The sequence below is a fragment of the Streptomyces sp. NPDC057136 genome (assembly GCF_042670885.1).
Lineage (GTDB): Bacteria > Actinomycetota > Actinomycetes > Streptomycetales > Streptomycetaceae > Streptomyces.
The window spans coordinates 286200-400374 of record NZ_JBHUUV010000001.1 but is presented as its reverse complement, the minus strand read 5'-3'; the positions used below and the strand labels follow the sequence as shown (position 1 = coordinate 400374).

The window sequence follows — 114175 nt, the reverse complement described above, 5'->3', positions numbered from 1 at the left end:
CGTGATCGTCCTGCGCCGCACCCGGCCCGATCTGCACCGCGCCTTCCGCACCCCCTGGGTCCCGTTCATCCCGATTCTCTCGGTGGCCGCCTCGGTCTGGCTGATGCTCAACCTGCCGGCCGAGACCTGGGTGCGGTTCGGGGTCTGGATGGTGATCGGTATCGCCATCTACTTCGTGTACGGGCAGAAGCACAGTCGCGTGAACGACAACGGGGAGCGCAAGCCGGTCAGTTGAGCCGCGGCGGTGGCGTGGGGCGTACCGTACGCGGCCCCACGCACCGCGCCCCGTGCGCCTCGGCCCGCTGCCGCAGCCCCCGGTCCGCCGTGACCACGACACAGAGGCGGCCCGGTGTCCGGGCCGCCTCCGTCGCTACAAGTCCGGCGATCAGGTCGTCTCCGCTGCCGGGCGCCGTCTCCACCCGTACCCCGGGCACCGGACCGACGCCCCGCGCCGCCCCTTCGACGACCAGCACCAGCTCGACGGGGCCGGGGACCGAGGTCAGGCCGTCCGCGGCGTACGGGACGAGACGAGTCCCGCAGCCGCTCGGCCGCCCCTTGCCGGTTCCGCCACCAGCCGCCCCCACAGTCTTCGGCGTGGGAGGTGCCCCCTGACCGACCCCACCACATTGGCGGCGTCGACGATCACCAGCGGCAGCGACTTCCCGGTCGGCGTCTCTTCGGTCGGCGTCTTCTCGGTCGGCATCCCGGCAGAGTGCCACGGGCCGACGCCGCCCACGGTCCGTCAGCCGCCGGTGGCGGGGGACTTCTTCGCGGACTCCGGAATCGTCGTGTCCGCGCGGATCGCCTTCCAGAGCGTGCCGGCCTGCGGCTCGGACGCCACGACCCGGTTGGGGTCCTGCTTGTCGTACGCGACCGGCAGCATGATCGTTTCCATCGACGACGGGTCGACGCCGTTCATCGAACGCGCGAAGTCGCTGAGCGACTTGAGCGAGGCGAGCCCCTCGTCGGTCGTCAGCGACTTGGTGGCGGAACTGGCGATCTTGTACGTCGTCGTCGGGCTGCCCAGCAGGTCCTGCGACTTGATCTCGCTCAGCAGCGCCATCATGAACTGCTGCTGGAGCCCGATGCGCCCGAGGTCGCTGCCGTCACCGATGCCGTGCCGCGTACGGACGTAGGCGAGCGACTCGGTGCCGTTGAGCTTGTGCGGACCGGCGGTGAGGTTCAGCCCGGACGCCTTGTCGTTGATGTCCTGGGGGACATCGACCGTGACGCCTCCGATGGCGTCGACCAGGTCCTTGAACCCGGCGAAGTTGATCTCCAGATAGTGGTCGATCCGGACGCCGGACATCTTCTCGACGGTCTTGACCACACAGGCCGGACCGGCCAGCGAGTACACGGAGTTGAACATCACGCGGTTCGCGGAGGACATCGTCGAACCGTCGGACTTGGTGCACTCGGGCCGGGTCACCAGGGTGTCGCGCGGGATGGACACGGCGACGGCCTTCGTACGGCCCTCGGGTATGTGCACCACCATCGCGGTGTCGGACCGCGCTCCGCTGACGTTGCCGCCCCCACCCAGCTCCTTGTTCTCGGAACCGGCCCGCGAGTCCGAACCCAGAACGAGCAGGTTCTGACCCGTCGTCGGAAGCTTCTCGGGACGGTCCTCACCGAGAGCCTTGTTGATGTCGACGGCCTTGATGTTGCCGTCGAGGCTGCTGTACATCCAGTAGAGGGTGCCGCCGCCGGCGAGCAGGAGCACGAGGAAGATCCCGAGGGCGATCTTGAGGCCGCGACGGGGCTTGCGGTCCTTCTTGCGTCCTCGCGTGGCGCGGTCCCCTCGCCGTGAGGCGCGCGGGCCCGGGGGCATGGCGTCGTGGCTCATCCTGCTCAAGTCCCTTGTTCTCGTGGCCCGGAAGGGCGGGGTGGAGTGGGGGACTCGGGTGGGGCCGGTCCACGCATGTGGGGGGCTGAGCGTGCACTATAGACATATTTTCGAATGTTGTGTAATTTTTCGCGCAATCTTCGTTTCCGGCATCCGATTGTTATCCATGTCGTGATGCCGGCTTGGATTCTGCGACCACGTCGCCGCGCTGGGGGAGCGCTGATCCCCCGGCCGAACGCAGATTCTATGATGGGTGAGTTCGGCCTGCCGCATGCCGCAACGCCAAGGCGTTGTCCGGAGCGGGGCCGAGGAACTTCTGGGAAGGACGACCTCACGTCATGCCGGTCAGATCCAAGCGCGCTGCCCGGAGAGGGGCCCCCCTTCCGGGTGCCGAAGACCACGACGCACGCACACATCACGCGGCCCGGGCGACGGCCGGCGGCCGGTGGCTCGTCCTCGGCAAGGACGGCAGGCTCACCGCCTACGGGATCGCCGCACAGGGGCTTCTCCGCTGGACGGAGGAGCACCCGGGCGGGCCCCGGTGGACCGGCCCCGAGCTCATTCCGGTGCCGCATCTGACCCATCTGTCGGTGGCTCAGGGTGCCGACGGCTTCGTGCACTTCGTCGGCCGCCGCGCCGTACCCAAGGACGACGGTTCCGCCGTCGACCTGGTGAGCGCCACACAGTTCCAGTCCGGCCGCCCCGTCACCGAGTGGCGTTCCTTCGGCAACCAGCACAAAGAGCCCGAGAAGGCGGTGCGCTTCGGCGTACCGACAGCCGCGGTGGGTGCGTCGGGAACGCTCCACGTCGTCGTACGGAACGCCAACGGCAGTCTCGTCCTGCGGCGCGAGACGGCGGGCGGCAAGTGGCAGGGGTGGCAGGACCTGAAGGTCGGGCGGCTCAGGGACGGAGCGGCCGTGGCCGTCACCACGTCCGGCCGCGTCGAGGTGGTGGCCCCCGGCGAGGGGCTGGCGATGCGCTGGAGCCAGAGCGAGCCCGACGGTGCCTTCCACCGTGACCAGGACATTCCCTTCGGGCACACCCCGGGCAGCGCCGTCGCGCTGGAGACCGCGCAGGAGCGGGTGACGTACTACTGGATGGACGAGGCCACAGGGGGCGTCGTGGCGTACCGTCCGGGCACCTGGGCCATTCCGCTGGGTGGATCGGCGTCGAACGTCCCGGTGGCCGCCCTGCGCGCCGTGCTGGACGGCTACGACTGCACGGTGCTGGCCCACCGGGGACACGACGGCCAGGTCATGCTGACGGCCTGCGGTACGGAGAACGAGGGCGGCGGCGTGTGGTGGTCGCCCACCGGCGAGCACTGCGCGGGCGGTCCCGCGCTGGCGCACGACGCGTACGGGCGGGTGGTGCTCGCTGTGATCGGCGACGACGGTGCCCTGCACATCGCACGCCAGAACCGCGAGCCCGGTCTGGCGCTGGAGCCCTCCGTACGCGTGTGAACCGACGACGGCGGGAGGGCCCCTGGGGCTCTCCCGCCGTTCGTGTGTCCGGTTCCGCCGTGCGGGCTCAGGTGAGGAGCTTCAGCCCGACCGACAGGTAGTTGCTGTCCGTGTAGTACGGGTGGAAGCTCACCGACCGGCCCTGCGGGGTGGCGACGTTCCGCTTCGGGAACACGTTGACGGGCTTGCGCTGCACGATGTCGTCGCCGAAACGGCCGATCCGCAGCCGGTGCGCCGTGCCCGAGACCGTCAGATTCCCCGGAATGCTCAGGGAGAGATCCCAGATGGTGTCGAGCTCGATCATCCTGTCGGCGTACTGCTGGAGATCGAAGGTGAAACTGGCGCCGCCGTTGGAGAACGCGCAGGGGATCGTGAAGAACGACTCCTTGTTCTTGCGGCTCTGCGCGATGACGTGGGCACCCTGCCCGGTGACATCGACCTGCGGGCCGCCCTGGGCGGCAGCGACGCCCAGGGCGAAGATCTGCACGTTCAGATGCGATCCGGCCGACTCGATACCGAGGACCTCCGCGTGCGCGGGGAACTCGCGGGAGACGATCTGGAGGTAACCGCCGTTCGGGGAACGGGTGAAGGACCTGAAGCGCACCGGAGTCGAGTGGGCCGGGGTGGAGATGAGCGAATTCGCGGACTGCTGGAGCTCCTTGACCTTCACCCGGCGCATCACCCCGTCGTCCTCGCGGCGCAGGAGGACGTTCCAGGTCCCTGGTGCGAGCCGGAGCTGCGCCGGGATCGCCACGTAGTGCCCGTTGGCCGTCTGCTCCGCCGGGCCCGCCATCAGCGCCTGCCGTCCGTCCGCCGCGTTCACGCACAGGACGGTGAACCGGCTGCCGGGCGCACGGCTGGGGTCGACGACGAATTCGAGGTCGCCCGCGGACGTTGCGCGGCACAGCGCCTCGGGGCGGTAGTCGCGCGCCGTGAGCAGCCTGGAGAGGTACGCCTCGTATGTCTGGGCCTGGGCCTCGTTGCTGTAGTTACGGGCCTTCTCGACCGCGTTCGCGCCGAGCTGCGCCCGCGTATCGGCGTCTCCCATGAGCCAGTCGAGGTTCTTGGCGAACGCGTCGACATCGCCCACGGGAGACAGCGCCCCGTCCACTCCGTCGGTAATGATCTCGGAAGGACCGTGCGGGCCGGCGGTGCTGAGCACCGGGACCCCACAGGTCATGGCTTCCACGATCGTCAGACCGAACGTCTCGTCCGTCGAGGTCGAGGTGTGCAGCGCCGACTTGGCCAGCTCCTCACGAAGGTGCTGCGTGTGCCCCATGAGGAGGATGCGCTCGTTCGCGCCCAGGTCGTCGATGAGCTTGCGGAGCTTCGGCTTCTCCACACCGCTTCCGTAGACGCGCAGTGTCCAGTCGGGATACTTCCTGCCGAGCTGTGCGAAGGCGTTGACGAGGAGGTCGAACCGCTTCCAGTCGACCATGCGCCCCGATGAGGTGACGATCCGCGACTCGCGGACATCGGACCGCATGAACGTGCTGGTGACCGCGTTGGGAATGGCATGGAAGTCGGTCCCGACCGCACCGTACGCGTCCCGGTGCGTCTGGGCGTCCTTCGCGGTCACCGTCACGAAACCGTCCAGCTGCGGGATGGCCTCGTCCAGCATCTTTCGTGAAGCCGCGCTCTGGTGGTGGTAGTGCGTGTGTGCCTGGCCCAGGGTGATGTACTTCCCGGTGCCCAGGGTGGTCACGAGCGCGATGGTGCTGGGCGCCGTCGCGATGACGACGTCGGCGTCGGTGCTCTTGAGATAGCCGGCGGCACGCTCGTCCATGAGCCGGCTGTAGCGGTTCTTGTCGTCGGGCTTGAACCCGGCACCGGGGCAGTACTCCGTGGCGACCGCGTGCAGCGGATGGCCGAGATCCGGCGAGCCGTCGCGGGTGTCGACGAGCGTGCGCAGCGTGATGCTCGGATCGAACCGGAGCGGCGGGACGTCGTGGTACTGGAAGACGCTCACCAACTCGACCTCGTGCTGCCGGGCGGCGAGGGAGTTGGCGAGGGTCTGTGTGGCGACGGATGTACCGGCCTGCCCGTACGCGCTGTACATCAGGAATGCGATCTTCACAGGGTTCCCCTGGATCAGTGGCCGTGAGGCCCGGCTCAGATGGGCTGATTCTCGGAGTGATTCAGGATCTGCGAGAGCGCCGATTCGAAGGCCGAGTCGGGTGCAGACGTCGGGTCCTGTCGCCGTACGTCGATCACATGACCCGTCATCGCGGAGAGGAGCACGTCGAGCGAGCTGCGCGCGACCTCTTCCGAGGAGAGCAGCGATCCACTGGGCTCCTGCCCGAACGCCTTGGTCCGCATCGGGGTCGCGGTGCGCTCCGGATTCACGCAGTTGACGCGGATGCCGTCCTCGGCCCACTCGTCGGACAGCGCCTGGGTGAGGTTCACCATGGCGGCCTTGGTGGAGGAGTACAGGCTGTACTCGGCGCGTCCGCGGGTGTAGCTGCTGGACGTGAAGAGCAGCAACTGCCCGCTGGTCTCCGCGAGGTACTTGTACGAGGTACGGGCAATGTTCACCGGTGCGAGGTAGTTGACCTCCATCGCCTCGCGGACCGTGGCGTTGTCGGCCTGGTCCAGCCGGCCGATCCGGAGCACGCCCGCCGTGTTGACGACGAAGTCGATCCGGCCCGTCTCGGCGTACGCCCTGGCGAAGGCCTCGTCCACATGGTCGGGGTTCTCGACATGGGTGCCGGTCGTGGAGCGTCCGAGCGCGTAGACGCGCGCCCCGTACTCCTCCGCTATCCGGGCGATGTCGCCGCCGATTCCGTACGAGCCGCCGAACACGAGCATGGTCCTGCCCGCCAGCCGGTCCCGGTAGAACTCCTCGCCGCTGTGCGCCGGAGCCGTCGTGGAGGCCAGCTGGAACAGCTTGTCGGCGATGAAGACGTCGACGGGCTGGGTGACCTTCATGTTGTACTCGTCGCCCGTCACCACGTGGACGGGCACGTCGGGCAGGTACTTCACGACGACCGAGCAGTCGTCGGTCGCCTGGAAGAACGGGTCTGCGGCGGCCTGTTCGTACGCCGCGCGGATGGTGGAGAGCCGGAACCCCTGAGGGGTCTGTCCCCGCCGGAGCCTGGCGCGGTCGGGCACCTCGGTGATGAACTCGCCGTCGTCCCCGTGCGTCCTGGTGACGATGACGGTGTCGGCCGACGGGATGGCCACGTCGACGGCACGGTAGCGGTCCAGCGCGGCCACGCATTCCTTCACCACCCGCTGGGACAGCAACGGACGCACGGCGTCGTGGAACAGCAGATTGCAGTCCTCGTCGTCGCCGAGCCGCTCGGACACCGCCCGTATCGCGATGTTCGTCGTCTCGCTGCGGGTGCTGCCCCCGGCCAGTACCACCGACACCTTGCGCAGTCCGGCCCCGGCGACGATCTTCTCGGCCTCGGCCACATGAGTCGGCGTCATCAGCACGATGACGTCGTCGATGTCCGGAGCGGTCTCGAAGATGCGCAGGGTGTGCTCCAGGATGGGCTTCCCCGCGATCTTGATGAGCTGCTTGGGGATGGCGAGCCCGATGCGCTGCCCGGTGCCACCGGCGAGGACAACTGCGACAGTACGGCGACGGGTGGCGCGCGTGGTCAAGACGTTCCTGCTTCCTGCTGAGGGTGAGGATGAGCGAGAGGTCCGGACGGGTCCGGAGAGCCTCGTTGTGCGCAGCGGCCGGCTGCGGTCAGGCGGGCTGACGCGGCTGCTGGCCGGGAAAGTCCGGCTGGTCCGGGTACTCGACGGGGAAGTCCTGCAGTCCGCGAAGGTAGAGATTGTTCGCGGCCTCGGCGAAGCGGACGGTCGACGGCGGACTGTCCGGCCCCAGCAGGTATTCCTTGAGCTGCTCCCGGTACGGGGCCATCACGTCCTGGTCCACGGAGAGCATGGCGGTGAGGGCCATCTCCAGACCGTTGCACTCGGAGTCGAGCAGATACGACGCGTACGCCGTGCGCTGCTCGTTGCGGAAGTCCGCGTCAGGGAGACCGTCGAGATTGAAGATGGCGTACGGCTTGCGGGTCGCCACGAAGTCCGAGACCACGCTCGACATGTCGCCGATGAGAAGGTCCGAGTGGTTGAAGCAGTCGTACAGCGTGGGCACCTTGTCGGTCACCACGTGGTGCGCGTCGACGGGCAGCGAGTCCCAGTAGAGCGTGCCGGCCTGGTCACGGAACTTACGGATACGGGTGGTCCGCTCGTCCTCGGTCAGGTCCGGGTACTTGGAGCGGACACCGCGCTCCTGGAGCGCGGCGAGGCGCTTGTCGATACGTGCCAGTCGGCGGGCCGCGGTCTTCGAGTCGAGGATCTTGCGTCCGAACCGGCGGGCGTTGTCTTCCTGGAGGAGCGAGATGATGCGCCGGTGCGCGGCCGCCGCGGCGGGGGAGCGGGTGCCGGTCAGCGGGTGGGGCTTGTAGATGATCCGCAGCTGGCGCTCGTACGAGAGCAGCGTACGGATGAGGTGCTCGCCGGCCGGGATGACGGAGGTGTAGCAGGCGTCGTCCGTCCAGCCTTCCCAGGTGGGGGCGTAGATGACGGTGGGTATCTCATTGTCGACCGAGCCCGTCCAGCGACGCAGGGGCATCAGCTGCGGCCGGCCGACCTCGACGATCTGATGGGTGGTCACCGCGTGCTTGATGCGCTCGTAGCGGTCGCGTCCGGCGCGTCCCGCCACCCAGATCTCGTCGAACACCTTGCTGACGCGGTTGCTGCTGGCGAGCTTGTCGCTGTCGCCGTGACCGATGAAGACGTGCTTGACCTCGTGCCGCTGGAGCATGTGCACGTTCTTTCCGGCGTTGCCGGGGTAGAGCGTGACCCGGAGCTCGGGCATCTCGACGCGGGCCAGGTACTCGGCCTTCGGGACGCAGATGACCGGCACGGACGTGGCGTCCAGGAAGCGCAGCGTGGCCCGTTCGCGCAGCACGATGATGGGGCGCAGGTCCAGCGACTCCAGCGACTCCAGCCACATGTTCACCTGGTACATGAAGTCCCGGGAGACGGCGGCGAAGGTGAAGTACAGCGCGACCTGGGGCCGGTACTGCCCGAGCTGCCAGTTCAGCTCGTCGATGGCTTCGTCGGGGGTGGGCAGGACCAGCGCGTTCCGGGCACCCGGCAGGAGGACGAGTACGGCCAGGAAGGCGAACCAGACCGTGGCGATCCCGCCGAAGGTCACGTACTTCCAGTTGTCCGTGGCGATGGTGCCGATCGCACCGGCGACCAGCGGGATGTCCAGGTGCAGCATCTTGCGGACATGCCTGCTGGTCAGGAACGGGTGCGGCAGGCGGCGGATGCCCAGCGCTTCGAGATCCAGTCCGCGTGTCGTGAACGGCAGCGCCGCGCGTTCGGACTTGACCCGCTTGATCAGAGCTCCGTAGACGAGCTGCAGGGTGAAGAGGAGCAGCAGCCCCACCGACGTCATCTGGACGACGAACGAGTCGAGGTCGATGATGGCGCCGCAGAGGGCCAGCAGCAGGAACTGCCGGATCAGGAAGCGGATGGTGAGTCCGAAGCGGGAGTCTCTCAGCCGGTCCAGGGTCGAGGACTCGGCCGTGTGCAGGAGCAGGTCAGCCAGGTAGCTGATGGCTGCGGCGCAGGCGAAGACGGGGAGTGAAACCATCACGACCGCTGCCATCATTGCGACGAAGCTGAGCACCAGAGCAGCTGTGATCAGGACCCCCAGCGCGGCCTGACGTTGTGGCTTGCCCATGGACGGCCGACCCCTCCTTCAAATGATCGTGTGCGGCGTCTGGCTTCGGTGCCAGCCAGGAACAGGGACTGCCGCACGTCACAGTGGGGGGCCGTTCCGCGAGATGACCGAGGTGCGGACGGTGCGTAAGGAACTTGTGAAGCATCCGGTCAAACTTTAGACACTTGGTGCATCGTTCGAGAACTTTCAAGGGTTAAAAGTCGAACAAACGGGGTCTGGATACCGAACAGTTATGAAACAGAGGGCCGCTGTGTGATCGGATGGGCGACAAGTCTCACCCTCGGTGATCATCGCCGGTCCGGTCGCGGCGGGCCCTGACCGGACACGCGTAGACCGCGAGGTCCCGCCGCTCGGGTGTCTTGACCGAGAAGCCCATGCAGAGCCGCGGTTCCGGTGCCGTCCGCACGGCGATGCCCTCGGGTTCACGGAAGTGCAGCTCCGGGGCCACGGTCACCTTGCGGCGGCCCGCGACCCTGCCGGTCCTCACCTCGATCGCCGACACGAAGGTGTCGCCCCCGGCCGACGGAGGGTTGGAGCCGGCCTCGTCCGTGTAGCCCTTGCCGGTCAGCTGGTAGATGTGGTCCCCGTGCAGTGCGCACCCCTGGACCCACTCACCGTCCCGCAGCGCGACATCGGCGACGGTGTGCAGTGGTTCGTACCGCCCGTCGAGGAAGTCGTCCATCCGGTAGACCGCGTAGTGGTGCGCGTCCCCGGACCAGTGGCTCACCAGGACATGACGGCCCGCCAGGTCGACGGCTGGATGGAGCTGGTGGCTGCTGGGCAGGGGCCGGTGATGCCGTACCGCGGGCGACGAACTGTCGAGTACGGCCCCGTCGCGGAAAGGGACCCGCGCGACGGCGCGTCCGTAGCCGGTCCGCTCGTCCACGTCGGACTCCACCCAGAGCAGCACGTCAGCGCCGGACGGCTCCACGCCCATCGAGATGCCGTGGCCGAATCCCCGGAGATACATGTGCCCGGCGGCGGCCCCGGAGAGGGACAGGACCGAGACGCACATATCGCCTGCCAGTCGCCGTTCCCGTCCGGACCGGGGCTCCTTCTCGTCGGGCAGCCGGAGCCCGCCCGGCATGACCTGGAGCGCGTACACGTGGCCGCGCTCGTCGTCGAAGGCGATCGACTGAGGCCCGTTGACGGTGCGCAGCGGGCTCGGTGGCAGCAGCTCCGCTGCCTCGTCGACGGCGAACAGCCCGACCGTACCGGCGGGCCTGCCGTCGTCCGGCCCGCTCACGCGGGCCGATACACCACCCACGGCGGCGATCACCGCGCCACCGCCCGCGAAGAGGACGGCTCTGCGGCCGATGTGGCTCCTGAAGCCCGCCATGCTGCGTGTGAATGCCGTTCTGCCCGGGGACGGCACACCGTCCACCTCATCTGGGGTGAGATCCGGCATTCTGTCACCACCCCGCCGAGACCGGACGACCCGGGCACGAGCGAAGGGTACGACTCGTCGCCGAGCCGTACCCTTCGTCGATCGTTCGCGGACGTTACGCGGGAACGCTCGCCACGCCCGGTGCCAGGAACTTCTTGCCGTTGACGCGCTCCGAGATGCCCGCCCGGTCCAGGTACGGCGTGATGCCGCCCAGGTGGAAGGGCCAGCCCGCGCCGGTGATCAGGCAGAGGTCGATGTCCTGGGCCTCGGCGACGACGCCCTCGTCCAGCATCAGGCCGATCTCCTGCGCCACCGCGTCCAGGACGCGGTCACGGGCCTGCTCCTCGGTCAGGACGACATCGCCCTGCTTGAGGAGTGCGGCGACCTCCGGGTCCAGCTCCGGCTTGGCTGGATTCTCGGCGGAGTGGACGTAGAAGCCGCGCTTGCCGGCCTTCACGACCGCCGCGAGGTTCTCGGAGACCGTGAAGCGCTCCGGGAAGGCGCGGTTCAGGGTCTCGGAGACGTGGAGGCCGATGGCCGGGCCGACCAGCTCCAGGAGGACCAGCGGGGACATCGGCAGACCGAGGGGCTCGACGGCCTTCTCGGCGACGGCGACCGGGGTGCCCTCGTCGATGACGTTCTGGATCTCGCCCATGAAGCGGGTCAGGATGCGGTTGACGACGAACGCCGGGGCGTCCTTCACCAGCACCGCGGTCTTCTTCAGCTTCCGCGCGACACCGAAGGCCGTGGCCAGCGAGGCGTCGTCGGTCTGCTCGCCGCGGACGATCTCCAGCAGCGGCAGGATCGCGACCGGGTTGAAGAAGTGGAAGCCGACGACCCGCTCGGGGTTCTTCAGCTTCGACGCCATCTCGGTGACCGAGAGGGACGAGGTGTTGGTGGCGAGGATCGCGTGCGCCGGGGCGACCGCCTCGACCTCCGCGAACACCTGCTGCTTGACGCCGATCTCCTCGAAGACGGCCTCGATGATGAAGTCGGCGTCGGAGAAGCCCTCCGCCTTGTCCAGCACACCGGAGACCAGGCCCTTGAGACGGTTGGCCTTGTCCTGGTTGATGCGGCCCTTGCCGAGCAGCTTCTCGATCTCGGCGTGGACATAGCCCACACCCTTGTCGACCCGCGCCTGGTCGATGTCCGTGAGGACGACCGGGACCTCGAGGCGGCGGAGGAACAGAAGGGCGAGCTGGCTGGCCATGAGACCCGCACCCACCACGCCGACCTTGGTGACCGGACGGGCCAGCGCCTTGTCCGGGGCACCGGCCGGGCGCTTGGCGCGCTTCTGGACCAGGTTGAAGGCGTAGATGCCGGAGCGCAGCTCGCCGCCCATGATCAGGTCCGCGAGGGCCTGGTCCTCGGCGTCGAAGCCGGCGCTCAGGTCGCCGTCCTTGGCCGCGGCGATGATGTCCAGCGCGCGGTACGCGGCCGGGGCCGCCCCGTGCACCTTGGAGTCGGCGATGGCCCTGCCGCGCGCGACGGCCTGGTCCCAGGCGTCACCGCGGTCCACGTCCGGGCGCTCCACCGTGACCGTGCCGTTGAGCACGGACGCGGTCCAGATCAGCGACTGCTCCAGGAAGTCGGCGCCGTCGAAGAGCGCGTCGGCGATCCCGAGCTCGAAGACCTGCTTGCCCTTGAGCTGACGGTTCTGGTTCAGCGAGTTCTCGATGATCACCGAGACCGCGCGGTCGGCGCCGATCAGGTTGGGAAGCAGCGCGCAGCCGCCCCAGCCGGGGACCAGGCCGAGGAAGACCTCGGGCAGCGAGAAGGCGGGGAGCGCCTTGGTGACGGTGCGGTACGAGCAGTGCAGACCGACCTCGACACCGCCGCCCATGGCAGCGCCGTTGTAGTACGCGAACGTCGGGACCGCGAGACCGGAGAGCCGACGGAAGACGTCGTGGCCGCCCTTGCCGATGGCCAGCGCGTCCTTGTGCTCCTTCAGGAGCTCGACGCCCTTGAGGTCGGCGCCGACCGCGAAGATGAACGGCTTGCCGGTGACACCGATACCGGTGATCGCGCCCTCGGCGGCCTCCTTCTCGACCTGGTCGATGGCGGCGTTCAGGTTCGCCAGCGACTGCGGTCCGAAGGTGGTCGGCTTGGTGTGGTCCAGGCCGTTGTCCAGCGTGATCAGCGCGAACCTGCCGGCGCCCGCCGGGAGGTCGAGGTGGCGCACGTGCGCCTGGGTGACGACCTCGCCGGGGAACAGCTCGGCCGCACCCTTCAGAAGCTCAGTGGTGGAGCTCATGCCTGACCCTCGCTTCGCTCGGCCCGGCATTCGCTCAGGCTGCACCTCTTGTCTGTTCGCTCGCTCACGCGTTGCCTCCGTTGAAGTTCGGGTTCTCCCAGACGACCGTCGCGCCCATGCCGAAGCCGACGCACATGGTCGTCAGGCCGTAGCGGACCTCGGGCTGCTCCTCGAACTGGCGGGCCAGCTGCGTCATCAGACGCACACCGGAGGAGGCCAGCGGGTGACCGTAGGCGATCGCGCCGCCGTACTGGTTCACACGGGCGTCGTCGTCGGCGATGCCGTAGTGCTCCAGGAAGGCGAGCACCTGCACGGCGAACGCCTCGTTGATCTCGAAGAGACCGATGTCGGAGATGGAGAGCCCGGCCTTTGCCAGGGCCTTCTCGGTCGCCGGGATCGGGCCGTAGCCCATGACCTCCGGCTCGACGCCCACGTAGGCGTACGAGACGAGGCGCATCTTGACCGGGAGGCCCAGCTCGCGGGCGACGTCCTCGGCGGCGAGCAGCGAGGCGGTGGCGCCGTCGTTGAGACCCGCGGCGTTACCGGCCGTCACGCGGCCGTGGGCGCGGAACGGGGTCTTCAGACCGGCCAGGGACTCCATCGTGGTGCTCGGACGCATCGGCTCGTCGGCGGTGACCAGGCCCCAGCCCGTCTCACCGGCTTCGGCGTTGGTGCGGCGCACGGAGACCGGAACCAGGTCCTGCTGGATCTTGCCGTCGGCGTACGCCTTGGCGGCCTTCTCCTGCGAACGCACCGCGTACTCGTCGGCGCGCTGCTTGGTGATCGTGGGGTACCGGTCGTGCAGGTTCTCCGCGGTCATGCCCATGAACAGGGCGGACTCGTCGACCAGCTTCTCCGATAGGAAGCGCGGGTTCGGGTCCACGCCCTCACCCATCGGGTGGCGGCCCATGTGCTCGACACCACCGGCGACGACGACGTCGTACGCGCCGAAGGCGATGGAACCGGCCGTCGACGTGACGGCGGTCAGCGCGCCCGCGCACATGCGGTCGATCGAGTAACCGGGGACGGACTGCGGCAGACCGGCCAGGATTCCGGCGGTACGGCCCAACGTCAGGCCCTGGTCGCCGATCTGCGTGGTCGCGGCGATGGCGACCTCGTCGATCTTCGCGGGGTCCAGGTCCGGGTTGCGGCGCAGCAGCTCCCGGATGGCCTTCACGACGAGATCGTCGGCGCGGGTCTCGTGGTAGATGCCCTTCGGGCCCGCTTTGCCGAACGGGGTGCGGACGCCGTCGACGAAGACGACGTCCCGGATGGTACGAGGCACGGTGGCTCTCCTCCAGGGTGCGGGATGGCACTGCTGCGGGGCGCACTGGGAAAGCGCGCCGCCGCCCTCATGCTACTTGCGGGTAACCAGACTGCCCACCCCTCACGACCGGAGCGGTGAACGTCACACGCCCGTCGCCGCACGGCGGTCACAGGCAGTGATCGTCCGGCCCCTCGGCACCGAAATTGCGCGACGCCGTCAACCTGGCGTGATTTCGATCCTCTTCGAGGGGCGATCGGACCGCTCCCGTGTCCTCCCGCACCAACAGAACACCCCCGGCCGGTCGGCCAGGGGTGTCGGTGTCGCAGGAGGGGCGGGATCAGGCGTCGGTGTTCAGCGCCCGGAAAAGGAGCGGGGAGACCTGTTCGATCTGCCAGCGTCGCGCCCCGTAACCGGCGAGCGTGTCCTCCAGCGAGGACGGCGTCATGCTCTGCGGCGGCTCCCAGCAGACCCGGCGCACGGTGTCCGGCGTGATCAGGTTCTCCTGCGGCATGTTCAGCCGCTCGGCGAGCTCCGACACCGCGGCGCGGGCCGCCGACAGACGGGCCGCGGCCGCCGGGTCCTTGTCCGCCCAGGAGCGGGGCGGCGGCGGTCCCGCGAGCTGCTGGCCCGGCTGCGGGAGCTCGGACTCCGGCAGCGCCCTGGCCCGGTCGACGGCCGCCTGCCACTGCTCCAGCTGACGGCGGCCCATGCGGTGGCCGAAGCCGGGCAGGGCGGTCAGGGCCTGCACGGTGAGGGGGAGCGCCAGCGCGGCCTCCACGATCGCGCCGTCGCCGAGGACCTTGCCGGGCGAGATGTCACGGCGCTGCGCGACCTGGTCCCGGGTGTTCCACAGCTCCCGCACGACCGCCATCTGACGGCGGCGGCGCACCTTGTGCATGCCGGATGTACGGCGCCACGGGTCCTTGCGCGGGGGTGCGGGCGGCGCCGAGGCGATCGCCTCGAACTCCTCCTGGGCCCACTCCAGCTTGCCCTGTCGGTCCAGCTCCTCCTCCAGGGCGTCGCGCAGATCGATCAGCAGCTCGACGTCGAGAGCGGCGTAGCGCAGCCAGGGGTCGGGAAGGGGACGGGTGGACCAGTCGACGGCGGAGTGCCCCTTCTCCAGCGCGTAACCCAGCACGCTCTCGACCATCGCGCCGAGGCCGACGCGCGGGAAGCCCGCAAGCCGTCCGGCGAGCTCGGTGTCGAAGAGCCCGGTGGGGATCATGCCTATTTCGCGCAGACAGGGAAGGTCCTGGGTCGCGGCGTGCAGAATCCACTCGCTGTCGGAGAGGGTGGCGCCCAGTCCCGACAGGTCCGGGCAGCCGACCGGGTCGATGAGCGCACTGCCCGCGCCCTCACGGCGCAGCTGTACGAGGTAGGCGCGCTGGCCGTAGCGGTACCCGGAGGCACGCTCGGCGTCGACGGCCACGGGGCCGGTGCCCGCGGCGAAGGCGGAGATCACCTGGGCCAGGGCGTCGTCGGACGCCACCACCGGGGGAATGCCCTCGCGCGGTTCGAGCAAGGGGATCGGCGCCGGGGCGACGTCGTCCGGGGGAGCGCCCCCGGTGGTTCGCAGTGAAGTGTCTTCTGCGGTCTCTTGGGCGTCGGTCACATGTCAAGGGTATCTGTGTATGTACAGCGCCCGTCGACGGAATGATCCGTCGGCGGGCGCTGATGCACGTATTCCAGCCGGGGCCGCATCCGTGCACGTGGCGGCCGGGGCAGTGGCGGTCAGTGGATGATGCCCGTCCGCAGGGCCACGGCGACCATTCCTGCGCGGTCTCCGGTGCCGAGCTTGCGGGCGATGCGGGCGAGATGGGACTTGACGGTCAGGGCGGAGAGGCCCATCGAGACGCCGATGGCCTTGTTGGACTGGCCTTCGGCGACCAGGCGGAGCACCTCCACCTCGCGGCCTGACAGTTCGCGGTAGCCGCCCGGGTGGCTCGGGGAACCGGGAGGCCGACGGTGCATACGGGCGGCATTGGCGCCGATCGGTGCGACGCCGGGACGGGTGGGGTGGCCGATGTTCGTACGGGTGCCGGTGACGACATAGCCCTTCACGCCGCCCGCGAGGGCGTTGCGCACGGCACCGATGTCGTCGGCGGCGGAGAGGGCAAGGCCGTTCGGCCAGCCCGCGGCTCGGGTCTCGGACAGCAGGGTCAGCCCGGAACCGTCGGGCAGGTGGACCTCGGCAACGCAGATGTCGCGCGGGTTGCCGATTCGGGGACGGGCCTCCGCGATGGACGACGCCTCGATGACGTCACGAACTCCGAGTGCCCACAGGTGCCGGGTGACGGTGGAACGGACACGGGGGTCGGCGACGACGACCATGGCCGTCGGCTTGTTCGGGCGGTAGGCGACCAGGCTTGCGGGCTGCTCGAGGAGAACGGACACCAGGCCTCCTGGGGAGTGGCGGGACGGGCCGGCTCGGGGATGAAGCCGGGGCGAACCGTGCTTGAAGGGTCATTGACCTCTTCGGCAGCAGACCCGTCCTCCTTTAGAGGAAGATCACGATTTGGTGAGTAACAATTCGGGCAAATAGGACGCGCGATCGATTGTACGAAAAGAGAGCCGGTGAATGTGCGATCAATGTGACACAGCGTTATGGAAGCTGGGGTCCTCGCCACTGAGGCAGTGTCACCACTGTTGCCTCGGAAATCCCCGACGGCGGCAGCCCGGCGATCTGGCAGAGCAGATCACCCCACGCCACCAGGTGCGCCGCCGCGTCCGGGACCCCGCCGCGCCCCTCGCGGGGCGTCCAGGAGGCCCTGATCTCGATCTGGGTCGCGGGTCGGCGCGAGGAGAGCGCACCGAAGTAGTGCGATCCGGCGCGCGTCACGGTGCCGCCCGCCTCCCCGTACGACAGACCGCGTGCGTCCAGCGCCCCCGTCAGCCAGGACCAGCACACCTCGGGCAACAGCGGGTCGGCAGCCATCTCCGGCTCCAGCTCCGCCCGTACGAGCGTCACCAGGCGGAAGGTGCCCTGCCAGGCGTCGTGCCCGGACGGATCGTGCAGGAGTACGAGACGGCCGTCGGCGAGATCGTCCTCGCCGTCGACGACCGCCGCCTCCAGGGCGTACGCGTGCGGAGCGAGGCGCTGAGGCGGCCTCGTCGGCTCGACCTCGAGTTCTGGACGGAGCCGCGCGGAGCGCAACGCGTCGACCGCCGACCGGAACGCCGGCGGGACGGATGCCTCCTCCGTTCTGTCCTTGCTGTCAGCGCCATCGGAATGATCGGAATATTGTCCCTGAGCCGGAGCCATGCGGGGAAGAGTAGGCGGAACCGGAGCCTCGCGCAGGGAGGGACACCCTGGCGGCACAAGCTCCTTACGCCGTCATGCGAAGATTCTTGGCGTGAGTGCCAACGAACTTCCCCAAGCTCTCGACTCCGCTCGAGCAGGGGATACCCCATCCTCGGGCCAGCAGACGACGTCATCCGCCACCCATGAGTCGGCGTTCCTCAAGGCATGCCGGCGTGAACCCGTGCCGCACACCCCGGTCTGGTTCATGCGACAGGCGGGGCGCTCGCTTCCCGAGTACCTGAAGGTCCGCGAGGGCATCGCGATGCTCGACTCCTGCATGATGCCGGAGCTCGTCACCGAGATCACGCTGCAGCCCGTGCGCCGCCACAAGGTCGACGCCGCGATCTACTTCAGCGACATCGTCGTCCCGCTCAAGGCCATCGGCATCGACCTCGACATCAAGCCCGGGGTCGGCCCGGTGATCGCCGAGCCGATCCGTACCCGCGCAGACCTGGCCCGGCTGCGCGACCTCACGCCCGAGGACGTCCCGTATGTCACCGAGGCCATCGGCATGCTCACCGCCGAGCTGGGGTCCACTCCACTCATCGGTTTCGCCGGAGCACCGTTCACTCTCGCGAGCTACCTCGTCGAGGGCGGCCCGTCCCGCAACCACGAGCGCACCAAGGCAATGATGTACGGCGACCCGGAGCTCTGGGCCGACCTGCTCGACCGGCTCGCGGAGATCACCGGCGCCTTCCTGAAGGTCCAGATCGAGGCCGGTGCGTCGGCGGTCCAGCTCTTCGACTCCTGGGTGGGCGCCCTGGCCCCCGCCGACTACCGGCGCTCCGTGCTGCCCGCCTCCACGAAGGTCTTCGACGCCGTCGCGTCGTACGGCGTCCCGCGCATCCACTTCGGTGTCGGCACCGGTGAGCTCCTCGGCCTGATGGGCCAGGCCGGTGCGGATGTCGTCGGCGTCGACTGGCGGGTCCCGATGGACGAGGCCGCACGCCGCGTCGGCCCCGGCAAGGCGCTCCAGGGCAACCTCGACCCGGCGGTGCTGTTCGCTCCGACCACGGCGGTGGAGGAGAAGACCCGCGAGGTGCTGGACGCGGCTGCCGGCCTGGAGGGCCACATCTTCAACCTGGGCCACGGGGTCATGCCGTCGATGGACCCGGACGCGCTGACCCGGCTCGTGGAGTACGTGCACACGCAGACGGCGCGCTAGGGCCTGTCCGGCGGATCGCCCTGTCCGGTACGTCAGGCGGTGCCCGCCTGACGTACCGCCGCGTTCGCCTTGCGGGCCGCCACCAGGATCGGGTCCCAGACCGGTGAGAACGGCGGGGCGTAGCCGAGGTCGAGCGCCGTCATCTGGTCCACGGTCATCCCCGCGGTGAGCGCCACCGCCGCGATGTCCACGCGCTTCGCCGCCCCCTCGCGGCCCACGATCTGCACACCGAGCAGCCGGCCCGTGCGGTACTCCGCGAGCATCTTCACCGTCATCAGCTGCGCCCCCGGGTAGTAGCCGGCCCGGCCGGTCGACTCGATCGTCGCCGTGACGTACCGCAGCCCGACCGCCTTCGCGTCCTTCTCCCGCAGCCCGGTCCTGGCGATCTCCAGGTCGCAGACCTTGCTCACCGCCGTACCGACGACTCCGGGGAACGTCCCGTAGCCGCCGCCCACGTTCGCCCCGATGACCTGGCCGTGCTTGTTGGCGTGGGTGCCCAGCGCGATGTGGCGGAGCCGGCCCGAGACCAGGTCCAGGACCTCGACGCAGTCGCCGCCCGCCCAGATGTTCTCGTGGCCCATGACGCGCATCGACGGGTCCGTCAGCAGCCCGCCGTGCGCACCGAGCGGGAGGCCCGCCGCGCCGGCCAGTGTCGTCTCCGGTGTGACGCCGATGCCGAGCACCACGACATCGGCCGGGTAGGTCTCCGCGCCCGTGGCGACGGCCGTGACCCGGCCGTCGGGGCCGGTGAGGATCTTCGTGACCGCCGCACCGCTCACCGTCGTGATGCCCAGGCCGTCCATCGCCTCGTGCACGAGGCGGCCCATGTCCGGGTCGAGCGTCGCCATCGGCTGCGCCCCGCGGTTGAGGACGGTGACCTCGAAGCCGCGGTTCAGCATCGCCTCCGCCATCTCGACGCCGATGTAGCCCGCGCCGACGACGACCGCACGCCGGCCCGGCGCCCGGTCCAGGGAGTCCAGCAGTGCCTGCCCGTCGTCCAGGGTCTGCACCCCGTGGACACCTTCGGCGTCCATCCCCGGCAGTTCCGGGCGGACCGGGCGGGCGCCCGTCGCGATCACCAGCTTGTCGAAGCCCGTCCAGGACGTCTCGCCGCTGTCCCGGTCCACGGCGCGCACCCGCTGTCCGGCGACGTCGATCTCCGTCACCTCGGTGCGCATCCGCAGATCGATGGCGCGGGCCCGGTGCTCCTCGGGCGTACGGGCGATGAGGTCGTCCCGCTGCTCGACGTCGCCGCCCACCCAGTACGGGATGCCGCAGGCGGAGTACGAGGTGAAGTGGCCCCGTTCGAAAGCGACGACGCTCAGTTCGCCGGGCCCCTTGAACCTGCGGGCCTGCGACGCGGCGGACATGCCCGCCGCGTCGCCTCCGATGACGACCAGTCGCTCCGCTGCCATGCCGGGTCCCTTCGCCGTGCGTGTCCAGTGGCCAACGCTACGACGTTGTGCGGGTTGCTCGGCCTTCGGCCCCGCTGTGCCCTCAATCGCCGGACGGGCTCGAATGCGTCGCTTCGGACGGGTCGGAGGACGTGGCCACGGACGGGCTCGACTGCGGGCCGGCTGCCGGGCTCTTCCGGGTGCGGCGCAGGCGGCGCCAGACCAGCAGGGCGATCGCCGCCACTGCGAGGAACGGGGCCGACGCCCCGATCGCCATGGCGACCCAGCGCAGCATCGTCACGAACGCGTCCCAGCCGCCTCCCAGCGCGTCCAGGAAGCCCGGCTCGTCGTCGCCCTGCTTCGCGGCCGGGGAATCCGGCTCCACGAGGTCGAGCGTGATCGTCGCCATCGAGGTGCGGTCCTTCAGGCCGGCCTGCTGGGCGAGGAGGGACTCCAAGGACGCCTGGCGGCTGCTCAGTTCACCTTCCAGCGTGACCACGTCGGAGAGCTTCTCGGCCTGGTCCATCAGCTTCCGGACCCGGGCGACGCTCGCCTTCTGGGTGGCGATCCGGCTGTCGACGTCGACGACCTCGTCGGTGACGTCCTTCGCGTTCGACGTACGCGACAGGAGCTTCCCGGAACCCGCGAGACTCCGCAGGACATCCCCGTACCGGTCCTCGGGCACGCGCAGCACGAGGTGCGAGCTCTCGTGCTCGTCGTCGATCCGCTCCGTGGTCTCGTTCGATACGAGCCCCCCGGCGCCCTCCGCCGTGGCCCGGGCCCCCGCCACCGCCTTCGGTACGTTCTTCACCTCGACGAACAGCGTGGCCGTGCGGATGACGTGGGTGACGGCCGACTTCGGCTTGTCGGCCTCCGCCGCGCTCTTGGAGCCGTCGGCGTACTTCCCCCCGGACCTGTCCGCCGCCGAACCTGCGCCACCCTCCTTCGAGTCCGACTGCGCGATGCCCTTGTCGGCCCCGTTGTCGCCGGAACCGGCACCGCAGCCGCCGACGGCCAGCAGGGTGGCGAGCATCCCCGCGGCCAGAGCCGCTGTGGTGCGCCGGGTCCGGCCTGTGTGCAGTCTGGTGTCCATAACTGGTCCCCCCAGGGTGGTGGTTGACGTTGCCGGTTCGACGTACGGGACCCCGGTGCGGGTTGCCTGGCAGCGGTTTCGATGCGGTCACGGTCGGGACTCGGTACGGGTTTGAGAGAGTGGACCCATGCAGGGTTCTCATCAGCGCGTGAACACGCGCACGGGTCATGTCGTCGTCATCGGCGGCGGCATCGCCGGTCTGGCCGCCGCGCACCGGCTGCTCACCACCGGGCTGCGGGTCACGCTCCTGGAGGCGACGGACCGCGTCGGCGGAAAGCTCATGACGGGCGAGATCGCGGGGACGCGGGTCGACCTCGGCGCGGAGTCGATGCTCGCGCGCCGCCCCGAGGCGGTCGAACTGGCCAGGGCCGTCGGACTCGGCGACCGTCTCCAGCCGCCCGCCACCGCCACCGCATCGGTGTGGACCCGGGACGCACTGCGTCCCATGCCCAAGGGTCACCTGATGGGCGTCCCCGGCGACCCGGCGGCGCTCAGCGGAGTGCTCTCCCCGGCGGGCCTCGCCCGGATCGCCGAGGAACGCGACCTGACCCCCACCCCCGTCGGCGACGACGTCGCCGTGGGTGCGTACGTCGCCGACCGGCTCGGCCGCGAGGTCGTCGACCGGCTCGTGGAGCCGTTGCTCGGCGGGGTGTACGCGGGCGACGCCTACCGGATCTCGATGCGGGCCGCCGTACCGCAGCTCTTCGACGTGGTGAAGGAGGGAGGCTCACTGCTCGACGGCGTACGGCGTGCCCAGGAGAGGGCCGCAGCCCGGCAGCAAACGGGGCCGGTCTTCCAGGGCATCGACGGCGGCATCGGCACCCTGCCCGACGCCGTCGCCGACGCCGTACGCGCCGGGGGAGCCGAGATCCTGACCCGTACGCCCGTGCTCGGCCTGACCCGGACCGCCGCGGGCTGGGACGTCCGCACCGACACCCGTGTGATCACCGCCGACGGGATCGTCCTGGCCACCCCCGCCTGGTCCGCCTCCACACTGCTCGCCGCCGAGTCCCCGGCCGCCTCCGCCGAACTGGCCGGGGTCGAGTACGCCTCGATGGCGCTCATCACCATGGCGTTCCGGCGCTCCGACATCGCGGCGACCGAGGCGCTCCAGGGGCGCTCCGGATTCCTCGTACCGCCGGTCGACGGCCGCACGATCAAGGCGTCCACCTTCTCCAGCCACAAGTGGCAGTGGGTGGCGGACTCCGCGCCCGGCCTCTTCGTCCTGCGTACGTCCGTCGGCAGGTACGGCGAGGAGGACCACCTCCACCGCGAGGACGCCGAGCTCGTCGACGTGTCCCTGCGCGATCTCGCCGCCGCGACCGGACTCGCGGCGACGCCCGTCGACACCGAGGTCACCCGGTGGATCGGCGGCCTCCCGCAGTATCCGGTCGGCCACCTCACCCGCGTCGCCCGCATCCGCGAGGAGGTCGCCGAACTGCCGGCACTCCGGGTCTGCGGAGCGGTGTACGACGGTGTCGGCATCCCGGCCTGCATCGCGAGCGCCCACCGCGCGGCGGACGAGATCGCCCGCGACATCGCGGGGGAGATCATCGACACCCCACCCCTGGTTCAGGGCACTCGGAGCGAGGCGGGACAATAGCCGTATGAGTGCTGCTGAGACTGAGACATCAAAGGCCCCGAACGCCGGCAAGAAGGCCAAGGACCTCAACGAGGTCATCCGCTACACCCTGTGGTCGGTCTTCAAGCTGCGCGACGTGCTGCCGCTGGACCGCGCCGGCTACGCCGACGAGGTCCAGGAGCTGTTCGACCAGCTCGCCGCGAAGGACATCACCGTGCGCGGGACGTACGACGTGTCCGGGCTGCGGGCCGACGCCGACCTCATGATCTGGTGGCACGCCGAGACCGCCGACGAGCTCCAGGAGGCGTACAACCTCTTCCGGCGCACCAAGCTGGGCCGCGCCCTGGAGCCGGTCTGGTCGAACATGGCGCTGCACCGCCCCGCCGAGTTCAACAAGTCGCACATCCCGGCCTTCCTGGCCGACGAGACGCCGCGCAACTACATCAGCGTCTACCCCTTCGTGCGCTCCTACGACTGGTACCTGCTGCCGGACGAGGACCGTCGTCGCATGCTCGCGGACCACGGCAAGATGGCCCGCGGCTACCCGGACGTCCGCGCCAACACCGTTGCCTCCTTCTCCCTCGGCGACTACGAGTGGCTTCTCGCGTTCGAGGCCGACGAGCTGTACCGCATCGTCGACCTCATGCGTCACCTGCGTGCCTCCGAGGCGCGGCTCCACGTCCGCGAAGAGGTCCCGTTCTACACGGGGCGTCGTAAGTCGGTCGCAGACCTGGTGGCCGGGCTCGCATAGCCAGCGATTCCCGACCACCCCAACCCGGAAGATCAGACGACGGGCACCGGCATTTCCTGCCCCGCCCGTCGTTCCAGCGACACCGGGTTCGGCTCCCGGTGCGGCGCGCATTCCGCGCGCCGCACCGGTGTTTTTCCGGTCAGCAGGTACGTCTCCAGATGCCTGTTGACGCAGGCGTTGCTGCTGCCGCCGATGCCGTGCGAACCGGCGTCCCGCTCCGTCACGAGCGCCGCGCCGCGCAGCCGCCGCTGAAGTTCCAGGGCCCCCTCGTACGGTGTCGCCGCGTCCCGTTCGGCCGCCAGGATCAGGACCGGGGGCAGCTCGCCCCACTCCGTACCGACGTCGACCGGTTCCTGCCGGGGCGCGGGCCAGTAGGCGCACGGCAGATTCATCCAGGCGTTGGCCCAGGTCTCGAACGGGGCGATCCCGGCGACCGCGGTGTGGTCGCGGTCCCACACCCGCCAGTCCGTCGGCCACGCCGCGTCGTTGCACTGGACCGCCGTGTAGACCGCGTTGGCGTTCTCGTTGTCCCGGGCGGCCGCCGCCCAGGGTGACGCCTGATCGGTCAGCGGAATCGGATTGCCCCGTGCGTACTCCGAGAGCGCCGTCGCACGCATCGCCCAGTAGTCGTCGTAGTACACGGCGCCGAGCAACGCGGAGTGCAGCTGCGCGGGCCCGACCTTCCCGCCTGCGGGCCGCCGGGCGACGGCCGTACGCACGGTGTCGTAACTCCGCTGCACCGCCCCGGCGTCGGTGCCGAGGTGGTAGACCGAATCGTGCTTGGCGACCCAGGTGCGGAAGTCCTCCCAGCGGGACTCGAAGGCCAGCGACTGGTCGAGGCCGGAGCGGTACCAGATCTGGCCCGGGGCCGGATCGACGGCCGAGTCGAAGACCATGCGCCGGACGTGGGAGGGGAAGAGCGTGGCGTACACCGCCCCGAAGTACGTGCCGTACGAGGCGCCCATGAACGTCAGCTTCCGCTCACCCAGCGCCGCCCGCAGGACGTCCAGATCACGGGCGTTGTTGAGCGAGGTGTAGTGCCGCAGCGCCGGACCCGCGTCGCGCGCGCAGCCGTCCGCGTACGCCTTCGCCTGCTCGATGCGCCGCTGCTTGTACGTCGTTGAGGGGTGCACCGGCAAGGCGGCCGGCGCCTTGGCGAACTCGGCGGGGTCCTGGCAGGAGAGCGGAGCCGAGGGCGTGACACCGCGCGGGGCGTAGCCCACCATGTCGTACGCGCGAGCGATCTTCTTCCACTCCGGCAACTCACCGACCAGCGGGAACGTGATGCTGGACGCGCCGGGCCCGCCCGGGTTGTAGACGAACGAGCCCTGGTGCTCGTCCGCGTCGCCCGTCGCCGGGGCGCGGCTGACGACGAGTTCGATCTGCCGGCCGTACGGCGCCGCGTAGTCCAGCGGGACGGCGACGGTCCCGCACCGGAGGGAATCGGGCAGCATCTCCTCCTCGGGACACGGCCCGAAGGCGATCCCGGTGGCTGCGGCGCGGGCCGCTGCGAGCTGGGTGCCGCGGGCCTCGGCGGCGCCGGCGGACGCGGGTGTCGTGCGGTCGAGGCCCATGGCGGGTGTCGCGGGAGCGGACACGACCGACAGGGCCATGCACACGATGGTTCCGTACAGCGCTGCTGCTCTCACGCGCGTTCCCTTCGTACAGCCGGTGGGGCCGGTGGGGCCCGCGAAGCCGAAGGGGATGGTCGGGCGCTTGATCAGCGATGTAAAGCACCACACTGCAATGTCATATGTAATGCCCCGGATGGGCCGACCAGCCGGTGCGCCGCCCCGTCAGGGCCGCGCGCAGCGCGGGGTCCTCCACGGCGCGCACCCCCTGGACGGCCACCGCCGCCAGCAGGTCACGGTCCGCGCCCGAGACCGGGGCGGGCAGCGAGTCGAGCCACTGCTGTCCGGACGGGGAGGCCCACGGGCTGTACGGATGGTTCTCGACGCGGGCGATCGCGAGACAGCCCAGCGTGAGCACGAGCGGCAGCCCGAACCAGGCCACCACCGGGCCCGCGCCGTCCGGTTGCCGGCCGGGGAGGAGCACCGCGGCGCCGGCCAGCACCACGACGAGCACGGCCGAAGCGCGCACCGCACGCGCCGCCGACGCGACGCCCGTACGGGTCCCGTGCGGAACGGCCAGCCCCGCGGCGACGAGCCGGTCGGCGAGGGCGCGTACGGCGTCGGTGGCAGCCGCGGCGGCCCGTATCGGCGCTATCCGGGACTGGCCCTCCGGCCCGATGGCCCGTATGACGGTGCGTTCGACCTCGTCGCGGCCCTCCGGGTCTACGACCGTTGCCCAGCCGGTGTGGGCGAGCAGCAGCCGGCGCCGCAGATGCATGGAGACCAGCGCCAGATCGGCGACCCGGTGCGGGCCGCCGGCCAGGAAGGCCGTCTCGTACAGATTCAGAGTGTGGCGTGCGGGTTCCGGCGCGGCGGCTTGCGGGGGCGCCGCCGCGGTAGCGAGGCAGAGGCGGAGACACGACAGGGCCGCCACAGCCCACGCGACCAGCAGGAACAAGACCCAGAGCATGCCGGATTTCTATGCGAGAGGGGCACGAAGCGCCATGCCCTGTTCACGATATGGATGCGATGTGGTCCGCCCGTTGGTACGCGTGGCCGGTTTCGGTCTGCGCTCAGGAACTGCTGCTGCTGCAACTGGAGCCGCCGGAACTGCTGCTGCAACTGGAACTGCTGGAACTGCCGCCGCAGCTCGACCCGCTGCTGCTGCCGCAACTGGAGCCTCCGCCCCCGCCGCTGCTCCCTCCGCAGCCGGAACTGCAGGTCGACCCGCCGGAGCCGGAGCCACAGCCGCCCCCGCCGCCTCCGCCGGAACTTCCGCAGCTCGCACTGCCGGGACCGGCCCCGGCGCACCACACCGCCGGCACGAGCAGGGCCGCGGAGTGATCCGAGGACGTCGTGGACGCCGACGGCCTGTGCGGACCGTAGGTCCTGGCCCGTGCCGCGGCGACCAACTGGGCCTGGAGTTCGGGATCGGGCAGCGCGCGCAGCCCCAGCGTGGCCACCAGGTGGGCCGGTGTCATCACATAGGCGTGCGCGGCCCGGTAGCCGTCGGCCGCCCGCCGCCCGGCCTTGGTGATCCTGGAGCGGGCGGACGACGCCACGACCATGCCGATCACGGCGCCGGCCAGCAGGGCGGGCAGCACCTTGACGATGAACGGGAACGGGATGTCCGCATAGCCCTCGTGCAGGGTGTACTGAAAGAAGGTGAGCGCCAGACCGACCGGCAAAGCCGCGATGCAGCCGAGGCCCTGGACGAGTGCCCACGTGCGGCGTGGACGGTTCGTGCCCGGGGAGACGAGCAGTCCGCGCGCCGCGAGGCCGTCGCCTGTCTCCTGTACGGCCGGGTGGCGCATCACGGCCTCCCGCAGTGTGTTCAGGGCGCCGCTCGGGGCCGCGGCGAGCTCCTGGAGCACGGCTCGTTCCACCGGATCGTGGGCTTCGTTCCGCAGGACGGCGACGATGCCGGGGCCGCCGATGGTCAGCCGTCCGTCCGTGTACATGGCGGTCAGCGCGGTGTCCACCACCCTGGCCGGGCCGCCGTTGAGGAACGCCGCCTCGTAGAGGTCGTGCACAGGGCTGTCGGCTCCCGTGACGGAGCGGCCGGCGGCGACGGTACGGGCGATCAGAAGCGCCGAGGAGACGGCCACGGCGAGCGTCAGAAGGATGGCGAGAGCGTTCATCGGGTCACTTCCCCACGAGAGCGGCACGGGCCGCGCGGACGAGTCGGACGGTGCGGCGGGGCGGACGCGGATCGACGCAGTCCTGCCACCAGCGGGTCAGCCGGCGCCGGGCCGCGTTGTCCGCCAGGAGTCCGTCGATCAGCAGCCGTTCGGCGAAGTCCACCGCGTCGCGACGGTACCCGTCGGACATCGCGTGGGTCCTCGCGTAGTCGACGAACGCCCTGCGGTAGCCGTCGCCGAGGATCTCCGGGAGCTCCGGGGCCACCTTCGCCACGACGCCGGCCCGCTTGGCGGCCAGGGCCCGGCTCTGCACCCCGATCCGCCGGTGGTCGAAGCCCTCCGGTGCGGGGGTGCCGGCGACGAGCGCCGAGAGCAGGGCGGTCTGTGCGACGGCGCTGCGGTCCCGGGCGCCCTCCACCGGGGCTGCGGCCCGCTCGGGGCGTACGGCCTCCGGGCGCACCTCCCCGGCCGGGGAGGAAGCCGCCGCGGCGTCCAGGGTCGCGCGGATCGTCGTCAGCTCGCCCGCCAGCTCGGCGGCGGGCGGGAAGTCGTCGTCGCGCTCCAGCAGGACGCCGGGCGGGTCGACCCGCGAGCGCAGCTCGGTGAGGATGTCGAGCACGGGCTGCGTCACGGGGTGCGCGTGCGTGTCGTGCCAGACACCGTCCTTCTGGACGCCGCCCGCCACATGCACATACGCGATGGCCTCGACCGGCAGCTCGTCGAGCGCCGTGGCCGGGTCCTCGCCGCGGTTGACGTGGTTGGTGTGCAGATTGGCGACATCGATCAGCAGCCGGACCCCGGTGCGCTCGACGAGTTCGGCGAGGAACTGCCCCTCGGTCAGCTCCTCGTCCGGCCAGGAGATCAGCGCCGCGATGTTCTCCAGGGCCAGCGGCACGGGCAGCGAGTCCTGCGCGATCCGTACGTTCTCGCACAGGACGTCCAGGGCGTCCCAAGTGCGGGGCACGGGCAGCAGGTGGCCCGCTTCGAGCCTCGGCGACGCGGTGAGCGGCCCCCCGCCGCGTACGAACGCGATGTGCTCCGTCACCAGCGGCGCACCCAGCAGGGTGGCCCGCGCCGCCAGGTCCGAGAGGCGGCCCGGGTCGGGCCGGTCCGCCCCGCCGAGCCCTAGGGAGACGCCGTGCGGGACGACGGTGACCCCGCGCGCCCTGAGCCGCATCAGCGCGTCCGGGGGATGGCCGGTGCAGATGTTCTCCGCCACCGCCTCGACCCAGTCGATCCCGGGCAGCGTCGCCACGGCGTCGGCGATCTCCGGCCGCCAGCCGATCCCGATTCCCAGCCTCATGTGTGTCCCCCTCGGTCCGCTCGTGCAGGAGTGATGGCCCCGGCGAGCGGTGGTGAATCCGAACAGGGGGACGTTCAGAGCTTGATTTGAGGTTCCCGGTGAGCGCGACCCGTCAGGGCATCGGCATCATCGTGGGGGGCACCGGACGTGAGGTGAACGACTGGTCCCCGGTCGGCGTGACCGGTACCGGAACCTGCGGGACCGCGCCGCCGGACGACACGGACGGGCCCGAGGGACTGGCCGTCGAGGTGCCCGCCGCTTCGCGCGCCAGTCCGTCGAAGTCGACGAATCCGGTGCCTTCCAGCATGGTGATGTGATCGAGCACCGTCTGGTTGGCGTCCGACGCCAGCTGCCGTATCAGCGCGTTACGGGTGGTGTGCCGCACCTGGGCGATCAGCGCGAAGACCTTGCCGTGCGCCGCCCGCAGCAGATTGGCGAACTTCCGCTCGTACTCCTCGCCGCTCGCCGCCGTGAGTTCCTGCAGCCAGCCCTGCTGCTGGGCGGTGGGCTGGTTCGGCAGCTCCATCCCGAGCTTCGCCGCCACGTCCCGGGCCCGCCGGTCCAGATCGGTGTGACCCACCACGAGGTGGTCTCCGGCGGCCTTCGTCGCCTCGCTCGGCGCCCGCTGGATTGCCTGCTGTCCGGCGGGCAGCTCCCACAGCCCGGCGAGACGCACCTTGACCAGGAAGTCCCGGTCGGTCGCGGAGAGCGGGCCCCACTGGGTGGCGACGCTCGACGCGTTGAGCTTGGCCTCGCCGGTGCCCGAGCGGTCGGCGTACGACCACACGGGGAAGGCGAGCGCGCCGAGCGTGGCGACAAGTGCCGCGATGATGAGGGCCGTTCCGTTGATGCGTCGCAACAAGGTGTGTCTCCCGGGCCGATGCGTGACAGCGTCGAATCAACCGCCAACTGAACTCGCCGTGCAGGCTACTTGGCAGTAATGCCGGTACGGCAGTATCGGGAGGTACGTAAGTGTGCGCAGGGATGTTCAGAGGATTCTTGCGAGGAGCACAGGGCTTGCCGGAGGAATCGATCTGGCCTGTTGCGGCGGAGCGTCGCACAGGTCTGTCTCCGGGTATGAAGTGCCTGCACCGCCACCCTCCGGATGCGGATTCACCGAAGCGAACGCCTGTGTGGCGGGTCGCTTGATCGGGCGAAAGGTGTACGGATCCGTCCGTTTTGTATCACCGACAGGTTAGCGGCATGAAGTTGGTGGTGCGGGTCAAGCTGCTGCCGACGCCCGTGCAGGCGTCGGCGCTTGAGGCGACCCTGACCGCCTGTAACGAGGCAGCGACCTGGGCGGCGTCAGTCGCAAGCATGCCTACCCAGGACGCCACCGGATCCATCACAGCCAGTGATGGTCGCGAGCGGCAAGTCCGGGACTTCGGTCCGGGTGGTTGACTCAGCGGTGCAGCGCAGGATGGTCGGCGACCACCGTGCAGGAGCCCGGCGCGATCTCGGTGAACCCGGCGTCACGCACCACCGGCAGGCCGCTCACGGTGAGCTCCCGCCAGTGGGCCGCGTCCGGGGTGGCCACCGCGAGCGGGAAGCCGGCCTCGCGCCACGCCTTGCGCTCGGTGTCGAGAAGCTCCCACCAGGCGAGCTGGGCGCCGTGTCCGGCCTGGGCCATGGTCTTGCCCGCCGACATGTCGAGGTCGGGGTTGAGCCACAGCACCGGACCGGCCGGGTCGGGCGCGGCCGGGGGCTCGGGGTCGTCGAGATCCGTGCCCGACACCTGGAGTTTGGCCAGTTCCTTCGGCCAGCCGTCCAACGGCACAGGCGGGAAGACCCGCACCTCGGCGCTGTCGCCGGTCACCGTGATCCCGGGCAGCGCGGACGCCTTGCGCCACTCCGCGCCGCGGGCCCGGCGCACCACCTTGCGAATCCGGGCGTCCTGCCAGTCCCGCATGACCTCTGCCCACTCGCCCTCGTCGAGCGAGCGTTCGTCGGAGAGGATCGTGAGCACCGCACGGGCGGCGGTCCGCAGGGCGTCGGTACGGGCAGGGGGCGCCGTCTTCTCGATGTGTACCACCAGCGGCAGGACGAACTGCGGCGCCTCGTCGCGGACGGTCGGCTCCGTCCGGAACGGACTGTCCGCGGGAACGGACCCGGCAGGGGACGTGCCGGCGGACTCGGATGCGGGGATGTCGTTGCTGCTCACCCGCCCAGTCTGCCAGGCACCCGTCACCCGCTCCTTGGCGGAACGAAAGGCTCCGGGTGAGGATGCTCCGCATGAAGAGCGATCTCTTTTCCAGCGAGCACATGGTCCAGCCGGCCACCGTCCCCGGAATGACCCTGCAGAACAGCAAGTCCATCAAGTACGCCGTCAACGGTGAGATGCACGCACGCCAGGGCTCGATGATCGCCTTCCGCGGCAATCTCCAGTTCGAGCGCAAGGGCCAGGGCATCGGCGGCATGCTCAAGCGCGCGGTCACCGGCGAGGGGCTGCCGCTCATGGCGGTCCGTGGCCAGGGCGAGGCGTGGTTCGCCCACGAGGCGGCGAGCTGTTTCATCGTGGAGATGGAGCAGGGCGACGTCCTGACCGTCAACGGCCGTAACGTCCTGTGTTTCGACGCCACCCTGGCGTACGAGATCAAGACCGTGAAGGGGGCCGGGATGACCGGCGGCGGCCTCTTCAACAGCGTCTTCAGCGGCTACGGGAAGCTCGGACTGATATGTGAGGGGCAGCCGCTGGTGATCCCCGTCACGGCGGCGCAGCCGGTGTACGTCGACACGGACGCGGTCGTCGGATGGAGCGAGCGGCTCACCACGTCCCTGCACCGCTCGCAGAGCTTCGGTTCGATGGTGCGCGGTGGCTCGGGCGAGGCCGTCCAACTGATGCTCCAGGGCGAGGGATTCGTGATCGTACGGCCGAGCGAGGTCAGGCCCGAGAAGGCGTCGGCCAACTGAGGCTGCGAGGCGTGGGCCGCCGGTACGGCCTCGGCGGCCCCTGGGTCCTGCGCGGGATCGACATGGAACTGCCCGCGCGGGCCCTGGTCCGGATCGAGGGTGCCAACGGCACGGGGAAGCCGACCCTGTTGCGGCTCGCCGGGATCGACGCACCGAGCGAGGGCCGGATCACCCGCCGGGGGCCCGCGCACGTCGTACGTCCCCGAGCGCTTACCTGCAGCCCTGCCGTTCACGGCGACCGGACTCGCCCGGCTGCTCGCCGCCGTGTGCTGCGCCCTGGTGGGGGCGGCGGTCGGGGCCCTGTGCACCCGGCCGGTGCTGCACCGCAGGGGCTGGTCGGTGGCGGCCACCGTGCTGGGCGTCCTGCTCGCCCTGGTGACCAGTGGTTCACCGGCGAAGTACGCGGTGACGGGACTGGTCTCCGGATCGCTCTCCGGGACGGTGCGCCTGCCGGTCCTGCCGCTGGCCGGTGCCGTCGCGATCGCTGCCGCGGTGGCCGCCCTCGTCTGCCGGCTCACCTCGGTGCGCGAGTGAGTACCCTCGTACGTATGGACGATTCGTACTGCGAGACTCCCGCACCTGAGCCGGTGACCACGGGCACGGACGCGGGTCCTCCGTTCGCCGAATGCGTACTGTGCCGCAAGCCGACCGAGTATCCGGAGTCGGCCAAGGGCATCACCCTGTGCCCGGTGTGCGAGTGGCGGGAAGCGGAGCGCACGGCCTGCACCGGCTGAGGCGCCGCCGGGGACTCAGTCCCGCATCAGCTCGGAGACTTTCACGAACCGGTAGCCACGCGCGCGCAGCTCCGGCACCACCCGCTTCACGGCCTCGTCGGTCACCGGTGCCGCGCTGCGTGTGCAGTGCATGACCACCAGCGATCCCGGTGTCACCCCCGCCAGCACCTGCTCGGCCACCGCGTCCGCGTCCTTCGCGAACGCGTCACCGCTGACGACGTCCCACTGCACCGCCGTCACCTTCTCCGAGGCCAGCGTGCGCAGTGCCGCCTCGTCGTAGCAGCCGCCGGGGAAGCGGAAGTACGGCACCACGTTGCGCGCCCCCGCCTTCCGGAACGCGGCGAAGGCGCGCCGCACGTCGTCGCGCATGTCCGCCTCCTCAACCACCGGCAGGCCGTAGCAGGGGGATGTGAAGGCGTAGTGCCGGTACGAGTGGTTGGCGATCTCGAACAGCGGATCGGTGCCGATCGACCGGGCCTGCGCCGGATACTCCTGCGCCCACCGGCCCGTCATGAAGACCGTCGAAGGGACCTTCAGCCGGCGCAGCAGCGCGATCAGTTCGGGGTTGTCGAAGCGCTCGCCGGAGGCGGCACGCGGCCCCTGATCCGCGGTCATGTCCGCGTCGAAGGTCAGGGCCACGACCTTGTCGTGGGACCGGGCGCCGCCCGTCTTCCCGCGTGGGCCGCGCTTGAAGACCGGGGTCAGACCGGCCGGCCCCGGCGCCATCGTGGGCGGCTTCCGCCCGGCCGGCATCGACGCGAGCGCACCCGCCGGAGCGGAGGGGGTGGCGGAGGGAGTCGCCGCCGGAGAGCGTGACGGGGCATGGGTCGCGGTCCGGGGGCCGTCGGTACGAGGCCCCTCCGGGCTCCCGCAGCCGAAGAGGCCACTTCCGAGTACCGCCCCAAAAACGATCAGTGACGTCATTTTCCGTACAAAGGTGGTCACTCCCGGAACGTAACCGATCACCCGTTGGCGAGCCGCCAGCGGCGCTCCCGCGCCGCCGGGCAGCCCCCGGATTCACTCGGTCGTCGAAGCCTTGACGGCCCCCGCCTGCGCGGGAACGGCAGCCACGTCCGTCGCAGCCGCGATGGGTGAACCCGGCACCGCCTCACTCGGCACCGGCTTCTCCCCGCTCCAAGAGGTGTGATGGAAAAGGAGGTTCAGCAGGAACGCGGCGAACGCGGCACTCGTGATGCCGCTGCCCACCACGATCTGCGCCCAGGAGGGGAAGTCGTCGTAGATGCCCTCGGAGACCTCCGGCAGCAGGCCCACCCCGAGCGCCACCGCCGCGATCGTCATGTTGTGCCCCTGATCCAGATCGACCCGGCGCAAGGTATTGACGCCGACCATCGTGACCGTGGCGAACAGCACCAGGCCCGCCGCACCGACCACCGGACCCGGCAGCGCGGCCACCAGTTCGCCGAGCCGGGGGATGAGGCCGAGGACGACCAGCATGCCGCCGGCCACCGCGGTGACGTAGCGGCTGGAGACCTTCGTCAGCCGGATGAGGCCGACGTTCTGCGTGAAGACGGTGTCCATGAAGGCGTTCATCGTGCCGCCGAGCACACCGGACAGACCATCGGCGGCGAGCCCCCGGGCCAGATCCTTGTCGGTGACGGGCCGTCCGGTCGACTCGCCCACCGCCATCATCGTGGCGGTCGACTCGGTGAAGATCACCAGCATCACGACACACATGGAGATCACCGCGGACGGCGGGAACTGCGGCGCACCGAAGTGGAACGGTGCGGCGAGTCCCACCCAGTCCGCCCCCGAGGCCCCGGAGAAGTCCGTCAGGTCCAGCGGGATCGCGACCAGGGTGCCCACGACGAGCGCGATAAGAACGCCGATCTGCCCGGCGAAACCGCGGACGAAGCGGGCGAACAGCACGATGAAGAGGACGACGCCCGCCGCCAGTGCGAGCCGGGTCGTCGAGGCGTGGTCTGCGGCCTCCGGATCATTGCCGGTGATCAGTCCCGCGGCAACGCCGATCAGCGAGAGCCCGACGACCGTGATCACCACGCCGCTCACCAGCGGCGGGAAGAACCGCACCAGCCGGGCGAACGGCACGGCTATCAGCAGTCCGAAGATTCCGGCGGCGAGCATCGATCCGTAGACCGCCTGCATGCCGTACTCGCCCGCGATCAGGATCATCGGCGTCACCGATGCGAAGGTCGCACCGGTCACGATCGGCAGCCTTATGCCGAAGACCTTGCCGATACCGAGGCTCTGGATCAGCGTGATCAGACCGGCGACGAGGAGATCCGCGTTGATCAGCAGACCGATGGTGGAGGTGGAGAGCCCGGCCGCCGCGCCGAAGACCAGCGGTACGGTGACGCAGCCGGTGTACATGATCAGGACGTGCTGGAACCCGAAGACCGCCAGCTTCCCGAGGGGCGGCCGGCGGTCCACGGGATGCGCGGTCCGAACCTGCGGTGAATCGTCCATGGCATGCCCTCCGGTGCTGGTCAGTCCAGTGGAGAGCATTGAGTCAGGCATTTTTTGACAGCGTGCGGCCAAGGGATTACACCGCTGTTACGGGGGCCGGGGGCCGGGGGCCGGGGCTGGGGGCTGGGGGCGGGACCGTACGGCCCCGCCAACCCCGGGGTTCAGCCGGTCAGCGCCACGGTCCCGTCACCGCGAAGGTCGTCCCCGGCGTATAGCAGTTCAGATACATCGTCAGGCCGTCCGGCGAGAAGGTCGATCCGGCGAATTCGCCCCACTCCGGCTCCTCCGGCGTGCCCGTGTTCTGCCGGCCGCGCGCCATCGTGTACACCTCGCCCTGCCGTGTCACCCCGAGCACGTACTGGGCCCCGTTGCCGTCCTCGCACACCATCAGCCCGCCGTCCGCCGACAGACAGATGTTGTCGGGGGACTCGCCGGGCAGCTGGATGTCCGTGTCCGGGCCGAAGACGACCACCAGCGTGAGACGGCGCCGCTGCGGCTCGTACCGCCACACCTGCCCGTAGTGGTCGCCGGACGAGCCCTCCGAGCGGCGCGCGAAGCTGGAGACGAAGTAGACCGACGACCCGCCCCAGTAGCAGCCCTCCAGCTTCTGGGCGTGCGTGATGCCCTTCGGGCCGAAGTCCTGGAGCCGGATCGGGGTCTCGGCCGCCAGCGGATCGGGTACGGGTACCCACTCGACCCCGCCGAAGCTCGCCCCGGTCTCCTGGACGGCGGAGAGGTCGGGCACGCCGGGCACCCGCATGGCCTCCAGCGCGCCACCGGCCCGCAGCGAGCCGCGCCCGCCGAGCGGCTTCTCGGGCAGGAAGCGGTAGAAGAGCCCGAACGGCCGCTGGAACGCGTCCTCCGTCTCGTACACGATCCCGCGGCGCGGATCGATGGCGACGGCCTCGTGCTGGAAGCGGCCCATCGCGGTGAGCGGTACGGCTCCGGTACGGCGCGGATCGGCGCCGTCCACCTCGAAGACGAAGCCGTGGTCCTTGGTGTAGCCGTTCGTGCCGGCCTTGTCCTCGGTCTCCTCGCAGGTCAGCCAGGTGTTCCAGGGGGTCGGGCCACCGGCGCAGTTCACCGCCGTACCGGCGATGGCGACGCGTTCGCCGAGGACCGTGTTGCGGCTGTCGAGCTCCAGGGCCGTACAGCCGCCTTTGCCCATCGGGTCGTAGGTGAGGCCCTCGACCGTGGGGACCGCGAGCGCGGCGGTTGCCCGGTTCTCGTGATTGCGTACGAGATGGATGCGGCCGCGGTGGCCCTGGAAGGCCGCCATTCCGTCGTGGTTGCCGGGAACGAGGCCCTCACCCGAACGGAGCTCGTCGCCCTGCCGGGAGAGCACCCGATAGCGGAAGCCCTTCGGCAGATCGAGCAGACCGTCCGGATCGGGGACGAGCGGGCCGTAACCGCTGTGGCCCACGGCGGCCGACGTGCCCGCGAAGAGTTCGGAGAACGCTCCGGTGAAGGCGACCGAGACGGCGGCGGCGGCGCTGCCGGCCAGGACCTGACGTCGTGTCGCGGGGCGTGACGATGCTGAAGACATGAGGCAACTCCCTGTTGGCGGACAGGTGAAGTGACCCGCATGTGTGTAGCACGCGTGTTGCCGCGTGGGAACCATGCGGGCCACTGAGCCACGTGGTGGCACCTGGGGCGTCAGTGGTCCCAGGTGCCCGTGCGATCAGGCCAGGGAAGCGGTCAGCGTGATCGTCGTGCCCGTCAGGGCCTGGCTGACCGGGCAGTTGGCCTTGGCGTCCTCGGCGGCCTTCACGAAGCCCGCCTCGTCGAGACCGGGTACCTCGCCCTGGACGGTGAGGTGGATGCCGGTGATGCCCGTACCGGGCTGGAAGGTCACGTCGGCCTGGGTGTTCAGCCGGGTCGGCGGGGTGCCGGCCTTGGCCAGGCCGCCCGAGAGCGCCATCGAGAAGCAGCTGGAGTGCGCCGCGGCGATGAGCTCCTCCGGGCTGGTCTTGCCGTTCGCCTTCTCCGCGCGCGACGGCCAGGAGACCGCGTACTCGCCGATGCCGGAGGAGTCGAAGGTGACGACGCCCTCGCCCTCGATCAGGTTGCCTTCCCAGACCGTGTGCGCCTGACGCGTGGTAGCCATGCTGGATTCCCTTCAAACGGTGTGCGCGGTTGTACGGGACGTACGAGGCTCCCGAAGGTGCCCCGTACGGTGGTACGCCCCCGAACCTACTGCGCCACCAGCCCCTTTGCGTCACGCGCCAGGGCCGTCAGCCGGGAGATGGCTCGGAAGTACTTCTTCCGATACCCGCCGTTCAGCATCTCGTCGCTGAACAGCTTGTCGAAGGGGAGCCCCGAGGCGAGCACCGGTACCTCCCGGTCGTAGAGCCGGTCCGCGAGGACCACGAGCCGCAGCGCCGTCGACTGGTCCGGCACCGGCTCCACACCGGTGAGGCAGACCGCGCTGATGTCGTCCGTCATCGCCCCGTAGCGGCTCGGGTGGACCCGGGCCAGGTGGTCGAGCAGACCGGGGAAGTCGTCGAGGGCGGCGCCCGGCGTGGCGTACGCGGCCCTGGTGACCTGCTCGTCGGAGTAGGGCGGCGGAGCCTCGGGCAGCCCGCGGTGGCGGTAGTCCTCGCCGTCGATCCGCAGCGGCCGGAAGTGCGAGGAGAGCCCCTGGATCTCGCGGAGGAAGTCGGCGGCGGCGAAGCGGCCCTCGCCGAGCTTGCCGGGCAGCGTGTTGGAAGTGGCGGCCAGCGCGACCCCCGCCTCGACCAGCCTGCTGAGCAGCGAGGACACCAGCACCGTGTCGCCCGGGTCGTCGAGTTCGAATTCGTCGATGCAGAGCAGTCGGTGCCCGCTGAGCGTCTGCACGGTCTGCTGGAAGCCCAGCGCGCCGACCAGATTGGTCAGCTCGACGAACGTGCCGAACGCCTTCAGCGAAGGAGCGGCGGGCGTGGCGTGCCAGAGGGAGGCCAGCAGGTGGGTCTTGCCGACGCCGTAACCACCGTCGAGATAGACCCCGCGTGGCCCGGTCGGAGCAACGGGCGCCTTCCGGCCGAACCACTTCCGTTTCCCGCTCCCGGTGGCGTGCGCACCGCCGAGGCCGCCCGCGAACTCGCTCAGCACCCTGACCGCTTCGGTCTGGCTCGGCTGGTTCGGGTCGGGGACGTACGTCTCGAAGCGCACCGAATCGAAGCGCGGTGGCGGCACCATCTCGGCGACCAGACGGTCGGCGGGAACGCGTGGCGCACGGGCGCACAGGGACAGCGGGGCCGCTTCAGCTATGGGGCTCTGCCCCGGAACGGCGGTGGATGACGACACAACTCGCCACCTTAAGGGCCGTGCCAGACTGCTTTGCATGCGACGCCTGCTCCCTGTGACGGACCTGACAACCGACGAGACCGGCCTGGTGGCCACCGCGACCGCCCCGACGACCGCGGCCGGCGACGGCGAGTGGAGTCTCGAACAGCTGGCCGAGGCCTATGCCTATCCGGAGAGGGACGGTCCGTGGCTGCGCGCCAACATGGTGTCCACCCTGGACGGCGCCGCCCAGCACGACGGCCGCTCCCAGGGCATCTCCTGCGCGACCGACATGCGGATCTTCGGCACGCTGCGCGGCCTGGCCGACGTGGTGGTGGTCGGTGCGGAGACCGTGCGCCTGGAGGGCTACCGGCCGGCCAGGGCCCGGGAAGCCTTCGCCGCGCGGCGTGCGGCGGCCGGCCAGGCCCCCGCCCCCGCGATCGCCGTGGTGAGCGCGAGCCTGGACCTGGACTTCTCGCTTCCGCTGTTCACCTCGCCCCTCGTCCCGACCCTCGTCCTGACCGGCGCGGGCGCCCCCTCCGACCGCGTCCAGGAGGCCGAGCGGGCGGGCGTCCAGGTCGTCGTCGCAGGTGAGGGCGCCGGGGTCGCTCCGGAGCGTGCGGTCCGCGAGCTGGCTGCCCGCGGTCTGACCCGGCTGCTGACGGAGGGCGGGCCGAGGCTGCTCGGCCAGTTCGTGGCGGCCGACGCGCTGGACGAGCTCTGTCTGACCATGTCCCCGATGCTGTCCGCCGGAGACGCGCAGCGGATCGCGGTGGGCCTCTCGGTGGGTGTGCCGGAACGATTCGCCCTGACGTCGATGCTGGAGGAGGACGGGTTCCTCTTCACCCGGTACCGCCGTGACCGGTCTCGCTGACACCGGGTCCGGCACGTGGGGACATGGGAGTCGGCACGCGTGGACACGGGGCACGTGTTGACACGAGTTCTGACAAGTAGCGGAATTTCCCGTTCCGGTTAGCTCCCGATGGGCACACTTACTTCTGCAGACCCCGTGCGATCGCGGGGAAGGATGGTTTCAGCAGCGACCGTCACGGTCGATGAGACAAAGCGGAAGGGCGCCTGTCGTGTTCACAAGCGTTTTGATGATCGAGAAGCCCCTCACCCCGGAGGACGTGGAATTCGTCACCACCCTCCACGGCGAGGAGCGGATCTCGTTCGTCGTACTGATGCAGCCGCGGGGCGACCAGGCCGACGTACTCCTGCGCGCGATCGACGACGTGGCGCTCGGCGAACTGAAGGAAGCGACCCGCGAGGGGGAGCAACCGGAGGGCAGAGCGGCCCGTGAGCCTGCCCAACTGGCTCTCGAGTTCTCGCTCCAGGCGCTGCGCAAGGCCGGCTCCGACGCGGTCGGACAGGTGGTCGAGGACCACCCCCTCGACAAGCTGAAGACCGTCGTCGTAGAGGCGAGCGCGGACGAGGTCATCGTGCTGACCGCACCGCACTACGTGGAGGAGTTCTTCCACCGCGACTGGGCCTCCCGGGCCCGTCACAAGGTCGGCGTACCGGTGCTCAAGCTCTTCGCGCACAGCGAATAGGCTGGGGGACCGTTACTAGCCTCGACCCTGGGAGACACGCGCATGGCACCCGGAATTCCTGCCGCCCTTGAACGGCCGCACTTCATCGGCATCGGCGGCGCCGGAATGTCGGGCATCGCGAAGATCCTCGCCCAGCGGGGCGCGAAGGTGGCGGGCAGCGACTCCAAGGAGTCCGCCACCGCCGAGGCGCTGCGGGCGCTGGGGGTGACCGTCCACATCGGGCACGCCGCCGGTCATCTGGCCGACGACGCCACCTGTGTGGTCGTCTCCAGCGCCATCCGCTCCGACAACCCCGAGCTGGTCCGCGCCGCCGAGCTCTCGGTCCCGGTCGTGCACCGCTCCGACGCTCTCGCCTCCCTCATGGAGGGCCTGCGCGCGATCGCCGTCGCCGGTACGCACGGCAAGACGACCACCACGTCGATGCTCGCCGTCGCCCTGTCCGAACTGGGCCTCGACCCCTCGTACGCCATCGGCGGCGACCTGGAGGGTCCCGGCACCAACGCCAGGCACGGCGAAGGCGAGATCTTCGTCGCCGAGGCCGACGAGAGCGACCGCAGCTTCCAGAAGTACGACCCCGAGGTCGCGATCGTCCTCAACGTCGAGCTGGACCACCACGCGAACTACGCCTCGATGGACGAGATCTACGACTCCTTCGAGACGTTCGTCGGCAAGGTCGTCCCCGGGGGCACCCTGGTCGTCTCCGCCGACCAGCCGGGCGCCGTCGAGCTGGTCCAGCGGGTCCGTGACATCTCCACCCTGAACGTCGTCACCTACGGCTCCGCGCCGACCGCCGACGTACGCGTCCACAAGGTCACCCCGCGCGGCCTGACCAGCGAGGTCACGGTCGTACTGAAGGGGAAGTACCTCACCTTCACCGTCTCCGTGCCCGGCAGCCACTACGCCCACAACGCGGTGGCCGCCCTCGCCGCCGGTGTGGCCCTCGGTATCCCCGCGCACAACCTCGCCTCGGCCCTCGGCAAGTACACCGGGGTCAAGCGGCGCCTCCAGCTCAAGGGCGAGGCGGCGGGCGTCCAGGTCATCGACTCCTACGCGCACCACCCCACCGAGATGACCGCCGACCTCGAAGCCATGCGCGGCGCCGCGTCCGACGCCCGCCTCCTCGTCGTCTTCCAGCCCCACCTGTTCTCCCGCACCCAGGAGCTCGGCACCGAGATGGGTCAGGCCCTCGCGCTCGCCGACGCCTCCGTGGTCCTCGACATCTACCCGGCCCGCGAGGACCCGATCCCGGGTATCACCAGCACCCTGATCGTCGACGCGGCGAAGGCCGCCGGAGCGGACGTCGTCGCCGTCCACGACAAGGCGACGATCCCCGAGGTCATCGCGGGAATGGCGAAGCCCGGTGACCTCGTTCTCACCATGGGAGCGGGCGACGTCACGGACCTCGGCCCGCAGATCCTGGACCACCTGTCGAGCTGAGGGAGCCACTGTGGCGTACGACATCGAGAAGCCGGACGAGCAATGGCGGGCGGAGCTGTCCCCCGCCGAGTACGCCGTGCTGCGCCAGGCAGGCACCGAGCCCGCCTTCCGGGGCGAGTACACCGACACCAAGACCGAGGGCGTCTACTCCTGCCGGGCGTGCGGCGCCGAGCTGTTCCGCTCGGACACCAAGTTCGACTCGCACTGCGGCTGGCCGTCCTTCTTCGACCCGAAGGACACGGACGCGGTCGAGCTGATCCAGGACAGCACCCACGGCATGGTCCGCACCGAGGTGCGCTGCGCGCGCTGCGGTTCGCACCTGGGGCATGTCTTCGAGGGCGAGGGCTATCCGACGCCCACCGATCAGCGGTACTGCATCAACTCGATCTCGCTGACGCTGGCGCCGGACGAGAGCTGAGCCGGACAGCCGACGCCGGACTTTCGCATCCGGGGCCCCGGAGTCAGTCTTCCTCGGGGGCCTCGGGGCGCAGCAGCGGGTGGACGACCCCTGGGAAGACCCGGGCCCGGACGACCGATTCCGCCGCCCCGCCCTGGATGACCGTCTCGGCAACGCCCCAGGGGCGACCGGTCAGCTGCACGGTGAGGGTGTACGAGGACGGGCAGCCGGTGCACTCGTAGCGGTCGGCCCAGGTCTCCACGTCCGTGACGCTGCCCGGATACCGCTTCACATGCCGGTGCCTGGCGTGGCAGCGGTCGCACGTCTCGCCCGGCTCGCAGGTTCCGCCGCACGGGCAGGGCACGTCGAGGGAGTCGGCAGGGCGCCAGTGCTGGACGAGGAGGGCCTCCCGGGTGGCGCCCATGTCCTTCATGGCCTTGAGGTTCCGGGCGGCAACGTTGTACGACTCGCCGGTCGCCGCCATCCGGTCCCGGATCACGTCCTTGCGTCCGCGGTTGGTCGTCATGTGTTCCTCCTGGGTGTACGCAGCCCGCCAGGAGGTCTACGAAATCGTTCTCCCTACGGTACCTGTCGCCCCGCACCGGCGGCCCCCGGACTCCCTGTCCGGCCCCAGCACTCCGGCCGAGAACCGGACAAAGTGACTATTCCTCGCGAGTGGGACGCAAGGCGGCGCGCCGTCATCGAGCCCATTCGGCTTGTTTCTCCGTTCGATCTTGACTTTACTGTGAAGTGATCGTGAATTCGGTCTTCATATTCCGCTGCGGAAATCCTCTGACCACCGCGAATGATCCGTGGCCGATTTCGCCGGCAATGATCGCCGGATGACTGAAACGCTCCTTGACCGGTCCCTGGGCGCGATAACAGACTTCCAAGAGGCACTCATGCATCAGGAGCCACGAGCGCATTTGCATGCGGATGGCCCTGCGAGACCGATATCGCACGGGGTGAACGGCGGGGGAAACACAAGGGGATCGTTCATGCGGAATCGACGCATGCGCGCAATTCCTTCACATCCTCTCTCATCTCTTGGTGCGCGAAGGGAATGGAGGGGGAATGCCGACGCACATGGGCTATCCCGGCGTTTACATCGAAGAACTTCCCAGCAGCATCCGTACCATCGCCTCGGTCACCACCTCGGTGACCGCGTTCGTCGGGCACACCCGCCGGGGTCCGCTCAACCAACCGGTGCGGGTCACCAGCTTCGCCGACTTCGAGCGCCGCTTCGGCGGACTCACCTCGCAGAGCGCTGTCAGTTACGCGGTGCACCAGTTCTTCGGTAACGGCGGTACCCAAGCGGTCGTCGTCCGGGTGGCCAAGGCCGGCACCGGTGAGGAAGCGTGCGTCACGCTCCACTCCACCGAGGGGCACAGCGAGTGCCCGGTGCTGGAGGTGCACGCGAAGGAGCCCGGCGTCTGGGGCTCGGGCCTGCGGGTGGCCATTGACCACGACACCCCGGCTCCGGACAAGACGTTCAATCTCCAGATCCTCGACGCGCGCGGCGGAGCGCGCGAGTCCTTCACCGGCCTTTCGATGAACGCCGGCCACGGCCGCTTCGTCGAGACAGTCGTCAACGCGGGTTCCTCCCTCGTCCGGGTGAAGGTCCTCGACGAGGACCGGCCCGACCCGTCCGGCACGGTCTCCAAGCCCTTCGCGGCGGAACTGCCGGACCTGGAAGTCGAGTTGAAGGTCAAGATCGGCGATGTGGAGCGTGAGTTCACGCTCCACGAGCCCGACCGTGACGGTGAGCCGCCGACCAACGTCACCGAGCTGGCGCTTCTGCTGGAACGCAAGCTGCGCGCGCTGCCCGACGCCCCGGGGAAGCACGCCTTCGCCGGGGCCGAGGTCACCGCCTTCGGCCGGCGGCTCCAGGTCGTCGCCGGGTCCGTCGACCCGGACGACGTGGTCCGCTTCGTCGGTGAGTGCGCCAACGACCTGGGTCTTGAGGCCTCGGTCAACCCGCCCGTCTTCCCGCTGAAGGGCGGCAAGGACGGCGATCCGCCCGGGCCGCGCGACCTCATCGGCAGCGAGGCGCGCAAGACCGGCGTGCAGGCGCTGCGCGACGTGGACGACGTCAACCTGCTGGCCCTGCCGGAACTCTCGGCGTACGAGTCCACCGAGGACATGGTCACCGTGCTGTCCGCGGCCGAGCAGCTCTGCCGGGAGCGACGGATCTTCCTGCTCGTCGACTCTCCCTCCACGTGGGGCAGCGTCGACGCCGCACGGGCCGGGATCGGCGCCTTCGAACCCGTACGCAGCAACCACGCGGGGCTGTACTTCCCGCATCTGCAGCTGACGGACCCGCTGACCGGACGGCTGCGTTCCTTCCCGCCGTCGGGTGCCGTCGCCGGGGTCATCGCCCGTACCGACGGCGAGCGCGGTGTATGGAAGGCGCCGGCCGGGACCGATGCGCGACTCGCCGGTGTCCGGTCGCTGACGGTCAAGCTGACCGACCGGGAGAACGGGCTGCTCAATCCGCTGGGCGTGAACTGCCTGCGCACCTTCCCCGTGGTGGGTCCGCTGGTGTGGGGCGCCCGCACGCTCGAGGGCGCGGACGCGCTCGACAGCGAGTGGAAGTACGTACCGGTGCGCCGGCTCGCGCTGCATGTCGAGGAGAGCCTCTTCCGCGGTCTGCAGTGGGTCGTCTTCGAACCCAACGACGAGCAGCTGTGGCAGCAGATCCGGCTGAAGGCCTCGGCCTATCTCAACGACCTGTTCCGGCAGGGTGCGTTCAAGGGCGGCACACCGCGCGAGGCGTACTTCGTGAAGTGCGACAAGGACACCACCACCGACGCCGACATCGAGCGCGGAGTGGTCAACGTCGTCATCGGCATCGCGCCCGTCAAGCCTGCGGAGTTCGTGATCGTCAAGATCCAGCAGGTCGCCGGCGAGTTCTCCCTCTCGTAACCAAGCAAAGGAACACGAAGGAAACCGATGGCTGAGTTCCAGATAAACGCCCATCGCTTCGACCCCTACAAGAATTTCAAGTTCCTGGTCCTCTGGGACGGTCGAACGGTCGCGGGCATCAGCAAAATCAGTCCCCTGAAGCGCACCACCGAGGTGGTCAAGCACCGCCACGGCGGCGACCCGAGCTCACCGCGCAAGTCGCCGGGCCGCTCCGAATTCGAGGGCGTCACACTCGAGCGCGGTGTCACCCACGACCCCGAATTCGACCGGTGGGCCAACAAGGTCTGGCAGGTCGGCGCCGGGCTCGGCTCGGAGGTCTCGCTCCGGGACTTCCGCAAGGACATCATCATCCAGGTCCTCAACGAGGCCGGGCAGGTGGCCGTCTCGCACAAGCTGTACCGGGCCTGGGTCAGCGAGTACCAGGTCATCGGCGAGCTCGATGCGAACGCCAATGCCGTCGCCATCCAGAGCGTGAAGCTGGAGTGCGAGGGCTGGGAGCGGGACTACGAGATTCCGGAACCGGTCGAGCCGTCGTTCACCCACCCGGCCTGAACGTCACCGTGATCCCTGGGACAGCCCCGGTGGGGCCCGCCGAGCTACTGGCCGCCTGGGAGACCGGGCTGCCCCTGGGGGCCGCGGAGAAGTCGCTGCTGCTGCACCGGGCGGCCCGCCCGGGGGCCGGCACCGACGAGTTGCTGTCGGTGCCGGTCGGCGAGCGGGAAGCGGATCTGTTCGCGCTGCGCCGGTCGCTGTTCGGTGAGCGGATGCAGGTGCGGGTCGAGTGCGGTGCCTGCGGTGAGGCCATGGAGTTCGACCTCGACGCCGGTGCACTGGGTGCACGTCCGGTGGCGGGGGACCGGCCGCTGCGGGTGGCGGAGGACGACTGGGTGGTCGAGTTCCGGCTGCCCACCGTCGCCGACCTCGCGGCGGCCGGCGCAGCCGCTTCTCCTGCCGAGGCCCGTCGGATGCTCGTGACCGACTGCACGGTGCGTGCCCTGCGCGGCGGGGAGCCCGTCGCCGCGGAGCAGTTGGCGGCTCTGCTGCCCGAACGGGTGGAGCGGCTCATCGCCGAGAAGGCCGCCGAGGCGGACCCGACGGCCGAGGTGACGCTGAACGTGGCGTGCCCCGAATGCGGTGAGGCCACCCCGGCCGAGCTGGACATCACCTTCTACTTGTGGACCGAACTGGACACCTGGGCAAGGGACTTGTTGCTCGATGTCCATCTGCTCGCCACCGCCTACGGGTGGAGCGAGCCGGAAATTCTGGCGCTCAGCCCCATTCGGCGTCGTTACTACCTGGAGCTGTGCACCGATGCCTGACTACTTCGACCGGCTGCTCGCCCGGTACACGCCGGTGGCCGCGGCCGACGGCACCGGCGACTCCGGTGCGCGGGTGCGGGTGCGGCCGCGACTGGCCGGCCCGTTCGAGCGGGCCGAGGCGCTGCGGCACGGGCCGCCCGAGCCGGACGAGCCGGCCGCGCTGATCCCCTCCGCTCCGGCGACCGCCCCGGACCGGCCCCGGTCGCTGCGGCCGGGCCGGGAGGTGCGCACGGAGCGGCACACTGTGGTGCGCACGGAGCAGGCTCCGCAGTCCGGCGAGCCGGGGCAGCCGGTCCGGCCCGCAGTACCGGCCCCCGCACCACTGCTGCGGCCCCCGTCCGCCCCGTCGCCGACGGCCGGGCCCGGTGGGTCGGAGGGCGCGCGTGCGGTACGCCGGGGAAGGCCGTCCACGCCGGACGGCGCGACGTCGGCGCCCGCTGTGGCGGCCGGACCCGCACCGGTGGCCGCAGCACCGGCGCGTGCGGCCGCACTTCCCGCGCCACGCGACTCCGACACCGCTGCCGCGCGCGGTGCGGCGTTCGGCTCGGTGGGGCGGCGCGCGCCGCGCCCGGCCGAACGCGTCGTGCACGTACAGATCGGCCGGCTGGAGGTCAGCGCGGCACCGCAGCCCGGTGCGAACGGTTCACCGGCCGGGCGCCCCGCACAGCAGACCGGCCGGCCGGCCCCCGTACTGACTCTGGACGACTACCTGTCGCGCGGCGGGAAGAGGGATTGACGACATGAGCAACGCACTCGCCGTCGCCACGGTCACCCAGGCGCTCGCCCTGCTGATCGAGAGCAATCTGGGGCCCGAGATGGACATCGCGGTCAAGGTGGAGACCCGTAAACCGCCGTCGGAGCCACCGAGCGAGCCGACCATCACGGTGTTCCTCTACCAGGTGACGCCGAACGCCGGAATGCGCAACAACGACCTGCCGACGCGCGCCTCCGACGGCACCCTGCGCAACCGGGCGGCCGCGCCGCTGGACCTGCACTACGTGATCAGCGCGTACGGGGAGGAGACGGAGCTGGTCGGGCAGCGGCTGCTGGGATGCGTGATCCGCACGTTGCACGAAATGCCCGTGCTGCCGCGGGAATTGATCGAGCTGGCCGCTGAGCGGCCGTATCTGGCGGGCAGTGATCTGGCGGCCTCACTGCAGAAGGTGCGTTTCACGCCGACGGTCATGGACGTCGACGAGACGTCCAAGCTCTGGGGAATGCTGCACCAGACCCCCTACACCCTGTCGGTGGCCTACCAGGCATCGCTGGTGGTGATCGAGGGTCGAGAGAAGCCGGTCCCGGCGAAGCCGGTGGAGGAACGCACGGTACGGGTGCTCCCGTTCGGGGCGCCCGGGGCTCCGGTGCCGCCTCGGGCGGACGGGGTGGACAGGGCGAATGCGGCTCCTGCGGCTCCCGTCGCTCCTGTTGTCCCTGCAGCTCCCGAGGAGCAGACGGCCGAGAACAACTCCCGCCCGCCCACGGTCAAGAAGGCCGCGGCGAAGAAGGCCCCCGCCAGGCGAGCGGCTCCACCTCGGCCCCGCAGGACGGCCGAGAGCGATACGCCGACGCCGGACGACAAGGGCTGAGCCGGAGTGCGGAACACGGGGGGTGAGGACATGGGTACGTACGAAGGGGCCGGTCGGAGCGAGGACCGGGACGCGGCAGCGCAGGGACGGGCGCTCTCGGCGGCCAGCCACGCCGTACTCGCCCGTGTCGACGCCCACGCCGGGCGCGCGACCCGCCGCCCGGGCACGGCCGGAGCGGCGGACCCCGGCGCCCCCTCCGGCAGCACAGCCGTGGCCGGAACCGGCACCGCAGCCGAATCCGGGACCGGCTCCGGCGTCACCCCCTCGAACAATGCCGCCCCCGCCGCCCTTGACGCCCTCGTTGCCTGCTTCGGCCTCAGCCCGTTCGAGCGCGAGATCGTCCTGCTGGCCGCAGCAGCCGAGTTGGAGCCCACCACGGGCACCCGGTGCGCCGCGGCCGGCGGCGACCCGGAGCGTACGTACCCCACCTTCTCGCTCTCCCTCGCCGCGCTCGGCGATCCGCACTGGAGCGCCCTCACACCCGTCGCCCCGCTGCGACGCTGGCGGATCGTCGAGCTCGACGACGAGACCCGGCTGACCACGTCCCGGCTCCGGCTCGACGAGCGGATCCTGCATTTCCTGGTCGGCTCGCCCTACCTGGACGCCCGGCTGCACGGGCTGCTGCGCCGCACCACCGTGCCGGACTCGCTGCCCACCTCCTACGACCTGGCGGCGAGCCGGGTCGCGGCGGGCTGGTCGGGGGCGGGGCGCGGGGCGCCGCTCCGGGTCGAGCTGGTCGGGGGCGATCTTCGTACCCGGGCGGACATCGCCGCGGTCGCAGCCCGCCGCTCGGGACTCGGTCTCTACGAGATGTCGGCCGCCGATATTCCGACCGCTCCGGCCCAACGCGATCTGCTGGCCCGGCTGTGGCAGCGCGAGGCGATTCTGCTGCCCGCGGCGCTGCTGGTGGAGGTCGGAGAGATGGACCGCGAACAGGCCGCCGCCACCGACGTGTTCGTCGAGAGCGCGGCCGTGCCGCTGGTCGTGTCGAGTCCCGATCCGCGGCAGACGGCACGCCCCCGCGGTGAACGCGTCACTGTTCCGCCGCTGGACGCGGACGAGCAACTCGGGGTCTGGACCGATGCGTTCGCCGGTGTGCCCGAGGTGTTGGAGGCCGATCTGCGTGACCTCGTGGCCCAGTTCTCGCTGCCGCCGCATCTCGTCCGCTCGGCCGGAGCGGCCGTGGCCCGGGATCTGCCGGGCGAGGACGAGCTGGATGCGACCGGGCTGGCCTGGCAGGCGGGCCTGACCGAGGCCCGGATGGGCATGGACGAGCTGGGCCGGCGGATCGAGCCGCAGGCGGCCTGGGGCGATCTGGTGCTGGCGGAGCGGCAGTTGCGGGTCCTGCGCGAGATCACCGCGCATGTGCGGCAGCGGCCGACCGTGTACCAGGAGTGGGGATTCGCCGAGACGTTGCGTCGTGGCCTGGGCGTCACCGCGCTCTTCGCGGGTGGCTCCGGCACCGGCAAGACCCTCGCCGCCGAGGTGATGGCGAAGGAACTGGGCCTGGATCTGTTCATCATCGATCTCTCCCAGGTGGTCAGCAAGTACATCGGTGAGACCGAGAAGAACCTGCGCAAGGTCTTCGACGCCGCCGAGCAGGGCGGGGCGCTGCTCCTGTTCGACGAGGCCGACGCCCTGTTCGGCAAGCGCAGTGAGGTCAAGGACAGCCACGACCGGTACGCCAACCTCGAAGTCAGCTATCTGCTGATGCGGATGGAGGCGTACCGGGGGCTCGCGATCCTCACGACGAACATGAAGCAGGCCCTGGACACGGCGTTCATGCGCCGTATCCGTTTCGTCGTCGACTTCCCCTTCCCCGGCGAGAGCGAGCGGGCCGAGATCTGGCGCCGGGTGCTGCCCGCGCGGGCGCCGATGAAGGGCGTCGATCCGGAGCTGCTGGCCCGGCTGACCGTGGCGGGCGGCTCCATCCGCAATATCGCACTGTCGGGTGCCTTCCTCGCCGCGGAGGAGGGGGACAGGCTCCAGATGCGCCACATGCTGGAGGCCGCTCGTACCGAATACCTGAAGCTCGACCGTTCCCTGACGCCTTCGGAGGTGCACGGATGGGTCTGAACGAGCAGCAGCGCACGGTACGGGTGGACATCGGCGAGCTGGTGCTCGACGGGTTCGGCCGGGTGGACCCGGAACGCGTATCGGAGGCGTTCCAGGTGGAGTTGGGGCGGCTCGTACGGGAACGGGGAGTGCCGCTGGCCGCGGACGGCGGGCAGGCGCTCGACGCCCTGGCCGGGCTGCCCCCGCTGCCCGCGACGGTTTCCGCGCGGCGCCTCGGCCAGGAGCTGGCGCGCGCGGTGCACTCGGGCCTCTCGGGCGGGGGTGAGGTGACGCGATGAGTACGTCCCACTCGCAGGAGACCCGGTCCGACCAGTCCGCCAAGCGTCGCAAGCGCAAGGAACGGGCCGCATCCCGTGCGCCCGAGCCGAAGAACATCGTCAGCGGTGCGGGCCAGCCGCTGGACCTGAGCGTACGGCGGGAGCTGGAGGAGCAGCTCGGGCACGACTTCAGCCGGGTGCGGCTGCATACCGACCCGGACGCGGGCGCGCTCACCGAGATGCTCGGCGCGGACGCGGTCGCGGTCGGCCAGGACATCTTCTTCCGCGAGGGGACCTACCGTCCCGGCACGCTGGACGGTCAGCGCCTGCTCGCCCATGAGCTGCTGCACACGGTGCAGAACCCGCACGGTCTCGGTGCGCTGCGGGCCGGGCGTGACCTGGGCGCGGTGAGCATGCCGCAGCAGGCGATGGAGCGTGAGGCGGAGTCGGCTGCGCAGGAGTCGGTGCGCCCGGACAAGCAGCAGTCGGACGTGGCGGTGGAGCCGGGTCAGGCCACCCCCGGCTGGCTGCGGTACGCGACGGTGGACGCGGACCGGAACCGAATGGAGCAGATCGACCCGGCAACGCTCGTGGAGCGGCTGGCCAACTCGGTCGTACGTTCGCTGCGCGGCGACCCGGAGGACCGGTCGAAGCGCACCCGTAAGCAACTCGCCAGGCTGCCCGAGGAGTTGCAGGACAACGTCCTCGAGCGCCTGGAGGCGAGGCTGCTCAGCTCGGAGCACGAGCGGGTGCTCGACCTGGTCGACGAGGTCGAGGCCTACGACGATCTGGAGCGGAACTCCCTCGAAGCCCCGACCGTCGAGAACGATCCGGTCCAGGAGCTGTCGTACGAGCGTGAGACCGAGCGGCGGGCGGCCGAGGAGCAGAGGGAAGAGGAGAGGCAGTCCGCGGCGGCGCCGGGTCCGGAGAAGGACCAGGAGAAGGACCAGGAGAAGGACCAGGAGAAGGACCAGGATCAGGAGCAGGAACCGGGCGCCGACTCGGGAAGCAGCGGCGCAGGTACGGCATCGGGGGGCCAGGAGTCGGCAGCTTCGGCGGCCCCGGCTGTCGCGCCTCAGCAGCAGTCGTCGTCCGAGGGCGGCGGGAAGGAGCCCGCAGGCTCCGCCGAGGGCAAGGAAGGCCAGGATCAGCAGGGCGCGCCGGCCGCGAGCAAGGAGGAGTCCGCGGCCAAGAACCGTGCGGGCGCGGTCGATGCGCTCGTGGCGGGCCAGCAGCTGAAGGAGGAGGACAAGCGCGGCTCGGAGAAGCCCACGGGTTCGCCGGCCGCGTCCGGCAAGGACGACCAGCTGCCCGGTGTGTTCAGCACGCTCGACGGCGTACGCAACCAGGATCTCGACGGTCCGGAGGAAAAGGCCGAAGACGATCCGTTCGGCTCCGGCAGCGAGTCGGAGGTCGAGGTCGGAGGCGGGGAGCCGAGCGCCTGGGACGTCAAGCTCCAGCCGGAGGACTTCCTGCCCGCACAGGACCTCGACGTGTCCTCCGTACCGACGGCGGACAAGCTGGCACCCTCCTCGTCCGGCGCCGCAGCCGCCCCGTCCTTCCCCGCACCCCCGGTGACCAAGGCCGACCAGGTGCAGGCGGAGCGGGATGCGGAGGACGCCGAGGACGCGGCGGCGGAGCACGAGCCCGAGGGGGACGACGCCGGTTCACCCGCCGGGACGGAGCCGTCGGCCGAGGCGGACGAAGGCGCGCACCGGGACACACAGCCCGGTGGACTCGCCCTGGAACAGGCCGCCGAGACGCGGCCGGTGACGGGCTCACGCGACCCGAAGAGCGGCGCCGACCCGAAGGCCGGCCCCGTTGCCGCGCAGACGGCGGTGCAGGAGGCACCGGGCACGTCCGAGGGCGGCAGCGATGCCAAGGAAGCTGCCGCCAAGGAGGAGAAGGGCACTCCTGCCGGGGGCGAGACGTCGGCGGGTGCTCAGGAGAAGGCATCCCCGCAGGCGGTGGCCGGCAACGCGGCGGCGCCGGAACCCGCGGCCAAGGAGGAGCAGAAGAAGACGGACGCGGCTCCGGCGGGCAGGAGCGAACCGACGGCGGACGCGCAGGCCCCCTCACCCGCACGGGACACCCATGTCTCCGGCGGGTCCACCACGGATACGTCCGGTGCGGCACCGAGCGAGTCGTCGGACGGCGGCCCGGCGAAGAGCGAACCCGCTTCTCGTACGGAGACCCCGGCGCCGAAGGCCGCCGCACCTGCCGCCCCGGAACCCGTGAAGGCTGCGGAGGCTCCGACGGCAGCGAAGGCCGCACCGGCGCCCAAGGCGGCGGCCTCCAAGCCGGCCCCGGCCGCCAAGGGTTCGCGAGGCGGAGGCGGCGGCGGGGGTGGCGGGGCCAAGGCGGCCGCACCGGGCAAGGGCAGGAAGGACTCGGCGCCGGCCCCGAATCTCTCCGGGGTGGCCCCGGAAGCAGGCCTGACCACAGCCTCGAAGCTCAAGCCGCACAAGGCACTTCAGGCGATGACCGGTGTGAGCGGCTCCGTGGACCGCACCGTCGGCGACGAGCACAAGACCCTCGCGGCCGCGCCGCCGTCGATGCAGCGCCCGGCTGGTGCACCGCAGACACTCCAGGGCAAGCCGAAGGCCGATGCGCCGGCCCAGTACTCCCAGGACGCGGCGGAGAAGTCCGAGGCCCCGAAGGACGAGAAGGCCGAGGTCAAGGGTGCCAAGGAGCCCGAGGGCCAGATCGAGGCGGAGAAGGCGGAAGAGCCGGGCGGCTGGGACACCTTCAAGATGGCCCTGGGCTTCGGCCTGGCCAAGGTCGCCAACTTCTTCGGCGCCGACATCGACGAGTCGGAGCTGGCCGCCAAGTTCGCCGGGCTGCCGACCAAGGACGAAGCGCTGAAGAAGGCCCAGGCGGGCAACGCGCCGGGCGTGGAGATGGAAGGCGCCGCCGAGCAGACGGCCGGCGAGCAGGGCACGGCCGTCGACACCAAGGGCCAGGAAACGGTGGCGACGGGCAAGGACGACGCCGCCCGCCCGATGGGCGAGAACCAGGTCTACCCCAATGCTCCCAAGGAGCAGATGACGGCGAAGGTGCCCGGCGGGCAGGGCGGCAACGGAGGCGCGCCCGACGGCAGCGCGGGAACCGGAGCCGTACCCCCCGAGGCAGCCTCCGAAGTGGCGGAGCACGAACAGGGGCCGCAGTTCCAGGCCGCGTTCGGCGAGGGCCAGAAGGGCATGTCCGAGGGTCGTCAGACCAAGGACAAGGACTTCCGCGACTCGCAGCAGAAGCACAAGGCGAAGGTCGACGCCGAGATCGCGACCAACACCAGGAGCCAGGCGGGCGAGCGCGATAAGGCCCTGAACGAGGTCACCGCGGAGCGAGCCGACTGGCGCACGGAGCAGGACGCGGAGCTCAAGACCCTCGGTACCAAGAAGACCGAGCGGCACGAGAAGGTCCGCACGGATGTCAAGGACAAGGAAAAGAAGACCGACGAAGACGTCGTCAAGGAGAAGGACGACGGCGACAAGAAGATCCAGGACGAGAACACCAAGGCTGAGAAGGACGCGGAGAAGAAGCGCGACGACAGCGTCGAGGAATCGGGCAACTGGGTCAGCAAGGCCTTCGACTGGATCAAGAAGAAGGTCATCGAGATCAAGGACGCGATCGTCCGCGTCATCAAAGCGGCGCGTGACGCGGTCGTCGGCTTCATCAAGAACTTCAAGGAGACGGTCGAGCGCTGGATCAACGAGGCCCGCAAGTTCATCGTCGACGCGATCAAGAATCTGATCAACGATCTGATCGAGTTCGCGAAGGCGATGGTGCGGGCCGTCATCGAACTGGCCAACAGCATCCGGAAGTTCATCACGGGCCTGATAGCGGCCGCGATCGCCCTGGTCAACAAGCTCGCCACCATGCTGAAGCAGATCGTCACGGATCTGCTGGACGCCATCGGCAAGCTCCTGAGCAGCATTCTCGACCTGCTCAAGAAGATGCTCCAGGCGGCGGTCAAGGCGGTTGTGGCCGCGGTGAAGGCGGTTCTGGACTTCGCCTCGAAGCTGCTGAGCGCGCTCGGCGACTGGATGCTGATCGCTGTCGACTTCCTCTCCGACCCGGGCGGCTGGCTGGGCGGCGCCAAGAATTCGGCGGTGGACGGTGCGAAGAACCACCTGTTCCGGGAGGTCAAGGCCGCCGTCAAGCAGTGGTTCAACGACAAGATCCAGGAGATCATCGGCGTCCCGAAAGCCATCTTGGACAAGCTGCTCAAGGGCGGCATCAAGATGGAAGAGATCGTCAAGGAGGCCTGGGACGCCGTAGTCCCCCAACTCCCCCTGATCATCGGTGAACTGGTAATGACCAAGATCGTCGCCAAGCTGATTCCGGGCGCGGGCTGGGTGATGGCCGTCATCGACGCCATCCGCACGGCCTGGGGTGCGCTGAGCGCGATCCTGAGCGCGCTGGGCATGGTCCTGGACTGGCTGAAGGCGGTCCGGAGCGGCGGCGCCGGCATCCTCTTCGCCAAGGCGGTCGCGGCGGGCGTGGTCGCCCTCCTCGAAGTGCTCTACCAGGCGCTGATGACCGGCATCGGCAAGTACGTCTCCAAGGTGGGCAAGCGCCTCAAGGGAGTCGCCGCCAAGCTCGGCAAGGACAAGGGCGGCGACGGCAAGGGCCCGAGCGGCACAGGCTCGGACGACAAGGGCGGCGACAAGAAGAACCAGGAGCAGGACCCGAAGAAGGACACCTCCTCCCCGAACGCCCGCCCGACCACCACCACCCCGAAGCCGGACCTCACCAAGCCCGGCAAACCCACGAACACCCCGGGCAACGACAAGAACGGCAAGCCGAAGGACAAGGACGACGCCAAGCCGGACACCCGCCCGACCCCGTCCCCGAAGCCCAAGCCCAAGCCGGAACCCCCGGCGAAGCCGAAGACCGAGCCGGACACAAAGCCCAAGCCGAAGGACGACACCCCGGGCAGGCCCAAGGACAACGACAAGGACTCCACGAAGCCGAAGCCCGACGACAAGGCCGGCCCGAACAAGCCGAAGGACCAGGCCCCGAACAAGCCCAAGAGCGACGACAAGGACGGCCCGGGCAAACCCACCAAGCCCAAGGACAAGGACGGCGACGGCAAGAAGCCGAAGCCCAAGGACGGAGACAAGGGCCCGAAGAGGCCGAAGCCCGACAAGGACAAGGACAACAAGGACGGGAAGCCGAAGGACAAGGACCCGGCCAAGGAGAAGCAGGACAAGAAGGACCAGCAGAAGAAGGACGAAGACTCGAAGGAGTCGAAGGAGGCCCGCCTTCGTAAGATCGTCGCTCGCATACGTCCCACGCTGCGCTCGCTGCTCAACAAGGGCATCGTGCGGCCGGTCATGCGTGCCGCCTTGGGTGGGCTCCGCCTCTGGCACAGACTCTCCTCGCTCGACCTCCGAGGGCAGCGGACCGGCGACATCATGGCCCGCCTCAACCCGGAGGAAGCCGCCCAGAAGTTCAAGGAATTGAACAAGACGCCCCAGGAGCTCGAAGGCAAGCCCGAAGCGCCGAAGAACCCTGCCGAGTCCTCTTCGGCAAGTCCGAGCCAGGAGGAAAAGTCGGCTTCGACCGGGACGGAGGCAGTCGGCGGCAAGTCGAAAGTAAAGTCCAAGGAAGAGTACGAACAAGAGCGCGGCGAACTGATCGAGAAAGTCAAAAAAGATCAACTCAAAGAGAACGGGGAATTTCAGGACGCGCAACTTGAGAAGGAATATGAAACATACAAGAAAGGGAAAGAGAAGAAGGCCAAGAAGGATTCAACAGTAAAGACCCGCGATCGCGCAGACTGGAAGGTGACTCGGGATTATTGGGAGAACGACAGCCCAATGGCACGTGGCAATAGATTCAACGAGAGCGTGGAGAGGACAAGGCCGACTCAGTTCCACGAAGTGAACGTAAAGCCCAACAAGGAGGCCGAGGAGGACCTCAGGGAGAATGGGACAGGTCCGGGGCGGTCGCCGAAGGACGGTGCCGAGAGGTATCGGGTGGACACCTATGTACCACCCGTGGGGGAGGACAAGGGGATGATCATATCCAGGAAAGCGATAGACTTCGACGCCATCAAGGAAGCCGATCTCGATAAGCACCTGAATGAAATACTTCTTAAGTACAGTACCGGGACGGAAATCAGAAGTGATAAATATCCCAAACTGGACGGCTCGAAACTTCAGGGGAAGTATTATTTAGAGGTCCCGGAAAGCAACAGGCTCCTGCCGCAGGCGGCGGCCTTTGAGGCTCTCGCGCAAGAAAAGAAAATAGAGATCATGTACACTCCGGAACATCCAGACGAAGAGTCGGCGAAAGAATCCTCCACATGACAGCGTCGCATAACGAAGAGAAGTTCAACGCCCTCGTCCAGTCCATTGATTTCGATCTCAGATACCGTTCCTTCTGCAAGGAGCGCATCAACCTCTCGGTCCCCTCCGGTAGGTCGATCGACCTCTCGGATGTGACGAGTTGCGTCGAGCGCCTCCCCTTGTCGTTCCGGTACATGAAGTCGGAGAAATTCTTCCGACATCAGGAGAAATTCGATGGCTTCACCCTCCTGTTTCATCTCTCCGTTCGGGGCTCCGTCATCCAGCCGATGATCTACCTGAAGACCGGGGAGGGGATTGTCGGGGATCCCTTCGCCATGCTGACGTGGGCAGCCCTGAAGCGGCGAGAAGGAGTAGTGATGCCGCCGGAGAGGGAGCTCGCACTGTGTTTCTCGAACACCGACGAGCTGTACGAGGCGCTTGAATTCTCCACTACTCTTTATGTGGAAATGCGAAAAATTACCATCGAAGCGTCTCCCTGGTCTTGATGAGGTCCCACTATGATGACAGCCACTTTTAGCGAGGTCCCCTCGCGTGCCGATCAGGAATTCGCCCTCACCGGTGATGAAATCAAGCGCCTGCTTGACGGCAACGGAAACTCGATTTCTATTCAAGACACCTGGCCTGCCCTGCATTTCACTCTCACAAGCGAGGTACCGATCCCCAAGGAGGAGGCGCTGCGGCGAGGGGTGGACTTTCCTGCCGACCCGCTAGAGGAAGTGCTTATGGGTGGATCGGCGACCTCTGTTCGCACGGCGTTTGGTCCGGTCCGTCTGCTGACATTGCCAGAGGTCCGGCAGAGTGCACAGCTTCTGTCGGCCGTGACGATCGACGATTTCACTGACTGGTTCGACGCCGAAGCGCTTGAGAACGAACATATTCCTCCGGCTGGTTGGCCGCAGGAACACCATCGACTTGATGATCTATTGGCGGCCTTTATTGCCGTCAGGGATTTCTACGAACAGGCCGCCGCTAAAGATTCAGGAATTCTCATCGCTTTCGAATGAAAATGGGATGACCCCCGGAAGAGGGAGAGTTTGAGCCGATGACCCGCTACGCCGACATACCCAAGCCCATCCGCTCCGGCATAGTCGTAGTAGACCCCGAACGCGGCACCCCCCAGCGCATCATCGTCCTCCAGTTCAACCCCGACACCCTCGAACGCAGCCTCGCGCCCCAAGCCGCCGGCGGCAGTGGGGACTCCGGTGGAGGGGGCAGCGGGTCCGGGGACCGGAACGAGGCTCTTCGGCTCAAAGGCCCCGCTCAGGAGACCTGGAAGTTCACTGCCGAGATCGATGCCACCGATCAGTTCGAGGTGGCCGCTCCCGACGGGATCCACCCCGAGTTGGCGACCCTCGAAATGCTGGTGCATCCGACCACCGCCCAGTTACGTGAGGCGAGCCGTCTCTCCAAGAAGGGGACCATCGAGATCAGTCCGATCGAGATGCCGCTCACCCTCTTCACCTGGGGCAGCAAGCGCGTCATGCCCGTGCGCCTCACCGAACTGTCCATCAACGAGTCCGCGTTCGACGTGAATCTCAATCCGATCCGGGCCGCGCTGAGCATCGGCATGAAAGTGCTCAGCGTCAGTGATCTGCCGGCCGGGCACCGCGGGGCCGATCTGTACATGGCGCATCTCGCGCAGAAGGAGCGGCTCGCCAGGGCCGCGCGCAGCGGCGGGCTCGGCTCGCTGGGGCTGGCCGGCGGCAATACCGTCACGGGGAGGAGCTGAAGACCATGGCCGACATCGAACCGTACGAGAACGCACTGGACGCGATACCCGGCGCCCACCCCTACCCCCGCTCCAGCCGTTACCACGACGCCGAGATCGGCGTGCACCGGATGGCCGACGGGACCGAAGTGCGGTACGCCAAGCGCCGGTTGCTGCCACCGCTCAGCGAGACGGCGGCGGCCGAGGAGAGCGCGCCGCACACCGTCAGCAGCGGGGACCGGCCGGATCTGCTGGCTCAGCGGTACTTCGGGGACCCGGGGCAGTGGTGGCAGATCGCCGATGCCAATCCGGTACTGGACCCGCAGGAGCTGACCGAAGAGGCGGGCCGCACCATCGCGATCCCGCATGCCGGGGGCTTCCCGGGGCCGGGGGCGCGGTATGCCTGATCAGCCCGTGGGGAGCGGGCCCATCCACATCACCCTGCAGACGGGGTCGCGGCTGACCCGGCCCGTTCCGCCCGAGGTCACCGAGGCGCTGCTGTCGGCGCAGATCACGGCCACCGCGGGTGAACGCAGCGGTTTCCAGATGGCTTTCGACCTCACCAAGCAGGGGGCGTTGTCCCGGAGGCTGTTACCCGAGGGGTTCTTCGATCCGAAGACCCGGGTGATTCTCAGCGTCAGCGTGAAGGGCACCGCCCGGGTGCTGCTCGACGGGCTCATCGTGCGGCAGGAGGTCGGCGCCAGCAATCAGCCGGGGCACTCCACCCTCACGGTGACCGGTGAGGATCTCACCCTCCTCATGGATCTGGAGGAGCGCACCGACCGGTACCCCAATCTGCGGCCCTCCGGACGCGTCGCACGCATCCTGGCCAAGTACGCCGACTACGGCATCGAGCCCCGCGTCTTCCAGGAGCAGATCGAGCAGCCGCCGCGAGAGCAGCTGAGGGTCGACTACCAGTCGGGCACCGACCTGAGTTACGTGAACGAGCTGGCGCGGGCCAACGGGTACACGTTCTATCTGGAACCCGGGCCGCGCCCCGGCTACTCCACAGCCGTCTGGGGTCCCGAGGCCCGGATCGGGCAGCGGCAGCACGCGCTCAACGTGAACATGGACGTCAACTCGACCGTGGACCAGCTGACGTTCGCGTACGACGGGACCGCCCGCGAGGAGCCGCAGGCGCGCGTGCAGGACCCCGCCACCCGGGACAGCCGGCTCCTGCCGCAGCCCGACATCGGGCCGCTGCGCCCGCCGCTGGGCCGCCGCGCCACTCCCGCGCTCAAGCGCAGGACGCTGTCCGGCACGGCCAAGAAGGAGTCGGCGCAGGCGCAGGCGGAGCTGCTGGCGCGCGCCGCGCTGTCGGCCGATGCCATCTCCGGTTCCGGTTCCCTGGACGTGAACCGGCACGGCTACATCCTGCGGCCGCGCGAGCTCGTCGGGGTGCGTGGCGCCGGGGTGACGTACGACGGCGACTACTTCGTCAAGTCCGTCACCCACACCATCAGGCCGGGCTCCTACCAGCAGAACTTCACGCTCTCGCGCGAGGGCCTCATCGCCCGGAGCGGCACCGTACGACCGTAACGGCCGCGACAGCGGAAGCGGAACAGGAACAGGACCAGGAGAACTTCGCATGGCTGCAGGACCCAACAACCGGTTTCTCGGCAAGTTCCGGGGGCGGGTGGTGAGCAATGACGATCCGCTGAAGATCGGGCGGGTCACGGTCAAGGTGCCGGACGTCCTGGGGGACGAGACGTCCACCTGGGCCCTGCCGTGTCTGCCGTTCACGGGGCCGCAGTCGGGGCAGTACGCGGTGCCGGCCGAAGGGGCGGGGGTGTGGGTGGAGTTCGAGCAGGGGGATGTCAGTTTTCCGATCTGGACCGGCTGTTGGTACGGGGACAGGACCGAGCTGCCGCCCGATGCGCTCACCGGCGGCCCGGCGCACCAGAACGTGGTGATCCAGACCTCCGACCGGCACAAGTTCGTCCTGGGCGATGTGCCCGGCGGCAACGGCATCCGCCTCCAGGCCGCGACGGGGGCGTACATCCAGGTCGACGAGAAGGGCGTGACGATCGCCAACGGCCAGGGCGCCTCGATCGTGCTGGACGGCGGCGAGGTCAACATCAACGACGGCCGGCTGATCGTGGCCAAGAAGCAGTAACAGACAACGGGGAGAGGACTCTTGTCCACAAGCTCAGGGACCATCGTCAGCGCCGCCGCCACACTCCACTGCCCGCACGGCGGCCGGGCATCCGCCACCTCGGCGCGCTCGGCCGTGCGCCTCGACGGGCTGCCCGTGCACACCGCATCCGACACCTTCGTCGTGACCGGGTGCCCACACACCGTCGACGGGGTGCCGCACCCGTGCACCACAGTCCGGTGGAGCCCGCAGACGGGCGGCGTGCTGATCGACGGCGCGCCCGTTCTGCTGCACACGAGTGCGGCGCACTGCTTCAGCTCGGCGCTCCTGCCGCAGGGACCACCGGTCGTGACCGCGGCGCAGCAGGGGGCGACATGCCGATGAGGACCGTACGCAGCGACATCGCGTTCCCGTTCCGCAGCGACCGGCGCGGGAGGACGGCTCACGCCGCGCACGACGAGCATGTGCGGGATCTGGTCGAGCAGTTGCTGTTCACCAGCCCCGGTGAGCGGGTGATGCGGCCCGACTTCGGTTGCGGGCTGCTGGATCTGGTGTTCACACCGAACAGCCCCGAGCTGGCTTCGGCCCTGGAGCTGTCGGTGGAGGCCGCGCTGCAGCGCTGGCTGGGCGAGCTGATCGATGTGGAGTCCCTGGACGTGGTGAGCGAGGAGAACGTGGTCCGGGTGTATCTGCGCTATGTGGTGCGCTCCACCGGGAGCCGGCGCGACGAGGTGTTCGAAGGGAGCGGGCCCGCATGAGCAGCCCGAGCAGGGATTTGGTCTGCCGTACGGAGGGCAGGCGAGGCATGGTGCGTGCGGCACGGCTCGACGGCGTGGACGCGGTGGAGGCCGGGGACGACGGTCTGACGCTGACGGTGACGTTCCTCGGCAAGGCGCCGCACGGGCTGTGCCCGGAGAACATCCGGATCGACGGCGGCCGCCGGATCACGGGTATCGAGGCGGTCGAGGTGACCGTGGAGCGGGAGGAGGACCCGGAGCTCGACGACCGGCTGCTCGTGACGGTCGACCGCACCGGGGACACTTCGCGTTACCAGCTGTCGGTCGTGGACACCGATCCGTACGGGCGGCCGGGTACGGAACCGTTCCCCGGGTTCGACCAGCGGTACTTCCGGGCGGAGTTCGAGTTCCGGCCGGACTGCCCCACGCCCTTCGACTGCGCGGAGGATTCGGCGGGCCGTGGCCCCGGCCCCCGTACCGAGGCGCCCGTCATCGATTACACGGCGCGCGACTACGACTCCATTCGACGGCTCATCCTGGACCGGCTCGCGCTGACCACACCCGACTGGGTCGAGCGCAACCCCGCCGACCTCGGCGTCACCCTCGTCGAGCTGCTGGCGCACATGGCGGACCGGATCAGCTACCAGCAGGACGCGGTGGCCACCGAGGCGTATCTGGACACCGCCCGCAGGCGGGTGTCGGTGCGTCGGCACGTGTGGCTGATCGACTATCCGATGCACGACGGATGCAATGCCCGTGCTCTCGTCACCGTCGAGGTGACGAAGCGGCTGACGCTGCTGCCGGGTACGTTCCGTTTCGCCGCGGTCGACGTCCGTAAGCTGGGGCCGCGCGACCGGCCCGAGATCGGCACCGTCATCGAGGACCGCGAGCTGGCGATGCTGGCCGAGCGCGGGTCGGTGGAGGTGTTCGAGCCGGTGGTGGCCGGCGAGCCGGCCGAGCTGCGTCCCGCGCACAACACCATCCGCCTGTGGACCTGGGGCGACGAGGTGTGCGCCCTGCCGAAGGGCGCGGTGTCGGCGACTCTGCGGGACGAGTGGACCGACAAGAAGTGCACGGTGCGGGCGCTGGCCCTGGCGCCGGGCGATCTGCTGCTGTTCGAGGAGGTACGCGGGGCGCGTTCGGGTACGCCGGGTGACGCGGATCCCGCGCACCGGCAGGCCGTACGCCTGACCTCGGTCACCCCGGGTGTGGACACGTTGTGCGACCAGCCGGTGCTGGAGGTCACCTGGGCCCGGGAGGACGCGCTCGCGTTCCCCGTGTGTCTGTCGACGCGCGGCGGGCCGGGCTGTGAACCGGTGGCGGACGTGAGCGTCGCGCGGGGCAATGTGGTCCTCGTCGATCACGGCAGGTCGCTGACGTTCGGCGGGGCCCTGCCCGAGACGGTGGTCGTGCCGCCGGAGCCAGCCGTGCTCGGTTCCTGCGAGCCGTCCGGCTTCGGGTGCGGGGACTTTGACGCGGGCAACGCGACGGCCCGGCTCCTGGGCGAACGTCTGGAACAGACCCGGCACGGACGGCTGCTCACCGCCGAGCAGATACGGGAGCTGTCGACGCAGGTCGGCGACGATCAGGTGACGCGCGCCGGTCTCGGCCTGGAGCTGGCGGGGCGACGGCGCGAGAAGGTCGTGCCGGGCACCGCGTACGAGCAGGCCGAGGCGCTGGCCACGCTGCTCGCGCAGGTTGTTTACCCGGGTATCCGGCCCCGGTTCCGGCCGGTCCTCCAGCGCTCTCCCGTCGTCCAGGCTGCGCCCTTCCCGCTGCCGGAGCACGTCTGTGCCGGGCAGGCCGACCGGCTGGCGGCCGTGCCCGGGCGGGTGCGGGAGCGGCTGGTGGAGCTGTGGCGCAGCGCCCGTGACTGCGACGGGCTGACCGAGGCGGAGATCGATGAGCTGACCGTGCTGTTCGGGTTACGGGCGCTGGAACATGTGGCATTGCACCGTCACCCGGTACGTGCACTGCGCGAGCTGCTGCACCGCAGCGAGCGGCTGCTGGCGCCGAAGCTGCGCAGGCTCCATGTGCTGACGGCCCGGGCCCGCGCCGGTGCGGTGCTGGACGCGGGCATCGCCTGGGAGATCGCGCACAGTTGGGGCCCCGGCTACGCGACCGGGCTGCACCCGGAGGAGCCGGTGCTGCGGGGACCGGCGGCCGCCCTGGTCCAGGATCCGCGTGCCGCGCTGCCCGCCGTGACGGGCGTGGACGGCGACGAGATGTGGACCGCGCGGCGGGATCTGCTCGCCAGTGGGCACCGGGACCGGCATCTCGTCGGTGAGCTGGAGGACGACGGGCGGATCGCCCTGCGGTTCGGCGACGGGCGGCACGGTGCCCGGCCGCGGCCCGGCGCCCGGCTCGAGCTGCACTACAGGCTCGGCGGCGGCACGGCGGGCAACGTGGGGGCGGAGGCCGTCAACCATCTGGTGCTGCGACGCGATTTTGATATCGAGGACGCCGGGGCGGCGCTGCCGGTCGCGGGGGTACGCAATCCGCTGCCCGCCGTCGGCGGAACGGAGCCCGAACCAATGGAGCAGGTACGGCAGTTGGCCCCGCTCGACCTGAAGCGCACCCGGCAGCGCGCGGTGACGGCCGAGGACTACGCCGCGCTGGCCTCCGGGCTGCCGGGGGTGCAGCGGGCGGCGGCGGAGATCCGCTGGACGGGCAGTGTGCAGGAGGCCCATGTCGCCGTCGACACGCTGGGGGCCGGGGAACCGGCGCCCGAGCTGCTCGACTCGGTGGCGTACACGCTGGAGAGCTACCGGCGGATCGGACACGACCTGGTGGTCGGCCCCGCGAGCAACGTACCGCTGGACATCGCACTGTCGGTGTGTGCGGCACCCGGCCATCAGCACGGGCAGATCCTGGCCGAGCTGTACCGGCTGCTGGGCAGTGGGCGATTGCCGGACGGGCGGCTCGGCTTCTTCCATCCCGATGCCCTGGTGTTCGGCGAACCGGTGCGGCTCAGCCGACTGGTGGCCGCAGCGGCCGCGGTACAGGGGGTGGCGAGCGTGACGGTGACCAGGCTGCGCCGGCTCTTCGACGACGTGGCCGGGGACGACGGAGACGACACAGCCCTGGAGGCAGGCGTGCTGCGGCTCGGCCCGCTGGAGATCGCACGGTGCGACAACGACCCGGACCGGCCCGAGAACGGGCGGCTGACCATCGAACTCGCCGGAGGTACCCGATGAGCGAAACGGGCAACTGCGGCTGCGGCTGCGGCGGACACGACGAGCGCCGGGCCCCCGAGGCCCTGTACAACCCGCCGGGGCGTACGGCACTCGACTACCGGGTCGGGGACTACGGCTCGTTCCTGGCAGCCATGGTGGACCGGCTCGCCTCGCCCGCCTATCCGGCGCTGCGGGGGCTGACGGTCCGCACCCCGGACGATCCGGCGATCGGGCTGCTTGACTCGTGGGCCGTCGTCGGCGACCTGCTGACGTTCCACTCCGAGCGGATCGTGGACGAGTCGTATCTGCGCACCGCGAACGAGTACCGCTCACTGGCGCTGCTCGGGCGCCTGGTGGGGCACCGGCCGAGGCCGGGCATCGCCGCCGACACCCATCTCGCGTACACCCTGGACCAGGACCCGCGGGGTGCGGACGTGGAGGTGGTCATCCCGCGCGGGGCGCGCAGCAACAGCGTTCCGCTCACCTCCCAGGAGGAGTCGCAGGTCTTCGAGACGGATGCCGATCTCGCGGCCCGCGCGGCATGGAACGAACTCGCGGTGCGCCGGCGCAGGCCGTCGTTGCTGACCGAGCAGGATCTGACCCGGCGCTCCGAGATCCAGGTGGCGGGCACCACGACCGGACTGCAGACCGGCGACCGGCTGCTGTTCGTCTTCAAGGGGCAGCAGGGGGGTGACGGTCAGCAGGGACAGCGGCTGCTCCGCACCGTGGCCCGGCTCCGCGTCGACCGTGAGGACGAGGTGACGGGGATCGGCCTACAACAGTCCGCCCCGCCGTCGCTGGGTGAACTCGTGGCACTGCTGCGCGAATGGATCACCGAGGACGACCGGGCGGTCGAGGACGGCGAACCCACCCCCGACAACCCCAACCCGCGTCCGGTCAGCCGGTTCATCGCGGACTTCGACGCCCAGGTGCTCGCCCCGCTGCGGTCCGATCTGGACTCCATCACCTCGCCCTCCCGCCTCGCGGCCAGGCTGGCGGAACCGCACGAGCGGCTGGCCGAGGCACAGGCCGTCGCCGGAGCGTACGAGGACGTCGCCGCCTGGTTCGAGCAGCTGGAGGCAATGGTCGGCGAAGTGATCGCGCAGGCAGCCGAGTTGGAGCCCTCCAGGCCGGCACCCGACGTACTGCGCGCTGCCGCGCCGGCCGGCTCCGCGGCGCTGCGGGCGCTCGGCGCGGTGCTTCCCGCGCTGCGCAGCGACGTCGTACGGCCCGGTTCCCGTGCCGGGTCAGTGTCGGCGGACGCCGGTGCGGACCGGCTGTCGGCTCCGGGCTCCGATCTGGGAGCGCGGCTGCTTGCGGCGCTCGACCCGCGGATCGCCGACGGGATGTATCCGGCGTGGCGGCAGTCCGCCCCCACCGCGCCGCCGCTCCTGCACGAGGTGCAGGCGATGCGGGTGACGACGGCACCGTTCGGCGCGATGGCGCCGCTGCGGCCCGTGCAGGACGAACGGGGGCGGGTGATCAGGCAGGCGGACTGGCCGCTGACCGGCTCGGCGCTGACGACGATGCGGGTGGTGTTCGACACGGCGGGCAAGGTCCCGGTGCGTGCCGAGTTCCAGCACACCGAGACGGGTTCGTCGGTCCAGCAGTCGGAGAATCTGCCGTCGGAGGCCACGTTCGACCTGGGGCCCGGCCGGGTCACGATCAGGACCCGGGCCGGTCAGGACCACGATCTGAGCTGGCTGAACAGGCGGCCCGCCGACTCGCAGGAGCCGGGCATCACCGCCCAGTTGCACGAGGGGCTGCCCGAGCGGACGCTGTTCGTCTCCCGGCCCGCGGACGACGGCCGGGTCCATGTCGCCGTGCACAACGGAGAGCCCAGGAGCTGGCGTCTGGCGCCCGGCGATCACGAGCAGATCAGGCACGAGGGCTACGAGCTGACCGTGCGGTACACGGTCGGCAGCGAACCGGCGAATGTGGTCATCGGCATCGCGACGGTGCCGGAGCCCGCCAACCGGCAGGTGATCGCGCTCGACTCGGTGCAGGACTCGATCACGGTCGGCAGCTGGGTCGCGATCGAGCGCCCCCGCAAGGGCGCCGAGGGACCGGACGGCATTCCGGGCGACGAGAAACTCAGGTTCGTCACCACCAGGGTCACCTCCGTACGCACCGCCGTGTACACCGACTTCGGCATCACCGGCCGCGGTACGGAGCTGACCCTGGCAGACCCCTGGCTCGACGAGCACGATGTGCTGCTCTCCACGGTCAGGGACGCGACCGTGCACGCGGGCGGGCAGGGGCTGCGGCTCGCCGACGAGCCGCTCGGCGAGGACGTGCACGGCAACGAGCTGGAACTGGCCGAACTGTACGACGGGCTGCGCCCGGGCCGGCAGCTGATGGTGTCGGGGGAGCGCACGGACGTCCCCGCGGCGCAGGCCACCGAACTGGTGACGATCGCGGGCGTCGAGCAGGTGCTCGACCCGCTGCTGCCCGGCGACCATGTGCACACGAGGCTGACCCTGACGACGGACCTGGTCCACCGCTACCGGCGGGCCACCGTGCGGGTGCGGGGCAATGTGGTGGGAGCCACGCACGGCGAGAGCCGGGAGGAACCGATCGGCAGCGGTGACCCGGACCGGACCAACCAGACGTTCGCCCTGTGGCAGTCACCGCTGACCTGGCTGCCCGCCGACAACCCGCTGGGGGCGACCCCGGTCCTCGAAGTGCGGGTCGACGGGCTGCTGTGGCACGAGGTGGACAGCCTCGCCGGGCGCGGGCCGCGCGAGCGGGTCTACGTCAGTGGGGTGGCGGGCGACCGGACCACGGTGACCTTCGGTGACGGGGTGCACGGAGCCCGGCTGCCAGGCGGGCACGAAAACGTCCGGGCCCGCTACCGCTTCGGCACCGGCCGGGCCGCCAACGTCCGGGCCGACCGGATCACCCAGGCGGTCACCCGGCCGCTGGGTGTCACCGGGGTCACCAATCCGCAGCCCGCGACGGGCGGCGCGGACGCGGACGGCCCCGGAGCGACCCGGTCCACGATCCCGCTCGCCGTATCGGCGCTCGACCGGCTGGTGTCGGTCGCGGACTACGAGGACTTCGCCCGTGCCCGTGGCGGGATCGGCCGGGCGGTGGCACGTGAGATCTTCGACGGCAGGCGGCGGATGCTGCATGTGACGGTCGCCGGGGTGGAGGACATCCCGATCGCCGAGGACTCCGATGTGCTCACCGCGCTGCGCTCCTCGCTCGCCCGGTACGGAGACTCCCGGCTGCCTGTGCGCGTGCAGGTGCGCGAACTGGTCCTTCTGCTGCTCGCGGCGAAGGTGAAGGTGGCCCGCGACCACAGCTGGCAGGTCGTCGAACCTCGGCTGCGCCAGGCCCTGTTGGCCCGGTTCGGCAGCTCCCGGCGCGAGCTGGGCAGCCCGGCGCACCTGTCGGACGTGCTGGCGACGGCCCACTCGGTGCCCGGCGTCGACCATGTGGACGTGGACGTCTTCGGCGGAGTGCCCGCATCCCTCACACCCGACGATCTGCCCGGGCTCGCGGACGCGCTCTCCGAGCCGCGGGCGACGGTCCCGGCGCGGCTCGCCGCGTACGACGAGGACGTGCACCGGGTGACCGCGCCGGAGGGCGAGACGCTCACCGAGGTCGCCGCCCGGTACGGCATCGCGCTCGGCGAACTGCTGCACCTCAACCCGGACATCACCGACACCCGGCGCCTGGAGAAGGGCCGCGCGGTGTTCGTCTTCCGCGGGATCCGGCCCGCCCAGCTCGCCCTGTTGTCACCGGATGTCCCGGACACGCTGATTCTGAACGAGGTCACCGGATGAACACCCAGGAAAGGAGCCTCGCATGAGCAGGGAACCGGACGGGCTCGCGGAGCTGCTCCCGCAGTGGCACCGGCTGCGGGACGCCGAGGAAGGGGAGCCGCTGCGCGCACTGCTCGCGGTGATCGCCGAACAGGTCGACCGGGTGCGTGAGGGGGTCGAGCAGAGCTACGAGGACCTGTTCGTGGAGACGGCCGCGCCCTGGGTGCTGCCGTATCTCGGCGACCTGGTGGGCTACCGGCCGCTTCCCGGCTACGAGCGCGTCCAGTCGGCCGGGCTGGGCGGCGGGGGCGACGGCGATGCCCGCGCGCGGCTCGCCGAGGCGCTCGCGCCGCGCCGCGATGTCGCCGCGACGGTCGCCAACCGCCGCCGCAAGGGCACCCTCGCACTGCTGGAGGAGCTGGCGCAGGAGGTCGCCGGGTGGCCGGCCAGGGCCGTGGAGTTCTCCCGGCTGGTCTCCCACCAGCAGCCGGTCAAGCTGTACGGGACGGGGGCGGCGACCGACGACGTACGCAGGCTGGGCCGCGGCAGGCTGGCCGACGTACGGGAGGGTTCCCAACTCGACCTGGCGGGCGGTCCGTTCGAAACGACGGCGCGGTCCGTGGATGTGCGCAGGGCCGGTTCGGTACGCCGCCAGGGCGGCCATTCCCCGGCCGGCGTCGGGCTGTTCGTGTGGCGGCTGAAGCCGTACCACGTGACCCGGGCACCGGCGTACTGCATCGACCGCGCCCGCAGTCTGTACACGTTCTCGATCCTGGGCAACGACAGTCCGCTGGTGACCCTGCCGGTGCCGGAGCCGTCGGCGACGCACATCGCGACCATCGACAATGTCCCCGCGTACATCACCAGGCGGCAGCTCGCCGACCGGCTCGCGGACTACTACGGGCCGGGCAAGAGCTTCACGGTCTGGCGCGACGGTCAGGACGAGCCGGTGCCGATGTCGGACATCGTCGTCGCGGACCTGACGGGCTGGCGCTACCGCCCCAAGCTCGGGCAGGTGGCCGTGGACCCGGTGCTGGGACGGATCGCCTTCGGGTCCCGTTCGGCGCCCCGGCAAGGGGTCTGGGTCACCTACCACTACGCCTTCGGCGACGACACCGGCGGCGGCGAGTACCCGCGCGAGCGTGTCACATCGCCCGCGGCACGGCTCTACCGGGTGGGCCCGGGGCAGGGCCACCAGCGGATCATGGACGCGTACGAGCAGTGGCGCACTGACCGGCGGGCGGGGCACTGCGGCCCCGAGGGCGTCATCGAGATCACGCACAGCGGTGCCTACCAGGAGCAGCTCGACTTCGACCTCGATCGCGGCGACCGGCTGGAGCTGCGTGCGGCCGAGGGCTGCCGTCCGGTGATCCGGCTGCTCGACTGGTACAGCAACCGGCCCGACGCGCTCAACATCCGGGCGCAGGAGGACGGTGAGGGCGATGCTCCCCGGATCGTGCTGGACGGTCTGCTGATCACCGGGCGCGGGCTCCACGTCAGCGGACCCGTCGGCGCGGTCGTGCTACGGCACTGCACGCTCGTACCGGGCTGGTCGCTGGAGCCGGAGTGCGACCCGCACTCGCCCGAGGAGCCGAGCCTGGTCCTGGACCGGACGACCGCGTGCGTGTCCATCGACCGCAGCATCCTCGGCACCATCGAGGTGATCGGTGAAGAGGTGAGCCACGACCCGCTGCCGATCCATATCCGCGACAGCATCCTGGACGCCACCGGCCACGACCGGGCCGCGCTCTCCGCACCGGACTGCCGCCATGCACATGCTGTGCTGCACGCCCACCGCACCACGGTCATCGGCGAGGTCCACACCCACGCGGTGGAGATCGCCGAGAACAGCATCTTCACCGGGCGGCTGCGGGTGGCCCGGCGCGGCATCGGCTGCCTGCGGTACTCGTACGTGCCGCCCGGCTCCCGCACCCCGCGCAGGCACCGCTGCCTGCCCGATCCCGTGGGCGCCGAAGAGGCGCAGCCGGTACGTCCGCTGCTGAGCAGCGAGCGGTACGGCACACCCGCGTACGGGCGGCTCGCCGACGTCGGTCCGTGGCAGATCCGCCGGGGCGCCGACGACGGCTCCGAGCTGGGCGTCTTCCACGACCTGTACGAACCGCAGCGCGAGGACAGCCTGCGGGCCCGGCTCGCCGAGTACACCCCGGCCGGTACTGACGCCGGGATCTTCCCCGTCACCTGATCCCCGTCACCTGACACGACTTCTTCCGACTGCCGAACTTCCAAGGGGGACCCCTTCCCATGCACGCAGACATCTCCCGCATCACTTTCCGGCCGGACCGGCACTACTCGGCGGTCATCGCACAGCAGGGCCGGGTACAGCTCGACGCCGATGCCAATGAACAGGCCGCCATCCAGCTGCTGCGGGCCCGTACGACCGCGGCCGATCTGATCGGGCAGCACGGCGGCCCGCGCGGTGCCACCGGCTTCGGCCTGACTTTCGTGGGCGGCGGCCGGGAGCTGGACGATCTGTCCATCGGCGGCGGCCGCTACTACGTGGACGGCATCCTGCTGGACGCGACCCGGCCGGAGCCGGGCGTCCCGGCCGAGGCCGAGGACGACACTGTCGCCGACGACGGCGAGGCGCCGGCCGCTGCCCCGGCGACCTGGACGTACTGGGACCAGCCCGACGGATACCGGGATGCGGAGCGCCCCGGCGACCGGCTGCCCACCCAATTCCCGTACCTGGCCTATCTCAAGGTGTGGGAGCGCTCGGTGACCGCGGCCGAGGACCCGCTGCTGCGCGAGGTGGCGCTCGGGTCGGCGATGCCCGACACGGCGGCCCGGCTCAAGACCGTGTGGCAGGTGCTGCCGCTGCCCGGCTCGCAGCTGGAGCTGGAGGACGGGGCGACCAAGGACGAGGTCCGTGCGGCGTTTGCGCGGTGGACGGCGGCGCAGGCGCCGACCGCGCGGATGGCGGCGCGCAGCCGGCGTCCCGAGCACGCGGACGAGGACCCCTGCCTGGTGAATCCGGACGCCCGGTACCGGGGGCCGGAGAACCAGATGTACCGCGTGGAGATCCACGAGGGCGGCCCGGCGAAGGACGCCACTTTCAAATGGTCGCGGGAGAACGGTGCGGTGACCTTCCCGGTCGACGAACTCGACGGAACCTGGGTGGAGTTGGCCTCGCTCGGCAGCGACGACAAACTGGATCTGAACGTCGGCGACCAGGTGGAGTTCGTGGACACCGCCTACACCAGCCGGGGCGAGCCGCTGCCGCTGCTGCGGATCGAGGAGGTCGATCTGCCGGGGCGGCGGGTGCGGCTCTCGGACGAGCCTGATCCTTCGGTCGGGCGGCGCCCCGAACTCCACCCGTTCCTGCGACGCTGGGACCAGCGCTCGGGTTCCGGGCACGGAAGCGGCTCGGGCCGTACGAAGCGGGCCGCCGCGAAGCTGCGGGGCGGCGCGGTCCGGATCGAGGAGGGCGGCTGGCTTCCGCTGGAGGACGGCGTGCTCGTGTACTTCGAGCCGGGCAGGACGTATCGAACCGGTGACTTCTGGACCGTTCCGGCCCGTACGGCGACGGGCGACGTCGAGTGGCCGACGGACGCGGCCCGCCGGCCGCTGCTGCAGTCCCCGCTGGGGATACAGGTCCACTATGCGCCGCTGGCCTGGGTGTTGGGAGAGGCCACGGTCCCGGATCTGCGGATGACGTTCGCACCGTTGGCTGCCGTCATCCCCGCCGCCGACGAGGAGGAGCTGGCCGCGGAGGCAGCGGCCGAGGCGGAGGCCACGGCGGCGGAGACGGCTGCCGCGGCCGGTTCGGCCCCGCGGCCGGTGGGGCAGGACGACGAGGGACAGCCCGAGAACTGACGCGTCACCTGGGAAAGGAACACCACGATGGCAACGCCTCTGTCCGCCGACAGACTGCTCAAGGCCCTCCGGGACGAAGGTCTGCATGTTGTCGAGCACCGGAGCTGGCGCACGCACAACCGCAACCACAAGGGTCCGTGGGGGCCCATGCACGGCGTGATGATCCATCACACCGTGACCTCGGGCACCCAGAACTCCGTGGACATCTGCTACAACGGCCATTCGAGCCTGCCGGGTCCGCTGTGCCACGGGGTGATCGCCAAGGACGGCTCGGTCCACCTGGTCGGCAACGGCCGCGCCAATCATGCCGGACTCGGCGACGACGACGTCCTGCGCGCGGTGGTCAACGAATCGGCGCTGCCCGCCGACAACGAGGCCAACACCGACGGCAACCGCTCCTTCTATGGCTTCGAGTGCGTCAACCTCGGCAACGGCACGGACCCGTGGCCGGCCGCCCAGCTGGAAGCCATCGAGAAAGCGGCGGCCGCGCTGTGCCGGGCACACGGCTGGACCTACCGCTCGGTGATCGGCCATAAGGAGTGGCAGCCGGGAAAGATCGACCCGCGCGGGTTCACGATGGACTCGATGCGCAGCCGGATCAAGGCACGTCTCGGCGGCAGCCCCGACGGTCCGTCGAAGCCGCCCGCGCCGAAGCCCCCGGCGACGTACGAGCCGTTCCCCGGAGCCGCGTTCTTCCGGGCGGGTCGTCACAGCCCCGTCATCACGGCGATGGGAAAGAGACTGGTGGCCCAGGGCTGCGGAAAGTACGAGGTCGGCCCGGGCCCGGACTGGTCGGAGGCCGACCGGAAGTCGTACGCCGCGTGGCAGCGGAAGCTGGGCTTCTCGGGGACCGACGCGGACGGCATTCCGGGCAAGTCGAGCTGGGACAAGCTCAAGGTGCCCAACGTCTGACGCGCCGTGTCCTCAATCGCCTCGACGGGCTGAAAACTCAGCCCGTCGAGGGGGTCCCCCCATGCCCTTTAGGCAATGGGGAGATTGAGGAAAAACCGGCAACCGGACGGACCCGGCAGCCCAACGCGGTCACCCCGCTAGTCGCGCGACGTGCCGTGTACCGCCCGCGCCCCGGGGGCCGTCGGCGCCGGGATCTCCAGCAGCCCCTTGTCGGCGGAGTCGGCGGGGGCGTCGGCGCCCACCGGAGTGCTGGTCATCGGCCGTGCGGCGGCGCACCGCTGCTTCTCCGACTCGGACATCGGGCCGGTGCGCTGGAGGATGCGGTCCGGGACCGCGCGCGACGGACCGTCGATGACGGCGTGCAGGCGGTAGTCCTCCTTGTTGCTGTGGAACCAGCCCTCGATCCGTTCCCGGCTGGGCTGGAGCTCGACCCAGCTCACCTCGCCCGGCTGGATCTTCTCCTCGATCTCGCGCCGGTCGCTGGAGAACCACTGCCAGGGCCTCTGCCAGCCCTTCTCGTAGGCGAGAGCGAACTGCGTGGCCATCGGGCGTTCCTTGAGGCGCTTCTTGTCCTCCTCGCGGTCACCGGTGCTGGGCAGCCTGGCCACCTCGTTGAGCGCGAGGCCCGCGTCCACATAGGTCTGCGCGATGCTGTCGTGGGTGCGCTCGGCGTAGCTGAGGACCCGGGTGTGTTCCAGTGGGTTGCGGGTGCAGTTGATGAACGCCTCGCCGATCACCCGCGCCTGGCCGTAGTAGCGGAACGACATCCGGGTGTCGGGACGAAAAGCGCACGCGTTCTCGCCGTTGCAGGAGGCCGCGGCGTTGTGCAGGGTCTGCTGGCGCTCATTGCCCTTGTACGCCTCCGAGCGCTCCAGGTTCATCCTGGACACCCGCTTGTCCAGATCGGGCGGTACCTCCACCGCGCGCACCTTTGCGATCATCGGTGAACAGGTCACGTGCGTACGGGAGTCGGTGACCTTCGAGGCGAAGGTGAGCATCGGCTCGTTCTCGGTGGCGGTGAACGTGTAGCTCCGGGCGGTCCAACGGCCGCTGCCCGCCCTGCCTTTGGTGCGGTCGGGGTCGCCGGCCGTGGTGACGGCCTGGACCGTTCCTCCGGAGCCGTCCACGGTGTACGGCTGCCCGTCGGCGACCTGTTCGGGCATGCACTCCTTCGACACGGCCGGGCTGTCCTCGTAACTGACCGTGATCTTGGCGCCCGAGCGCACCCCGCGCAGTCGCTGTTGGAAGGTGTTGCTGTCCTTCTGGAGCGCGACGCCGTGGGCAGTGTCGGTGCGGCCCGAAGCGGTGGGTGAGTAGCGCTGGTTGGAGCCGGTCCAGAAGTCGATACCGACAGTGTGCGGACCGTCCCCCTTCATCGCGGGGTCGGCGAAGTCGCCGTTGAGGACGGGGACGGACTGGGACGGCGCGGCGGCACCGGCAGGGGTGGCATCGGCCGGGGTGGCGCCGAGCGCGGCGGGCAGGGCGAACCCGGCGATACCGAGCGCGGCCAGGGTGCGGAGAGGGAGTGACATGAGGGCTCCTGGGGGCGGGGGTCAGCGCTGGGCGGGCGGCAGGGCGTCCTGGCTCGTGGGCAGGACGCCGCGCGGTACGAGGCCCTGGGCGGGCACCTCGCGCAACTGGGACTGTGCCGAACGGGAGGTGTCATCGTCGCCCGCCGTGTTCCCGGGGGGCCGCTTACGGCCGCAGAGGCTGTCGGGCACGGGATAGGTCTGCGCCACGAACGTGCTGCTGTTGACCATCGAGGGGCTGTCCACCGCGATGTTGTTGATCTTGTTGCCCTGGTCGGTGACCAGGCTGCCGACCACCCGGCGCATCGCTGCACTGGCGCCGAACACCAGCATGTCGTACGGCTTGACGGTGCTCTTGTAGGCGGTGGCCTCGGTGTTGTCGACCGTCCAGGACTTGGAGTACGTGGCTTTGAAGGCGGCCTGGAACGCGAGCGACGCGGTCATGGTGCCGGACGCCTTCGCCCCGGCGTTGACGCTGGTCTTGGTGCCGTTCTCGGACGTGGGACCTTCCTTGAGGTTCGGCGTCTTGTGGTTGCTGGTGATGTCGTTGCCGAGGGAGGTGGAGACCTCGCCTGTGGCGGAGACCGTGCCCGTGGCGGTGATGCTGCCGGAGATCTCGCCGCCGATGTTGTCGGTGCTGGTGGTGCGCAATGTCACCGTACGCGTCACATCGATCGGGTCCACGGTGCAGTTGACGACCGCGTTGCCCAGGGACTTGACGGCAGTGGCGAACTCCCGGTCCTTGGTCGGGTCGATGGTGAAGGTGCAGGCGTTCCGCTTGGACTTGTTCTTCTCGCAGTACTCCAGCACGTCACTGATCTTCGCCGGCCGGTTGTCGGCGGTGAACGCGCGGGCGGTGGGCACGCTGTCCGCACCTTCTTCGGCCATCGCGGGGGCGAGCGGGGCGATCAGACCGAGGGTGATCAGGGGGAGGAGCAGCGTGGAGCGGTGCAGGGCGCGCTTGGGCATGACGGAGTTCCTTCCGGCTGTGGGATAGCTGGGGGAGCGGGGACCGAGGAGTGGGGAGCGGGGACGGCTCAGGAACCGAGCAGAGAGCAGAGCTGCGAGACGGGGAAGGGTGACGCGCTCTCGTCGGCCGAACCGGCGGGCAGGGACCCGGGGAAGTCGGCGCAGGTGGACACGACGGCCGACGCGGCGTTGTCCGAGGGGTCGGGCTTGAACGAGCCGATGGTGTCGGTCATGTCCGAGACCCCCTGCTCCTCGTCCGCACCCGTACCGGCCAGCTTCTCCATGCAGGAGCCGGAGCCGGGCGGGCACTCCTTCAGCTTCTCCTCGGCGGCGTCGATGTCCTTGCCGGCCTGGGTCGCCGCCTCCTGGGTCTTCTTCTGCTCCTTGTCGATCTCCTTGGACTCGTTGGCGTTGGTCTCGCGGTCCTTGCACGCCTGGTCGTCGGGCTTGCATTCCTCGGCGGGGGCGGCAGTTGAAGCCTGTACGGAGTGGCTTCCGCTGTATGCCGAGGCGGTGCCCGCGAGCGGGAACAGGGTGACGGCACACACGGCGGCGGCCAGCAGAGCGGGGCGGGTGGGCAGCGGACAGATGCGCATGGGGGACTCCAGGCGATCGTGGGTGGGGAGGTGGGGGGATGGACCCGCGGGAGGACCGTGGGTGACGCGCGGCCCGTGGGGGCGGGCCATCGGTCGGCAGGGGGAAGGGGCGCGGGGCGGGGCTTGGGGACGGCCCTGCAAAGATCATTAAGCGCAGGGAAAAAGTACATAAATTGCGGGCGGCCAGGCCCGGGACACACGGAAGCGACAGCCCGGGAGGGAAGCTCACCGCATCGGCGTAGTGGCGCCCAAGTCCCGTTCACGACAAGGCTCCAGACGCCTGCGGCCTTACTCCCGACTGGCCCGTCACACCCCTGCGCGAGCCCCCGGCGCCCGCCCCGTACCCCGTACAGCGGCCCGTCGCTCGGGTGGTGGCTCCGGTTCGGCGCGCGTAAACGATCTTGCGTGGACAGTCTTGAAGAGAGCGCGGCGGCCGTGACCCGGTCCGTCGGGCATCGTCGTGGGCCTCCCCTGGCCCGCGACCCGTCCCATGCCCCGGACCCGCCGCCCCGCCTCGTCCCACATACCCCACACCGAAGGACGCCCATGTCCCGTTCCACGCGTCGTACCCCGCGCCTGCGCGCCCTGGCGGCCCTCGCCGTGACGGCCACGGCACTCACCGCCGTACCGGCACTGACCCCCCTGGCCAACGCCAACGAGGGCAATCCCACCGTCCTCTCCTGGGGCGCCGGCCGCACCGGCCAGCTCGGCAACGGCACCAGCACCGACAGCCTCAGCCCCGCCTCAGTGACCAGCCTCTTCCGCGGAGACGTCGACCAGGTCTCGGCGGGCGGCACCTCGTCATCCGACTCCTTCGCGCTCGCCCGCACCGACAAGACCGTCAAGTCCTGGGGCAACAACTCCATGGGCCAGCTCGGCAACGGCGGCTCCATCAACCAGACCGTCCCCACCACGGTCCCGCGCCTGACCAACATCAAGGACGTCGCCGCGGGCGGCGGGCACGGCCTCGCTCTGGACACCAGCGGCCAGGTCTACTCCTGGGGCGACAACGCCTACGGGCAGCTCGGCAACAACCGCACCGGCGAAAGCCGCACCGTCCCGGACCGCGTCCAGGGCATGCCCCGCGTCAAGCAGATCTCGGCCGGCTGCGACTTCAGCCTCGCGCTCCTGGAGAACGGCAAGGTCTACGCCTGGGGCCGGGGGGTCTACGGCCAGCTCGGCAACGGCAGCCGTGCCGTCAGCTCCGTACCCCGCCAGGTCGAGGGTCTGGACAGCATCACCGAGATCGACGCGGGCTGCCACCACGCCCTGGCGCTGACCGCGGAATCCACCGTCAAGTCCTGGGGCTACAACCTCTACGGACAGCTCGGCAACTCCTCCACCAAGTCGTCCGTCACCCCCGTCGACGTCGACTGGCTGGAGGACGTCTCCGACATCGAGGCGGGCGCCCACCACAACTACGTGGTCACCAGCGACAGCGAGGTCTGGGGCTGGGGCAACAACCAGTACGGCCAGCTCCTGGAGTCCGACGAGGCGTTCGACTCCAACGTCTCGCGCACCAACCGCACCGCCCCCGTCCAGATCCCGCGCCTGAAGGGCGCCCAGCACCTGGCGGCCGGGGCGCGGCACGGCGTCGCCGTCACCGCCGACGACGTCTACACCTGGGGCCACAACGGAGAGGGCCAGCTCGGCAACGGCACCACCGTCCCGCGCTACGAGTCCGTGAAGATCCTCAACGAGGGCTCCGCGATCAAGGACGTGGCAGCGTCGCTGGGCGGCAACACGACCTATGCGTACTGAGACATACGGTCTCCGAGCCGCCGTGGGCGCGGTGTTGAGCGCAACCGTCGTCCTTGCGGCAGCCGCCCCGGCGCAGTCCGTGGGGACCGACCCGTGGGTCCGTTCCTGGGGAACCAACGCGGCGGGCCAACTCGGCAACAAGTCGATGGTCGACCAGCCCACGCCGGGTTCGGTCCCCGAACTGCACCGCGCGGATGTACGGGAGGTGGCGGCAGGAGGCTACTCCGACACCACCGGATTCGCCGTAGCCGCTCTCGACGACGGCACGGTGAAGTCCTGGGGCGCCAATGTCACTGGTGTACTCGGCAATGGCACCCAGACCGGACAGAGCGCGTCCGCGACCGTCGCGGGACTGACCGGTGTGACCGCGATCGCCGCGGGCCAGGAGCACGTTGTCGCCGTGAGCGGCGGCCGGGTACTGGCCTGGGGTGCCAACCAGTACGGGCAGTTGGGCAACGGGGAGACCGTGCCCCTCAATGACGGCACGGCCAACCGGCCCGTGGTCGTCCAGAGCCTCGACCGGGTGACGGACGTGGGCGCCGGCTCCGCCTTCAGCGTCGCACTCCGTGAGGACGGCACGGTGTGGACCTGGGGCGCCGGGCACAACGGCCGGCTCGGCCACGGGGACACCACGAACATCAACACGCCCCGCCAGGTGGCGGGGCTCAAGGACGTGGTGGCGATCTCGGTCGGCCTTCAGCACACGCTCGCGCTCGGCGCCGACGGCTCCGTCAGCGCGTGGGGCCACGGCGGGATGGGCCGCCTCGGCACGGATTCCCAGGACGACAGCCCGGTCCCGGTCGAGGTCGCCCACCTCGAAGGCGTGTCGAGGATCTACGCGGGCGGTCGCCACAACTTCGCCGTCCTGGAGGACGGCGAGGTCCGGGCGTGGGGCGCCAACGCCTCCGGCCAACTCGGCGACGGCACCATGACCGACCGCACCACCCCTGTCCCGATCGACGCCCTTCGCGACATCCAGGAGCTGGACCCGGGCGCCGACCACAGCCTCGCCGTCCGAACCGACCAATCGGTCGTCAGTTGGGGAGCCAACGCCGCCGGGCAGCTCGGTGACGGCAGCACCACGCCGAGCCTCGCCCCCGTCGAGGTGCTGCCTGCCGGAAGCGGCATCACCCATGTCGACGCGGCCACCAACGCGAATTCCAGCTACGCCTACTGAAAGGGCGCCATGACCACCCTGCGCACCACCCTCACCGCCACCCTCACCCTCGCGGCGCTCGCCGCACCCAGCCTCCCCGCACACGCCGCGCCCAGCGACCCGTGGGTCCGCGCCTGGGGCATCAACAACCTCGGCCAGCTCGGCAACAACAGCAACGTCAACCAGCAGACTCCCGCCGGCGTCCAGGGCATCGCCCGCGACTCCGTACGGGAGATGTCCGGCGGAGGCGACGCCGACAAGAACTCCTTCGCCGTCGCCCTCCTCAAGGACGGCACCGTCAAGTCCTGGGGCGCCAACCTCACCGGCCAGCTCGGCAACGGCACCGTCGTCGCCCAGTACTTCCCCGCCGCCGTCGCCGGACTCTCCGGCGTCAGCGAGGTCTCGGCGGGCAGCAACCACGTACTCGCCGTCCGCGGCGGACGCGTCCTGTCCTGGGGCAGCAACACCAAGGGCCAGCTCGGCAACGGCCTGACCGCCGCGGACCCGACCGGAGTGCAGAAGACCCCGGTCGACGTGCAGAGCCTCAACAAGGTCAAGGACGTCGGAGCGGGCTGCGACTTCAGCGTGGCCCTGCGCCAGGACGGCTCGGTCTGGGCCTGGGGCGAGGGCGTCAACGGCCGTATCGGCAACGGCGATAACACCGCCCGCAACACCCCGCAGAAGGTCAAGGACCTGGAGGACATCGTGTCCATCTCGGTCGGCTGCGCCCATGTGCTGGCCCTCACCGCCGACGGCACGGTCAAGTCCTGGGGCAAGAACACGGAGGGCGAGCTCGGCAACGACTCCATTGGCGACAGCAACGTCCCGGTGGACGTGCACCACCTCGAAGGCGTCGCGAAGATCTCCGCCAACGCCTACACCAACTTCGCGATCCTGGACGACGGCAGCGTCAGCGCCTGGGGCAAGAACGACGTCGGCCAGCTCGGCGACGACACGACCACCATGCGCACCACCCCGGTGCCGATCGCCCCGCTCCAGGGCGCCACGGAGGTCGTGAGCGGCTTCGACTACACGGTCGCCGCCCTGGACGACGGCTCCGTAATCTCGTTCGGCGCCAACGCCAACGCCCAGCTCGGCGACGGCACGACCACGCCAACACGTGAGCCGGTGACGGTACTTCCGGCAGGCAGCGGAGTCGCCCACGTCGCCGCGGCGACAACGGGCAAGTCCACGTTCGCGTACTGAGTCCCTGCCTGCCCCTGCCGCTGGTGATGCGCGTCAACCGGCGGCAAGGGTACGGCAGTCAGTCACACTTCAGCTCGCGCTCGGCGAACGCCACGAATTGCTTCATCAGCTTCGGCAGGGCGGTGCGCGCCGCCGTGTCGTCCTCCTCCGCGCTGTCGACCCAGAGTCGCAGGTCAATGTATTTCCCGGGCGTGAAAGGGGTCTTGGAGGGCTGGCAGACGATGTATGAGGCCGCTCCGCCGTACCGGACGATGCCCTTCTTTCCCGCGTCGATCGGGACCGGCTTCGCCTTGTCCATGCTGCTCCACTCGATGCTGTCCTCGAAGTTGCGGCGACGCGCGGTCGCCTGGAACTCCGTATCGCCGTCGATATCGAGGGCGCACGACGCCAGGTCCGCCTCCTCCGGCAGAGCGAGCGGGCGCATGCTCAACGCGCTGAAGGTGGCCTTCGTGCCGGTCGGCAGGAGGGGGGCTACGTCCTTCGAGGCGAAGGCGCCCCAGCAGATTCGCTCGGGCAGTTCCGGAACGGTTTTGGATTCGCCGTCCGAGCAGCTGGTCAGGGCTGCAATCAGGATCGCAGGACCTACGACCGTCATGGCAATCTTCTTGATTTGCTGCACGGGTACTACCCCTTGCCGTTCGAGCTCGCCATCAGGTCCCGCCCAATGGAATGAGCTGATGCTGTCTCTGTTGAGGCGGAGCCCTGGTATTCCTTGATCTGGGCAGTCGTGAGACCGGACCCCTTGGCGCCCGTCTCGACGGCGTCCCTTGCTGATTCCTTGGCCGCCTCTTCGGCTCTTACGTAACCCGAAGCGGACTCAAGGCGCGCCTTCTCCGGCCGGTCTTCCTCTGCGCGCTTCACCACGGACTCGGTGACGTCTTCCTGGATCCATCCCACGACGTCACCGCCTATGCGCGCACGGCCTCCCGGGAAGCCTCCTCGGCTCAGCCCCGCCGCACCCGCCCCGAGATCCGGCGGCCGAGCCGTCCGAGGGTGCTCGGCCGGTTCCACGCGCGGAACGCATCCGCCCGGCCGCTGCTGCCCGCGCTCTCCACGGCCTGCTCGACCTCCTTGAGGCGGGCGGGCGAGTGCGTACGTACGGCGGGGCGCAGTACGTCCCGGAGCAGGGCGTCGGCCGTGGTGTTCCATACGGTGCCCGCGTGCGGGTAGGCCGTCCAGACCCCGAAGCAGTCAGCCGCGTAGGCAGCGTCGGCCCGTAGCCGCTGGGCGACGCCGTCCGTACGGGCCGCCCGGTCGTACGCCGCCACCAGGTCGGCGTCCTCGCTGTGCACGAAGGCGTACAGCTCGGCCTCCGGACGGTCGTGGGCGAGCAGCCGTACGGCCAGGGCGCCGAACGCCCGCTCCCGGACGGCCGGTTCGACCGGTTCGGCCTGCGCGCACAGCTTGCGGGCCCGCTCCACCCAGCCCTCCTCGGCCACCCCGGAGCCCACTTCGCGCGCGAAGTCCAACAGCATCAGCGCGCCCCGCACCCGCCCCTCGATCTCCTGCGGGAAGCCGCGCAACAAGTCGTGCGTGAGCCCGGCGGCCTCTTCGTCGTCGGCCGACGCGCCCAGCGCCGCATCGACGAGCCGCGCCCACGTCCCGGCCGTCCGGTGCGCGTCCGACGTGGCCGCCTCAAGCAGCAGCCGCGCCTCCTCGGTCGTCGGCGCGCGGTCCCCCCACACCAACCCCGCAGCGGTACGCAGCACCATCGGCTCCGCGAACGGCGAAAGTCCGGCCGCCCGCAGCACCCGCTGCCACACGGCCGCCCGGTCGCCGCCCAGGGTCGCCCGAGCCTCGGCGGCCTCGGCGCACATCCGCAGATGTGGCAGCGCCTGCGTCCCCGTGAATGGCAGCGTCACCCGGCCCAACAGCCGTTCCACCGCCTCCGGATCGTCCGGCGCGATCCGGTCCAGCGCACCGAGCAGCGCCGTCCGCACATCGAACTGCTCGTCCAGCAACTCCAGCAGAGCCGGCCCGAACTCCGGATCGTCCTCGGCGAGCAGCGCGGGCGCCAACCGCCGTACGACCGCGGGAAGGAACTCCGCACAGTCCACGTCCAGCAGCCGCGCCACCCGCAGCAACTGCACCGTCCGCGCCACATCCCCACTGGTCGCGGGCGCACTCAACTCCGCCAGGATCTCCGGGCCGAGTACGCTCCCGATCGCCTCGCCGTCCGGACCTGTGAACGCGGAACGGCCGGGCAGTTCCAGTGAACCGTTCCCCCCACGCACCGCCTCCGTGACCAGCATCGCCGCAAGCGGCGCGGTCGTCGTGTCGGGCGAGCGCCCGTCGAGCGCACCGAACAGCCGGCCCACCGCGTCGAATTCGGGTCCGGTCCGGTCGTCGACACCGGGCGACGTCAGTGCCTCGACCAGCTGCCGCGTCTGCTTGGCATCCAGTGCGTACGGTCGCTCGGCAGCCCAATCGGCCGCCGACGCCCGCTCGTTGGCGCCGAGTGCGATCCCCGCACACAGTGCCGTCACAGCCAGCGGGCCGGCGGCGAAGGGTTCCCCGGGGAGCTCACCCGCCTCCCGGAACAGCTCCGGCGCCCGACTCCGCCAGATCCGCGCAGCGGTCTCTGCCCAGGCATCCTCCGACGCCCCCTGCGGCCGGGACCCGGTGCACGTATGCACACGGAGGCCGCCGCCCAACTCACGTACGTCGTCCGGCAGTACACCCACCACACGGTGCGGCGCGAGCCCCGGCTTCCGGGTGTACGTCGTGAACGTCAGCCGCTCCGCGCTCTCCCGGGGCAGAGCAGCCCCGGCCAGCGCGATCCACCGCGCCACGTCCGCACTCTGCCGCTCGACGAGCACGACCGGCGACACCGGCGGACTCTCCTCGCTCACCCGTCGCAGATCGGCGAAGACGGACGCGAGCCACGGACTGCGGGAGACGGCGAAGTCGCCCAGCCCCTCACGCACCGCCCCATGCCGCGGCGGCAGGCTGCTGAGGGGATCGGGTATCGCGCCGCCAGGCGTCACGGACACCCACTGCGGCGACCTCCACGCATCGACAGGCAACCGCCCGCCCGTCAGCCGCGTGTCCACGGGCAGATGCACCGCATGGGCGTGGAACCGTACGGGAGCGGAGCCCGCCCCGCGCACGGGCACCGTGCGACAGAGCAGCCGACTGCCGTCGGACAGCACGCTGAAGCTGAACGCCTGGGGCAGTGACCACAGTTCGGCATCCGTCGGCAGGAAGGGAGCGTCGGCCGGAAACTCGTATCCGATCAATGGCTCGATCTCGTCGAGCATCGACGCGGAGATCCCGGGACCGACCGCCGTGAACCGTCCCCCCGAAGCCTCGCTCCCCGGCGCGGCGGAGGTGTAGTGCAGCTGTGCAAGGCTCATGCGTCGGCCCTCTTCGTCCCTGCCGCGAGCGTCCCCGTTTGCACCCCACGACTGGGGGCGGGGAGAAGTCCCGCAGCCGTGGGGGCGACGCTATCAAGAGGGGGCGCACTGATGTGCGGGCTCAGGCTCCAGCGGCGTACGAGACGAAACTCGTCCAGGAACCGGGCCGGAGCGCGAGCTGCGGACCCTCGGTCACCTTGGAGTCGCGGATGTGGACGGTGTCGGGGCAGGAGGCGACTTCTACGCAGTCATCGCCGGACCCGCTGCTGTAACTGGACTTGTGCCAGGAGAGGGCGACTTCGACGCAGTCGTCTCCGGAGCTGCCGCTGAAGCTGCTCTTGAACCAGGTCAGTTCTGTGGTGCTCATACCGCTCCTCGCATCTGCCGCAACAGGCTCAGGGAGTCCTCCAGGGAAAGAGCCTGTGACCGCATCCTGGCATACCTCATCTTGAGCATGCTGACGAGTTTGGGGTCGGAGATGAGCTGCCCGCTTTCCTGCCCTTCGCTGTAGCCGAGCCAGCGGTTGCCAGGGGTCTCGCACAGCCGCATGGGCCCGTCCATCCCCGCGTGACCCGTACGCACCAGAGGCATGACTTGGACCTCAACATTGCGCAGTTGCGCATTGTCGAGCACTTGGTCAATGAGTTGCCGGGTCACTTCTGGTCCGCCCATCTGGCGCCGGAACAAATGCTCTTCAACGATGAAGCTGTACGAGGTGTTCGGCCGCTCCCGCAGCAGACGCTGGCGTCCCAGTCGTGCTGACAGTCGGTCCTCGACCTCATCGTCACCCAACGGAGGAAGTCGGTTTTCGAACAACCTCCGTGCATACGCCTCCGTCTGCAACAACCCCGGCACCAACCGGCATTCGTACGTATAGAGGCTCACCGCCTCCGCTTCCAGCTTCGCCCACTGGCGGAACCACTTGGCCAGCCCCGGCCGTCGGGACAGATGCCGTGCCGCCCCCTGGATCGTGCCGAACGCGTCAAGGACCACTTCCGCACGGTCCACGAAGTCCCCGGGAGGGAAGCGCCGGCCCTGCTCGATGGAGGCGACCGTCGGTACCGAGTAGCAGACCCTCGGCGCGAAGTCCTCCTGTGTCAGACCGGCCCGCTTCCGGAACGCCTTGATGACCTCTCCGAATGCCTTGAGGCTGTCCGAGGATTCCGGCTCCCCACCGCTCGTAACTCCACTCGTACTGCCCCCGATGTCGGCCATGTCCGGTCACCCTTCGCGCCTGTCCCCAACCGCTCCAACCCAACTGATCCATCGTCACGTTCCGTGAGGGGTACTGTCCACCGTGTGTACCCGTACGCTGACGCAGCGTACGAGTCGCTGAGTAGTTGGAAGCCCGGATTGATCAGGGTTTGGGGTGTACTGTCCCGCGAGGTTGGGGACACGGCTGGCTGGTGGCTGGCCTTTCAACGCGGTGTGGCCGCGATGGTGGTTGTAGTGGTGCAGCCACACGTCGTAGGCGGCGCGTCGTTCCTGCTCGGTGCGGTAGGGCCGGCTCGCTGTAGGCCAGCCTGGAGTGGTCGTCCACGGCGTTGTGGAGATAGCTGTAGCCACCGCCGGAGCGGTTCTTGCGGCCGGCCTGGCGGTCCAGGACCTGATGTCCGCCCCCGTCGGGGATGTTGCCGAGCTTGTTGATGTCGACGTGCACCATCTCGCCCGGGGCATGGTGCTCGTAGCGTCTGATGGCACGGCCCGTGGCTCGGTCGAGGTGGGTCAGACGGGCCAGCCGGTAGCGGGTGAGGACGCGATGCACCGTGGCGGGATTGACCCCGAGCAGGTAGTCGATGCGGGCGGGGCCCCAGCGGCGCAGGATCCGGACCTTGGTGATCCGTCTCTCGGTGCGGGTCGGAGTGCGGTGCGGACTGCGATGAGGGCGGCTCGACCGGTCGCGCATCCCGGCTTCGCCCTGTTCGCGGTAGCGGTCGGCCCATCGTTTGTCGGTGGTGGGTGAGACCTGGATGCGTTCGGCTGCCCGTCGTAGCGGCCAGCCGTCGCGCACCACGCAGAGGGCCAGGCGGAGGCGGCCGGTTTCGGTCAGGGGCGCATTGCGGTGAGTCATGGGGCTTTCTGGTTCTGCGTAGGGAAGCGCGCGGGTTCGTGAAGTCTCAGGGGGCGAAACAGGGAAACCCGCGCGCAGATCGGCCTGTTTAAGGGCCGTGGGCGCGCGGGTTGGGGCTTGTGGTGGTGTGGTTGTCAGGCGTCGGCGAGCCTGCGTGAGGCGTCCATGAGGTGCTGGGTGGTCGTGGCGTCGAGGGCGATCGGTGTGCGCTGTTCGAAGCGGCCGGGTTTGCCCCAGTAGACGGGGTCCTGCCAGTCGTCGCGCCGAGTGGCTTCGACGACGCTGCGGGCGGAGGTCTCGACGGAGTCGAAGAGGACCGGCCCGAGGACCTTGGCGCCGGCGCGCATGTACCAGGGGGCGATGCGCAAGATGTCGGTCTTCACGGCGCCGGCGTTGATCACTCCGGCGGCGAGGCCAGGTTCGGTGCGGGTGAGGTGGGCGGCGTAGTGGTGGTTGGCCAGTTGGATCGGCTTACGGTCGTGCCCGAAATCGAAGGGGGCGAACTCGGGGAAGCGGGCGAAGTCGGCGTCGTCGGTCGGCGGGACCGCGGCGGTCATCATCAGTACGACCGGCCGCTCGGCGCGGCGCAGGGCGGGCAGCAGGAGCTGCGTGAGGTGGTAGCGGCTGAGGTAGTTGATTGTGAAGAACGGGTGGAGCCCGTCGGCCGTGCGGCTCTCCTGCGAGGTGAACACGCCGGTGGTGTGGACGAGGGCGTCGATGCGGTCGTGCTGGCCGAGGACGCGCTGGGCGGCGTCGCGGACGCCGTCGTGGGTGGACAGGTCGGCGGCGAGGAAGGTTGCCCGGTCGGCAGCCGCGCCGAACGAGGCGAGCGCGGCCTCACCCTTGCGCGGGTCACGGCCCAGCAGAACGAGCCGGTGGCCGTCGGCCAGGAGATCGCGGGCGGCCTGGAGGCCGATGCCGCTGTTGCCGCCGGCGATGAGGATGGTCTTCATGATGCTCCGGGGAAGAGGGCGGGCGGCCACCGTCCGGTCGTGGTGTGGACCGGTGGCCGCCCGTGGTCGGCGTGCTGGCGTCAGGCGCCGATGAAGTGCTCGGCCTGGGTGCGACTGGTGTGGAGGGTCCAGTAGTCCAGGGCGATCTCGTCGGGTGCGCGGAAGGGGACGCCTTCGGGGGCCTGGGTGCCGATCATGAGGTTGATGGCCACGTTGGCCGCGTAAATGCCTTCGTCGGCGAGGGTGTTGTGGAGGTTGATCGCCCAGTTCCGCTGACCGGCCTGGGCGATGTTGGCGTCGGCGAGCATCGGGTACGGGTTGACCGCGCCGCCGCCGGTGGTGAACAGCAGCGTGCCGGCCTTGGCCTGGAGCATTCCGGGCAGCACCGTCTGGACGGCGGCGACCGCGCCGTAGAGCAGGCTGTCGATCTGCGGCCGCAGGTTGTCCAGGGTCACGTCCTTGGGGGAGGTCATGGTCAGGCCCGCGTGCGGGGAGAACTCCAAGACATCGATCCGCCCGAACCGCGCGATCGCGGCCTCCAGCGCGCCGGCGAGCTGGGCGGAGTTGGCGACGTCGGCGGGGAAGCCCTCCGCGGTGATCCCAGCCTCGGCGAGTTCGGCGACCAGGGCGTCGAGCTTGTCCTTGGTGCGGGAGATCAGGGCGACGTCGAAGCCGTGGCCGCCGAAGACCTTGGCGATGGAGAGGCCGAGGCCGGGGCCGGCTCCGACGATGGCGATGGTGGGCATGCGAACACTCCTTGAGGGCGGTGCGGTTCCCGACCGGTCGGCCGGGTGAAAACGAGGGGGCGTGCGCCGGGGTCAGTCCTGGTCGGCCGGCGGGGTGACGCCGGGCCAGTCGGTGGGGCACGGCGCGTCGAGGGCGCCGAGGATGCGCTGGGAGGCTGCGCCGAGCTGACGCTGCTGCGCTTTGGTCAGCGGGTCGAAGACCAGGCGGCGCACCGCGTCGAGGTGGCTGGGGGCCGCGGCGGCGACCTTGTCCATGCCGTCGTCGGTGAGGGTGGCCAGGGTGGCGCGGCCGTCGGAGGGATCGGGGTGGCGGCGTACCCAGCCGCGCTTCTCCAGCCGGATGACCACATTGGACAGCCGGGAGAGTGTGCTTCCGGCGTACTGGGCGACCTCGCTCATCCGCAGGGTGCGCTCCGGCGCCATCGACAGCGCCGACATCACCACGTACTCGAAGTGGGCGATGCCCGCATCCCGCTGCATCCGCGTCTCCAGCGCGGCCGGCAGCTGGGTCAGCACGTAGGCGAAGGCGTTCCACTGCTGCTGTTCATCGGCGTCGAGCCAACGGGGCCCGGCCGATCCCTGTGCGTCTTCCATGCCTCCAATGTACTCCAAGCATGGAGCAAAATGTCAATCAATTTACTCTCGGCTTGAAGTAATTATCTGGTACGGTCAATTCAACCTTGAAGTTATTGGATGGAGTGACGAGAGCCGATGAATGCCTTCTTGTGGATCGTCGCGGGTGTGCTGGCGGCCGTGTTCCTGCTGGCCGGGGCGATGAAGCTCAGCCGCACTCCGCAGCAGCTGGCCGCTTCCGGACTGGGCTGGGCCGAGGATTTCGGTGCCGGGCTGGTCAAGCTCATCGGCGCGCTTGAAGTCCTTGCAGCTTTCGGGCTGATCCTCCCGCCGCTCGCGGGTGTCGCGGAGGTTCTGGCCCCGGTGGCCGCCACCGGACTCGCCGTACTGATGGCCGGCGCGGCCGTCACGCACGGCCGCCGTAGAGAGTTCCAGATGATCACCGTGAACGTCGTCCTGCTGGCGCTCGCCGCCGTGGTCGCCTGGGGCCGCTTCGGCCCGCATGCCTTCTGAGGCGTACCCCGACAGCCCTGTACAGCGCATCACCCTCCGCCGCGCACGCGGACCACGAACAGGGAATGGAACGCACCATGCCCGCAGAGAAAGAAGCCGGCATCATCACTGCCGACGCGCAGGTCACAACGCTCCAGGCCATCCTGGCCGCCCATGGTCACTCGCCGGAGGACGTCCTCGCCGGCGCCGATGCCGCCCGCGAGCGCACCACGAACGCGTCCCCGCAGACCACCGAAGGGCCGTACTACGTCCCCGGCGACGGCGAACCCCTCCAGCGCAAGGACATCGCGGACGGCCGCCCAGGCGTTCCGCTCCGGCTGCGCATCACCGTGCTCAGCGCCGACCAGGGCGCACCGGTCGACGGTGCCGTGGTCGACGTATGGCACTGCGACGCCCTCGGCTACTACTCCGGGTACCTGGCCCACGACCCCGACACCCTGCCGACCATGGACGAGACCGGCCACGTCCCGCCGTCCGACGTCTCACGCTTCCTGCGCGGCTGTCAGCCCACCGGCGCCGACGGCGCGGCCGAGTTCGACACCGTTTACCCGGGCTGGTACTTCACCCGCAGCATCCATATCCATGTCAAGGTCCTCGTCGACGGCCAGGAGGTGTACACCGGCCAGCTGTACCTGCCGGAGAAGTACAACGAGGCCATCGAGGCATTCCCGCCTTACAACCAGCACACCACGCTGGAACGGCTCCCCAACGAGGACGACCTGGTCTACCGGACCGTCGGCGGCGAGGACCTGCTCCTGGACGTCCACGCCGTCGTCCCCGGCCACATCCAAGGCGGACTCAACGCCTCCTTCACCATGACCGTCGCCCTACCCTGAGGCCCTGCCGTGCCGCCGCGCTTCCCATCCGCGCGGCGGCACCGCCCTTTGCACCGGACGCACAGAAGCTGGCCCATCTCGAGCACACAACCAGCGGGTGGCGAACAAGCCCCAGCCGCCGTCGGTCACCGCTCCTAACCTCCGTGGGCAGAACACCTAGGCTGAGGTGGTCCCGCATCCGCCGTGAGCTGGGCAAAGGACCCCGGGCGGGCGCCACGATCATCGACTCCCAGTCCGTGAAAGCAGCCTCCACCGTCACCCGGGAATCCCGCGGCTACGACGCGGGCAAGAAAATCAACGGCCGCATGCGGCACCTGGTCGTCGACACCCGCGGCCTCCCCCTGCTCGTCATGGTCACCCCCGCCGACCTCCACGACTCCGCTGCCGCAAAGGAAGTCCTCTTCCGGCTCGTCTCATGCACCCGGAGATCACCATCGTCCGGGCCGACCGCGCCTACGCGGGCAAGCTCGTGACCTGGGCCAAACGCCACCTCAACCTGACCATCAAAAACGGTCAGGCCCAAGGACACCACCGGCTTCGTCGTCATCCCCCAACGCTGGGTCGTCGAACGCTCCCTGGCCTGGATCATGAACGCCCGCCGCCACGCCCGCGACTACGAAACACTCCGAAACTCCCATCACCTGGGCCGCCATCACCTTCATGACCCGCCGCATCACCCGCTGACCGGCAACCCTCCGTCACCGCACCAGTCGTCCAACGGATCTTGACAAACCCGCAGACCGGAAACAACGTCTCAGGCGCGGCGGACCCGCCAGAGCCAAGCTGCTGTGCCGGCCAGCAGAGCGAGCATCGCCAGGTTGGCCAGGAGGGCCGGGGTGTCGCCCGACGCGGCGACGCTGGACGAAATCCAGATGCTGATGGCGACGGTCGGCAGGACGGCGGTGAGCAGAACGCCAGTGGTCTTCTGGACAGAGGTCCAGTGCACTGAGGTGCAGAGAAGTACCGCGCCGATGACGCGGAACAAGGTGCTGCAGAACTGTGCGGCGGGGACGTGGGGGAGGACCGCCGCGAAGAGGAACGGGAGGGTGAGCATCAGGAGCGGGACCAGGGGGTGTACCTTGCCACGCCGGGCGGGTGCACCGCCCCGGGCCGAGGCCCCGGCGGCCCCGTTCCCCGCCTCGGCCAGCGCCGTCGCCGCGATCACGCGGGGGTCCCCAAGCTCCGCCAAGACCTCGCCGATCGCGGCATGGGGGCGTTCGGCGCGCGTCACCTCGATGTGTTCGGCGAGGTCGGCGAGGAGTTCCTGGCGTCGGTCGGCGGGGAGCGCGGAGGCCTCGCGCTCGACGGCGGAGAGGTAGTCGCGTACGGGGTCGGCAGAGGTCTTCATTCGAGGTCTCCGGTAAAGGGGTGCGGGGTGGTCAGGAAGGCGTCGACGGCGTTGCGGAAGCCGGGCCAGACGCGGGTGAACTCGTCGAGCGCGGCCCGGCCGCTGTCGGTGAGCGCGTAGTAGCGACGAGGTGGGCCGGAGGTGGACTCCTGCCAGGTAGTGGTGACCAGGTCGTCGCGGCGGAGCCGGGAGAGCAGCGGGTAGACCGTGCCCTGGCTGGTGGCCAGGGCACCGGAGTCCTCCAGGGCATGGAGGAGTTCCACGCCGTAGCGGGGGCGGTCCCGCATCAGGGCGAGTACGCAGTACTCCAGGACACCCTTGCGCAGCTGGGCGGCAGCCCGGGCCTGCTTGGTCGAATCACCTGGTTCCATGCGATGCAAGATACCTGGTGGCGCAAGTGGATGGGAAGGGGAGGGTGGATCCCTTCACCCGTAAGTCTGGTGGTGCTGGTGCTTACGACCTTCCGGGCCGTCACCAGGCCGTGATCATGCGGGTGACTCGACATACCCGCAGATCGGAAACAACTTCTGACCTGGTACGTGTGGGTCACGAAGTCCGCGTGAGCACGCGGAGCTGGTCGACGAGGGCGTGGACGTCACGCGCGACAGTGCTGTCGGTGACGCATTCCGCAGCCGTCGCGAGAGTGGGGCGACAGGCGCGGCAGAGGCCATCCGGGAGTGCTTCCGGGTGGCCGGGGGCCCCGCACTTGGTGCACTCGACCATCGTGCGGCGTACGGGAGTTGCGGTGGCGGCGGGCAGGCGGGGCGGCATCTTGTCGCGGAGGCGGCGGCGTACGAAACCGCGCGGCACGTCGACCGCTGTCGGGAGTCCGGCGGTCAGAGCATGCGTCAGGTACTCCGCGCTCGCACCTCGCGCCAGCCACTCCGCAGCAAGACCCTCCAAGGCCTCGCAGTCATCGGCGGAGAGAGCCAGGCGGGCGTCCCGGCAGCCGAGTTGGGCGAGGGCGAGGTAGGCGGGCGAGGGCGAGTGGTCGTGTTGCGGGGCAGGGGGTTCGACGACATCGGCGGGTGCGGGTGCCGGGGCGCACTCGCGCACCACCGCGCCCTTGCTGTCCTCGGCGGCGATGAAGGCGGCCCACCACTCGTTGTCGCGAGCCGTGCGGGACCAGAAGGTGCGGAAGACCCAACGGACCTGGGCGCCCACGCCGGCCGGACGTCGTACGCGGCGCAGGTGGCCCGCCACCGACAGAGCGGTGAGTGCGGTGCCGACGGCCTGCTGGCCGTAGCGGGGGAGTTGCCGGGCGAGGGTCTTGACCGTCATCGCGGCGCCTTCCGGTAGCCGGTCGACAAAGGAGGCGATGTACCGCTCGCGCTCGGGCAGCAGGGCGAAGTCCTCGGCCTGGCGCGGGGCCTGGTCGGGGGTGGATCGCTTGCCGTAGCCGCTCTTGGCCATCGGGTACGACGACGAGGGTGCGGGCGCGGGCAGGGCAGAGCTAAAGTTCTCGGTAGCCACGGGATCGCTCTATTCGATCTTGAGGTGAGACCCCGGCCTGGTGCGCTAACACCGAGTCGGGGTCGTTTTGTTGTGTCTCGGCACCGTAAGCATCCGCGCGGGCGCGCCGCAAGCTGGTCCTGATTAGTCGTACTTGCTCGCCGTGACGGGTGGGGGAGGTGGGGTTGGTTTTCCTTAACCAGCTTTATTTACCCGGTGGTTGGGAAGAAGCTCGAATCTCGCGTCTCGTATCCCGATGCCCGAATCCCGGGGCTTGAGCTTCGGGACGCGCACCCTCGTACGTACCCTCCAAAGAGTGAGGAACCCGGTCCGGATCTCGAATCCCGAGTCTCGGGCATCGGGATGCGAGCCCCGAGAGTCGGAGCTGCCGGAGCATCGCCGGAATCCAACAGTCCGCTCCTGCCCGGGGTCACGGTCCGTACCCCGCCGGCCCGGCGGACGTACCCGTACGCACACTCCGCGTACGGCCGCCCGATCTGGAGGTATCGGGGGCGCGGCCGCCACGCTCGTCGCATGGAAGCTCCCCCTGCAACCCAACGCCCGCTCACCGTGCGTGAGTTCACCCAGCGCTTCAGCGCCACCCCGCGAGGCGCCCGTCTTGCCCGACGGTTCGCCCGGTTCGAACTGGACCGCTGGGGCATCCCGTACGGCGGCGATGTCTCCGACACAGCCGCGCTGCTCGTCGCGGAACTGGCGGCCAACGCCGCCACCCACGGCCGCGTACCGGGCCGGGACTTCGAACTGGTGCTGACGCTCACTCCACGCGGCCCGGCTCTCAGCACGCTCAGTATCGAACTCTCCGACACCCGCACCGAAGCCCGCCCGCCTTCCCCCGCCGACATCACCCCACCCCCACCCGACGCGGAATCGGGCCGGGGCATGGTCCTGGTCGACGCCCTGGCTGACCGCTGGGAGGTACGCGACCGCCGCCGGGCGCCGGGCAAGACGGTCCGCGCGGAACTGGACCTGCTGTACTGATCGCCTGTGTCCGGAAGAGAGGGCGGTGGGCCTGTGGGAGTGATCGAGCGGCTGTGGGCGGCACAAGAGATGCCGTACACCGATGGCTTGTACAGGCAGGACGACACCGCCCTGGAGGTGCATGTGCCCGGCCCCGGTGCCTACCACCCGGACGCCGGGCAGCCCATTCCCTTCCGCCTGGGGGAGCCCCTCGACGTGGCCCGCGCCCTTGAGGAGGACGGCACCACCGACGTGGACACCTACTTCGAGAGTCCGCTGCCGGACGGATCGGGATGGATGTCCGGCGGCGGCAGCGGGATGGGCAACATCGGCTACCTCGCGTGTCTCGACGCGGACCGCTCGCTGCGGTGGGTCGCTGTCATGTTCAGCTCCAACCCGTTCACGGGGGTGCGCTACGAGGGTGCGACCGCCGTCTTCACGAACGACTGGCGAAACCTGCTGACCCTGACCCTCGATATGGAAGGGGAGACATGGAAGGGGAGTTGCCACCTCTTTCCACTCTCAACGTATAGCGCACCGGGGGGCTTGCGGCAAGGCCCCGGTCGTACCGCAGAATCGTCGGCCTGAGCCGCTGAACCTGGGGAATCGGGAGTCCGGAATGCGTGTGTTGTTGTCGACGTACGGGTCACGTGGGGACGTCGAGCCGCTGGTGGCGCTGGCGGTGCAGGTGCGGGCCCTCGGCGCGGAGGTACGGGTCTGCGCGCCGCCGGACAAGGAGTTCGCCGAGCTCCTGGCCGGTGTCGGCGTGGAGCTGGTGCCCATCGGTGCACCGATGGGCACGATGGTGCGGCCGGCGTCGTCGGCGGAGGCGGCCCGGCGCGTGGCCGAGCTGGCCGGGCAGTTCGAACCCGTCGCGGCGGCGGCCGAGGGATGTGACGTCCTCCTGGCGACGGGGCTCGCGCATTTCGGCTCGCGGTCGGCGGCCGAGAAACTGGGCATCCCGTACGTGTACGCGACCTTCTGCTCGTACTTGCTGCCCTCGCCGCACCGCGCGCCGCCGCCCGCACCGCTGCTGCCGGGCCGACCGGTCCCGCCGGAAGTGACCGACAACCGCGTGCTGTGGGACCTGAACGCCCAGCTCTTCAACACGCTGCACGGCGAGTCGCTCAACGCGCACCGGGAGTCGGTCGGTCTGCCGCCGGTGGGCGACGTCCGCAGCTTCATCTTCACCGACCACCCGTGGCTGGCGGCGGACCCGGTCCTGGACCCGTGGCAGGAGACCGCTGACCTCGACGTCGTACACACCGGTGCGTGGATCGCGCCGGACGAACGCCCGCTCCCGGACGAGCTGTTGGCGTTCCTGGACGCGGGTGCACCGCCGGTCTACGTCGGCTTCGGCAGCATGCGCGGCGTCTCGGAGGACATCGCCGCGGTGGCGATCGAGGCGATCCGCGCGCAGGGCCAGCGCGTACTCGTCGGGCGTGGTTGGGCGGGCCTGGGCCTGATCGACGACAAGGGCGACTGCTTCGCCGTGGGCGAGGTCAACCAGCAGGCACTGTTCGCCAGGGTGGCCGCCGTGGTGCACCACGGCGGCGCGGGCACCACGACGACGGCAGCCCGGGCCGGTGCGCCCCAGGTGGTCGTACCTCAGGCGGGGGATCAGTCGTACTGGGCGGGGCGGGTGGCCGACCTGGGCATCGGCGTGGCCCACGACGGCCCGACTCCGACCACCGAGTCCCTGTCGTCCGCAGTCAGGGCGGCCCTGACCCCCGAAGCCCGCGAGCGAGCGAGGTCGGTGGCCGGCACGATCCGCACGGACGGGGCGACGGAGGCCGCGAAGCGTCTGCTGGACGCGGCCGGCTGAGTGAGAGTGTACGACCGTACGCTCCAGAGTGTACGATCGTACGCATGACGACGGAGACGGACTACTTCGCTGACGACCCGCGCACCAATCTGGAGCGGATGCTCGCGGGCGATCTCTATATCGCCGACGATCCGGAGATCGCCCGCCTTCAGCAACGCGCCATGCGGCTCGCGGCGCGCTACCAGACCGCGTACGTCGAGGACACCGCGACCGCCAGGCCGCTCCTGACCGAACTGCTCGCCTCAGTGGGGGAGGGCGTCGACGTACGCCCGCCGCTCTACATCGACTACGGCAGCAACATCACCATCGGGGCCCGTACGTTCGTCAACTACAACCTGACGGCGCTGGACGTCGCGCAGATCACGATCGGTGAGGACTGCCAGATCGGCCCGAACGTCCAACTCCTCACGCCCACCCACCCCGTGGAGCCCGAGCCCCGGCGCGACAAGCTCGAAGCCGCGCTTCCCATCACCATCGGCGACAACGTCTGGCTCGGCGGGGGAGCGATCGTGTGCCCCGGCGTGACGATCGGCGACAACTCCGTCATCGGCGCCGGTGCGGTGGTCACCAAGGACGTGCCCGCCAACGTCGTCGCGGTGGGTAACCCCGCGCGGCCCGTCCGCAGCATCTGAGGCGCACCCTCATGGCCACCGGACAGACCGATCCGCAGCGACGCGAGCGGATTCTCGCCGCCACGCTCGATCTGATCGCCGACGACGGCGTAGCAGGCGTCTCCCACCGCAAGATCGCGACCCGCGCCGGGGTGCCGCTCGGGTCGATGACGTACCACTTCTCCGGCATCGACGAGCTGCTGCGTGAGGCGTTCACCGGATTCGCCCGTCATATCGAGGACGTCTTCGAGCTGCACCTCAGCCGCGCCGACAGCACCGAACAGGCCCGCGAAGCGGTCACCGACCTCATCCACACACTCTCCGAGGGGCCGCGCCGCGATCTGGTCCTCGCGCAGGAGCTCTACACGCTCGCCGCCCGGCACGTGGAGTACCGGTCGTTGACGCAGGAGTGGATGCGGCGCAGCCGCCACCTGCTGGAGCAGCACTTCGACGCGGACACGGCCCGCCAACTGGACGCGCTGATCGAGGGTATGACATTGCACCGTGCACTGGACGACTCACCCCACGACCGCGCCCTGACCCGCCTGGCCGTGGCCCGCCTCACCGCCGCTGCATAGCGGAGCACACGCCGCCGCGTAGACGGCACACACAGACAGCCCGTGAGGCGCGGCCCTGACACCGCGCTTCACGGGCGTTCGGCTGAGCCGGCTGAGTTGGCTGGGAACTCCGGGACGTAAGTGACGTCAGGCGTGGCAGTGGAGCCGGACAAGGATGGTGTCGCCGGGAAGACCCGCGAGGTACGCCTGGCTGCCTGGCCATATGGAGGGCTTCGGCGGGTCGTGAGGGCAAAGGTCGGGCTCGCAGGAGGCATGGACGGCGTGGCTGCCGCCCTCCAACCACCAGCCGTCCAGGGTGAGTACGTCCGTATCCGGCGGGTTTGGCGAAGTGAGAGCACTGATGTACTCGGCACGGGTTCCGGCGTAGCTGATGACGGGGTGCTCCTGGGGATCGTGAGGGCCCAGGAAGCCCAGATATCCCCGGCCGAGGCTGAAGGGGTGGTCGAGGTACGCCCCGATCAGCGGCTGAGCCCGGTATGCGGAGAGCATCTTGTCTCCCCACCGGTCACCGGGGAACGCGTCCGGATCGTTCCTCCAGCGGTCCACGAAGTCCGCGAGGGGAAGGGTCGGAGGGTGTACGGCGGACAGGCTGTGCCACAGGTCCCAGGACGCGGCGACCGCACGCTCGGAAGCAAGGTGCGGCTGGGAGAAGTCGAGCAGGGCACGCGGTCCTCCGGCGCAGACGCCCGGGGCGCTGGGGCTGGGCGCGCCGTCGTATCCGGGGTCGTCGTGGATGAGTCTCGGATCGTCCGCGTGCCCGGGAACGACTGCAAACCCCATGCCGTTGCTGCCACCGTGGATACGGCGGTGGTCCCACATGCCACGGTCGACGGGGTTGTCACCCGTGTCCGAGTAGAAGGGCGCGAGGGCCTTTGTCAGCGCCCCTTCGATATTGTCTGCGGCCGTGGCCGGCAGACAGACCGTCACCCATACGCCAGCCATGCACCCCGCCCCTACCGTCTTAGCGTGTCAGCGAACAGCATGCTCGCACGCGTGCGGATACGCGCCGCAGGCCAGGTCGGCTGGAGTTCTGCGCTGCAGGACCAGGAACGCACCGAGGGCTGCCCCACGCCTGGGGGCAGGCGCGCTGCTCAGCGAGGGCAGGGCCGGTCCGCGCTCCTGGCTGTGGCAGCCGTGGTGATGATGGCGTCGAGCCGGTCCCGGGTTTTCACCAGGGTGCTGACCTTCGCATCGATGCGGCTCCGCTCGGCCGACGGCCGCTTTCCCGGGCCTGAGAGGGCCCCTGCCCGCTCTCCGGGTGGGGGCAGGTTCGCCGATCGCGCGGCAGGGCCAGAACCCGACGCCCGCATCTGACGGACACGTTCATGCTGCCGACGGACCCGTTGTCCGGTCCTGCCGATAATGCCGGGCATGCCTGAACGGCGGACTCACGACCTGGGACCGGTCCCGGACCAAGACGGCCGAGGCATCCTCGACTCCCTCGCCCACTTCTGCCGACGGATTTCAGGCGCAGGACACCAGTAGCCACTGGGCAGAGCGGTCCCGATCCGGGCCTCGACCGCCGCCCAGTCGACCGTACGCGCACCCGTTGTGTCCCATCCCGTGACGGCGACGACCCCGTTCACCCAGTCGGTGTGGAATCGATGTCGTGCCGGCCCATCGGCCCGCTGCCGGAGCCCTGCTTCGTCCGTGATCCGCCCGAAAGTGCCTAGGCTTCCGCCGTGAACGACACCACACATGGCACACGCATCAGACCAGGCAGCCTGGCCGACGTACCGGCCATTCTGGACATGCTCGACTCCGCGGTGGTCTGGATGAACGAGCGCGGCAACACCGAGCAGTGGGGCACGACACTGTATTCGCAGAAGCCCGGCGGGGTGGCGCGGGTCGAGCGGTACACGACCGAGAATGCCCCGTACATCGCGGAGTTGGACGGAGTGCCGGTCGGAGCCCTGGTGTTGGACTCCGGGCCCAGCCCACAGATGCCCATCGCGCCGGCCGAGGAACCCGAGCGGTACGTCCGGCTGCTGGTTTCAGACCGACGGCACGCCGGTCTGGGCATCGGGGCGGCCTTGCTGGCCCATGCCGCCGAGGAGACCCGGCGGGCCGGCGTGGAGCTGCTGCGGGTCGATTGCTGGGCGGGAGGCGGAGGCGAACTCGTCGCGTTCTACGAGCGCAACGGTTTTACCCCCACCGGCCGTTTCCTGTCCGAGGCCTGGCCGGGACAGGTGCTGGCCCGGCGGGTCGGCTAAGGAGTCATCTCACTTGGCGAGGTGCTTGCGGAGAATTGGCGCTGTGCCGAGCACCAGCAAGGTGAAGGCCGTCAGCCGCTGAATCCCTGCCCGGACGCTGCCCTGTGGGGCGTGCCACGACACAGCGGGCAGTGCTGACGCGGGACCCGCAGGTGGGGCGGCTCCGGGTCAAATGCCCTTGCTCTCACGGGGATTGACGTCGAAGTTGCACGCACGGGCCGCGGCGGGAGCCGGCAATCCGAGCACTACGACACCGAGCACGCCCGCCAGTGCGGCAACTCCGCCGTGGAAGAGGAGCAGAGGTCCGGCGACGAGCCCGGCTATGAGCGTCAGTAGCGCGAACATGCCGACCCAGTCCTCGTCGTCCTGGGTCCATGTCTGGATGTATACCCCGGCGAGTATCAGCACCACGAGCCAGAACTCGGCGCCGAACAGCCACCCCAACTCCCCGGTACTCGCCCGCACGCACCATGCGTCGGTGTACGAAACGATCACGGCCCGGGGTGCGATGGCCGCCCCCTTCCTGGCTGCGGCGATCAGAGATGCCTTGGTCAACCGACTTCCTCCCCCGGAGTGGCACTCGTGGTCGCGGCCTAGGGTTCTCCTACCACCAACTGGCGTCGGAGGAGCGGGGTCAGCCGCCGATCCGGATGGCGAACCGCAGCTGCTGCCTAGCCGACCGACTGGGGTGTGACGTGGATCACAGGAACCGGTCGGCGTGGGCGGACAAGTCAGAAGGTGAACTACTCGATGCATGCGCGCATCCGCGCGGGGGACCCGGAGGCCTTCCGGGAGTTGTTCCGCGACCATGCCCAGTTGATCTACCGGCACGCCGTCCGGACCACCGGGGACTGGGCCGCGGCCGAGGACATAGTCTCGCTGACCTTCCTGGAGGCCTGGCGGCTGCGCGAGAAACTGCGGGACGAGGGCGACAGCCCGCGGCCCTGGCTGATGGGTATCGCGATCAACGTGTTGCGCAATACCGGCCGCGCGGCGCGGAGGCACGAGAGAGCCCTCACCAGACTGCCGTTGCGGGACGTGCTTCCCGATTTCGCGGACGAACTGGTCGGGAGGATCACCGACTCCGAGGAACTGGCCGCGGCGAAGTGCGCGATGGGGCAGTTGCGCAGGGGTGAGCGCGAGGTGTTCGCGCTGTGCGTATGGTCCGGGCTCGGTTACGCGGAGGCTGCCGAAGCGCTCGGGGTGCCAGTCGGTACGGTGCGCTCCCGCCTGTCGCGGGCCAGGAGCCGCCTGCGCAAGCTGACGGACGGAGAACTGCGCCGTCGGCGCAGAAAGATGGAACGGGTCGGGGCGGGCGGACAAGTACAGAGTGACCGCATCGATGCGGTCCGGTCGCAAGAGGAGAGGCACCGATGAATCGCACCCCCTGGCGGCGGCGCCGAGAGCCGCTCGACCTTGCGGAGTTGGCGGAGCTGGCGGGGTTGCTGCCGGCGCCGGGCGATCCGGTGCTGCCCCACGGCCGCATGACGACGCTCGAGGAGCACCTGATGAACGAGATCCAGCAGGCGCAGGCCAGGAAAGCCGCGGAGACGGAGCCGCAGTCGGCGGGCCGGATTCCCTCTCGGTCTTCCGGTCGGCCGTTCCGTGGTGGCCGTCGGCTCGCGCTGATCGGGGCGGCCGTCGCTGTGGCAGTGCTGGCCGGTGTGGCCGGGGCCGCCCAGTTCACCGGTCAGGACACGGTCGAAGCCGCCGGCTCGCCGGAGGGATCAGTGCCCGCATCGGTCGTCCAGGCGGGGCAGGGCACGACACAAGGGCTGAGCAACACGGTCGCGCTGATCTCCGGAGCGGCGGCGCGCGAGAAGTTGCCCGAGCCGAAGCCGGGCCAGTTCATCTACATAAAGAGCCAGGTCTCGTGGCTGACGGAGTCGGAGGACGCCAACGGGAAGAGCGAGACCTATGTGCAGAAGCTGCATCCCCGCCAGGCGTGGATGTCACCGGACGGACGCAAGGGCTGGCTCATCGAGCCGGGTAACGGCACGACGTCCCGGGAAGGGCTGACCCTGGACGTCAAGGGTGAGGCGCTGAAGGAGGGACCGAGGCTCGGCGCCCCCAGTTACGACTACCTCAAGAAGCTCACCACCGACCCCGACGAGCTGCTGAAGAAGATCTACAAGGAGACGAAGGGGCAGGGCAACGGGCCGGACCAGCAGGCTTTCACCACGATCGGTGACCTGGTGAGGGAGCAGGTGATGCCGGCGCAGCTGACGTCCGCGCTGTACCGGGCGGCGGCGAAGATCCCCGGCGTGATGGTGGTGGAGAAGACGACCGACGCGGTGGGCCGTCAGGGGATCGCCATAGCCCGGACCGATGAGTATTCCGGCGACCGCACCGAGTGGATTTTCGACTCCAAGACCTTCAGCTACCTGGGGGAGCGCACGGTGCAGATGCGCGACCGGAGCGGCATCAAGGCCGGCACGGTGACGGGGCACACGGCGATAACGGAGCGGGCAGTCGTCGATGGGATGAAGGAGCTCCCGGGGTCCAGGAACAAGATCTGACGGGCGGGGCGCAGCCGCCTCCGGAGCGGCCGGGGTAGAGACCCCGGCCGCCCAGGTTCCGACTCCTGAGCCCGCGCGTCGGCAGCTCGCGCGTCGACTGCCCATTCGCCAACGTGCCTAGAACAGCGCCTCGATCCAGATGTTGCGGTAGCGGACTTTGCTTCCGTGGTCCTGGAGGCGGATGGCTCCGGCCGTCGGTCCTTCGGGCGCCCCGGCGCCCGTCGGTCCGTCGACGGCCACGTTGTCGTGGATGGTCTTGCCGTTCCACACCACTGTGACGCGGGCGTCGGCGGTCTTCTTGCCGGTGGTATCGAAGCGGGCCGCGTGGAAGGTGATGTCGTAGGACTGCCAAGTCTCCGGTGCGGTCGCGGCGTTGATGTCCGGGGCCTTCTTGGTGTAGATCGCCCCGGCCTCGTTGTCCGCGAGTGTCGTGTCACTGTACGAGTCGAGGATCGGGACCTCGTAGCGGTCCTGGAGGTAGACGCCGCTGTTCGCGCGGTTCTGACCGGTCACGTCCGGTGGGAGGTTCGGCAGCCAGAATTCGACGTGGAGAGAAGTCCTTGAACGCCTCCTTGGTACGGATGTCGCCGCAGCAGACTTCCATCGAGTCGCCGACCAGCGGCCATTGGACCTCCCGGCCGTCGGTGTGCTGCCAGGCCGCCTGACTCGTTCCAACGCGTCGGCCCGGCCGCCACACCACCGGTCTCGTGCTGGCCCAGCAGCTCGACGTGCAGGAAAGACGAATGAAATCACCTGCTTTCAGCCGCTGCTGGACAACGTCACCGACCTGGCAGGCGTGGTCGTCACCAGCGACGCGATGCGCACCCAGCGCGAACATGCCGGCTACCTCCTGAGCCGCGGCGCCCACTACATCGTGATCGTCAAGGGCAACCAGAAGAAGCTCCGCAGGCAACTCAAGTCGTCGCTCCCCTGGAAGGACATCCCGCTCCAGGGGCGGACCAAGAGCACCGGCCACGGCCGTGCGGAGATCCGTCGCATCAAGGCCGGCACCGTGAACAACCTGCTCTTCCCCGGAGCCCGGCAGGCGGTCCAGATCAAGCGCCGCCGCAGCGACGGCAAGACCGGGAAGACCACGGCCAAGACGGTCTACGCGTCACCAGCCTGACCGCCGGGCAGGCGGCTCCCGCCCAGTTGGCGACACTCGTCCGCGACCACTGGAAAGTCGAGGCCCTGCACCACGTCAGGGACACCACGTTCGCCGAGGACGCCTCCCAACTGCGAACCGGCAACGCACCCCGCGCCATGGCCACCTGGCGCAACCTCGCCATCGGAGCCCTGCGACTGCAAGGCGCCAGGAACATCGCAGCCGGCCTCCGCCACAACGCCCGCGACCCGCGCCGACCCCTCGGTCTCCTCGGACTCACATGATCACGACACGGAAGCCACGCGACTACGCCGAAACCCTGGACAGGGCGACGTCGTGGTGGTCCTCCGCCCAGTCGATGCCGCAGAAGATCTTCAAGTAGGCCCTCGAACGCAGATGGTGCATGGAGCCAGTGCAGGTTCGTGCGTCCGTTCTCGATGCGGCAGCACTTGCTTTCGTGCCAGCCCACCCGAGAGGTGGTCACGTTCGTCAGTTTCGGGTGCGTGCTATCAGACTGGCTGGTACTTCTCATGCTGAGTCGCACGTTCCTGCGCGGCAGCGAACGCGGACGCACACAGCTCCACCATGGCGGGGTCGGTAACCACCTCTTCACTGGTCATCGTCCCGTCCCCGGCTAAGTGGTTGAACAGGACCGACAGCCAGAAGTTGTTGCCTGGCAACGCCAACCGGGAGGTTGCCGACACCACCTTCCCGCAGTCCGGGGCAGGTGGACAGACCGGTCATATTTGTCCAGAGTCGGCCGGCCTGAACGTGCTCAGCGCAGAATTCCATGGGCTACGCGACCGAGTGTGTCACCGTACCGGTGTATGTGCCTGCCACAGCGGTGGAGGGGACTGCAATCACCAGGTGCGGATTCCAGGTCGCGGAGTTGGCAAAAAGGTCACCCGACCGCGAGAACGCCGTTCGGGGGCTGTCCAAAGTCTGCGCGTCTCCGGCCGCCAGTTGCCCCGGGGTGAAGGTACCTTGGCCGGACGTCTCCGTGGAGTCCCCCGACCAGTAGGACACCCGGCTGGTGGTGATGGTCCGATGGGCGTCTCCGGGTGGGGTGGTGAAGTTCGTCGCGGAGACCGTGGCTGTCCAGTCGGACTGCTGATTGCCATTGACCGTTACCGGTCCGAGGAACGTACTGATCGATCCACCCGGTGTCCCGCTGCCGAGGTCGGCCGACGACGGCGCGCTGAGCGACACGAGAGCGGCGAGCTGAACACTCACCGGAATGGTCAGTACGGCGTCCGCCTGCGCCGGGCGTGCCGCGAGGAGCGTCAGCAGACTCATGCACAGCGGCCACGTTCCGTACCGCGCCATCCACCATGCCCGTGACCTGTTCACCGCGTGCACCGTCCGTGACGATGTTCACTCGGTGGAAGGGGCATCGCTGCTTCTCCTCGTGGCGGCAAAGACGCGGCCTCGGCCGTGGGACCCCGGTTCCGCTCGGTCTGGACTCCGGGCTAGTGAAGGCGGCTCCCCACGGACCGATAGCCAGGCTCGCCGATCCAGCGCGGGCGTTCACCGTGACGGATGAATCGGCTGGGCACCTTCAGCCGTGAGCCGGCGGATGCCGTACGGGTGAAACGTCATATAACCGGGATTGCTCCTCGATCAAGGGTGGGAGGAACCTGTTGATCAGTGGGGTTCAGCCGTCGATCAGTTCTGGGAGTAGCAAATGGATTCGCGGTTCAAGCAATTCAAGCAATTGGGAGGGGTAACCTCCCGTGTCGGGCTCTCGGTGGCCGTCGTGGCGGCCCTCGGTGTGGTGACCGCCGCTCCGGCGTCCGCAGAGGACACCGGCACGACATTCACCGTGACCGGGGACGGCTTGGCGATCACTGTGTTCCCGGCCTCTGCGCCCCTGGGCAGTGGGGCTCCGGGCACCAACATCGCTCCCGCGGCCGGTATCGGTACGTTCACGGTGACAGACGCCCGGTCCGTGGAGCCCGCCGCATGGACCGCGTCGGTGACGTCCACCGCCTTCACCACCCCGGGTGGTGGGGCCTCTCGCACCATCGCGAACAGCAGCGTGGACTACTGGTCGGGTACTTGCACCGGCACCGGCGGCGACGGAGGCGGTGCCACGCCGGTGTGGACGGGCGGGCAGGCCAACGTGGGGGCAGCACAGAATCTCGGCGCGAGCCGAACCGCCTGCAGCCTCACCGCCGGCGCCGGCGCTAACACCGGATCGTGGGATCCCCACCTCATCGTGCATGTCCCCGCCAACGTTGTGGCCGGCGACTACTCGGGGACGGTGACCCACTCTGTCGCCGCTGTCTAGGCGAGCCGCCCCGCTGCTTCTGCTGCTTCTGCTGACCGCGCTCTTCCAGGGTGCGGCCGGCAGTGATGCCGGCGCGACGGGGGATGCACCAGGAGGAAGCAAGGGGCCCGGAGAACCGAAGGGGATGTTCGGCCTACGACTGCTCGACGCGCCAGTCGCCCGGCGCGACGATCCCCGCGCGTACACCTCCATCGTCGATCACCTCAATCCGGGCGCCACCATCGACCGGCGGGTGGAAGTCGGCAACAAGTCCCCGAATCCCCTGCGCGTCAGCCTCTACGCCGCTGCGGCTTCCATCAAGGACCGCACATTCACTTTCGCCGCTGACCGAACCCAGAACGAACTGTCGGAATGGACATCGCTCGACAGCCCCGTGCTCACCCTTCCCCCGGAGAGCAAAAAGACCGCGCGGGTCACCATCCGGGTGCCGCGAATGGCCTCGCGGGGCGAACGGTACGCGGTCATCTGGGCCGAGGTCGCCAGCTCCGGCAAGGGCAACATCAAGCTGGTCAACCGGGTCGGGACCCGGATCTATCTGGATGTCGGTCCTGGTGGTGAACCGCCCTCGGCCTTCCGGATCCAGAACCTCACCCCCGCACGCTCCCGCGAGGGCAAACCGCAGCTCACCGCCCAGGTCCGCAATACAGGGGAACGCGCATTGGAGATGTCCGGCAAGCTCTGGCTGTCCGAGGGCCCGGCGGGTCTGCGGGCCGGTCCGTATCTCGTGACACGGGGCACCACTCTGGCCCCCGGCGATACCGGAGCGGTGAGCGTCTCGTTGAATGACCAACTGCCCAACGGACCCTGGAAAGTGAAGCTGGCTCTGGCCAGCGGCAGGGTCCAGGAGACCGCTACCGCCACCGTCACCTTTCCGTCGGCGGGTATGTGGGGCTCGTCCATCGTCCCCGACATCGCGAACTTCACGCAGTGGCCCCCCATACTGTCCTGGGGACTTGCCGCCGTATCGGCCATCCTGGCCGCCCTCGGCATCCGTCGCCTGAAGCGGCGACTCACACAGCGCGCCGGGACTGACGGGGCGGCTCCGCCGGGCTGACGATCTCGGCGACGAGGCAGAGGCAGCTCGGGCTTACAGCTGCGGCCGGTCCCACGCGGAAGGTCGCCAGATCGGCGACTGTCGCAGCGACAGCCTTCGAATTCCGGCTGAGCCGCTTCCGCCGGATTGTCCGATAAAACCCAGGGCCGTCAGGCCCGCAACCCCCGTACCACCAGATCCACAACCGCTTCGAACTGTCCGTCGATGCCCGGCTGTTGCCAGTCGCGGGCGTAGCAGGGGTCGTGGAAGCGGTTGGTGGCGTCGAAGACGGCGCGGGCCGTGGTTGGGGGTCGGGGGCGGTGAAGGTACCCCGGTGACGCCGTCCTGGACGATGCGGGTGAGCTGGGCGATGAGGTCGGCGATGTGGCAGTCGACGACCGCGCTGGTCCCGCCGATCAAGACCATGTCGGTGGCGAACAGTTGGGTCGCCTGCCTTGTGCCGCTTGGCGGCGAACAGGCCCGAAAGCCAGTCTCGCACGCGGTCCAAGGGCGCCCGGTCCTCGGCGGCGATTCCGGACAGGTCCATGATCTTGGAAGTCCGCGCCTGTCACGTCCCGGGACGCCACTGAGCTGGCAGATCGTCATGAGTCGGACGCCCAGCGACTACGCCGAAGCCCTGCCGGCCGTCCCGCCCCACGCTCCGCTGCCCGTTCCGCTGTCCGGGGCGCTTGCGCGTAGCAGAGTCCCGGACCGCATTCTGTTCCTTTTCGCGAGAAAGGAAAGGCTGGCCGGGTTCTCGGAGATCTGACACCGTTCTGTCGCAGGCGGAACCCGGAACGGCCGTGGGGGTGATCCACATACGGCCGGCAGCGCTATTCGGAAGAGGTGAATTCGCTTCCGCTCGTGGTCGATACCACACGCGTACCGGGGGGAAACGCCGCGTACCGGGAATGGCCTACGTTCCGGTCCGCCAAGCCTGCCACCTGCGGGTTGGGGGACGTACGGGTGGGTGCTCTGGTTGGGCGCCCACACCGAGATCTCAGGAGGAAAGCGTGAAGACTGGCATCCGGAGAAGTGCCGCCGTGGGTATTGCGGCGCTATTCCTGACAGCCACGGGTGCGGCAAGGGCACACCGTCCTGACGACGGACTGATGGTGCTGCGGACGTCGTCGTCAGATGGAGCTGCCGACGAACCCGGCGATGAGGCCGAAACCGACGGGCAGAGCGTAGGCGGCGTTGGCCGCCGGTGTGGTGCGGATGCGTTCGATGAGGGCGGCGGTGACAATCCCGAACGTCGCCGAGAACAGCAGGACGTCGGTGTCGCCGAGTGAGCCCCATCCGTGGGCGGCGAGGGTGACGACGACCATGGTGCCGCCGAACAGTCCGGCAGCCGCTGCCACCTCGTTCACCCGGACCACTGGCCGGTCAAGTGCAGTACGGGACTTCTGTCGCCACGACTGCCGTACGAGCATCGCGACCACGACCACCTCCACCACCGTGGCGATGACGAAGGAGCCCATGAAGAAGGTCCTCATAGCCACACCTCTCTGTGATGTCCAGCCGCACCGGAAGGCGACGAGGCCCCTTGTAAACGCCCCCGAGCTTACGCAGCTTGGAGACGAGGAGGCGCGTCTTGATGAGGCAACAGTTCCTCTCCGGCCCGTCCCCGGCGTACCGGCCCACCTATGATCGAGGCGCTGTCGGCGAGATGGGGGGAGGGGACTCGTGACGTAACACCGGCCGAGGCGCAGGTACGGATACGGATCCCGGTGCTGGTGTCACTGCTGCTGGCGGGCTGCTCCACCGGCGGTGAGGGTGGGGGCCCGGACGCGAGGAGCACCGGCAGGAGCGCGCCGACCACCGAGCACGTCCCGCCGGATGCCACGCCCGGTCCCGGGGCCGGGGGGCCTGGCCCCCGCCTTCCTCAAGGGTGGCGCACGAGCCGGCGAAGGGTGGGTCTTCGCCGAGGCGTACGACGCGGCCGGACTGATCGCACGGGCCGCCGAAGCCACCAGCGCCACCGACGCGGAACGCGGCGGGGTCGCGCAGCGGCTGTTCCTCCTCACCTACCCGGGCATCACCCGGCCCCTGTCCTTCCACCCCACCCACCGGGTGCGGATCGAGCCGGGAATCTTCCTCTACCGGATCGAAGACGGCCGGGCCCGCTTCCTGGGCCCGTACACGACGGTCTGAGCCCGACGGCCGCGGGTGTGCGGACGGCGTGAAGCGGAGCTGCGGTGGCGCTTAAGAAATCCTCGATGGACCTGCGGCGCGGGGTGCGGCAGATTGCTTCCTGACGGCAGAGAGTGGTGCGCGGAGCCGGACGTCCGACGCGCACCGGTGACCTGCCGTATCTCATGTCTTCCCCGGGCCGCAGGCTTTTTTCCCCATGCCCCCGGCTCGGGGTACTCAACGCCGCACCAGGCACAGGGAGCCACAGCCGTGAAGGCACTCGTGAAGCAGAAGGCCGAGCCGGGGCTCTGGCTGATGGACGTGCCGGAACCGGAGATCGGTCCCGGTGACGTACTCATCAAGGTGCTCCGCACCGGCATCTGCGGCACCGATCTGCACATCCGGGCCTACGACGGCTGGGCCCAGCAGGCCGTGCGCACCCCGCTCGTCCTCGGCCACGAATTCGTCGGCGAGGTCGCCGAGCTCGGCTCCGACGTCGTCGACATCAAGGTCGGCGACCTCGTCAGCGGCGAGGGCCACCTCGTCTGCGGCAAGTGCCGCAACTGCCTGGCCGGCCGCCGCCACCTCTGCCGCTCCACCCTCGGGCTCGGCGTCGGCCGGGACGGCGCGTTCGCCGAGTACGTCGCGCTGCCCGCGTCCAACGTCTGGGTGCACCGGGTCCCCGTGGACCTCGACATCGCCGCGATCTTCGACCCGTTCGGTAACGCCGTGCACACCGCACTGTCCTTCCCGCTGGTCGGCGAGGACGTGCTGATCACCGGCGCCGGACCGATCGGCATCATGGCCGCGGCCGTCGCCCGCCACGCAGGTGCCCGCAACGTCATGATCACCGACGTCAGCGAGGCCCGCCTCGAACTGGCCCGCAAGGTCGGTGTCAGCCTCGCGCTCAACGTCGCCGACGAGACCATCGCCGACGGACAGAAGCACCTCGGACTCCGCGAGGGCTTCGACATCGGCCTGGAGATGTCCGGCAGGCCCGAGGCGATGCGCGACATGATCGCGAACATGACGCACGGCGGCCGGATCGCGATGCTCGGACTGCCGGCCGAGGAGTTCGCCGTCGACTGGTCGCGCGTCGTCACCTCGATGATCACCATCAAGGGCATCTACGGCCGCGAGATGTACGAGACCTGGTACGCGATGTCCGTGCTGCTGGAGGGCGGTCTGGACCTCGCCCCCGTGATCACCGGACGATACGGCTACCGCGACTTCGAAGCGGCGTTCGACGACGCGGCGAGTGGTCGCGGTGGCAAGGTCATTCTCGACTGGACCGTCTGAACCACGCGCCTCCGGTCCAGCCACCGACGTATCCAGTGACGTATCCAGCTACCGAGCCGGGAGACACCCCTCATGTTCGACTCCGTACGTGACGACGTGCGCACCACCCTCGACGAGATCAAGGCCGCCGGGCTCCACAAGCCCGAGCGCGTGATCGGCACCCCGCAGTCCGCGACCGTCGCGGTCACCTCCGGCGGACGCCCCGGCGAGGTCCTCAACTTCTGCGCCAACAACTACCTGGGCCTCGCCGACCACCCCGAGGTCGTCTCCGCCGCGCACGCGGCGCTGGACCGCTGGGGCTACGGGCTGGCCTCGGTCCGCTTCATCTGCGGCACGCAGGAAGTCCACAAGGAGCTGGAGCAGCGGCTTTCGTCGTTCCTCGGCCAGGAGGACACGATCCTCTACTCCTCCTGCTTCGACGCCAACGGCGGTGTCTTCGAGACCCTCCTCGGCGCTGAGGACGCGGTCATCTCCGACGCCCTCAACCACGCCTCGATCATCGACGGCATCCGGCTCTCCAAGGCCAAGCGCTTCCGGTACGCCAACCGCGACATGGCCGACCTGGAGCAGCAGCTCAAGGAGGCGTCCGGGGCGCGGCGCCGGCTCATCGTCACCGACGGTGTGTTCTCCATGGACGGTTACGTCGCTCCGCTGCGCGAGATCTGCGACCTGGCCGACCGCTACGACGCCATGGTCATGGTCGACGACTCGCACGCCGTGGGCTTCGTCGGCGCCGGTGGGCGCGGCACCCCCGAGCTGCACGACGTCATGGACCGCGTCGACGTCATCACCGGCACCCTCGGCAAGGCGCTCGGCGGTGCGTCCGGCGGCTACGTCGCCGCCCGCGCCGAGATCGTCGCCCTGCTGCGCCAGCGCTCGCGCCCGTACCTCTTCTCCAACTCGCTCGCGCCCGTCATCGCCGCAGCCTCCCTCAAGGTCATCGACCTGCTGGAGTCCGCGGGCGAGCTGCGCGACCGGCTCAACGCCAACACCGCGCTCTTCCGGACCCGGATGACCGAGGAAGGCTTCGACGTCCTGCCCGGCGACCACGCCATCGCCCCCGTCATGTTCGGGGACGCGGCGAAGGCAGGCCGGATGGCGGAGCTGCTCCTCGAGCGCGGTGTGTACGTGATCGGGTTCTCGTACCCGGTCGTCCCGCAGGGCGCGGCACGTATCCGCGTGCAGCTGTCCGCGGCGCACTCCACGGACGACGTGAACCGTGCCGTGGACGCGTTCGTCGACGCGCGGGCGGCGCTGGCGGAATAGCCGGGCCGTCCGGAAGTTCCCGCCGGACCTGGAACGATCCGGACCTGGGACAATAGATCACATGATCGATGCACGGCGGCTGCGTATTCTGCGTGCGGTGGCGGACCACCGCACGGTGACTGCTGCGGCCGCCGCGCTGTATCTGACCCCCTCCGCGGTGTCCCAGCAGCTCGCCGCCCTTGAGCAGGAGACCGGCCACCGGCTCGTCGAACGCGGGGCGCGCGGGGCGCGGCTCACGGCGGCGGGGGAGATCCTGCTGACCCACACCAACGTGGTGCTGGCCCAGCTGGAACGGGCCGAGGCGGAGCTCGCGGCGTACAGCTCGGGAGTGGCCGGTACGGTGACGGTCGCCGCATTCGCCACCGGTATCGGTCTTGTCCTCGCCCCCGCCATCACGGAGCTGAACCTCACCGCGCCCGGCATCCGGGTCAGGGTTCAGGACGCCGAGGGCGATGCGAGCGTGCCGATGGTGCTGGACCGGCAGGTGGATGTGGCGGTCGCCGTCGAGTACCGGGGCGCGCCGGGGGCTGACGACGAGCGGCTGACCCGTGTGCCGCTGTACTCCGAACCCTTCGACGCGGTGCTGCCGGTAGGGCACCGTCTGGCCGGTCAGGACCAGGTGGCGGTCGCGGACCTCGCGAAGGACCCGTGGATCGGGCCGTATCAGGGGAACCCCTGCCACGACGTGGTGGTCCTCGCCTGCGAGTTCGCCGGTTTCGAACCCCGGCTGGAACACTCGTCGGACGACTTCCGTGCCGTGGTCGCGCTGGCCGGGGCGGGCGCCGGGGTGGCCCTGGTACCCAGGTCCGCGCTGCGTGGGGTGGAACGGACGGGGGTGGTCGTCCGCCCCGTGGAGGGCAGCGCCCCGACCCGCCGAGTCTTCGCGGCGGTCCGCCAGGGTGCGGAGGGGCACCCCTTGATCCGGCCGGTACTGGACGCGTTGGGGGCGGCGGGAGCGAGAGAAGAGGACCTGGCCGCGCGTACGCCGTAGCGCGTTGGCGGGCGGGCCCGGAATCGCCGGGCGGGCCCAAAGATGTCCTCAATCGCCGGACGGGCCTGATTGTGCCCGGCTACGCATGGTGTCCCCGCGAGTGTGCCGAGCGGAACCGTGATGGCCGAGCAGCCACTTCAAGCCCGTCCGGCGATTGAGGACAATCCTCAGCCCGCCCGGCTCTTGAGGGCGAAGCGGCCGCCGGACGACCCCGGCCCGACCGTGCCGATCGTCGCCGCCACCACCACCGCGGCGGCCAGCGCCCCGTACTGTGCCGGCGGCAGATACGGCATCGCGCCCGTCACCGACACCGAGAACGCCACCAGTGGCACCGCCGCGACCAGCGTGCCCACCGCCAGGCCCGCTACCGAGACGAGGCCCGTCTCGACGAGCAGGGTCCGCGAGACCTGCCTCCGCCCCGCCCCCACCATCCGCAGCAGCCGGAACTCGCCGCGCCGGCCCACCGTGATGAGAGCCAGCGTGCTGACCACCGCCAGCAGCGAGAAGCCGCCGATCACCCCGACCCCGATGATGATCAGGGCGTCGTCCTGCTCCGACGTGGCCGGACTGATCCGGACGTCGTCGGCCGTCGCCGCACGGACCTGCACCCCGCTGTACGGAGCCAGTGCCTCCCGGACCGCCGCAGAGACACCCGCACCCGCTTCCGCACCCGAAGGCCCCTGTGTCCCGACCAGAATCCGCTCGTCCCGCGCCGCTGACACATGCGCCGCCAGCCCCTCGCGCGGAAGCATGAACTCACCCAGCCCCAGGGCCCGTTCGTACAGCGCGACCACCCGCAGCGACACCCCAGTACCGTCGCCGAGGCGCAGCTTCACCACGTCGCCCGTGCCCACGCCCAGGCTCTCCGCCCGGTCCGCGCCGACCGCGACCGTGCCCTTCCCCGTCAGTTTCGTGAGTGTGCCCGCGGTGACCCGCGGATCAAGCGTGGAGGACAGCTCGGATGCCGTCACTCCCAGCACGGGCAGCCGGTCCAGCATCGGTTCGCCGACCTCGCGGTGGGCGAGTACGACGCTGGAGCGCAGCACACCCGTCGCACCCGTCACCCCCGGCACTGCACGTACGGCGTCCGCCGCCCCGGCCGGCAGCCCGGCCGCAGGACCCGTCACCACCAGGTCCGCCCGCAGCGCCGCAGCCGCCTCGCGGTCGGCCGACCGCTGCATCGTCTCCGCGGCCGCCAGCTGTACGCAGACGAACGCGACCACCAGGACGATCGGCGTGATCGCCGCACCCAGCCGCCGGTTGTGCGCCCGCGCGGACTTGGCGGCCAGGAATCCGGAGACCCCGCCCGCACCCCGTACCGGCGCTCCGAGCACCCGCATCGCCGCCCGCGCGATCCACGGCCCCAGCAACGCCACCGCGATGATCAGTGAGGTTGCCGCACCGGACGCGGCGACGGCCGCCGCCTGTGGGCCCTGCGAGGTGGCCAGTCCGGCCGAGCTCACGCCCACGACGGCCAGCAGCAGCCCCGCGACCGTACGGAACCGCCCAGGACTGCCCGGCTCCGGCGCACCCGCCGCCCCCAGCGCCGCGGACGGCCGCATCCGGGTGATCCCCCGGGCCGCGAGCATCGCGACCGGCCGCGCCGCCAGCGCGACGAACACCGCCGCAGCCGCGCCCGCCGCGAACGGCAGCCATACCGGCACAGGCAGCGGCAGCGCATCCGTGGTCAGCAGCGACCGCATCAGCAGCCCCAGCGGTACGGAGCCGAACGCACCCAGCACCGCGGCGGCGGCCGCCACCCGGCCGGACTCCCGGCCGATGGCCGACCTCAGCCGCCGGGGCGTGGCGCCCACCGCACGGAGCAGCGCCAGTTCCCCGGACCGCTGGTGGACCGCCTGCGACAGCGTGGAGGCGATCACCAGCAGCGCCACCATCACGACCGTGCCGGCGATCGACCCCAGCAGCGCCAGCAGATCACCGCGCCCGCCGAGCGCGTCGAGATGCTCGGCCTGTCCGCGCTCAGGACCGGTGAGCACATCGACGCCCGTTCCTGCACCCGTACGGTCGGTCACCGCATCGCGCACGGAGTCCCGTACGGATGTGGGGGAGACACCCCGCTCGGCCACGACCCCGATGGCATCGACCGTGCCCGGGTGGCCCGCCAGCGCGGTCAGCTTCCGCTCGGTGAAGAAGACGGCGGGAGCGCCGCTCCGGTGGCCCGTGTCGGCCACACCGCTCACGGTGTACGAGCGGGCGGCCCCGTCCGCCTGGAGCTTCACGGTGTCACCGGGCCCGGTCCCGGCCGGCAGCAACGCCGAGTCGAGGACCACCTCGCCCGAGGTCTGCGGCGCCCGGCCCGCGGCCAGTTCGTACGGGGTCAGCTCGGCGGACGCCCAGGAGCGCCCGACGGCCGTCTCCCCGTCACCGACTGCCACCGGAACCGAGTCGTCCGCGATGGCCTTCGCGACACCGTCCGCCGCCGCCACCTCGGCCAGCACGGAACGGTCCAGACGGACCCGCTCCGAGAGATACGCGCTCGTGGTCTTCGGCTCACTGCCCCACGGCTTCGCCGTGTACGACACCTTCTGGCCGGCCGCCACCACCGCGTCGGCGCCCGCATACCGGTCCACCGGCGGCTGCGCCAGCAGCAACGAACCGATGACCATTGCGAAAGCGCCGAGCAGCGCCACCGCGGCCGCCGTCGCCGCGAACACGGCCGCCCAGGAACGGCGATGGAACTTCAGCGACCGCCGGGCGAGAAACGCCGACGTCCGCCGCGAGCCGCGCCGTTCGGCGACGGGCCCGAGCCGGGGCGGACGGTGCCGCCTGTGTGTGGTCGTGGTCATCGCAGCCGCCCGCCGTCCATGGTCAGCACGGTGTCGGCCCAGCTCGCCGCGACCGGGTCGTGGGTGACCATGACGACCGTACGGCCGTCGATCCGTACCGCGTCCCGCAGCAGACCCAGCACCAGCGTCGCCGACTCCGGGTCCAGCGAGGCGGTCGGCTCGTCGGCGAAGATGACATCGGGCTCCGTCACCAGCGCCCGCGCCACCGCGACCCGCTGCTGCTGCCCGCCCGAGAGCGTCGAGGGACCGTCACCACCGCGCCCCGCAAGCCCCACCCGGGCCAGCAGATCCCGGCCGTAGGCCAGGACATCCGCACCGGCCGGATGGGCGCCCGCCAGCACCAGCGGCAGCACCACGTTCTCCTCGATGCTCAGCGACGGCACCAGATTCAGGGCGTGCGACTGGAAGACGAAGCCGATCCGGTCCCGGCGCAGCCGCGTCAGGGCCGCCTCGGAGAGCGAACCGAGATCGGTGCCCCCGATCCGTACCGTCCCCGAGGTCGGCCGGTCCAGGCCCGCCGCGCACTGGAGGAACGTGCTCTTGCCCGACCCCGAAGGCCCCACCACCGCGGTGAAACTTCCGGCCGGGACCACACAGCTGACCGTGTCGAGCGCCGTCGCCTCCCGGCCGCTGCCGCGCCGTCCGAACCGTCGGCTGACCGACTCCAGACTCAACGCGGCCGCCTGCGCCACCGTGACCGTGTCCACCGTTGCCCTCACCGTTTCCTCCGCCTTCCTCGTACCGTCTGACCTGCTTAAACGGTATGAGGCGGAGGGTTCGCGGGCGAGGGAGCGGGCTCCCGGAACGGGGGTGCAGCCAGCTCCACCACGGCCCGGGGGCGTCCCCCACTCCGGCGGCGGGCCATCCCCCGTAACGTGCACGGCATGCGCTCCACACCCGCTCCGCTGACGGTGGCGATCCGCCGCTCGTGGCAAGCCTCGTGCTACCTGTTCATCGGTCTCCTGCTGGCCCTGTTCGCCCTTGTCGGCACGGCGCTCGTGCTGGCCGTGCTGATGTTCGCCGTCCTGATCATCGGGCTGCCCGCACTGCCCGAAGCGGCCAAACTGCTACGGCGGTTCGCGGAGTCGGAGCGCCGCAGGGCATCCGCCAGGCTGGGCGTCCCGTTCCGGCCGACGCAGTATCTGCCGCTGGACGACGGCGAACTGTCCGAACGGGTCAGGCGGGTCCTCACCGACCCCTCCACCTGGCGCAACGCGCTGTGGCTGCCGCTCCAGGCCGTCTTCGGCGTCGGCCTCGCCTGTCTCGCGATGGTCCTGTGGCCGGTCGGACTGTTCGTGGACGGCATGCTGCTGGTGGCCGTACGTCCCCTCGACCGGCGGACCGTCGACGAGTACGGGACGCTGCTTCCCGAGCGGCGGGGCTGGGTGCTGCGATGGCACCCCGTGCTCGCCGACCTGTCGGCCGGCTGGACCCACGGCCTGCTCGACTCCTCGCCGTCCGCCGAACTGTCCCGGCGCATCGCCCAGTTGACGGAGAGCCGGGCCGGGGCCGTCGCCGCGCACGGCGCCGAACTGCGCCGTATCGAACGGGATCTGCACGACGGCGCCCAGGCCAGGATCGTCGCCCTGTCGATGCGCATCGGACTCGCCAAGCAGCTCCTCGACAGCGACCCCACCGCCGCCAGGGCCCGCCTGGACGAGGCCCAGGACGGTGCGGAGGCGGCGCTCGCCGAACTGCGCCACGTGGTGCGAGGTATCCATCCGCCCGTCCTCACCGACCGCGGACTGGCCGGTGCCGTTCGGGCGTTGGCCGCCGATGTGG

General features: G+C 70.0%; 101 protein-coding genes and 5 pseudogenes (2 of these 106 only partly in view). 58 read left to right on the top strand and 48 right to left on the bottom strand.

All coding sequences use genetic code 11. The features are described 5' to 3' along the window. On the top strand, positions 1-235 hold the 3' portion of the coding sequence (locus ACFT7S_RS01870) for an amino acid permease (protein WP_382725897.1). It extends 1247 nt beyond the left edge of the window; the window shows 235 of its 1482 coding nt (coding positions 1248-1482); its start codon lies beyond the left edge, outside the window; the stop codon is at positions 233-235. Here ACFT7S_RS01870 and ACFT7S_RS01865 read toward each other — a convergent pair. Together ACFT7S_RS01865 and ACFT7S_RS01860 are read right to left on the bottom strand one after the other, a co-directional pair. Next, a pseudogene (locus ACFT7S_RS01865) lies at positions 228-703 on the bottom strand (NTP pyrophosphohydrolase). The gene ACFT7S_RS01870 and the pseudogene ACFT7S_RS01865 sit on opposite strands and share 8 nt — an antisense overlap. A gap of 39 nt (positions 704-742) precedes the next feature. After that, complete coding sequence (locus ACFT7S_RS01860) at positions 743-1843, bottom strand: LCP family protein (protein ID WP_382725541.1); 1101 nt, start codon at positions 1841-1843, stop codon at positions 743-745. Between the two features lie 338 nt (positions 1844-2181). Between ACFT7S_RS01860 and ACFT7S_RS01855 the strand changes: the two genes are divergently transcribed. Further along, on the top strand, positions 2182-3303 hold the full coding sequence (locus ACFT7S_RS01855; RefSeq protein WP_382725538.1) for a hypothetical protein: 1122 nt from the start codon (positions 2182-2184) through the stop codon (positions 3301-3303). Between the two features lie 67 nt (positions 3304-3370). Here the strand turns inward: ACFT7S_RS01855 and ACFT7S_RS01850 are convergent, their stop codons facing one another. From ACFT7S_RS01850 to ACFT7S_RS01810, 9 genes are all read right to left on the bottom strand, one after another. Beyond that, the gene (locus ACFT7S_RS01850; RefSeq protein WP_382725535.1) at positions 3371-5380 is read right to left on the bottom strand and encodes a glycosyltransferase; all 2010 of its coding nucleotides are present in this window, start codon (positions 5378-5380) and stop codon (positions 3371-3373) included. 35 nt (positions 5381-5415) lie between these two features. Continuing rightward, positions 5416-6912: an SDR family NAD(P)-dependent oxidoreductase gene (locus ACFT7S_RS01845; protein WP_382725533.1), complete on the bottom strand. Its 1497-nt coding sequence runs from the start codon at positions 6910-6912 to the stop codon at positions 5416-5418. Between the two features lie 88 nt (positions 6913-7000). Beyond that, the gene (locus tag ACFT7S_RS01840) at positions 7001-9016 is read right to left on the bottom strand and encodes a hypothetical protein (RefSeq protein ID WP_382725530.1); all 2016 of its coding nucleotides are present in this window, start codon (positions 9014-9016) and stop codon (positions 7001-7003) included. Positions 9017-9290: 274 nt separating this feature from the next. Beyond that, positions 9291-10355 carry a signaling protein gene (locus tag ACFT7S_RS01835; protein ID WP_382725527.1) on the bottom strand — a complete coding sequence of 355 codons (1065 nt, stop codon included), beginning with the start codon at positions 10353-10355 and terminating at the stop codon, positions 9291-9293. Between the two features lie 163 nt (positions 10356-10518). Next, positions 10519-12657, bottom strand: a complete 2139-nt coding sequence (locus ACFT7S_RS01830) for a 3-hydroxyacyl-CoA dehydrogenase NAD-binding domain-containing protein (protein WP_382725524.1) — start codon at positions 12655-12657, stop codon at positions 10519-10521. Between the two features lie 64 nt (positions 12658-12721). Beyond that, positions 12722-13942, bottom strand: coding sequence for a thiolase family protein (locus ACFT7S_RS01825; RefSeq protein ID WP_382725521.1), 1221 nt, complete (start codon positions 13940-13942; stop codon positions 12722-12724). 319 nt (positions 13943-14261) lie between these two features. Then, entirely contained in the window at positions 14262-15536 is a 1275-nt protein-coding gene (locus ACFT7S_RS01820; protein WP_382725518.1) for an HRDC domain-containing protein, read from the bottom strand. Between the two features lie 119 nt (positions 15537-15655). Next, positions 15656-16318 (bottom strand): response regulator transcription factor, encoded by a 663-nt coding sequence (locus tag ACFT7S_RS01815; RefSeq protein ID WP_173316431.1) that lies wholly within the window; start codon positions 16316-16318, stop codon positions 15656-15658. 208 nt (positions 16319-16526) lie between these two features. Beyond that, complete coding sequence (locus tag ACFT7S_RS01810) at positions 16527-17186, bottom strand: DUF3000 domain-containing protein (protein ID WP_382725514.1); 660 nt, start codon at positions 17184-17186, stop codon at positions 16527-16529. A gap of 91 nt (positions 17187-17277) precedes the next feature. On the opposite strand from ACFT7S_RS01810, the gene hemE reads away from it, so the two are divergent. Further along, positions 17278-18390 carry a uroporphyrinogen decarboxylase gene (gene hemE, locus ACFT7S_RS01805; RefSeq protein WP_382725512.1) on the top strand — a complete coding sequence of 371 codons (1113 nt, stop codon included), beginning with the start codon at positions 17278-17280 and terminating at the stop codon, positions 18388-18390. Positions 18391-18422: 32 nt separating this feature from the next. On the opposite strand, the gene ACFT7S_RS01800 is transcribed toward hemE, so the two are convergent. Together ACFT7S_RS01800 and ACFT7S_RS01795 are read right to left on the bottom strand one after the other, a co-directional pair. Continuing rightward, positions 18423-19805, bottom strand: a complete 1383-nt coding sequence (locus ACFT7S_RS01800; RefSeq protein ID WP_382725509.1) for an FAD-dependent oxidoreductase — start codon at positions 19803-19805, stop codon at positions 18423-18425. Positions 19806-19887: 82 nt separating this feature from the next. Next, positions 19888-20877: a DUF4349 domain-containing protein gene (locus tag ACFT7S_RS01795; protein WP_382725506.1), complete on the bottom strand. Its 990-nt coding sequence runs from the start codon at positions 20875-20877 to the stop codon at positions 19888-19890. A 127-nt stretch (positions 20878-21004) separates the two neighbouring features. Between ACFT7S_RS01795 and hemG the strand changes: the two genes are divergently transcribed. Together hemG and hemQ are read left to right on the top strand one after the other, a co-directional pair. Further along, positions 21005-22480, top strand: a complete 1476-nt coding sequence (gene hemG / locus ACFT7S_RS01790; RefSeq protein WP_382725503.1) for a protoporphyrinogen oxidase — start codon at positions 21005-21007, stop codon at positions 22478-22480. Between the two features lie 4 nt (positions 22481-22484). Next, the gene (gene hemQ, locus ACFT7S_RS01785) at positions 22485-23210 is read left to right on the top strand and encodes a hydrogen peroxide-dependent heme synthase (protein WP_382725501.1); all 726 of its coding nucleotides are present in this window, start codon (positions 22485-22487) and stop codon (positions 23208-23210) included. 32 nt (positions 23211-23242) lie between these two features. Here hemQ and ACFT7S_RS01780 read toward each other — a convergent pair whose 3' ends face one another. The 5 genes from ACFT7S_RS01780 to ACFT7S_RS01760 form a co-directional block, all read right to left on the bottom strand. Further along, on the bottom strand, positions 23243-24859 hold the full coding sequence (locus tag ACFT7S_RS01780) for an alpha/beta hydrolase (protein ID WP_382725498.1): 1617 nt from the start codon (positions 24857-24859) through the stop codon (positions 23243-23245). A 100-nt stretch (positions 24860-24959) separates the two neighbouring features. Further along, positions 24960-25751: a TIGR04222 domain-containing membrane protein gene (locus ACFT7S_RS01775; RefSeq protein ID WP_382725495.1), complete on the bottom strand. Its 792-nt coding sequence runs from the start codon at positions 25749-25751 to the stop codon at positions 24960-24962. 103 nt (positions 25752-25854) lie between these two features. Continuing rightward, the gene (locus tag ACFT7S_RS01770) at positions 25855-26922 is read right to left on the bottom strand and encodes a TIGR04222 domain-containing membrane protein (protein WP_382725493.1); all 1068 of its coding nucleotides are present in this window, start codon (positions 26920-26922) and stop codon (positions 25855-25857) included. A gap of 4 nt (positions 26923-26926) precedes the next feature. Continuing rightward, entirely contained in the window at positions 26927-28225 is a 1299-nt protein-coding gene (locus ACFT7S_RS01765) for a DUF692 domain-containing protein (protein WP_382725490.1), read from the bottom strand. Positions 28226-28337: 112 nt separating this feature from the next. Further along, on the bottom strand, positions 28338-29084 hold the full coding sequence (locus ACFT7S_RS01760) for a DUF4142 domain-containing protein (RefSeq protein WP_382725895.1): 747 nt from the start codon (positions 29082-29084) through the stop codon (positions 28338-28340). Positions 29085-29428: 344 nt separating this feature from the next. Between ACFT7S_RS01760 and ACFT7S_RS01755 the strand changes: the two genes are divergently transcribed. Next, entirely contained in the window at positions 29429-29626 is a 198-nt protein-coding gene (locus ACFT7S_RS01755) for a hypothetical protein (protein WP_382725920.1), read from the top strand. Position 29627: 1 nt separating this feature from the next. On the opposite strand, the gene ACFT7S_RS01750 is transcribed toward ACFT7S_RS01755, so the two are convergent. After that, the gene (locus ACFT7S_RS01750; protein ID WP_382725488.1) at positions 29628-30386 is read right to left on the bottom strand and encodes an aminoacyl-tRNA hydrolase; all 759 of its coding nucleotides are present in this window, start codon (positions 30384-30386) and stop codon (positions 29628-29630) included. Positions 30387-30457: 71 nt separating this feature from the next. Here ACFT7S_RS01750 and ACFT7S_RS01745 point away from each other — a divergent pair, with 71 nt between their 5' ends. The 3 genes from ACFT7S_RS01745 (at position 30458) to ACFT7S_RS01735 (ending at position 31869) form a co-directional block, all read left to right on the top strand. Next, positions 30458-31135, top strand: a complete 678-nt coding sequence (locus ACFT7S_RS01745; protein WP_382725486.1) for an AIM24 family protein — start codon at positions 30458-30460, stop codon at positions 31133-31135. Positions 31136-31450: 315 nt separating this feature from the next. Then, positions 31451-31669, top strand: a complete 219-nt coding sequence (locus ACFT7S_RS01740; protein ID WP_382725484.1) for a hypothetical protein — start codon at positions 31451-31453, stop codon at positions 31667-31669. 14 nt (positions 31670-31683) lie between these two features. Next, the gene (locus ACFT7S_RS01735; RefSeq protein ID WP_382725481.1) at positions 31684-31869 is read left to right on the top strand and encodes a hypothetical protein; all 186 of its coding nucleotides are present in this window, start codon (positions 31684-31686) and stop codon (positions 31867-31869) included. A gap of 15 nt (positions 31870-31884) precedes the next feature. Here the strand turns inward: ACFT7S_RS01735 and ACFT7S_RS01730 are convergent, their stop codons facing one another. The 5 genes from ACFT7S_RS01730 to zapE form a co-directional block, all read right to left on the bottom strand. Beyond that, positions 31885-32793, bottom strand: coding sequence for a polysaccharide deacetylase family protein (locus tag ACFT7S_RS01730; protein WP_382725479.1), 909 nt, complete (start codon positions 32791-32793; stop codon positions 31885-31887). A 93-nt stretch (positions 32794-32886) separates the two neighbouring features. Beyond that, positions 32887-34314 (bottom strand): nucleobase:cation symporter-2 family protein, encoded by a 1428-nt coding sequence (locus tag ACFT7S_RS01725; RefSeq protein WP_382725476.1) that lies wholly within the window; start codon positions 34312-34314, stop codon positions 32887-32889. Between the two features lie 169 nt (positions 34315-34483). Then, complete coding sequence (locus tag ACFT7S_RS01720) at positions 34484-35860, bottom strand: alkaline phosphatase PhoX (protein ID WP_382725474.1); 1377 nt, start codon at positions 35858-35860, stop codon at positions 34484-34486. A gap of 135 nt (positions 35861-35995) precedes the next feature. After that, positions 35996-36421 carry an OsmC family protein gene (locus tag ACFT7S_RS01715; protein WP_382725472.1) on the bottom strand — a complete coding sequence of 142 codons (426 nt, stop codon included), beginning with the start codon at positions 36419-36421 and terminating at the stop codon, positions 35996-35998. An 86-nt stretch (positions 36422-36507) separates the two neighbouring features. Continuing rightward, positions 36508-37602 carry a cell division protein ZapE gene (zapE, locus tag ACFT7S_RS01710; protein WP_382725469.1) on the bottom strand — a complete coding sequence of 365 codons (1095 nt, stop codon included), beginning with the start codon at positions 37600-37602 and terminating at the stop codon, positions 36508-36510. Between the two features lie 37 nt (positions 37603-37639). Here zapE and ACFT7S_RS01705 point away from each other — a divergent pair, with 37 nt between their 5' ends. From ACFT7S_RS01705 to msrB, 4 genes are all read left to right on the top strand, one after another. Then, the gene (locus tag ACFT7S_RS01705) at positions 37640-38455 is read left to right on the top strand and encodes a pyrimidine reductase family protein (protein ID WP_382725466.1); all 816 of its coding nucleotides are present in this window, start codon (positions 37640-37642) and stop codon (positions 38453-38455) included. A gap of 226 nt (positions 38456-38681) precedes the next feature. Continuing rightward, on the top strand, positions 38682-39134 hold the full coding sequence (locus ACFT7S_RS01700) for an indole-3-glycerol phosphate synthase (protein WP_382725465.1): 453 nt from the start codon (positions 38682-38684) through the stop codon (positions 39132-39134). Between the two features lie 42 nt (positions 39135-39176). Further along, entirely contained in the window at positions 39177-40571 is a 1395-nt protein-coding gene (gene murC, locus ACFT7S_RS01695) for a UDP-N-acetylmuramate--L-alanine ligase (RefSeq protein WP_382725462.1), read from the top strand. A gap of 10 nt (positions 40572-40581) precedes the next feature. Continuing rightward, positions 40582-40989 (top strand): peptide-methionine (R)-S-oxide reductase MsrB, encoded by a 408-nt coding sequence (gene msrB / locus ACFT7S_RS01690; protein ID WP_382725460.1) that lies wholly within the window; start codon positions 40582-40584, stop codon positions 40987-40989. Between the two features lie 43 nt (positions 40990-41032). Here msrB and ACFT7S_RS01685 read toward each other — a convergent pair whose 3' ends face one another. Next, positions 41033-41494 (bottom strand): hypothetical protein, encoded by a 462-nt coding sequence (locus tag ACFT7S_RS01685; RefSeq protein WP_382725457.1) that lies wholly within the window; start codon positions 41492-41494, stop codon positions 41033-41035. A 548-nt stretch (positions 41495-42042) separates the two neighbouring features. Between ACFT7S_RS01685 and ACFT7S_RS01680 the strand changes: the two genes are divergently transcribed. The 21 genes from ACFT7S_RS01680 to ACFT7S_RS01580 are packed head-to-tail and all read left to right on the top strand — an operon-like array spanning position 42043 to position 71680. Continuing rightward, positions 42043-43893, top strand: coding sequence for a phage tail sheath family protein (locus tag ACFT7S_RS01680; protein WP_382725454.1), 1851 nt, complete (start codon positions 42043-42045; stop codon positions 43891-43893). A 27-nt stretch (positions 43894-43920) separates the two neighbouring features. Beyond that, positions 43921-44445, top strand: a complete 525-nt coding sequence (locus tag ACFT7S_RS01675) for a phage tail protein (protein ID WP_033300128.1) — start codon at positions 43921-43923, stop codon at positions 44443-44445. A gap of 8 nt (positions 44446-44453) precedes the next feature. Next, a complete protein-coding gene (locus tag ACFT7S_RS01670; protein WP_382725450.1) occupies positions 44454-45212 on the top strand; it encodes a hypothetical protein in 759 nt (252 codons plus the stop codon). Next, positions 45205-45948, top strand: coding sequence for a hypothetical protein (locus ACFT7S_RS01665; RefSeq protein ID WP_382725448.1), 744 nt, complete (start codon positions 45205-45207; stop codon positions 45946-45948). The genes ACFT7S_RS01670 and ACFT7S_RS01665 overlap by 8 nt, the downstream gene beginning before the upstream one ends. 4 nt (positions 45949-45952) lie before the next feature. Next, entirely contained in the window at positions 45953-46798 is an 846-nt protein-coding gene (locus ACFT7S_RS01660; protein WP_382725446.1) for a DUF4255 domain-containing protein, read from the top strand. 30 nt (positions 46799-46828) lie between these two features. Next, entirely contained in the window at positions 46829-48874 is a 2046-nt protein-coding gene (locus ACFT7S_RS01655; protein WP_382725443.1) for an ATP-binding protein, read from the top strand. Beyond that, the gene (locus tag ACFT7S_RS01650) at positions 48865-49152 is read left to right on the top strand and encodes a hypothetical protein (protein WP_382725440.1); all 288 of its coding nucleotides are present in this window, start codon (positions 48865-48867) and stop codon (positions 49150-49152) included. Before ACFT7S_RS01655 ends, ACFT7S_RS01650 begins: the two co-directional genes overlap by 10 nt. Continuing rightward, positions 49149-55448 (top strand): DUF4157 domain-containing protein, encoded by a 6300-nt coding sequence (locus tag ACFT7S_RS01645; RefSeq protein WP_382725437.1) that lies wholly within the window; start codon positions 49149-49151, stop codon positions 55446-55448. Before ACFT7S_RS01650 ends, ACFT7S_RS01645 begins: the two co-directional genes overlap by 4 nt. After that, positions 55445-55933 (top strand): hypothetical protein, encoded by a 489-nt coding sequence (locus ACFT7S_RS01640; protein ID WP_382725434.1) that lies wholly within the window; start codon positions 55445-55447, stop codon positions 55931-55933. The genes ACFT7S_RS01645 and ACFT7S_RS01640 overlap by 4 nt, the downstream gene beginning before the upstream one ends. Before the next feature lie 12 nt (positions 55934-55945). Beyond that, on the top strand, positions 55946-56452 hold the full coding sequence (locus tag ACFT7S_RS01635) for a DUF1877 family protein (RefSeq protein ID WP_382725432.1): 507 nt from the start codon (positions 55946-55948) through the stop codon (positions 56450-56452). 38 nt (positions 56453-56490) lie between these two features. Then, positions 56491-57177, top strand: a complete 687-nt coding sequence (locus ACFT7S_RS01630; RefSeq protein WP_382725429.1) for a hypothetical protein — start codon at positions 56491-56493, stop codon at positions 57175-57177. A gap of 5 nt (positions 57178-57182) precedes the next feature. Further along, complete coding sequence (locus ACFT7S_RS01625) at positions 57183-57563, top strand: hypothetical protein (RefSeq protein ID WP_382725426.1); 381 nt, start codon at positions 57183-57185, stop codon at positions 57561-57563. Further along, entirely contained in the window at positions 57556-58695 is a 1140-nt protein-coding gene (locus tag ACFT7S_RS01620) for a hypothetical protein (RefSeq protein ID WP_382725424.1), read from the top strand. The genes ACFT7S_RS01625 and ACFT7S_RS01620 overlap by 8 nt, the downstream gene beginning before the upstream one ends. Before the next feature lie 49 nt (positions 58696-58744). Continuing rightward, positions 58745-59272: a phage baseplate assembly protein V gene (locus tag ACFT7S_RS01615; protein WP_382725422.1), complete on the top strand. Its 528-nt coding sequence runs from the start codon at positions 58745-58747 to the stop codon at positions 59270-59272. A 21-nt stretch (positions 59273-59293) separates the two neighbouring features. Further along, positions 59294-59635, top strand: coding sequence for a hypothetical protein (locus ACFT7S_RS01610; RefSeq protein ID WP_382725419.1), 342 nt, complete (start codon positions 59294-59296; stop codon positions 59633-59635). Next, positions 59626-60009, top strand: coding sequence for a GPW/gp25 family protein (locus ACFT7S_RS01605; protein WP_382725418.1), 384 nt, complete (start codon positions 59626-59628; stop codon positions 60007-60009). Before ACFT7S_RS01610 ends, ACFT7S_RS01605 begins: the two co-directional genes overlap by 10 nt. After that, entirely contained in the window at positions 60006-63185 is a 3180-nt protein-coding gene (locus ACFT7S_RS01600) for a putative baseplate assembly protein (RefSeq protein ID WP_382725415.1), read from the top strand. The genes ACFT7S_RS01605 and ACFT7S_RS01600 overlap by 4 nt, the downstream gene beginning before the upstream one ends. Next, on the top strand, positions 63182-66955 hold the full coding sequence (locus tag ACFT7S_RS01595) for a putative baseplate assembly protein (RefSeq protein WP_382725412.1): 3774 nt from the start codon (positions 63182-63184) through the stop codon (positions 66953-66955). The genes ACFT7S_RS01600 and ACFT7S_RS01595 overlap by 4 nt, the downstream gene beginning before the upstream one ends. A 22-nt stretch (positions 66956-66977) precedes the next feature. Continuing rightward, positions 66978-69137 carry a hypothetical protein gene (locus ACFT7S_RS01590; protein WP_382725409.1) on the top strand — a complete coding sequence of 720 codons (2160 nt, stop codon included), beginning with the start codon at positions 66978-66980 and terminating at the stop codon, positions 69135-69137. 59 nt (positions 69138-69196) lie between these two features. After that, entirely contained in the window at positions 69197-70768 is a 1572-nt protein-coding gene (locus tag ACFT7S_RS01585) for a DUF6519 domain-containing protein (RefSeq protein WP_382725406.1), read from the top strand. Between the two features lie 27 nt (positions 70769-70795). Beyond that, complete coding sequence (locus ACFT7S_RS01580; RefSeq protein ID WP_382725403.1) at positions 70796-71680, top strand: peptidoglycan-binding protein; 885 nt, start codon at positions 70796-70798, stop codon at positions 71678-71680. Between the two features lie 137 nt (positions 71681-71817). Here the strand turns inward: ACFT7S_RS01580 and ACFT7S_RS01575 are convergent, their stop codons facing one another. The 3 genes from ACFT7S_RS01575 to ACFT7S_RS01565 all read right to left on the bottom strand — a co-directional run bounded on the left by ACFT7S_RS01575 (position 71818) and on the right by ACFT7S_RS01565 (position 74774). Then, positions 71818-73212, bottom strand: coding sequence for a hypothetical protein (locus ACFT7S_RS01575; RefSeq protein ID WP_382725400.1), 1395 nt, complete (start codon positions 73210-73212; stop codon positions 71818-71820). A 21-nt stretch (positions 73213-73233) separates the two neighbouring features. Beyond that, positions 73234-74178 (bottom strand): hypothetical protein, encoded by a 945-nt coding sequence (locus ACFT7S_RS01570; RefSeq protein WP_382725397.1) that lies wholly within the window; start codon positions 74176-74178, stop codon positions 73234-73236. A 68-nt stretch (positions 74179-74246) separates the two neighbouring features. Further along, positions 74247-74774 carry a hypothetical protein gene (locus ACFT7S_RS01565; RefSeq protein ID WP_382725395.1) on the bottom strand — a complete coding sequence of 176 codons (528 nt, stop codon included), beginning with the start codon at positions 74772-74774 and terminating at the stop codon, positions 74247-74249. Positions 74775-75320: 546 nt separating this feature from the next. On the opposite strand from ACFT7S_RS01565, the gene ACFT7S_RS01560 reads away from it, so the two are divergent. Genes ACFT7S_RS01560 through ACFT7S_RS01550 form a run of 3 tightly spaced genes read left to right on the top strand, consistent with a single transcriptional unit; the run spans position 75321 to position 78897 of the window. Continuing rightward, positions 75321-76535, top strand: a complete 1215-nt coding sequence (locus ACFT7S_RS01560) for an RCC1-like domain-containing protein (protein ID WP_382725392.1) — start codon at positions 75321-75323, stop codon at positions 76533-76535. Further along, the gene (locus ACFT7S_RS01555; protein WP_382725390.1) at positions 76525-77712 is read left to right on the top strand and encodes an RCC1 domain-containing protein; all 1188 of its coding nucleotides are present in this window, start codon (positions 76525-76527) and stop codon (positions 77710-77712) included. Before ACFT7S_RS01560 ends, ACFT7S_RS01555 begins: the two co-directional genes overlap by 11 nt. A gap of 9 nt (positions 77713-77721) precedes the next feature. Continuing rightward, positions 77722-78897: an RCC1 domain-containing protein gene (locus tag ACFT7S_RS01550; protein WP_382725387.1), complete on the top strand. Its 1176-nt coding sequence runs from the start codon at positions 77722-77724 to the stop codon at positions 78895-78897. Between the two features lie 58 nt (positions 78898-78955). Here ACFT7S_RS01550 and ACFT7S_RS01545 read toward each other — a convergent pair whose 3' ends face one another. The 8 genes and pseudogenes from ACFT7S_RS01545 to ACFT7S_RS01510 all read right to left on the bottom strand — a co-directional run bounded on the left by ACFT7S_RS01545 (position 78956) and on the right by ACFT7S_RS01510 (position 86617). Next, complete coding sequence (locus ACFT7S_RS01545; protein WP_382725384.1) at positions 78956-79516, bottom strand: hypothetical protein; 561 nt, start codon at positions 79514-79516, stop codon at positions 78956-78958. A gap of 325 nt (positions 79517-79841) precedes the next feature. Continuing rightward, on the bottom strand, positions 79842-82253 hold the full coding sequence (locus ACFT7S_RS01540; protein ID WP_382725382.1) for a GTPase-associated protein 1-related protein: 2412 nt from the start codon (positions 82251-82253) through the stop codon (positions 79842-79844). A 121-nt stretch (positions 82254-82374) separates the two neighbouring features. Then, a complete protein-coding gene (locus ACFT7S_RS01535; protein ID WP_382725379.1) occupies positions 82375-82620 on the bottom strand; it encodes a DUF397 domain-containing protein in 246 nt (81 codons plus the stop codon). Then, a complete protein-coding gene (locus ACFT7S_RS01530; RefSeq protein ID WP_382725376.1) occupies positions 82617-83468 on the bottom strand; it encodes a Scr1 family TA system antitoxin-like transcriptional regulator in 852 nt (283 codons plus the stop codon). Before ACFT7S_RS01530 ends, ACFT7S_RS01535 begins: the two co-directional genes overlap by 4 nt. A 156-nt stretch (positions 83469-83624) precedes the next feature. After that, positions 83625-84324 (bottom strand): annotated as a pseudogene (locus tag ACFT7S_RS01525) (leucine zipper domain-containing protein); the annotation flags it as partial. 134 nt (positions 84325-84458) lie between these two features. Beyond that, positions 84459-85277, bottom strand: a complete 819-nt coding sequence (locus ACFT7S_RS01520) for an SDR family NAD(P)-dependent oxidoreductase (RefSeq protein ID WP_382725373.1) — start codon at positions 85275-85277, stop codon at positions 84459-84461. A gap of 80 nt (positions 85278-85357) precedes the next feature. Then, complete coding sequence (locus ACFT7S_RS01515; protein ID WP_382725371.1) at positions 85358-86023, bottom strand: SDR family NAD(P)-dependent oxidoreductase; 666 nt, start codon at positions 86021-86023, stop codon at positions 85358-85360. Positions 86024-86095: 72 nt separating this feature from the next. Continuing rightward, entirely contained in the window at positions 86096-86617 is a 522-nt protein-coding gene (locus tag ACFT7S_RS01510; protein ID WP_382725369.1) for a MarR family winged helix-turn-helix transcriptional regulator, read from the bottom strand. A gap of 117 nt (positions 86618-86734) precedes the next feature. Here ACFT7S_RS01510 and ACFT7S_RS01505 point away from each other — a divergent pair, with 117 nt between their 5' ends. The 3 genes and pseudogenes from ACFT7S_RS01505 to ACFT7S_RS01495 all read left to right on the top strand — a co-directional run. Further along, positions 86735-87109 (top strand): DoxX family protein, encoded by a 375-nt coding sequence (locus ACFT7S_RS01505; RefSeq protein ID WP_382725366.1) that lies wholly within the window; start codon positions 86735-86737, stop codon positions 87107-87109. 77 nt (positions 87110-87186) lie between these two features. Next, the gene (locus ACFT7S_RS01500; protein WP_382725363.1) at positions 87187-87945 is read left to right on the top strand and encodes an intradiol ring-cleavage dioxygenase; all 759 of its coding nucleotides are present in this window, start codon (positions 87187-87189) and stop codon (positions 87943-87945) included. Between the two features lie 170 nt (positions 87946-88115). Further along, a pseudogene (locus tag ACFT7S_RS01495) lies at positions 88116-88626 on the top strand (transposase); the annotation flags it as partial. A 73-nt stretch (positions 88627-88699) separates the two neighbouring features. Here the strand turns inward: ACFT7S_RS01495 and ACFT7S_RS01490 are convergent. From ACFT7S_RS01490 to ACFT7S_RS01480, 3 genes are all read right to left on the bottom strand, one after another. After that, positions 88700-89293: an HAAS signaling domain-containing protein gene (locus ACFT7S_RS01490; protein WP_382725361.1), complete on the bottom strand. Its 594-nt coding sequence runs from the start codon at positions 89291-89293 to the stop codon at positions 88700-88702. After that, a complete protein-coding gene (locus ACFT7S_RS01485; protein ID WP_382725358.1) occupies positions 89290-89664 on the bottom strand; it encodes a PadR family transcriptional regulator in 375 nt (124 codons plus the stop codon). The genes ACFT7S_RS01490 and ACFT7S_RS01485 overlap by 4 nt, the downstream gene beginning before the upstream one ends. Positions 89665-89839: 175 nt before the next feature. Further along, on the bottom strand, positions 89840-90766 hold the full coding sequence (locus ACFT7S_RS01480) for a MarR family transcriptional regulator (RefSeq protein ID WP_382725356.1): 927 nt from the start codon (positions 90764-90766) through the stop codon (positions 89840-89842). Positions 90767-91279: 513 nt separating this feature from the next. Between ACFT7S_RS01480 and ACFT7S_RS01475 the strand changes: the two genes are divergently transcribed. The 5 genes from ACFT7S_RS01475 (at position 91280) to ACFT7S_RS01455 (ending at position 94737) form a co-directional block, all read left to right on the top strand. Then, positions 91280-91744, top strand: a complete 465-nt coding sequence (locus ACFT7S_RS01475; protein ID WP_382725353.1) for an ATP-binding protein — start codon at positions 91280-91282, stop codon at positions 91742-91744. Positions 91745-91831: 87 nt separating this feature from the next. Continuing rightward, positions 91832-92311, top strand: coding sequence for a hypothetical protein (locus tag ACFT7S_RS01470; protein WP_382725351.1), 480 nt, complete (start codon positions 91832-91834; stop codon positions 92309-92311). Between the two features lie 31 nt (positions 92312-92342). Beyond that, entirely contained in the window at positions 92343-93548 is a 1206-nt protein-coding gene (locus ACFT7S_RS01465; RefSeq protein WP_382725349.1) for a glycosyltransferase, read from the top strand. 44 nt (positions 93549-93592) lie between these two features. Then, positions 93593-94180, top strand: a complete 588-nt coding sequence (locus ACFT7S_RS01460; RefSeq protein WP_382725347.1) for a sugar O-acetyltransferase — start codon at positions 93593-93595, stop codon at positions 94178-94180. 11 nt (positions 94181-94191) lie between these two features. After that, a complete protein-coding gene (locus tag ACFT7S_RS01455) occupies positions 94192-94737 on the top strand; it encodes a TetR/AcrR family transcriptional regulator (RefSeq protein ID WP_382725344.1) in 546 nt (181 codons plus the stop codon). Between the two features lie 126 nt (positions 94738-94863). Here the strand turns inward: ACFT7S_RS01455 and ACFT7S_RS01450 are convergent, their stop codons facing one another. After that, positions 94864-95679, bottom strand: coding sequence for a hypothetical protein (locus ACFT7S_RS01450; RefSeq protein WP_382725341.1), 816 nt, complete (start codon positions 95677-95679; stop codon positions 94864-94866). Positions 95680-96419: 740 nt separating this feature from the next. On the opposite strand from ACFT7S_RS01450, the gene ACFT7S_RS01445 reads away from it, so the two are divergent. Then, entirely contained in the window at positions 96420-96950 is a 531-nt protein-coding gene (locus ACFT7S_RS01445; protein ID WP_382725339.1) for a GNAT family N-acetyltransferase, read from the top strand. Between the two features lie 168 nt (positions 96951-97118). On the opposite strand, the gene ACFT7S_RS01440 is transcribed toward ACFT7S_RS01445, so the two are convergent. Beyond that, a complete protein-coding gene (locus tag ACFT7S_RS01440) occupies positions 97119-97505 on the bottom strand; it encodes a hypothetical protein (protein WP_382725337.1) in 387 nt (128 codons plus the stop codon). 195 nt (positions 97506-97700) lie between these two features. On the opposite strand from ACFT7S_RS01440, the gene ACFT7S_RS01435 reads away from it, so the two are divergent. Both ACFT7S_RS01435 and ACFT7S_RS01430 read left to right on the top strand, forming a co-directional pair. Beyond that, the gene (locus ACFT7S_RS01435; RefSeq protein WP_382725334.1) at positions 97701-98327 is read left to right on the top strand and encodes an RNA polymerase sigma factor; all 627 of its coding nucleotides are present in this window, start codon (positions 97701-97703) and stop codon (positions 98325-98327) included. Continuing rightward, positions 98324-99469 (top strand): CU044_5270 family protein, encoded by a 1146-nt coding sequence (locus ACFT7S_RS01430; protein ID WP_382725332.1) that lies wholly within the window; start codon positions 98324-98326, stop codon positions 99467-99469. The genes ACFT7S_RS01435 and ACFT7S_RS01430 overlap by 4 nt, the downstream gene beginning before the upstream one ends. A gap of 117 nt (positions 99470-99586) precedes the next feature. On the opposite strand, the pseudogene ACFT7S_RS01425 reads toward ACFT7S_RS01430, so the two are convergent. Beyond that, a pseudogene (locus tag ACFT7S_RS01425) lies at positions 99587-100142 on the bottom strand (DUF1080 domain-containing protein); the annotation flags it as partial. Between ACFT7S_RS01425 and ACFT7S_RS01420 the strand changes: the two are divergent. Both ACFT7S_RS01420 and ACFT7S_RS01415 read left to right on the top strand, forming a co-directional pair. Next, positions 100116-100595 (top strand): transposase, encoded by a 480-nt coding sequence (locus ACFT7S_RS01420; RefSeq protein WP_382725330.1) that lies wholly within the window; start codon positions 100116-100118, stop codon positions 100593-100595. The pseudogene ACFT7S_RS01425 and the gene ACFT7S_RS01420 overlap by 27 nt on opposite strands. A 26-nt stretch (positions 100596-100621) precedes the next feature. Then, entirely contained in the window at positions 100622-100858 is a 237-nt protein-coding gene (locus tag ACFT7S_RS01415; protein ID WP_382725918.1) for a hypothetical protein, read from the top strand. 225 nt (positions 100859-101083) lie between these two features. Here ACFT7S_RS01415 and ACFT7S_RS01410 read toward each other — a convergent pair whose 3' ends face one another. Continuing rightward, positions 101084-101278, bottom strand: coding sequence for a DUF6879 family protein (locus ACFT7S_RS01410; RefSeq protein ID WP_382725328.1), 195 nt, complete (start codon positions 101276-101278; stop codon positions 101084-101086). 91 nt (positions 101279-101369) lie between these two features. Next, on the bottom strand, positions 101370-101870 hold the full coding sequence (locus tag ACFT7S_RS01405; protein WP_382725326.1) for a hypothetical protein: 501 nt from the start codon (positions 101868-101870) through the stop codon (positions 101370-101372). Positions 101871-102288: 418 nt separating this feature from the next. On the opposite strand from ACFT7S_RS01405, the gene ACFT7S_RS01400 reads away from it, so the two are divergent. Both ACFT7S_RS01400 and ACFT7S_RS01395 read left to right on the top strand, forming a co-directional pair. Further along, positions 102289-102864 carry a hypothetical protein gene (locus tag ACFT7S_RS01400; protein WP_382725324.1) on the top strand — a complete coding sequence of 192 codons (576 nt, stop codon included), beginning with the start codon at positions 102289-102291 and terminating at the stop codon, positions 102862-102864. 124 nt (positions 102865-102988) lie between these two features. Then, the gene (locus ACFT7S_RS01395) at positions 102989-103918 is read left to right on the top strand and encodes a peptidase (protein WP_382725321.1); all 930 of its coding nucleotides are present in this window, start codon (positions 102989-102991) and stop codon (positions 103916-103918) included. A 149-nt stretch (positions 103919-104067) separates the two neighbouring features. Here ACFT7S_RS01395 and ACFT7S_RS01390 read toward each other — a convergent pair. Then, positions 104068-104166, bottom strand: a pseudogene (locus ACFT7S_RS01390) (TetR/AcrR family transcriptional regulator); the annotation flags it as partial. Positions 104167-104231: 65 nt separating this feature from the next. Between ACFT7S_RS01390 and ACFT7S_RS01385 the strand changes: the two are divergent. After that, complete coding sequence (locus ACFT7S_RS01385; protein ID WP_382725319.1) at positions 104232-104666, top strand: hypothetical protein; 435 nt, start codon at positions 104232-104234, stop codon at positions 104664-104666. Between the two features lie 364 nt (positions 104667-105030). Here the strand turns inward: ACFT7S_RS01385 and ACFT7S_RS01380 are convergent, their stop codons facing one another. Continuing rightward, complete coding sequence (locus tag ACFT7S_RS01380) at positions 105031-105393, bottom strand: hypothetical protein (RefSeq protein ID WP_382725317.1); 363 nt, start codon at positions 105391-105393, stop codon at positions 105031-105033. 343 nt (positions 105394-105736) lie between these two features. Here ACFT7S_RS01380 and ACFT7S_RS01375 point away from each other — a divergent pair, with 343 nt between their 5' ends. From ACFT7S_RS01375 to ACFT7S_RS01360, 4 genes are all read left to right on the top strand, one after another. Next, positions 105737-106051: a hypothetical protein gene (locus ACFT7S_RS01375; RefSeq protein ID WP_382725314.1), complete on the top strand. Its 315-nt coding sequence runs from the start codon at positions 105737-105739 to the stop codon at positions 106049-106051. A 249-nt stretch (positions 106052-106300) separates the two neighbouring features. Continuing rightward, a complete protein-coding gene (gene tdh, locus ACFT7S_RS01370) occupies positions 106301-107329 on the top strand; it encodes an L-threonine 3-dehydrogenase (protein ID WP_382725312.1) in 1029 nt (342 codons plus the stop codon). A gap of 72 nt (positions 107330-107401) precedes the next feature. Beyond that, on the top strand, positions 107402-108595 hold the full coding sequence (locus ACFT7S_RS01365) for a glycine C-acetyltransferase (RefSeq protein WP_382725310.1): 1194 nt from the start codon (positions 107402-107404) through the stop codon (positions 108593-108595). A 61-nt stretch (positions 108596-108656) separates the two neighbouring features. After that, a complete protein-coding gene (locus ACFT7S_RS01360; protein ID WP_382725308.1) occupies positions 108657-109586 on the top strand; it encodes a LysR family transcriptional regulator in 930 nt (309 codons plus the stop codon). Positions 109587-109753: 167 nt separating this feature from the next. Here ACFT7S_RS01360 and ACFT7S_RS01355 read toward each other — a convergent pair whose 3' ends face one another. Both ACFT7S_RS01355 and ACFT7S_RS01350 read right to left on the bottom strand, forming a co-directional pair. After that, positions 109754-112393, bottom strand: a complete 2640-nt coding sequence (locus ACFT7S_RS01355; protein WP_382725306.1) for an FtsX-like permease family protein — start codon at positions 112391-112393, stop codon at positions 109754-109756. Continuing rightward, positions 112390-113112 carry an ABC transporter ATP-binding protein gene (locus ACFT7S_RS01350; protein ID WP_382725304.1) on the bottom strand — a complete coding sequence of 241 codons (723 nt, stop codon included), beginning with the start codon at positions 113110-113112 and terminating at the stop codon, positions 112390-112392. Before ACFT7S_RS01350 ends, ACFT7S_RS01355 begins: the two co-directional genes overlap by 4 nt. A 165-nt stretch (positions 113113-113277) precedes the next feature. Between ACFT7S_RS01350 and ACFT7S_RS01345 the strand changes: the two genes are divergently transcribed. Beyond that, a protein-coding gene (locus ACFT7S_RS01345; protein ID WP_382725303.1) for a sensor histidine kinase crosses the window boundary here: on the top strand, positions 113278-114175 show its 5' portion. It continues 332 nt past the right edge of the window; 898 of the gene's 1230 nt are visible here — the first part of the coding sequence; it begins with the start codon at positions 113278-113280; its stop codon lies beyond the right edge, outside the window.

Bases quoted from the DNA above. Each gene is read 5' to 3' on its own strand.
- ACFT7S_RS01530 (WP_382725376.1), bottom strand. From the start codon at position 83,468: ATGGCCGACATCGGGGGCAGTACGAGTGGAGTTACGAGCGGTGGGGAG.
- ACFT7S_RS01700 (WP_382725465.1), top strand. From the start codon at position 38,682: ATGATCGAGAAGCCCCTCACCCCGGAGGACGTGGAATTCGTCACCACC.
- murC (WP_382725462.1), top strand. From the start codon at position 39,177: ATGGCACCCGGAATTCCTGCCGCCCTTGAACGGCCGCACTTCATCGGC.
- hemQ (WP_382725501.1), top strand. From the start codon at position 22,485: ATGAGTGCTGCTGAGACTGAGACATCAAAGGCCCCGAACGCCGGCAAG.
- ACFT7S_RS01615 (WP_382725422.1), top strand. From the start codon at position 58,745: ATGGCTGCAGGACCCAACAACCGGTTTCTCGGCAAGTTCCGGGGGCGG.
- ACFT7S_RS01775 (WP_382725495.1), bottom strand. From the start codon at position 25,751: ATGCTCTGGGTCTTGTTCCTGCTGGTCGCGTGGGCTGTGGCGGCCCTG.
- ACFT7S_RS01490 (WP_382725361.1), bottom strand. From the start codon at position 89,293: ATGAAGACCTCTGCCGACCCCGTACGCGACTACCTCTCCGCCGTCGAG.
- ACFT7S_RS01725 (WP_382725476.1), bottom strand. From the start codon at position 34,314: ATGGACGATTCACCGCAGGTTCGGACCGCGCATCCCGTGGACCGCCGG.
- ACFT7S_RS01680 (WP_382725454.1), top strand. From the start codon at position 42,043: ATGCCGACGCACATGGGCTATCCCGGCGTTTACATCGAAGAACTTCCC.
- ACFT7S_RS01405 (WP_382725326.1), bottom strand. From the start codon at position 101,870: ATGAGTCTGCTGACGCTCCTCGCGGCACGCCCGGCGCAGGCGGACGCC.
- ACFT7S_RS01830 (WP_382725524.1), bottom strand. From the start codon at position 12,657: ATGAGCTCCACCACTGAGCTTCTGAAGGGTGCGGCCGAGCTGTTCCCC.
- hemG (WP_382725503.1), top strand. From the start codon at position 21,005: ATGCAGGGTTCTCATCAGCGCGTGAACACGCGCACGGGTCATGTCGTC.
- ACFT7S_RS01455 (WP_382725344.1), top strand. From the start codon at position 94,192: ATGGCCACCGGACAGACCGATCCGCAGCGACGCGAGCGGATTCTCGCC.
- ACFT7S_RS01575 (WP_382725400.1), bottom strand. From the start codon at position 73,212: ATGTCACTCCCTCTCCGCACCCTGGCCGCGCTCGGTATCGCCGGGTTC.
- ACFT7S_RS01570 (WP_382725397.1), bottom strand. From the start codon at position 74,178: ATGCCCAAGCGCGCCCTGCACCGCTCCACGCTGCTCCTCCCCCTGATC.
- ACFT7S_RS01560 (WP_382725392.1), top strand. From the start codon at position 75,321: ATGTCCCGTTCCACGCGTCGTACCCCGCGCCTGCGCGCCCTGGCGGCC.
- ACFT7S_RS01365 (WP_382725310.1), top strand. From the start codon at position 107,402: ATGTTCGACTCCGTACGTGACGACGTGCGCACCACCCTCGACGAGATC.
- ACFT7S_RS01860 (WP_382725541.1), bottom strand. From the start codon at position 1,843: ATGAGCCACGACGCCATGCCCCCGGGCCCGCGCGCCTCACGGCGAGGG.
- ACFT7S_RS01475 (WP_382725353.1), top strand. From the start codon at position 91,280: ATGGAAGCTCCCCCTGCAACCCAACGCCCGCTCACCGTGCGTGAGTTC.
- ACFT7S_RS01770 (WP_382725493.1), bottom strand. From the start codon at position 26,922: ATGAACGCTCTCGCCATCCTTCTGACGCTCGCCGTGGCCGTCTCCTCG.
- ACFT7S_RS01595 (WP_382725412.1), top strand. From the start codon at position 63,182: ATGAGCGAAACGGGCAACTGCGGCTGCGGCTGCGGCGGACACGACGAG.
- ACFT7S_RS01380 (WP_382725317.1), bottom strand. From the start codon at position 105,393: ATGAGGACCTTCTTCATGGGCTCCTTCGTCATCGCCACGGTGGTGGAG.
- ACFT7S_RS01665 (WP_382725448.1), top strand. From the start codon at position 45,205: ATGCCTGACTACTTCGACCGGCTGCTCGCCCGGTACACGCCGGTGGCC.
- ACFT7S_RS01355 (WP_382725306.1), bottom strand. From the start codon at position 112,393: ATGACCACGACCACACACAGGCGGCACCGTCCGCCCCGGCTCGGGCCC.
- ACFT7S_RS01755 (WP_382725920.1), top strand. From the start codon at position 29,429: ATGAAGTTGGTGGTGCGGGTCAAGCTGCTGCCGACGCCCGTGCAGGCG.
- ACFT7S_RS01810 (WP_382725514.1), bottom strand. From the start codon at position 17,186: ATGGCTCCGGCTCAGGGACAATATTCCGATCATTCCGATGGCGCTGAC.
- ACFT7S_RS01765 (WP_382725490.1), bottom strand. From the start codon at position 28,225: ATGAGGCTGGGAATCGGGATCGGCTGGCGGCCGGAGATCGCCGACGCC.
- ACFT7S_RS01605 (WP_382725418.1), top strand. From the start codon at position 59,626: ATGCCGATGAGGACCGTACGCAGCGACATCGCGTTCCCGTTCCGCAGC.
- ACFT7S_RS01835 (WP_382725527.1), bottom strand. From the start codon at position 10,355: ATGGCGGGCTTCAGGAGCCACATCGGCCGCAGAGCCGTCCTCTTCGCG.
- ACFT7S_RS01500 (WP_382725363.1), top strand. From the start codon at position 87,187: ATGCCCGCAGAGAAAGAAGCCGGCATCATCACTGCCGACGCGCAGGTC.
- ACFT7S_RS01655 (WP_382725443.1), top strand. From the start codon at position 46,829: ATGGGTACGTACGAAGGGGCCGGTCGGAGCGAGGACCGGGACGCGGCA.
- ACFT7S_RS01485 (WP_382725358.1), bottom strand. From the start codon at position 89,664: ATGGAACCAGGTGATTCGACCAAGCAGGCCCGGGCTGCCGCCCAGCTG.
- ACFT7S_RS01565 (WP_382725395.1), bottom strand. From the start codon at position 74,774: ATGCGCATCTGTCCGCTGCCCACCCGCCCCGCTCTGCTGGCCGCCGCC.
- ACFT7S_RS01730 (WP_382725479.1), bottom strand. From the start codon at position 32,793: ATGACGTCACTGATCGTTTTTGGGGCGGTACTCGGAAGTGGCCTCTTC.
- ACFT7S_RS01465 (WP_382725349.1), top strand. From the start codon at position 92,343: ATGCGTGTGTTGTTGTCGACGTACGGGTCACGTGGGGACGTCGAGCCG.
- ACFT7S_RS01510 (WP_382725369.1), bottom strand. From the start codon at position 86,617: ATGGAAGACGCACAGGGATCGGCCGGGCCCCGTTGGCTCGACGCCGAT.
- ACFT7S_RS01580 (WP_382725403.1), top strand. From the start codon at position 70,796: ATGGCAACGCCTCTGTCCGCCGACAGACTGCTCAAGGCCCTCCGGGAC.
- ACFT7S_RS01430 (WP_382725332.1), top strand. From the start codon at position 98,324: ATGAATCGCACCCCCTGGCGGCGGCGCCGAGAGCCGCTCGACCTTGCG.
- ACFT7S_RS01540 (WP_382725382.1), bottom strand. From the start codon at position 82,253: ATGAGCCTTGCACAGCTGCACTACACCTCCGCCGCGCCGGGGAGCGAG.
- ACFT7S_RS01640 (WP_382725434.1), top strand. From the start codon at position 55,445: ATGACAGCGTCGCATAACGAAGAGAAGTTCAACGCCCTCGTCCAGTCC.
- ACFT7S_RS01630 (WP_382725429.1), top strand. From the start codon at position 56,491: ATGACCCGCTACGCCGACATACCCAAGCCCATCCGCTCCGGCATAGTC.
- ACFT7S_RS01745 (WP_382725486.1), top strand. From the start codon at position 30,458: ATGAAGAGCGATCTCTTTTCCAGCGAGCACATGGTCCAGCCGGCCACC.
- ACFT7S_RS01535 (WP_382725379.1), bottom strand. From the start codon at position 82,620: ATGAGCACCACAGAACTGACCTGGTTCAAGAGCAGCTTCAGCGGCAGC.
- ACFT7S_RS01450 (WP_382725341.1), bottom strand. From the start codon at position 95,679: ATGGCTGGCGTATGGGTGACGGTCTGTCTGCCGGCCACGGCCGCAGAC.
- ACFT7S_RS01675 (WP_033300128.1), top strand. From the start codon at position 43,921: ATGGCTGAGTTCCAGATAAACGCCCATCGCTTCGACCCCTACAAGAAT.
- ACFT7S_RS01590 (WP_382725409.1), top strand. From the start codon at position 66,978: ATGAGCAGGGAACCGGACGGGCTCGCGGAGCTGCTCCCGCAGTGGCAC.
- ACFT7S_RS01840 (WP_382725530.1), bottom strand. From the start codon at position 9,016: ATGGGCAAGCCACAACGTCAGGCCGCGCTGGGGGTCCTGATCACAGCT.
- ACFT7S_RS01360 (WP_382725308.1), top strand. From the start codon at position 108,657: ATGATCGATGCACGGCGGCTGCGTATTCTGCGTGCGGTGGCGGACCAC.
- ACFT7S_RS01435 (WP_382725334.1), top strand. From the start codon at position 97,701: ATGCATGCGCGCATCCGCGCGGGGGACCCGGAGGCCTTCCGGGAGTTG.
- ACFT7S_RS01735 (WP_382725481.1), top strand. From the start codon at position 31,684: ATGGACGATTCGTACTGCGAGACTCCCGCACCTGAGCCGGTGACCACG.
- ACFT7S_RS01800 (WP_382725509.1), bottom strand. From the start codon at position 19,805: ATGGCAGCGGAGCGACTGGTCGTCATCGGAGGCGACGCGGCGGGCATG.
- ACFT7S_RS01795 (WP_382725506.1), bottom strand. From the start codon at position 20,877: ATGGACACCAGACTGCACACAGGCCGGACCCGGCGCACCACAGCGGCT.
- ACFT7S_RS01375 (WP_382725314.1), top strand. From the start codon at position 105,737: ATGCCACGCCCGGTCCCGGGGCCGGGGGGCCTGGCCCCCGCCTTCCTC.
- ACFT7S_RS01715 (WP_382725472.1), bottom strand. From the start codon at position 36,421: ATGGCTACCACGCGTCAGGCGCACACGGTCTGGGAAGGCAACCTGATC.
- ACFT7S_RS01460 (WP_382725347.1), top strand. From the start codon at position 93,593: ATGACGACGGAGACGGACTACTTCGCTGACGACCCGCGCACCAATCTG.
- ACFT7S_RS01685 (WP_382725457.1), bottom strand. From the start codon at position 41,494: ATGACGACCAACCGCGGACGCAAGGACGTGATCCGGGACCGGATGGCG.
- ACFT7S_RS01620 (WP_382725424.1), top strand. From the start codon at position 57,556: ATGCCTGATCAGCCCGTGGGGAGCGGGCCCATCCACATCACCCTGCAG.
- ACFT7S_RS01520 (WP_382725373.1), bottom strand. From the start codon at position 85,277: ATGAAGACCATCCTCATCGCCGGCGGCAACAGCGGCATCGGCCTCCAG.
- ACFT7S_RS01505 (WP_382725366.1), top strand. From the start codon at position 86,735: ATGAATGCCTTCTTGTGGATCGTCGCGGGTGTGCTGGCGGCCGTGTTC.
- ACFT7S_RS01720 (WP_382725474.1), bottom strand. From the start codon at position 35,860: ATGTCTTCAGCATCGTCACGCCCCGCGACACGACGTCAGGTCCTGGCC.
- ACFT7S_RS01395 (WP_382725321.1), top strand. From the start codon at position 102,989: ATGTTCGGCCTACGACTGCTCGACGCGCCAGTCGCCCGGCGCGACGAT.
- ACFT7S_RS01555 (WP_382725390.1), top strand. From the start codon at position 76,525: ATGCGTACTGAGACATACGGTCTCCGAGCCGCCGTGGGCGCGGTGTTG.
- ACFT7S_RS01625 (WP_382725426.1), top strand. From the start codon at position 57,183: ATGGCCGACATCGAACCGTACGAGAACGCACTGGACGCGATACCCGGC.
- ACFT7S_RS01585 (WP_382725406.1), top strand. From the start codon at position 69,197: ATGCACGCAGACATCTCCCGCATCACTTTCCGGCCGGACCGGCACTAC.
- ACFT7S_RS01550 (WP_382725387.1), top strand. From the start codon at position 77,722: ATGACCACCCTGCGCACCACCCTCACCGCCACCCTCACCCTCGCGGCG.
- ACFT7S_RS01635 (WP_382725432.1), top strand. From the start codon at position 55,946: ATGATGACAGCCACTTTTAGCGAGGTCCCCTCGCGTGCCGATCAGGAA.
- ACFT7S_RS01855 (WP_382725538.1), top strand. From the start codon at position 2,182: ATGCCGGTCAGATCCAAGCGCGCTGCCCGGAGAGGGGCCCCCCTTCCG.
- ACFT7S_RS01600 (WP_382725415.1), top strand. From the start codon at position 60,006: ATGAGCAGCCCGAGCAGGGATTTGGTCTGCCGTACGGAGGGCAGGCGA.
- ACFT7S_RS01705 (WP_382725466.1), top strand. From the start codon at position 37,640: ATGCGACGCCTGCTCCCTGTGACGGACCTGACAACCGACGAGACCGGC.
- ACFT7S_RS01660 (WP_382725446.1), top strand. From the start codon at position 45,953: ATGAGCAACGCACTCGCCGTCGCCACGGTCACCCAGGCGCTCGCCCTG.
- ACFT7S_RS01645 (WP_382725437.1), top strand. From the start codon at position 49,149: ATGAGTACGTCCCACTCGCAGGAGACCCGGTCCGACCAGTCCGCCAAG.
- ACFT7S_RS01515 (WP_382725371.1), bottom strand. From the start codon at position 86,023: ATGCCCACCATCGCCATCGTCGGAGCCGGCCCCGGCCTCGGCCTCTCC.
- ACFT7S_RS01650 (WP_382725440.1), top strand. From the start codon at position 48,865: ATGGGTCTGAACGAGCAGCAGCGCACGGTACGGGTGGACATCGGCGAG.